This is a genomic window from Mycobacterium sp. pV006 (assembly GCF_041287115.1).
GTDB lineage: Bacteria > Actinomycetota > Actinomycetes > Mycobacteriales > Mycobacteriaceae > Mycobacterium.
On sequence record NZ_JBGGKT010000001.1, the window covers coordinates 516365 to 630784 of the forward strand.

Below are 114420 nucleotides of genomic sequence, written 5' to 3' on the forward strand. Positions count from 1 at the left end.
CGACCGTCCCGGCACACGCCGAATAAGCCATCGGGATCAGATCCTTGATGCCGAGCGCGAAATGCTCGCCGAACGGCGTCATCCCCGCGCCGACGATCGCGGCCCGCCTCACGCCGCGCTCGTTTCCGGCTCGAACGCGTAACCGTAGTCCGGGACGCCCGAGCGCACCGCGATCCGACGGAGCGCGAGCCGCCCACGGTCGCCGATGTCGACCGTTCCTGGCGGCACTCCGGTCACCTTGACCAGCGCGCGCACCGCGACGTCATTGAGCTCGACGATGACCAGAGAGTACGGCGTCCGCAGACCTGGCACGGGCAGGTGCACCGTGGTCTCGGTGTACACCGTCCCGGTGCGCGGCAGCGCCACCAGCTCGTAGTCGGTGGACAACGTGCCGTCTGCGTTCACCCGGAAGCGGGGCGGGAAGTCCAGCTCGTCGGAGCCGATGAAACGCCCGGCTTCCCAACGGACCTTAGCCTCGAACGCGCGCTCGTAGGCCGCCAGCGAGATCGGGATGTCTCCGTCGGCGACGAGTTTCCCCTGGGGCACCGGACGCGGTTCGGGCTCGCGGCGCTGGATCTGCGCCACTCCGCCGGTCACGGTGAGCCCGGACAGGATCGCCTGTTCCACCGCGACCAGCGGACCCGACACCCCACGCTCGGCCAGACCGGCCAGGGCGAACAGGCTGGCACTCGCACCCGAGGTCGGCAACGTCGGCGGATCACCGAGGCACAGCTCGGTGGCGCGCTGGTGCTCGACGCCGGCGATCGCGACCGGAGTGTCCAGCCAGGCCGCAGCCAGCGACGCGATCAGGCCCCGCTCGTGCAGCAGCCGGGGATCGCCGTAATCGTGGATGTCACCGGTGGCGTCGCGGGTGCGGACCGGCAGGCTGCGCGCGACCCGCGCCGCGGTGCGCACCTGCAGGCCGCGTTCGGCCGTCACGATCGCCGCTGCACCGGCCGGCTGCAGGTCGGCCCCGATGATCAACGTCCGCGGACGCGCCGAACTGACCGCGTCGACGGTGGCGGGAGCGCCGCCGAGCCTTTCGTCGACCTCCAGTTCGGGATCCAGCCCGAGACCGGCGAGCAGTACTGCCGCATTGCTGCTCTCCAGCAGCGGCATGTCGCGGCTGACCAGTACCACCCGCTCCACCGCGACGCCGCCGGTCAGGGCCGCCCGCCCGGCCTCCACGGCCATCGTGACGACGTCTTCGTCGTCACCGGCCACCCGGTGCAGAGGCGAACCCCAGCACGGCAGGTAGGTGCCGATGGACGTGACGAAGGGCATACAGGTCTCTCCCAGCGAGGTGTGGTGGTCGAGTCAGGTGACGGCGCCGGCCGTCTTCAGCTCGATGATGCGGTCCCAGTCGAGGCCGATTTCGACCAGGATGTCGTCGGTCTGTTCGGCGAAACCGGGGGCAGGCCCCGACGTGGGCGCGGAGACATCGAACTGGACCGGGTTGGCCACCAGCTCGAGTTCGCCCGCCTGCACCAGGTATTCGTTTGCGCGCACCTGCGCGTCCGCCGCGGCTTGCAGGGTGTCCTGCACAGGGGCCCACGGCCCCGCCAGGGTGGCGAACCGCTCGCTCCACTCGGCCAGCGGACGTTTGCCCATCGCCTCCGTGAGGATCTCGGCGGCTTCGGCGGTGTGCTCGGCGAACGATTCCGCCGAGGCGAACCGCGGGTCGTCGACCAGATTGTCGAGCTCCATGTGTCTGCACACGTCGGCCCAGAATTTGGTGGGCTGCATCATCACGAAGGAGATGTAGCGGTCGTCAGCGGTCGGATACAAGCCGACCAGCGGATTGATCGGTGATCCGTGCACGCCCGGCGGGAAGGCTTCCATCCGCTCGTTGAGGTGGTTGGTCAGCGCGACGGTGTGCCCCAACGCCCACAGACCACTGCCCAGCAGCGACACATCGACGATCGACGGCTCACCGGTGCGCTCCCGCTTCAGCAGCGCCGCGGTGATGCCGCCGGCGAGGTTGGTGCCCGAGATCGTGTCCCCATAGGCGGGCCCCGGGGGACCGACCATGCCGGGCGTGCCCGGCGGTGTGATGGTGGCGGCCGTACCGGCCCGGCACCAGAATGCGGTCATGTCGTAGCCGCCCTTGACCGACTCCTCGCCGCGCGGTCCCAGCGCGCTGCCGCGCGCGTAGATGATCGTCGGGTTGACCGCGCGGATGTCGTCGACGTCGATGCCGAACTTCCGGCGATGGCCGGGCAGGAAGCTGGTCAGGAACACGTCGGCGCGGCGGGCCAGTTCGAGCAGGACCTCCCTGCCCTCGGGCACCGACATGTCCAGCCCGATACTGCGCTTGAGACGATTGGCATGTTCGATGTTCGGGTTGGGGTCGCCCTCGACCCGCAGCAACCCGGTCTGACGTAGGCCCCGCTGCGGGTCACCCGTCACGGCATGCTCGACCTTGACGACGTCGGCTCCCCATTCGGCCAACACGGCGCCGGCCGACGGGACGAAGCCGTACATGGCGACCTCGAGGACGCGTATCCCCTCCAATGGCTTGGACATCACTGCACCACCGTCGCGAACGTCTTGGACTCCAGGAACTCCTCGAGACCGGCCCGGCCCATCTCACGCCCGATTCCTGATTGCTTGAACCCGCCGAACGGGCTGTCCGGGCTGAAGTAGTTGCCCCCGTTGATGGAGAACGTCCCGGTGCGAATCCTGCGCGCGATGGCCAGCGCCCTGTCCTGGCTTCCGAATACCGCGCCCGAGAGCCCGTAGATGGAGTTGTTGGCGATGCGCACCGCGTCGTCGTCGTCCTCGTAGTCGATGACGGCGAGCACCGGCCCGAACACTTCCTCCTGGGCGATCTCGCTGTCCGGATCGACGTCGGCCAGCAGCGTGGGCGTGTAGAAGAAGCCCGGGTCGACTTTCTGGCCGCCGGTGACCAGGGTCGCGCCGGCCGCCACCGCGCGCTGCACCATGCCGTCGACCTTGTCGCGTTGCTTCTCGCTGATCAACGGACCCATGTAGGTCTTCGGGTCTGCCGGATCTCCCAGACGGACCATCGCGAAGTTGTTCTTGATCAGCTCGACGATCTCGTCTCGATGCTTCCGGGGTACGAGCAGGCGCGAGGTCAGCGCGCAACCCTGCCCGGCGTGGGTGACCATGCTGAACGCCGAGAACAGCGCCGCGGTGCCGAAGTCGGCATCTTCGAGCACGATCGCGGCCGACTTGCCACCGAGTTCGAGGAACACCTTCTTCAGGGTCTCGCTGGCCGCAGCCATGATGGCCCGTCCGGTCGGGGTGGAGCCGGTGAAGGTCACCATGTCGACATCGGGGCTGGTGGTCAGCGCGGCACCGACGGCCGGGTCGGCACCGGAGAGCACGTTGACCACACCGGCCGGGATGTCGGTGTGCTCGGCGATCAGCTCACCGAGGGCGAGGGTGATCAGCGGGGTGTCGGGTGCCGACTTCAGAACAACGGTGCATCCCGCCGCCAGCGCCGGGGCCAGCTTGGCCAGGGCCAGCTGGTTCGGGTAGTTGTAGGCGATGATCGCTGCCACCACCCCGGCGGCCTCTTTCTCGACCCACCGGTGATGCTGCATTCCGCGGCTTTCCATGGTGCCGAGGTCCTCGGTCATCGGATAGGTCTGCAGCAGGTCGGCGTAGTACCGCACGATGTCGATCGGTTGGTCGAGCTGGGCTCCTTGGCACAGCGCCTCGGTCGCGCCGACCTCGGCGATGGTCAGCGCGGCCAGCTCGTCGCGGTGGGCGCGCACTGCGGCGTGCAGCTGCTGCAGGCACCGGACCCGCAGATCGACGTTCGTGGACCAGTCGGTGGTGTCGAACGCCCGCCGGGCGGCGGCCACCGCGGCCGCGGCGTGTCCCTCGGTGGCGTCCGGGGCGTACCCGAGCAGCCGGCCGCTCGCGGGATTGAGCGACGGAAACGTCCGGTCTGTCTCGACCAGTTCACCGCCGATCAGCAGCCGGCGTGCGGCGCGGGCGCCGAGGCCTTCGCCTCGTCCTTCGGTGGCCGGGATCGTGGCTGCTTCCGACATTTTCCTCCTCGCAGAGTCACCTCGACATCTGCATTGATCTGGGTTTATGTGATGGAAACTGCATTCTCATCCCCGGCGAATCATACATTCGCCTGATGAGAACTCAAGGAAATGGCGAGAACCGCTTCTGCCAGCGAAAAACGGTGCGACAATCGTCGGCCGGACGTCTCACGGATGACAAGGGGACACCAGCTATGTCTTGCGAGTCCGCGCTGTGCGAGAGTACGGTTCTCATAATCGGAAGGATGATTCTTGATGACCGTGGACCATCTCGCGCTTCCCGCTGACCGCGCTGAGGACACCGCCGGAGACCGCGCATGAGAACGGCTGTCGTGACGGGTGGCGCCTCCGGCATCGGAGCCGCGATCGCCGAGCGCCTGCGCGCCGACGGCCTGCAGGTGGCCACCATCGACCTGAATCCCGGTGACGAGAAGTTCGCCTATGCCGCCGACGTCACCGACCGCGCCGCGATCGACGCGGCATTGAATGACATCCGCGCGGAACTCGGTCCGGTCACCGTGCTGGTCAACGCCGCCGGCCTGGACCGGTTCAAGAAGTTCACCGACTTGACCTTCGAAGACTGGCAGAAGGTCATCGACGTCAACCTCAACGGGGTGTTCCACTGCGTGCAGGCGGTGTTGCCCGACATGATCGAGGCCGGCTGGGGGCGCATCGTCAACATCTCGTCGTCGAGCACCCACTCCGGCCAGCCGTTCATGGCGCCGTACGTCGCGGCGAAGTCCGGAGTCAACGGACTGACGAAGTCGCTGGCGCTCGAGTACGGCCCGCACGGCATCACCGTCAACGCGGTACCGCCCGGCTTCATCGACACCCCGATGCTGCGTAAGGCCGAAAAGCGCGGCTTCCTCGGCGACACCGCCAAGCAGATCGAGGCCACGCCGGTACGACGGATGGGCCGGCCGGAGGACATCGCCGCCGCCTGCGCGTTCTTCATCTCGGAGGAGGCCGGCTACATCACCGGTCAGATCCTCGGCGTCAACGGCGGCCGCAACACCTGAACTAGACCAGCACTACCCCAGACCGGCGAGCACATCGAAAGGAACCAGACTATGGGACGCGTTCAGGGGAAGGTCGCCTTCATCACCGGCGCCGCGCGTGGGCAGGGACGCAGTCACGCGGTACGGCTGGCCGAGGAGGGCGCCGACATCATCGCGGTGGACTTCTGCGAGGACTTCAGCACCGTCGGCTATCCGATGGCCACCCCCGACGATCTCGAGGAGACGGCGGCCTTCGTGGAGAAGACCGGTCAGCGCATCGTCACCGCGAAGGCTGACGTCCGGGACGCCGCTCAACTGCGCGCCGCGCTGGAGTCGGGTCTGGCCGAGTTCGGCAAGCTCGACATCGTGGTGGCACAGGCGGGTATCGCCGCGATGAAGGGTCAGCCGCCGATGCAGGCGTGGACCGACGGCATCAACACCAACTTCGTCGGCACCATCAACGCCATCCAGGAGGCGTTGCCGCATCTGCAGGAGGGTGCGTCGATCATCGCGACCGCGTCGGCCGCCGCGCTGATGGACGCACACAACAAGCCCAACCCCGGCAACGACCCGGGCGGCATGGGTTACATGGTGTCGAAGCGGCTGATCTCCGAGTACGTGCACTACCTCGCCACGGAGCTCGCGGTGCGCGGGATCCGGGCCAACGTCATTCATCCGACCAACTGCAACACCGACATGTTGCAGAGCCCGCCGATGTACAAGTCGTTCCGGCCGGATCTGGAGAACCCGACACGCGCCGACGCCGAGCCTGTTTTCAGTGTGCAGCAGGCGATGAAGGTCAACTACATCGAGCCCGAGGACATCAGCAACGCGGTGCTGTGGCTGGCCTCGGAGGAATCGCGCTACGTCACCGGTATGCAGTTGCGCGTGGACGCCGGTGGCTACCTGAAGTGGTACGACTACCACGTCTGACCAGACAGCGACCGGGGTTGAAAAGGAGAGGCCGTGAAGGTTCGGGTTGATTCGGAGCGCTGCCAGGGACACACGCTGTGCGCGATGATCGCGCCAGAATCGTTCGAGCTCAGTGACATTGACGGAACGTCGTCACCGGTCAACGAGATCGTGCCGCCCGACCAGGAGGCTGCGGTCCGCGAAGCTGTGCAGTCGTGCCCGGAACAGGCCATCTCGATCGAGGAATAGCCCGCGCAGAGGGTCCGTTCGCGGATCTGCCACAACGGAAACGAAAGCACAGGAGACGAGAGCTTGAGTGTCGACGACGTCGTGAACGGCACCGCCGACGACAGCCGCAAGAAGAACGCCTACTACTTCGACCGGCACACGCCCGAGTACCGGCTGCAGTTCGAGAAGATCACCGAGGAGATGCACGCCAAGTGCCCCGTCGCGTGGTCGGAAACCTACGGCGGTCACTGGGTTGCGGCCGGCAGCAAGCAGGTGTTCGAGCTGGCGCGCTGCCCTGCGGTGTCGAACCATCACGACATCTCGGGTGAGACGCCGTACCAGGGCATCACCATCCCGAAGGCCAGTCGCGCCACCGTGGTTCGCGGCGGCATCCTTGAGATGGACGAGCCCGAGCACAGCGCGTACCGCGGGGCGCTGAACCCGTATCTGTCTCCGGCGGCGATCAAACGGTGGGAACCGTTCATCGACGAGATCACCCGCGCCGCACTCGACGAGCACATCGGGTCCGGACGCATCGACTTCGTCGACCACCTGGCCAACGTCGTGCCGGCGGTCCTGACGCTGGCGATGATGGGCATCGAGCTGAAGAAATGGAACGTCTACAGCGAGCCGACCCACGCGTCGGTGTACACGCCCGAGCATGCGCCCGAACGCGAGAAGATCAACGAGCAGCACCGCGAGATGGGCATCGATCTCATCAACAACATGATGGAGATCCGGGCGAACCCGCGACCCGGGTTGGTGAACGCGTTGCTGCAGTTGCGGATCGACGGCGAGCCCGCGCCCGACATGGAGATCCTGGGCAATCTCGGTCTGATCATCGGCGGCGGGTTCGACACCACCACGGCCCTGACGGCGCACGCGCTGGAGTGGCTCGGTGAGCATCCCGACCAGCGGGAGCGGCTGAGCCGCGAACGCGACTCCCTGCTCCACCCTGCCACCGAGGAGTTCCTGCGGTTCTTCACGCCCGCCCCCGGGGACGGCCGAACGTTCCACGAGGACGTCGAGGTCGAGGGGCAGCAGTTCAAGCAATACGAACGGCTCTGGCTGTCCTGGGCGATGGCGAATCGGGACCCGTCGGTGTTCGACCAGCCCAACAAGGTCATCCTGGACCGGAAGGGCAACCGGCACTTCAGTTTCGGTATCGGCGTCCATCGGTGCGTCGGCTCCAATGTGGCGCGCACGGTGTTCAAGTCGATGCTGACCGCGGTGCTCGACCGGATGCCGGACTATGTCTGCGATCCCGAGGGGACCGTGCACTACGACAGCATCGGCGTGATCCAGGGCATGCGCAATCTGCCGGCCACCTTCACCCCGGGCTCGCCGCTCGGCCCCGGTCTGGACGAGACCCTGGACAAGCTGCAGCGCATCTGCAATGAGCAGGAACTGGCCCGGCCCATCACGGAGCGCAAAGAACGTGCTGTCATCGACTAACTGTCCCGATCCGGCCCGACGCGCGTGCTGGAAGTGGTTCGATGGATGCGGTCGGCGGTTGGCAGGAAGGCGGCACAGGTCATGAAGCTCAGCGGGATCGCGGTCGTGATGAACTTGCTGGTTGCGATGGCGATGCTGTTGGCGTCGCCGTCGTCGGCGCAAATGCGGTTCGGGAACTACGATCTGCTGACCAATCGGTACGACCGGGCGTCGTGGTTCTGGTTCGTCACGTTGTGCATTCCGGAGAAGTCCACCGACTGTGTCGATGTCGGCGGTCGGCCGCGGTTGGCGTTCTACGCTCGCTACGACGCCAAGGCCTATCTGGTCGACGGCCGCTACTCGTTCACCGTCGATGTGCCCGACGGCCTGCGCTGTCCCGGTTACAACATGCCCACCCGCGACACTTATTCGTGGGATGCGGTGACGCTGTTCGGCACCATCGATTCGAAGTTCGACGTGGGCTGCTTCAACGGCCCGCCCGGAAGCCAGTTCTGGACCTTCAAGCTGCAACGCCTCTAGCCCGGGTCACAACAGGGCATAGCGCCGGCGAATCCCGTGGAACCGCGCCCACATCTGCGTGCGACGTTGCTCGGGTGTCACCGTCACTGTCTCCGGCGGTAACACGTCGGCGAGTTCACAGCTCTTGACCAGCCGGGTGGTCAGGGTCGCCGCCGCGCCGTTGAGCATGTGCCGGTAGGTGAGATTGCCCCGTTCGAACCCCTGGGTGTCCAGCCAGTTGTGGTAACCGGGATCCGCGTGGGCGAGCACCAGACGCACCGTGCCGTCGGCGTCGACGGCCGTCCGACTCGGGGTGTAGCTCACCGGGCGGTAGAGAAAGTCCATGCTGGTGAAGAACACGCCCATGTTGGTCAGCATCCACAGACCGTCGTGGGCGGGGAACTCGACGACCAGCGCCTCGTCGGAAGCCAGCCGCCAGTGCATGTTGACCGCTGCGCGCCCGCGCTTGGCGTCGTCGGCATCGGGATCGACGGCCGGGAACGTGTTCGGGTGTTCGGCGTCCACTCCCCCACGGGTGAACGGGAATTCGGGCCAGTCCCGCATCATCCCGGTCAGGAAATCACCGGCCCACTCGATCGCCTCGATCGTTTCGGCGGCTGTCGGGAGCGGCTTGGGCGACGCCATGTCGGTGCGTTCGATCTGCATCCGGGCGGGGATTTCGTCCCAGGAGTCGAAACCCTGGCGGATGAACAGTTTCCGCGACCGAGCCGTTGTGGGCAGCCAGTTCGGCCCGCGTTCGGGTCCGCCGATGTACACCTCGAACGAACCGTCGGCCGCGGCGGTGAGCTGTGCACCGGTCAGGTTGGTCTCGGGAGTGTCGCCGAACGGTTCGTGCAGCACCCCGTCGTGGTCGGGTCGGTGACCCTGCACGGTGATGTTGAGAAACCGCGCCGAGCCGAGGGACCCGGCAAGGCGGTAGACGGAAGAACCGTCGATCCATGCCTGTTGGTAGGTGAAGTCCGCACAGTCCCCACCGAGTTTGCGTGTCGGTCCGCAGAATGCGTGCAGGTCCGGATATCGCGTGTCTCTGGTCTCGAGCGCGAGATCGAAGGCCTGGCCGAGGTTCTGGGTGAGGAAGCGAAAGCCGTCGACCCGGTGCAGCTCGGAGCTCGCATTGTGGTCGGTGAAGACCTGCTCCCCCGCTTCTTTGAGTCGGTCACAGAACGCCACCCAAGCGGCGTGTAGTTCCGTATCGGCGGGGCCGTCACCGAGTGCCATCGCCGCTCTCCGGAATGTGCCCCAGTAGGTCGGAGACCACCTCACATGCACGACGGGCGGCGGTCAAGCGTCCCTCGGCGTCGATCCGGGGCCCGATCAACTCGAGGTCGAAGCCGCCCGCGTAGCCCGAGTTCAGCACCTGGGTGAGGATCGGTTCCAGCGGTATGGCGCCGTCACCCGGTACGGCCCGAGCCGGTAGGCAGCGGTCACCGAGGACGTAGTCGCTGAGTTGGATCATCTCGGTGCGGGGCAGCGCACGCTCGAGCAGGGCGGGGAGGTCGGCTTCGGCCCAACAGTGGAACAGGTCGATGCAGACGCCGACACCAGCCATCTCGGCCAATCTGACGGTATCGGTCAACGTGTGCGCGATGTGGATGTCCGCATAGAGGCTCGAGGCGTTCTCGATGGCCAGTGCGACGCCGGCGTCCCGGGCCCGGTCCACACCGGGCTGGACGACATCACAGAAGCGGGCCGCCGCCTGCGCCCAGTCCAGACCGGCGCGCCCGCCGGTCAGCATGTAGACGACGCGCGCTCCGACCTCGGCTGCGGAGTCGACGACTCGATTGAGCCCGTCGGCCGAGGCGAACAGGTGGTACACCGTCTCCACCGAATAGTCGTTGGCCGACACGGCTTTCCGCAGTAGCGGATCGGACAGCTCGCTGTCGATCAGGCTCAGCCGCCGGACACCGAGCGCCTCCCAGTAGGCGATCATCTGCTCGGCGTCGGCGCCCAGGAACGTGACGTCGTGCACCGAGAGCCGAGCATCGACGACCATCAGCGCCGCTTCTCGATCGTCACGCCGAACCGCTCGCGGAACGGCCGGAACTCCTCGTGCAGCGCGTCGAGGTCCTCACCGATGTCGGTGAGCACACTCGTCGAGTAGACGAATTTGCCGTGCCGGTCGCCCTTGTTCTCGGCGAGGTAGGTCCGCATCGCCGCCTCGCCCTCCTCGGACAGCTCCCGCCCGCAGAACGCGTAGTAGGAGCGGACGGTCTGCACCGGGTCGGCGACGAAGTCGGTGTAGCGCACGTGCATGATGCGCGGATCGTCGACGAGCGGATGGGTCATGGTGTTGGCGATGCCGGCACGAGTCAGATCCAGATGCATGCGCGCGGCTGCGCGCAGATCCACCGCGCCGACGATTCCCTCGGCGATGTCGGCCATCATCATCGTCCGCGACGCCGCCACCTGCACCGGGTCCCGGTGCAACCACACCAGGGTGGCGTCAGGATAGGCCGTGAAGAACTCGTGCAGCCGGAACCCGTGAAAGCCTTTCAGCACCCACTGTTTCGGGGCTCTTCCGTACTGGCATTGCGCGAGCATCGCCTTGTGGATGCGGTACTGGGCGGTGGCATCTGTGGGCAACCCGCCGACCACGGTGGGCATCGGCACCCGCCACCAGGCCGTGGGGGTCAGCACCCGGAAGTCGAACGCCCAGGTGCGTTCGTCTTCGGGTAGTCCGTCGCCGAGCATGTCGTTGTAGGGGTGGCTGTGCAGCCATTTCGGTATTGCGGCGTTGATCTCGCGCCAGTCGGCGTCAGCACGTGCCCTGCGCGCATCGTCGGGATCCGCGAGGCCCGGCGGCGGTGACGGGTACATCACCTCCCAGAACCGCAGCGCCCGGTTGTGGGGATCCACCGACATCAGGGCGTGCATCAGCGTGGTGCCCGAACGCGGTTCGCCGGTGACGAACATCGGCGCCTCGATGACCTCCTGAGCGAGGGGATACCGGTTGCGGTCCTCGAAGAACTCCAGTCGGGTGGTCAACAACCAGTGGCACACCTCGGCGGCGCGTCCCTGCCCGTCGCCGTCCATCTCGAAGCTGTCGAGCAGGTCCACGGCGAGCGTGAAGCGCTGCTCGAACGTCGGGTCCCCGTAGTCGGTCAGACCGGTGGCCGAGCGTGCGCGCGCAAGCATCACCTCGGCGTCGAGCACTGTCATGAGATCTCTGCGCACATCGCCAATAGTGCGTCCTCGGCCGCTCGCACGTTCGCGGCCGACGCCGCGGCATGGTCGATTCCGGCCATCGCGCCGTAGTCGAGGATCTTGGGCACCCGCAGACCTGCGTCGATGTACTCCTTGACGGTGCGCGCGACCTGTTCGGGCGTGCCGTGGGGCACCATCGCCAACACCATCTCCGGCTCGACGCGGTCGAGGAAGTCCACGACCCTCTCCCGGGTCATGGTCGCGGGGTCGATGTCGTGGAAGCCCTGCCAGTCGTCGCCCATGGGGTGGGCGAACCCGAACGCCTCCAGTGTGGGCGCCGGCACCTGGAGGAGGAAGGACTTCACCAGCGGGGCCGCGAGGATCTCGGCCAGTTCCGCTTCGTCCCGTCCCATGAGGCAGACCTGGATGAAGCACGGGGTGATCGCCATCGGGTCGCGACCGGCCCGGTCCGCCGATTCCCGGACTGCTGCGAGCTTATCGGCGTAGTCCTGAGGTGTCCATGCGCCCGCCGGCCACCATCCGTCGGCATACCGGCCCGCGATGGCCAGTGAGCGCGGACCGCTGGCCCCGATCCAGATCTCCGGGAAATGTCCGTCGTACGGTTCGGCGTCGAGTCGGGCGTGCTGCAGACGATAGAACCGGCCGTTGTAGTCGACCGGGCCCTCACTCTCCCAGAGAAGACGGATGACGTGCAGCGCCTCCTCGAAGCGGCTGACGGGGCGGCTGAAGTCGAAACCGTAGGGTGAGATGTTCTCTTTCTCACCGCTGCCCAGTCCGAGAATGAAGCGGCCCTGCGACAGGTGGTCGATGGTCAGCGCGGTCTGCGCGAGCAGGGCGGGGTGCCGGCGGACGGTGTCCACCACGCTGGTGGCCAACGGCACGTTGGAGGTCAGGACCGCCGCGGCCGCGGCCACGGCCATCCCGTCGAGATGACGGTGCGGAGATGGCGAGACGGTGGCCAGGTCGGTGAACTCCGGGGTCCAGATCGAGTCGGGCCAGAAACTGACCATGTGATCCGGCAGCCAGATGGAGTGGTACCGCCCGTCATCCAGGCTGTGGAGCTGGGTCAGGTCCAGTGGCAGCGTCGTGCGGAGAAAAGCTGCCGGCTGAACCTTCACCTGGAGACCTCTCGCTCAGCGCCGCGGCAGACCCAGAACTTGCTGCGCGATGATGTTGCGCTGGATCTCCGAGGTGCCGCCGGCGATCGTGCCCCCGAAGCTACGGCAGTAGCGTTCGAACCAGCTCGCGAAGTAGTGGTCGAGGTTCATGTGCTCGTAGGGCCCCGACGTCGCGGGGTGCACCAGACCGTCCGGTCCCGCGACGTCGAGCGCCAGACCTTCGATGCGTTGCTCGGCTTCGGCGCCGAGCAGCTTGGGCACCGACACCGACGCCACGTCGACCTCGCCGCGCGCGGCCTTGGCGATGCCGACCGAGCCGAGCAACCGCAGCGCGTGGTAGTCGATGACCGACGACGCCCACGCGTCGCGCTCCAACGCGTCCTTGGGCCGGAAGTCGGCAAGGCAGTTGGCAATTCGGTCGGCGAAGCCCAGCCACATCATGGTGCGCTCGTGGCCCAGCGACCCGTTGGCCACTCCCCAACCACCGTTGAGGGGGCCGACGAGGTTCTCCACCGGCACTCGCACATCGGTGAAGAACACCTCGTTGAAGTCGAGGTTCTCGATTCCGGTCATGTCGGCGAACGGCCGGCACACGACACCCTCGAGGTCGGTCGGGATCAGCAGCACGCTGATGCCCTTGTGCTTCGGGGCATCCGGGTCGGTACGCACGAAGGTCAGCAGGAAATCCGCGTCGTGCGCGCCGGAGGTCCAGACCTTCTGTCCGTTGACGACGAAGTGGTCCCCGTCCCGAACGGCCTTGGTACGCAGCGACGCCAGGTCCGATCCCGCGCTGGGTTCGCTCATGCCGAGCGACGCGGTGCGTTCGCCGCGCAGCACCGGGACCGCCCACTGCTGCTTCTGTTCGTCGGTGCCGAACGTCAGCAGCGAGGCGGCGATGATGTTGACGCCCTGCGGGTTGAAGCTGTGATAGATCCGCCGCCGGCACAGTTCCTCGGCATGGACGAAGGTCTGCAACACCGATGCGTTGCGGCCACCGAACTCCGGTGGCTGGGCCGGCAGCAGCCAACCGTTGTCGAACAGCAGCCGTTGAAAGTCGCGGGCCCACTGCGGCATGTGGGACACCGAGCGCGGGCGTTCCAACGTCTCGGCGGGCGACGGGGTGTGCTCGTCGAGGAAGGCCGAGAACTCGGCGCGGAATTCCTCGACGTCGGCATCAAAGGTCAGCTGCATTGAATTCCTCCGCGATCATGGCGCGATGCTCGGCGGCGCTGCCCAGCATGAGTTCTCCGGCCTTGGCGCGCTTGAGCGCGAACTGCACGTCGTTCTCCCAGGTGAAGCCCATGGCTCCGAAGCTCTGCAGCCCGTGTTGGAACACCAGCGCCTGGCATTCGCCGGCGGCGGCCTTGGCCATGGCGGCGGCCAGACGGCGCCGGGGATCGTCGGCGGCGATCGTCAGCGCCGAGAAGTAGGACAGTGCACGGGCACGCTCGATTGCTATGTGCATGTCGGCGGCCTTGTGCTGGATGGCCTGGAACGTGCCGATCGCGACACCGAACTGCTGGCGGCTCTTGGCGTGCTCGATGGCCAGGTCGAGAATGCGCTGGCACGCACCGACCATGGTGATCGCCATCCCCATCAGCGCGACGTGATGCGCGCGTTCGGTGTCGGCGGGCAGCCGCTCACTGTCGGCGACCTTGACACCGGCGAAAGACACCTCGGACACGTGCAGCACGGGGTCGAACGTCTCGACACGCCGGGTGACGACCTGATCGGCGCCGACGAGGAAGACCCCGGCGGGCGTGCGAACCGCCAACCGGTCGGCACGGTCACCGTCGAGGACGAACCGGTCAGTCCCGTTGAGCACCCAGCCGTCGGCGTCGCGCACGGCGGTGACGCCGGTCAGAACCGCCGCACCGGAGCTCTGCGGATCGAACCGGTCCCCGACCAGCGGCGCGAACTGGGTCAGCGTCGCCAGGAACGGGGTGGGGTCGGTGGCCCGACCGAGCTCCTCGAGCACGATCGCCAGCTCCACGGCGTTCTCGGAGTCGGTGAGCTCGGTCCACCCCGCGTCGAGGTAGCTCTGCCACAGCGGCGTCGGGTCGACGCCGTTCTCGGCGATGTCGCGGATCAGCGAGGCCGGGCATTGCTTGGACACCGCATCGCGTACGGTCTCCTGCCACAGCCGCTGGTCAGGATCGAATTCGAGTAACACCCGTGCGCCTCCTCGGACCGGCAGTGCGACGAGAATAGCATTCTCGTTTGCGATCTCGGCATTCTCGACGTAGGCACATCCATTCTCCGGAAACCGCTGCTGAGCAAGCGACCAGCAGGGATGTCTACCAGCGCAGATGTTAAGCATCCCGCTTGAGAACAGAGTTCTTGCTTATGAAGAACAACGATCTACACTGGGGTGACGACGGTCGCGCCCTCGACCGCCAAGAAGCAAAGGATCAAGCTGCGTGAAGCAATTCGGCGACGGGTCCGGTGGCTACGGTGACGCGGCCACGACGGCTGTACCCGTCATTGACGCCAGCGTGCACATCTTCTGCGAGTCCAACAAAGACCTTCGGAAGAACTTCCTGAGGGAACCTTTCCGTAGCCGCGGCTTCCCGGATTACGAGATGGACTGGTACGGCGCACCGGGCGGCGAGTACGCCGACCGCACCACGGGCCCCGACGGGCAGTACCCGGGTTCCGATCCTGCCGTGGTGGCCAAGCACCTGTTCACCGACCGCGGCGTCGACATCGCGATCCTCCATCCGATGACGCGCGGCATCATGCCCGACCGGCACCTCGGCACGGCGCTGGCGTCGGCACACAACGAGATGATGGTGACGCGCTGGCTGGACCATCCCGAGTTCGGCGAGAAGTTCCGCGGAACGCTTCGGGTCAATCCCGACGACATCGCCGGCGCCCTGCGAGAGATCGACAAGTACAAGGACCATCCCCGCATCGTGCAACTGGGCATTCCCCTGCAGTCGCGCGAGCTGTACGGGAAACCGCAGTTCTGGCCGCTGTGGGAGGCCGCTGTCGACGCCGGAATGCCGGTGGCGGTGCACTTCGAGGTCGGTTCCGGGGTGATGCTGCCCCCGACCCCCAACGGCCTGACCCGGACCTACGAGCAATTCGTCGGGTTCACCGCCCTGAACTTCCTCTACCACCTGATGAACATGATCGCCGAAGGGGTATTCGAAAGAATGCCCGCGTTGAAGTTCGTGTGGGCCGACGGAGCAGCCGACATGCTCACGCCGTTCATGTGGCGGATGGACTGCTTCGGCCGCCCACACTTGGAGCAGACGCCCTGGGCGCCCAAGATTCCCAGCGACTACCTGCCCGACCACGTGTACTTCATCCAGGGCAGCCTCGACGGGCCCGGTGACGTCGACTTCGCCGGAGAGTGGGCCGGATTCACCGGCAAGGACGACATGGTGATGTACGGCTCGAGCTATCCGCACTGGCAGCTCAACGAATTGTCCGTGCCGAAGTCCTACAGCGACGAGCAGCGCGACAAGCTGTGCTGGCGCAACGCGGCGAAGCTCTACGGCCTGGAAGATTTCGCGGCAAGTCCATCCCTGCCGTCCACGGCTGCGGCACAGTAGAGGTAACGAGGAGGCCATCATGAGTGTTACCGCCAATCCACGAACGCCCGCCGCAGAACGCATCGCGGTGCGGTGCGTGGACTCCGACGTCCACCCCACGCCTCGGCGCGGCGAGCTCACCCAGTACATCCCGGAGCCGTGGCGCAGCAAGTACTTCCTGACACGCAAAGTCGGCGAGCAGATCTACTACGACGCACCCGACTACGCGCACTCGTATGCGATGCGGGTGGACTCCTTCCCGTCTGACGGCGAGTTCGCCTGCAGTGACCCGGATCTGGCGTTCAAGCAGCTCATCATGGAGGCGGGCGCGGACATCGCGATCCTCGAGCCCGCCGCGTATCCGGCGCGCCTCCCCGAGGCCCAGCACGCGATGTCGGTCGCGCTCAACGACTGGCAGGCCAACCACTGGCTCGACAGCCACAACAACTGGCACGAGCGGTGGCGCGGGTCGATCTGCCTGGCCATCGAGGAGCCGCAGGACAGCGTCGCCGAGATCGAGCGCTGGGTCGGTCATCCGTACATGGCCCAGATCCTCATCAAGGCCGAACCGCGGCCGTCCTGGGGCAACCCGAAATACGACCCGATCTGGGCCGCGGCGGCCAAGCACGACATCCCCGTCAGCTGCCACCTGTCGCGCAGCCACTACGACGAGCTGCCGATGCCGCCCGTGGGGCTACCGAGCTACAACCACGACTTCATGGTCACGTACTCGCTGCTGGCGGCCAACCAGGTGATGAGCCTGATCTTCGACGGCACGTTCGACCGGCACCCGAATCTGCGGATCGTGTTCGTCGAGCACGCGTTCACCTGGATCCTGCCGCTGATGTGGCGCATGGACGCGCTCTACGAGGCCCGCAAGTCGTGGCTGGAGATCAAGCGCAAGCCCAGCGAGTACGTCAAGGACCACATCAAGTTCACCACCCAGCCGCTGGACTATCCCGAGGACAAGACCGAGCTGACCCGGGCCTTCGAGTGGATGGAGTGCGAGAAAATCCTGCTGTTCTCCAGCGACTACCCACACTGGACCTTCGACGACCCGCGCTGGCTGGTCAAGCACCTGCCCGAGCATGCGCGGGAGGCAGTGATGTTCCGCAACGGCATCGAGACCTACAAGCTGCCGGACACCGTGCCGGCGCTCGAGGGTCAGGTACGGGTCTTCTAGAGCAATGGACAAGGAGAAGGCGCCCGGCCAGGCAGCTGGGCGTGAACCCAGGCTGGCCCAGGGGCGAGAGCACGTGGTCGCCACCGTCGACGAGATCCCGCCCGGCAAGCACAAACTCGTGCCGATCGGACGCCACGGTGTCGGTGTCTACAACGTCAACGGCACGTTCTACGCCATCGCGAACTACTGCCCGCACGAGGGTGGTCCGCTGTGCGCGGGACGCACCCGCGGCCTGAACATCGTCGACGAGAACGTGCCCGGCGACTCGGTGATGGTGCGCGACAAGGAGTACATCTTCTGCCCCTGGCACCAGTGGGGTTTCGAGTTGGCCACCGGGACCACCGCGGTCAAGCCCGAGTGGAGCATCCGCACCTACCCCGTCCGGGTCGTCGGCAACGACGTGCTGGTACAGGCGTAGCGCTCGCCGAGTCATTGGAGACACGTTGCCCAACAAGACAATCGCGATCAACGGCGGAAACGTCGTCTACGAGATCCTGGGTGAGACCGGCGATTTCATCGTCCTGACGCCGGGCGGCCGGTTCAGCAAGGACATCCCCGGGCTGCGGCCGCTGGCCGAGGCACTGGTCGACGGCGGTTACCGGGTGCTGTTGTGGGACCGACCCAACTGCGGTGCGTCCGACGTCCAGTTCTACGGCCAGAGCGAATCCCACATGCGCGCCGAGACGCTCTACCAGCTGCTCACCGGTCTGGACATCGGACCGTGCATCATCGCCGGCGGTTCGGGCGGTGCGCGGGATTCGATGCTGTTCACGATGCTGCACCCGGAGATGGTCACCAAGCTCGTGGTGTGGAACATCGTGGGCGGCGTGTACGGCAGCTTCGTCCTCGGCGGTCACTATGTGGTGCCCAGCATCCTCGCGGTCCGCGGACTCGGTATCAAAGGCTTGCTGAGCGTGCCGGAGTGGCGGGAACGCATCGCGGAGAACCCGGACAACGAGCAGCGCATCCTGGACCTCGACGCCGACGCGTTCCTGAAGGTGATGCTGCGCTGGCTGAACGCGTTCGTCCCCAAGCCGGGCCAGACGATTCCGGGTGTCGCCGATGAGATGTTCGACGACATCAAGGTGCCCACGCTGATCATCCGCGGCGGCGAGAACGACTGGGATCACCCCAAGCGCACGTCATTCGAGGTGCACTGCCTGATCAAGGGCTCCACGCTGATCGACCCGCCGTGGCCGGAGGACGCGTGGGAGCGCGCCGGCGAGAAGATGGCCCAGAGCGGCGGCAAGAACTTCTGCCTGTTCGACACGTGGGTGCAGGCGGCGCCAGCGATCCTCGACTTCCTCGGGAAGTGACGGCCGTGGGCTCAGACGCTGATGATCTGCACCTCGCAGTTGAGGGACGCTTCCAGCGCGGTGTGCACCCGGCTTTCGGGGATGCGTCGCAGGTCCGCCTTGCTCAGCGTCACCTTGACGATGTCCCAGCCGTCGTCGGTGGGGATACGTTCGATCTCGCCGGCCAACCCCAGGCCGGCCAGGATTCCGTGCGCGTCATCGTCGGTTCCTCGGCTGACGTAGGTGAGCACGCCCGCCACCGGTTCCACACCGAATCCGCCGAACGCGTCGCGGCACAGTCCGACCGCGACGGTTTTCAGGTGCTCGACATCGTCCCCGTCGATCAGGATCTCGACCTGCCGGCGGTTGGACGGCATCGCCGTCAGGTCGGCCGCCACGACATCCACCTGACGGTCCTCGACCAGGGCGGAAAGCGTTGCCATGCCGTCGCGTAACTGGTCGGCAGACAGCACACCCGCCGGGTCCACATCGACTCGCACCACCGCAGTCCTCATGCGCGCCAGCCTATCTGCAGGCAGGAAGGGACCAGACATGACGATCTCCGACCCCACCGGCGGTCCGCGATGAGCACCGACAACGGACTGGCCACCCGCCTGACCCTGTCGGTGTGGCCGGGCCTGACGCCGCGGCTGCTGCTCGACACCGGAGCCGACGCGCCGGAAACACTCTCGGCCTACACCCTCGCCGGCGGCTACCAGGACATCGCCGACCCCGACGCCCTGCTCGACAGCGTCGACCGCAGCGGCCTGTTGGGCCGCGGCGGTGCCGCGTTCCCGATGGCCGTGAAGTTACGGACGGTCCGCGACGCCGGACGGGACGGCAGCCAGACCGTCGTCCTGGCCAACGGGGAAGAGGGTGAGCCGGCCTCCATCAAGGACCGCTGGCTGATGCGGCACCGCCCGCACCTGGTGCTCGACGGGGTGCGACTGGCCGCTCGAATCGTCAACGCGCCCCGGGCTTTCGTGTACGTCTCGGATGTCGAGTCCGCGGTCGCGGTCAACGCCGCGCTCGCCGAGGCCCCGCTGGGCGACGTCACGGTCAGCGTGGTCACCGTCGACCCGGGCTACGTCGCCGGCGAGGAGACCGCGGCCGTGCGCGCGGTCAACGGTGGCCCGGCCAAGCCCACCGACAAGCCACCCCGGCCGTTCGAGGAAGGCATCGGCGGTCTGCCGACCCTGGTCAGCAACGTCGAGACCCTGGCCAACCTGCCGTTCATCGCGCGCCACGGCAGCGATGCCTACCGCAGCGCGGGCACCTCCGCCTCCCCCGGCACGTTCCTGGCGACGGTGACGGGCGCGGGACGGCCGCCGACGCTCTACGAACTCCCGCACGGCGTACCGGTGACCGAGCTGCTGGCCCGCCACGACGTCGACGCTGGGGATGTCCGCGGCGTGCTGATGGGCGGCTACTTCGCCGGTCTGCTCAATCGGGAGATCCTCGACGTCACCCTGGACCACGAGTCCCTGCGCCGACTCGGCAGCGGATTGGGCTGTGGCGCGGTGGCACTGCTGACCACCGAATGTCCGGTGGCGGTGGCGGCGTCGGTGATGGCGTACTTCGACCGCGAGAACGCGGGACAGTGCGGTTCCTGCTTCAACGGAACGGCCGCGATGTCCGCGGTCACCGACGCGTTGCTGCGCGGCGCGGCTACCCAGGAAGATCTGACCCGGCTGGAACGGTGGTCGGTGGTGCTGCGCGGCCGGGGCGCGTGCGCGACGCTGGACGCGGCCACCAACGTGGCGGCGAGCCTGCTGCGGGCGTTCCCGGCCGACATCGCGCGCCATCTGGCCGGTGACTGCGAGACCTGCAGCGCCGAGATGTTCGCGGCGCTGCGGCCCTACGAGGTGGAGGCGGCGTCGTGAGCGAACCGTTGAAGATCAAGCTGGACCGCACACTGTGCGACGGGTTCGGGATCTGCGCCAAACACGCCCCGGAGTACTTCTCCCTCGACGACTGGGGTTACGCCTCGCTGATCGGTGACGGCACGGTGGCCGAAGCCGATCGGGACGCGGTGATGCGCGCGCTGCTGGATTGCCCCGTACACGCGATCATCGAGTTGCGCGCCAAGAAGAAGAAGACCAACGGTGTCGCGGCGCCCGGCCCGGCGGAGTCGACGCCCGCGTCGGCGCCGGAGAGGATCGGAAGCTGACGTGGATATTCCCGGTCGCCCTCTGCCGCAGCTGACCCCGCTCAACGAGTTCTTCTGGACGTCCGGCTCTGACGGTCGGCTGCGCATCCAGTCCTGCAATAGTTGCGACTCGCTGATCCATCCGCCCGCACCGGTGTGCCGGTACTGCCGCGGCACCGACATGGGCGTCACCGAGGTGTCGGGCCGGGCCACGGTGGCCGGTCTGACCGTCAACCACCGGTTCGGCTTTCCCGACCTGCCGCCGCCGTACGTGGTGGCCGAGGTCGCGTTGATCGAGGATCCGCGGGTCCGGTTGACCACGAACCTGATCGGCGCGGACCCCGAGGAGTTCGCCCTCGGCCAGGCCGTGGAGGTGGAGTTCACCCAGGCCGACGATGTGTGGTTGCCGCTGTTCCGGCCCGCGTCCGACCCTGACGCTCCGACCGCCCTGCCCACCGACGCGATCCCGCCGGATCAGTTCGCGGCGCATGTGCGCCCCATGCTGACCACTGAGAAGTTCGAGGACCACTCTGCGATCACCGGCATCGGGATGTCGAAAATCGGTCGGCGCCAGATGGTTCCACCGCTGTCACTGACCATCGATGCGTGCGCGCAGGCGGTCGCCGATGCGGGACTGACCTTCGATGACATCGACGGCCTGTCCACCTACCCGGGTCTGGACATGGCTGGTATGGGTGAGGGTGGGGTCAGTGCGTTGGAGGGCGCCCTGGGCCTGAAACCCACCTGGATCAACGGCGGCATGGACACCTTCGGTCCGGGCGGATCGGTCATCGCGGCCATGATGGCCGTCGCGACCGGGATGGCCCGGCACGTGCTGTGCTTCCGCACCCTGTGGGAAGCCACCTTCGGCCAGATGATGAAGGAGGGGAAGATGTCCCCTCCGATGGGCAGCCGCACCAGCAGCTGGCAGCACCCGTTCGGGGCCACCTCGGCGGCACATGTGCTGGCGCAGAACGCGAGCCGGCACTTCCACCGCTACGGCACCACGCGCGAGACCCTCGGTTGGATCGCGCTGAACCAGCGGGCCAACGCGGCCCTGAACCCGACCGCGATCTACCGCGACCCGATGACCATGGACGACTACCTGTCGGCGCGGATGATCACCACCCCGTTCGGTCTGTACGACTGCGACGTCCCGTGCGACGGCGCCGTCGCAGTGGTGGTCTCGGCGATCGACGCCGCGCAGGACATGCCCCATCGGCCCGTTCGCTTCGAAGCGGTCGGTACCCAGATCATCGAGCGCCTCGACTGGGACCAGACGACGCTGACCCACGAGCCGCAGGTGCTCGGACAGTCGGCGCATCTGTGGTCACGAACCTCGTTGCGCGCGAAAGATGTCGACGTCGCCGAACTCTACGACGGGTTCACGTTCAACTGCCTGTCCTGGCTGGAGGCCCTGGGCTTCTGCGGGATCGGCGAGGCGAAGGACTTCCTCGACGGCGGCACCGCCATCGCGCGTGACGGAACCATCCCGCTCAACACCCACGGCGGACAGTTGTCCCACGGCCGCACCCACGGCATGGGACTGATCCACGAGGCGGTCACCCAACTGCGCGGCGACGCCGGCGAACGTCAGGTGCGCGACGCCCGGGTGGCGGTGGTCAGCAGCGGCGGTCTGACCCCCAGCGGTGTCATGTTGTTGCGGACGGACGCGTGACGGCGGTCGGTCCGCGTCCCCGCGTCGTCCTCGTCGACGGCGTCCCCATGTCGGGGATCGTCGCCACGGCGCCCGATCCGCGCGCGGTGCTCGTGGCCATCCACGGCGGAGCCACGTCGTCGGTGTATTTCGACTGTCCCGGGCATCCGGACCTGTCGCTGTTGCGCGCCGCGGCCGCTGCGGGCGTCACCGCGATCGCGCTGGACCGTCCGGGGTACGGCGCTTCGGCGCTGCACCAGGAGGAATTCACCGATCTCGAGCGCCGGGTCGCGTTCGCGCTCGGCGCGCTGGACAAGATGTGCGGTATCGACGACCGAGGCGCCGGGATGTTTCTGCTCGGCCACTCCGCCGGCTGCGAACTCGCCGTGCGGTTGGCGGTCAGCGGCGACGGACCCGTCGTCGGACTGTCCCTGTCGGGCACGGGATTGCGGTATCGCGACGAGGCGTTGGCGATCATCAGGGATGCGACCGTCACCTCCCGTCCGGCCGGCCTGCGCGACCTGTTGTGGCAGCCGACGGAGTTGTACCCACCCGATGTCCTCACCGGCGGGTTGTCGGCACCGGGGGTGCCCTACGAGGCCAAGGTGACCGCGAATTGGCCCCGCCGGGATTTCCCGGAGCTGGCCGGCCGGGTCACCGCACCGGTGCAGTTCAGCGTCGCCGACCACGAACGCGTCTGGGAGTCCGGCCCGCAGGCCGATGCCGAGATCCTCGCGTTGTTCACCTCGGCGCCGCGCGTCGTGCTCAACCAGATGCCGGACAGCGGACACAATCTGAGCGTCGGACTCTCGGCGCACACGTATCACGAACGTGTGCTCGCCTTTCTCGACGACTGCCTCACTGCGTCGGGCAGTGAGCATCACGACACAGAAGTGGAGGCCGGTTGATGCGGGTCGGATTCATCGGGTTGGGCAGCCAGGGCGGGCCCATGGCGCGGCGCATCGCCGAAGGCGGTTTCGAGACCACGCTGTGGGCACGTCGCGCCGCCAGCCTGGAGCCGTACGCCGACACACCGGCCAAGACGGCCTCCACCCCGCGGGAACTGGGCGCGGCAAGTGACCTGGTCTGCCTGTGTGTGGTCGGAGACGACGACGTGCGCGAGGTGCTCTACGGTGACACCGGCGTGCTCGCCGGGATGTCCGAGGGCGGCATCGTCGCCATCCACAGCACGGTCCATCCCGACACCTGCCGCGAGATCGCCGACAAGGCTGCCGCGCAGGGGGTCTCGGTGCTCGACGCACCGGTCAGCGGTGGCGGTCCGGCCGTCGAGCAGGGCACGCTGCTGGTGATGGTCGGCGGCGACGAAGACGTGGCCGAGCGCTGCCGCCCGGTGTTCGCGACCTACGCCGACCCGATCGTGCACCTGGGTCCGCTCGGCGCCGGTCAGAACACCAAGATCCTGAACAACCTGCTGTTCAGCGCGAACCTCGGCAGCGCGGTCAGCACCCTCGAACTCGGTGAGGCTCTCGGCATTCCGCGCGACAAGCTCGTGGAGGTCCTCAACCGGGGATCGGCCACCAGCAAGGCCGTCGGCAGCATCTCGATGTTCGGCGGCACGCTCGACGGACTGGCGCCCATCGCCGGGGCGTTGCTGCAGAAGGACGTCCGGCACGCAGCCAGCCTCGCGGCCTCCGCGTCGGCTCCTGAAGGTGCGGTGTTCACCGCGGCCGACGCGGCATTGATCGCCATGGACCACAGGCGGTGACCAGATGACCACGGTCGGCTTCGTCGGGGCCGGCCGCATGGGCTCGCCCATGGTCGAGCGTCTGGTCGGGGCCGGTCACGACGTGCGGGTGCTCTGCCGCACCGGTGAGAAAGGTACCGCGGTCGAACAATTGGGCGCCACGGCTGTTGCCGACATGGCGCAGGTCGCCGAGGATGCCGACGTCGTCGTGGTCTGCGTGTTCTCCGACGACCAGGTGCGCGAGGTCTGTCTGTCCGACGGTCTCGTCAGGCACATGGCCCGGGGCGCATCGCTGGTGGTCCACACCACCGGGAGCCCGCGCACCGTGCAGACCTTGGCGGCACAGGCACCGGGGATCTCGGTGATCGACGCACCGGTCAGCGGGGGGCCGCACGACATCGCCGCGGGTCGGATCACCCTGTTCGTCGGCGGTGACGACGCCGACGTCGACAAGGCGCGCCCCGTCCTGTCCTGCTACGGCGATCCGATCCTGCACACCGGCGGGCTGGGCTCCGGCCAGTGGGTCAAACTGCTCAACAACACCCTGCTGACCGCGCAGCTGGGGTTGCTGCGGGAGGTCACGGCCTTCGGGTCCCGCGTGGGCGTGGACGAGGCGGGGCTGATCAGCGCGATCCAGAAGGGCAGCGGGACCAGCCGGGCCGCGGAGATGGTCGGCGCGCGCGGATCGGGTTCGGTGGGCGACTTCGTCGCATCGATCAGCGAATTCCTCGGCAAGGACGTCGCAGTCATCCGCGAGGTCACTGCTGAGACCGGCCATGACCTCGGCATTCTGGACGGGTTGCTGGACCGGGCGCTGGGCGGCGGCCGAAACGCACCGTCGGAGTCCCGAATCTGACGGTGTAGACACAGCAAAACTGATAGCGTTACAGGTAATTCACTTCTCGTAAAGCATCCGGCCAGCCCGCCGTGACGGAGGACATCATGACCGCTCCTGAACTCCGCTTCGATCCCGTCTCCCAGGATTACTTCGACAATCCGTATGAGATCTACAAGCGGATGCGTGACGAGGCACCGATCTACTACGACGCCGAACTCGACTTCTACGCACTGACCCGGCACGAGGATGTCGCCGCGGCACTGAAAGACCACGAGGCGTTCTCGTCGACCCGAGGCTGCGACCTCGCGATGATCCGGTCCGAAGAGGGTCCGGTGAAGTCGATCATCTTCATGGACCCGCCCGAGCACCGCCATATGCGCAGCCTGCTGAACAAGGCGTTCACCCCGCGCGCGATCCAGTCCCAGCGCGAGACCATCATCGAGCTCGTCGAGCACTACCTGTCCAAGGTCGACCCCGACAACTTCGACGTGGTGCAGGACTTCTCCGGCCCGTTCCCCGTCGAGGTGATCACCCGGATGGCCGGCGTGCCCGAGGAGTTCCGCCAGCAGGTGCGGCGCTGGATCGACACCAGCCTGGAGCGTAAACCGGGCCAGCTCGGGCTGTCCGAAGAGAACATGCAGGCCAACATCGACTCCGGGATGTACTACTACGGGCTCGTTCAGGAACGTCGCCAGAACCCCCAGGACGACATGATCAGCCGCCTGATCGCCGCCGAGATCCCCGGCGAGGACGGCACGATGCGCAAGCTCGACGATCTGGAGATCACCGGCTTCACCACGCTGCTGGGCGGAGCGGGCGCCGAGACCGTCACGAAGCTGGTGGGCAGTGCGGTCGTCGAGTTCGCACGCCACCCGGAACAGTGGCAGATGCTGCTCGAGGACCGCAGCCTGGTGCCCGCGGCCGTGGAGGAGTTGCTCCGCTACGTCGGGCCGGTGCAGTACAACGTGCGCTTTACCCTGAAGGAAGCCCACGTGCCCAGCGGGACGATTCCTGCGCACAAGCCGGTGTTCCTGATGAAGGCCGCCGCGAACCGCGACCCGCGTGCGTTCGACAATGCGGAGACGTTCGACATCACCCGCGACCGCACGCAGTCGCCGAACCTCGGTCTCGGCTACGGCATCCACAGCTGCCTGGGCGCCGCGCTGGCCCGCCTGGAGACCCAGATCGCGCTCGAGCATCTCCTCGACTTCATGCCCCGCTACGAGGTCGATTTCGACGGACTCGAGCGGGTACACATGCAGAACGTGGCCGGTTACCACCACGTCCCGGTGAAGGTGTTGCGATGAACTCCCACTCGAACGAGGAGGCGTCACGATGACTCGGAAGATCGTCGTCGATTTCGGTCTGTGCGAAGCCAACGGGGTGTGCATGGGCATCATCCCCGAGGTGTTCGATCTCGACGAGCAGGACTATCTCCACCTCCTCCAGGAGGAGGTCACCCCAGAAAACGAGGAACAGGTGCAAGAAGCCGTGCGTCAATGCCCCCGCCAGGCCATCAGCATCGAAGACGCATGACCTCCACTGAACTCGTCTTCGATCCGTTCTCCGAAGAGTTCTTCAACGGTCCGTGGGAGATCTACCGGCGGATGCGCGCCGAGGCTCCCGTGTATTACAACGCGGAGTACGACTTCTACGCCCTGTCCCGGCACGAGGACGTCGCGGCGGCCTACAAGGACTTCGAGACGTATTCCTCGGCGTACGGGCTGGACCTGGCGACGGTGCGTTCCGACGAACCGATGCCGGCGAAGATGATCATCATGATGGACCCGCCCGAGCATCGGCAGATGCGCAGCCTTGTCAACAAGGTGTTCACCCCGCGTGCCATCGAGGCGTTGCGCCCCATGGCCACCGCGACAATCGACCGCTACCTCTCCGCGGTCGATCCGGACACCTTCGACGTCGTCCAGGACTTCTCGGCGCTGTTCCCGGTGCAGGTGATCACCCAGATGCTCGGCGTCCCCGAGGAGTACCGTCAGCAGGTCGGTGAGTGGGTGGACACCTCACTGGCCCGCGAGCCGGGCCAGATCGAGATGTCCGAGGCAGGAATGCAGGCCGTCGGTGAGCTGATGGGGTTGTACTACAGCATCATTCAGCAGCGCCGGGCCGAGCCCCGCGACGACATGTTCAGCAGGTTGATCGCCGCCGAGGTCACACGCGAGGACGGCGAGACGGAGTCGCTGGACGATTTCGAGATCGCGGGCTTCGCCACGCTTCTCGGCGGCGCCGGGGCCGAGACCGTCACCAAGCTGATCGGCAACGCGGCGGTGACGTTCGCCCGCCATCCCGAGCAGTGGCAGAAACTCCTCGACGATCGCAGCAAGATCCCGGCCGCGGTCGAGGAGCTTCTGCGTTACGAGGCGCCCAACCAGTACAACGTTCGGCGGTCGATGAGGGACGTGGAACTGCACGGGGTGACCATCCCGGCGGGCAAGCCGGTGTTCCTGCTCGCCGGGTCGGCCAACCGCGATCCCGAGGCCTTCACCGACGCCGACACCTTCGACATCGACCGCGACCGCACCGAGGCGCAGAACCTCGGGTTCGGTTACGGCGTGCACAGCTGCCTGGGTGCAGCGCTGGCCCGGATGGAAAGCGCCATCGCGCTGGAACGGCTGCTCGATTTCATGCCGAGTTACGAGGTGCTGTGGGAGGGGTGCAAGCGGGTCGCGGCGCAGAACGTCGCGGGCTGGTCGCACGTTCCCGTCCGGGTCCTCCGCTAGGACACCTGTGCGCTTCGTCCTCGTGCACGGCGGTTTCCACGCTGCGTGGTGTTGGCAACCCACCATCGCGGCACTGGAATCGTTGGGGCACACCGCGGTCGCGGTGGACCTACCGGGACACGGCGCACGGCTGCACGAAGAGTCCACGCTGGCCAATCGCCGCGACGTCATCACCGAGGCGTTGAACGCGGCGGCGCCGCAGCGCAGTGTGCTGGTCGGCCACTCCGGCGGCGGGTTCGACGCCACCCTGGCCGCGGATGCATGCCCGGATCTGGTGGGCCACATCGTCTATCTGGCCGCGGCCCTTCCACGGGAGGGACGCACCTATCCCGAGGCGATGGCCATGCGCGACGACGACGAGGACCTCGGCGCCGACTTCGACGGCGACGTCGGGGAGATGCTGGGGTATCTGCAGTTCGACGAGGACGGCGCGATGCGGTTCGCCGACTTCGAGGGTGCGTGGAAGTACTTCTACCACGACTGCGACGAGGCCACCGCGCGCTGGGCGTTCGACATGCTCGGACCCGAACGTTTCGGAGACACCACCGTCACACCGGTATCGGTCCCCCGGTTCTGGGAGGCCGACCTGCCACGCAGTTTCATTGTGTGCGAACAGGATCGGTCGATGCCGCGCTGGCTGGCCGACACCGTCGCCCGGCGATTGGGCGTCGAGCAGCTGTCGATCGACGCCTCGCACTCGCCGTTCCTGTCGCGCCCCGGGGAGCTGGCCGAGTTGCTGGTGCACGCGACGACCACCACCCCGGTGGCCGCACTTTCCCCGTACTGATCCCCTTGTGCCGCGAGCGCGCGCGTCTGCTGCTCGACACACCGGGCGGAGCCGACATTGTGCGCGCGCTCGCCGACGACGAGCGCGCGCCCAGGGCTCAGAGACCCGAGACGATCACCCCGTGGCACTCCGCGGCGGCCTGCCGCAGCCTGGCCGCGGCCTGGTATTCGTCGGAGTAGTACCACTCCTTGGCGGCCTCGACGGACTCGAACTCCAACAGCACCGTCTGGGTGCCGTGCCACTGGCCCTCGAGAGCCTCGGCCGGCGGGCCGAACGCCAGGATCTTGGCGTTGCCCATCGTCTTGCTCGCCAGCTTGGCGTACTCGCCCATCCCCTCGGGGTCCTTGATGTCCTCGGTGATGATCACATAGCCCTTGGCCACAGTTGTGTCTCCTGCTCTCAATCGATTTCGCGGATCGCGCGTTCCGGACAGTTGTCGATCGCCTCGCGCGCGGCGTTCTCGAGACCGGCGGGCACCGTCTCGGGGTCGGCGACGGCCCAACCGTCGTCAGTCATCTGAAACACTTCGGGACACAACGTCAGGCACATCCCGTGACCGGCGCACCGGTCCTCGTCGACGGTCACCTTCATCGAACGTCGAACTCCAGGTGCAGTTCGGTCAGGCCGCGCAGGATGTAGGTCGGGATGTAGTCGTAGCGGCGGTTGCCGGCCGGACCGTGCTTGCTCTCCGAGATGCGGATGTCGGTGGTGCGGTCGAGCAGACGTTCCAGACCGACGCGGGTCTCGGCGCGGGCCAGCGGCGCGCCCGGGCAGCTGTGGATGCCGCGCCCGAACGCCAGGTGCTGGCGGGCGTTCTTGCGCTCCGGGTCGAACGTGTCGGGGTCCTCGAAACGACGCGGATCCCGGTTGGCCGCACCGTTGATCACCATCACGGTGCAGCCGGCGGGCAGCTCCTGATCCCCCACGGTGGTGGGCACCCGGGACAGCCGGAAGTCACCCTTGACGGGGCTCTCGATGCGCAGGCACTCCTCGATGAAGTTGGGGAGGAGGCTGCGGTCGGCGCGCAGCCTGGCCTGCACCTCGGGCTGGTCACCCATCACCTTCAGGGCGGTCGACAGCAGCCGCACGGTGGTCTCCTGGCCGGCCGAGAACACGTTGGTGGCCACGCGGACAACGTCGCCCACGTCGGGGGTGGTGCCGTCGGGGAACGTCGCGGTGGCCAGCCCGGTCAGCACGTCGTCGCGCGGGTTGGCGCGGCGGTCCTCGACATACTCGGCGAACACCTCGTAGAGGTATTCCAGCGGTGTCTTGGTCAGCGTCTTGTCGGCGTTGCCCAGACCGCTGCCGTGGGTACCGCGGGCCAGCCGTTCGAGCAGTTCGTCCCGGTCCTCGTCGGGCACGCCGAGCAGGTCGGCGATCACCCGCAGCGTGAACGGGCCGGCGAAGCCCTTGATGAACTCGCCTTCGCCCGGTGCCAGGAAGTCGTCGAGGATCTCGTCGGCCAGATGCCACATCGCGTCCTCGTTCTCCTTGAGGCGCTTGGGCGTGAGCAGCCGCATCAACAGGGCGCGGTGATTGGTGTGGGTCGGCGGATCGAGCGTGGGCAACTGGTCGCTGAACGGGATCTCGTCGCGGTGCTGCTTGATCAGTTCGGTGACATCGTCACCTTCGAGCGGCACCGGGAAGCCGGGGAACGGGCCGGTCACCGAGATGCACGACGAGAAGGTCTCGGCGTCGTTGTAGACGTCGACGGCCTCTTGCCAGCCGGTCACCATCGTGACGCCGTAGTGGTTCTCCTTGGCCACCGGGCACTTGTTGCGCAGCGCCTCGTAGAACGTGTACGGGTCGTCGGTCAGACGACTGTCCCGGAAGAAGTCCACCGCGGTGAGGTCTTCAGCCATGCTCGCTCCATTCGCCGGTCTCACTGTATGAGAACGGGATTCTCATCTATGGGTATCAGGTTTTCATACCGGTAGCGCAACGTCAACGAGGGTCCGGCTCAAGCGTGTTCGGGCTGTACCGCCAGCACGTTCACCGCGACTGCCAGCGACTGATAGCAACCGACCGTGAACAGCAGATCGAGCAGCTGGCGTTCGTCGAAGTGCCCGCGCAACGCCGCCCAGGTGTCGTCACCGAGGGTGTGACTGCGGTCGATCTCGTCGACCGCCTGCACCACGAGCCGGTCGACTTCGTCGGCACCGTCCCCGGCGCGCACCAGGTCGATGTCCGCAGGGCTCAGACCGGCGCGTTCGGCGATCGGGAGGTGGTGATCCCACAGATAGTCACAGTCGCGGTGCTGCACCGCGCGCAACACCGCGACTTCCCGGATGCGCGGAGACAGCGTCGAGCTCTGCAACAGATGCGCGTTGAAGTGCAGATAGCCGCGCGTCAATTCCGGATGACGCAGCAGCGTCGCCAGCACATTGCCGGCGTCGCGCGGATTGCGCCGTTCCTCGGGCAGCAGCGGGCTGAGTGCGTCGCGGATCGTGTCGTCCCACTGCCCGTCGGGCAGCGGTGGGATACGGGGCTCCGTCACTGGATGGGTTCGTCGCCGAGCACCGTGGTGCGCAACATCTCTCGCGGCGAGTCTTCGGCGTAGGGTGCGGCCCGGTGCAACACTCCGCGGTTGTCCCAGATGACGGTGTCCCCGACCGACCACGTGTGGCTGTAGACCTTCTCCGGCGTGGTGGCCCGGTCGAGCAGCTCGGCCAGCAATGCCCGGCCCTCGTCGAGATCCATCCCGACGACGTAGTCCGCTGACGCCCCGAGCACCAACGACTTCCGGCCGCTGCGGTGCGTCCAGACGAGCGGGTGTTCGTGGGTGGGGCGTGACCGCCAGCGGGCCAGTTGCTCGGGTGTCGGGTCGGGTGTGATGCGCCGCTGCGACGCCTCCAGCGAATGCACCACGCGCAGGTTCTCGTAACGTTGTTTCTCGTCGTCGCTCAGATGCTCATAAGCGGCATAGGAACTCGCGAACTCGGTCTCTCCCCCGCTCTCGGCCACCTGTTTGGCCGACAGCACGGTCGCCTTCTGCGGGTACTCGTCCCCCGTGGGGGTGCAGCCGTCGATGTGCCAGTCGAACGTCGCGCGCAGATAGGCCGCCGACGAGTTCTTCGACTTGTCCAGCGTGACGGGGTAGATCCCGGCCACCGGATGATGCCCGTCGGAGGAATGGTCGATACCGCCCAGGCGACGGCAGAACTCCACCTGCGCAGCAGGGTCGAGGTGCAGCTCGGGGAGCACCAGGACGCCGTTGTCCTCCAGCGCCTCGAGCAGGGCGTCCCCGAGCGATGCGTCGGAGCCGAGTTGGTGCGGGTCGAGCCCGACGATCTCGGCACCGACCGACGCGGTCAGTTTGTTCACGGTGAGAACGGTCATGGGGATTCCTAACTCAGGGCACCGGCGCGCTGACGCGGTCGATGACGGCGTCAGCGGAGTCGGCGGGCTTCTGGGTACCGAAGACCTCCACGGCCATCGACACCATGATCATCGAGTAGACGAGGTGCAGGAGGTTCAACACATCCTCGGGCAGATCGTCGAGAGGGAACTTGTCGCAATAGTCGATGGCTTCCTCGAACCGCGGCGTGAACGCGTCGTAGAACTCGTGGATGTCCTGCATCGGAGTCGACATCCGCATCTGCCAACGCTCGGATTCGGTTGCCAGACACCATTTCTCGGCGAAGCGCTCGTACTCGGCGAAGGCACTCGGCAGGCGCGGTGAGTCGGTCACGGTCACACCCCCACCGGTCGACGCTCGTCCTGGTACTGCTGGACCCACTTGACGGCTTCGTGATGTAGGTGGCGCACCAGGATCTCCTGGTCGTTGAGCGGATAGTCGTCGACGATCGGCTCACCCAGGCCGTACTCCAACGCGGCCTGCGTGCCGCCGAGCATGCCGGCGTCCTGCAGCGCGAACTCCTTGAGTACCACCGATGCGACCTCGTGTTCGACGCGTTCACGCACCGTCGTGGCCGGATGAAAGGCGTTGTAGGCCTCGAACTTGTGGGTGTTGTGCGACGTCGGCCAGTACCGGTACAGCAGGTACCAGCCGTGGTAGATGAGGATCTCCAGGTTGGGGAAGATCTGGAAGTTGGTGATCCCCCACGGCTCGATGCCGCCGGGGTTCAGACCGGCCGACTGATGGGTTTCCGGGGTGCGCCACGGTCCCACCAGACCACTGCGTGTGGCGCGTTCCACCGGATACATGTATTCCGGCGCCAACAGCCAGCGCCGCGTCCCGGCGGTGGAGACCAGGCGGTGGGGCCCGTCGATCTGGAAGTGTCCGCACTCGAAGCTCGCGTTGGGCTGCCGCACTTCGCTGGGTACCTGCTGGCTGTGCAGCGACGGCACGTGGTAGTACTCCTGGAACGCGTCGGCGAAGATCTTCCAGTTGCTGTTGTTGTGCGCTTTGAACTCGTAGCGCTCGGTCATCAACTCGAACGGATAGTCGTCGAGCGCGGTGATCATCGGGCCGAGGAACTCGCGCAGTGTCTGCCGCGGCTCCCGGTCGAAGTTGATGAAGATGAACCCGTTCCACACGTCGCAGTGCACGGGAGCCAGGCCGTAGCGCGCGTTGTCCAGATCGAAGAACTCACCGGGCTGTTGGACGAAGGTGAGCTCGCCGTCGAGACCGTAGCGCCAGCCGTGGTACTTGCAGGTGAACTGGCGGCAGACGCCTTTGACTTCTTCGTTGGGGAATTCGTTCCACACCAGCTTGTTACCGCGGTGGCGGCAGATGTTGTGGAAGGCGCGGATCTGCTGGTCGCGGCCACGCACCACGATCACCGAGGTCGAAGCGACCTCGATCTCCTTGGTGAAGTAGCTGCCGACACGCGGAACCTCCTCCACCCGACCGACGTTGAGCCAGGCGCGCTTGAAGATCGCCTCACGCTCGAGCTCGTAGAACTCCGGCGAGGTCGAGTCCCGGAACGACACCGGCCCGGTCCCCAGTTCCGGATAGTGCTCGGTCCAGCTGCCCTCAGCGGGCTTCGGCCACTTACCCATCTGAATCTCCCTGTCGTCGTGCGCTGTTGATGTCCGTCATCCCGAAGCGATCCGCCACGTCATCCCGTAACCGGACCGCCACGTCATCCCATGACCGATCCACCGTTGACGCCGAGCGTCTGGCCGGTGATGAAGCCCGCTTCCTCCGAGCAGAGGAACCCGACGGCGGCGGCGATGTCGTCACCGGTGCCGAGGTGCCCGACCGGGATGCTCGCCGCCATCTGCTCGTTGGGTGGCAGGAAGCCGGCGAGCTGCGACTGATGTTGCATCGGCGTCTCGATGCCCGAGGGCGGAATGTTGTTGACCGTGATGCCCGCCGGGCCGTATTCGCGGGCGAGCGACCGTGTGAACGAGATCAAGCCGCCCTTGGAGGCGGCGTAGTGCGCCATCCCGGGCGATCCGCGCTGCGCACTCGACGAGGAGATCATCACGATGCGGCCCCAACCCGCCTCGAGCATGTCGGGGATCGCGGCCTGCGCACAGTGGAACGTCCCGTTGAGGTTGACGTCGATCAGGCGCTGCCAGTTCTCGGGCGTGATCTCCAGGAACGGCGCGAAGTCCACCAGCCCGGCGCTGGTGACCAGGATGTGCACCGGCCCCAACTCGGTGCGCACCTTCGCGAAGGCCTCATCGACGGCCGGCCGGTCGACGACGTCGACCGCGACACCCAGAGCCGTGACCCCGTCGGCGCGCAGTTCCTCGGCGACCCGTTGGGCGGCCTCCCCGTTGAGGTCGAGTACGGCGACCTTGTGCCCACGTCGTCCGAGCTCGCGGCAACTGGCTTCACCCATGCCGGATGCGCCTCCGGTCACCACCGCCACCCGCGACAGCGGGGAATCACTGGGCATCTCGGTCGCTCCTATTCGTAGATCATGTGCACTCGGGGGCTGGTCGGCAACGCCTGACAGGACACCACCCAGCCTTCGGCCACCTCGTCGTCGTCGAGCGCGTCGTTGTTGACCATGCGTGCGCTGCCCTCGACGATGCGCGCCATACACGTTCCGCACGAACCTGTTTCGCAGGAGTACGGCGCCTTGAGTCCGGCCGACCGTGCGGTCTGCAGCAGGGTGTCGCCCTTGCGGTAGGTCGCCGTGGTCTTCGTGCGGTTCAGCTCGATGACGATCTCGTCGGTCTCCTGCGTACCGATGTCACCCGGCGGGATCTCGGCCACCGTGAACCGTTCGAGGTGCAGTCGGTCTTTGGTCACCCCGGCGGCCAGCAAAGTCTTCTCGACGGTGTCCATGAACGGCGCGGGTCCGCAGATGAAGAAGTGGCCGGCGCCGGTATCGCCGGCGAACGATTCGACGGCCTCCGGCGTCACCACGCCGGCGTCCTCGTCGAAGTGATGACACACGACCAACCGGTCGGGGTGTTCCTCGGCCAACCGGTCGAGCACGTCGGAGAAGATCACCGAATTGCGGCCACGATTGGCATAGAACAGCTTCACGGGACGGTCGGAGTCTGCCAGCACCGTGCGTACCAGCGACATGATGGGAGTGATCCCGCTGCCGCCGGCGAAGGCGACGAGCGGCTCGGAGGCCGAAACACCCTCGTCGAGAACGAATTTCCCTTCGGGCGGTGCAGCGTGCAGCTGGTGGCCCTCGGCGGCGGTGTCGTTCAGCCAGTTCGAGACCACACCGCCGGGATCACGCTTGACCGTGATGCGGAGTTCGTCTTCGAGCGGTGCGGATGACATCGAGTAGCAGCGGCGCAGATCCTGGCCCTGCACACTGACTCGCAGAGTGAGGAACTGTCCGGCCTTGTACTGGAAGCGGTGCGAGCAGCTCTCGGGTACATCGAGCACCAGGGAGACGGCGTCGCAGGTCTCCCGCACCACTCGTTTGATGCGAAGTGGTGCGAATCCGTCAGCGGTGAGGTCGGCCATCGTCGACCACGTTATCAAGTACTTGTTATGAGTATCAAGTACTTGTCACTCCACTCCGCCGAAATGGCATTCCACGCGCGTCAAACAGCCGTTTGACGCGCGTGGAATGCAACTTCGGCGCCTTAGGGGTCGACGTGGTCGGCGAAGAGCTGATGTCCCGTGCCCTGCTCGACCACGCGCCCGAGCAGGTCGCGCAAGGTCTGCTGCTCGTCCTTCGACAGCACGCCGAACACCTTGTCGTGCGCGGTGATTGCGTCGTTGACGACGGCCGCCGCGGTGGCGCGACCCTGGTCGGTGAGGAATGCCTGCAGAATGCGGCCGTGGGCGGGATTCTGCTTGCGCTCCACGAGCCCGCGCTTCTCCAGTGCGGTCAGGGCCAGCTGCACGCCCTGCGGGCTGATCAGCAGGCGACGTGCGAGTTCTGCGCCCGACAACCCCGGCTCGTTCGACAACTGGCGCAGCACGCCGATCTGGGCGGTACTGACCCCGTGCTCGCTCACGGCTTCGTTCACGCTGGTCAGCGAGAAGTAGAAGGCCTGCTTGAGCAGCCACAAGATGTTGTCCGTGAGCTCGAGCCCCGTCACGTCGCGCGCCGTCATGTCCGCAAACGCTAGTCCTGCTCAGGGGGCTCGCGCTTGACTACCTCACCGTCCTTCATGACGAACCGCACGTCGAGCGTCGCCGCGATGTCGCGCGACGGGTCTCCGCCCACCGCGATGATGTCAGCGAGGTAGCCCTCGGCGAGGCGCCCGAGTTCGTCGTCGGCCTCGATCAGCTCCGCACTGGTCACCGTCGCCGCCCGTAATGCCTGCATGGGTGTCATGCCGCGCGCGACCAGCGCACACAGCTCTTTGGCGTTCTGCCCGTGTGGGACCGCGGGCGCATCGGTGCCACATGCGATCCGAACGCCGGCGGCGATCGCCTTGGGCAGCATCGCCTGCGCCTGCGGGAAGACCACTTCGGCCTTCTTGCGTAGCTCGGGAGCGATCCGGTCGATGGCCATCGCCTCGGTCAGGTAGGTGGTCGACACCAGGAAGGTGCCGTGGTCGACCATCATCTGAATGGTGTCGTCGCTGGCAAGGAACCCGTGTTCGATGCAGTCGATCCCGGCCCGGATACATGCGCGAATCGCGCTGTCCCCCACCGCATGTGCGGCCACGCGCACCCCGGCGCGATGCGCCTCGTCGGCGATCGCGGCGAACTCCTCGTCGGAGTACTGCTGCGCGCCCGGGGCGGTGCTGTGCGACATCACTCCGCCCGAGGCCGACACCTTGATCAGTTTCGCGCCGTGCCGGACCTGGTAGCGCACACACGCGCGCACGTCGTCGACCCCGTTGGCGATCCCCTCGGCCACCGACAGCGGCATGATGCCGGGCGCGAGCCGCTGGAACACCGTCGGATCCAGATGCCCGCCGTACGGGGTCACCGCATGCCCGGCCGGGCAGATGCGCGGTCCGACGTGCCAGCCCTGGTCGATCGCGCGCTGCAGGGCCACGTCGAGCAGGTACCCACCGGTCTTGACCATCAGACCGAGGTTGCGCACCGTGGTGAAGCCGGCCTCAACCGTGGTGCGCGCGTTCACCGCCGCGCGCAGCGTGCGGTACACCGGGTCGTCCTGCACCCCGTGCATCGGGCTGGGCAGCCCCTCCGGCCCGCCGGGCCCACCGATGAGCAGGTTCAGCTCCATGTCCATCAGCCCGGGCAGCAACGTCACATCGCCCAGGTCGATGACGTCGTCCGGATCCTGCGGCAACGCATCGGGATTCACCGACTGGATCCGGTTGTCGACGACGACCACGGTCGCCGGCGAGCGCACCTCGCCGGCGTCGATGTCGACCCACCGCGCGGCGCGGATGACGGTCGTGGTCACGGCACCGGTTCGGCGTCGCAGTCCAGCGACGTCGCCCCGGAATCCGGGACTTTCGGCTGCTTCCAGCACTCGACCGGGAACGACACCTGGATCATCGAGTACAGCAGCCGCATCAGATTCAGCACGTCGTCGGGCAGATCGTCGAGGGCGAACTTGTCGCAGTAGGCGATCGCCTCCTCGGCACGGGGCGTGATCGCGTCGTAGAACGCCTGCATCTCGCGCATCGTGCTGTTCAACCGCTTGCCATACCGTTCGGGTTCGGTGGCCAGGCACCAGTCGGAGAACTGTTCGAGGTCGGCGAACTCCGGCGGCAGCTTTGCGGTCGTCGTCGTGGCGTCCACGGTCACACCCCCTGCCCGACCTGCTCGGCCTTGCGCTGGTACTCGTCGACCCACGCCGCGGTCTCGGTGTGCAGGTGACGGATCAGGACTTCCTGGTCGCAGAGAACGAAGTCGTTGAGGACGCGCGACTCGATCATCGACTGGGTGGCCTCCAGCGTGTTGGCGTCCTGCAGGCCGTACTCCTTGAACGACACGGCCGCCAACTCCTGGGCGATGCGCTCGCGTGGCGTGCGCGGCTGCGGGAAGTAGATCGTGCCTTCGAAGATGTGGGTGTTGTACGACGTCGGCCAGTAGTGGTAGGTCAGGTACCAGCCCTGGCCCCAGAACAGGATCACGAAGTTCGGGAACAGCTGGAACGAATCCAGGCCCCACGGGTCACATTTCGCCGGGTTCAGACCCACGGGCATCTCGCCCAGATCGGGCTTGTCCCAGGGGCCGAACAGACCGCTCTGGCAGATGTCCTCGATCGGTTTGCGCATTTCGTCGGCCATCTCCCAGGCACGCACACCGGACGTGCTGACCAGCCGGTGCGGGCCCTCGATGCGATAGTGCGGCGCCTCGAATCCGGCTTCGGCAGCGGCCTTGGAATAAGCCGTCGGTGACTGGTTCGCGTGCAGCACGGGCGCGTGGTAGAACTCCTGGAACGCGTCCATGTAGAGCTTCCAGTTCGCCTTGACCTCTGAGCGGTAATGGAACCGCGAGGTCATCTTGTCGAATGGATAGCCCTCGAGGTCGGTGATCATGGGCCCAAGGAATTCCCGCAGCGACTGCTCCGGTTCCTCCTTCGCGAAGTTGACGAAGATGAAGCCTTCCCACACCTCGCAGTGCACCGGCACCAGTCCGTAGCGGCTCTTGTCGAGGTCGAAGAACTCGCCCTCCTGCTGCACAAAGGTCAGGTTGCCGTCGAGGTCGTAGCGCCACGCGTGGTACTTGCAGGTGAACTGGCGACACACCCCGCTGGTCTCCTCCAGGGGCATCTCGTTCCACACCAGCTTGTTGCCGCGGTGACGGCAGATGTTGTGGTAGGCCTTCACCTCGCCGCTGGTGGTGCGGACCACGATGATCGAGGTGTTGACGACCTTGATTTCCTTGGTGAAATAACTGCCCTTACGCGGGATCAGCTCAACCCGGCCCACGTTGAGCCAGGCGCGCTGGAACACCGCTTTGCGTTCCTTCTCGTAGAACTCGGGGTCCACCGAGTCCTCGTAGGACACCGGACCTGTCCCCAGTTGCGGGTAGTGCTCGGTCCAGCTGCCTTCCGGCGGTTTTGGGAACCGGGCCATGACGTCTCCTCCTCGGTTGGGCCGACCAGGCTGCTGCGCCGCGGGTCCGGAGCAAACCACAACGCCCAGCGGTCTTTTCACCGAATCGCGGCAGCCGACACCGTCGACCGTATATGCTCGTCCGGGCAATCACAAGTAGTTGATATTGCTGTCGGGTCACGGACGGAGGACGACCAGTTGCGTCACGACGAGCTGTTCATCGGCGGCCGGTGGCAGGCACCTCGCAGCGACGGACGCATCGAGGTCATCTCCCCCCATACCGAGGCGATGGTCGCGTCGGTGGCGGCGGCCGCACCCGCCGACGTGGACCTCGCCGTCACGGCGGCGCGCACGGCGTTCGACTCCGGTCCGTGGCCGCGCACCGAACCGGCCGAACGCATCGCGGTGTTGCGCCGCCTCGGTGAGTGCTACGGCCGGCGCCGCGCCGAGATGGCCGAGGCCATCACCACCGAGATCGGCGCTCCGACGAGCTTTGCCCAACGCGCGCAGGTGGCCTTGCCGTGGAGCATGATCGACGCGTTCTGCGACCTGGCCGAGACGTATCCGTGGCACGAAGTCCGGCCGGGCCGTTACGGGTCCGACGTGCGTATCGTCCGGGAGCCGGTCGGGGTGGTCGCCGCGATCGTGCCCTGGAACATGCCGCAGTTCCTGACCGTCACCAAGCTGGTGCCGGCACTGCTGGCGGGCTGCGCCGTGGTGCTCAAGCCGGCGCCCGAGTCGCCGTTGGACTCGCTCCTGCTCGCCGAGATCCTCGAAGAGGTCGGCCTGCCGCCCGGCGTGGTGAACGTCGTACCCGGCGACGGCACGATCGGTGAGTACCTGGTGCGTCACCCGGGCGTGGACAAGGTGTCGTTCACCGGATCGACCGCCGCCGGCAGAGCGGTGGCGGCGGCCTGCGCGACGGATCTCAAGCGGGTGAGCCTGGAACTGGGGGGAAAGTCAGCGGCCATCGTGCTCGATGACGCCGATCCTGTCGCGGTCGCGACGGCGGTCCGCTCGGCCAGCTTGTCCAACAGCGGACAGATCTGTAATGCGTTGACTCGCATCCTGGTTCCGCAGTCCCGCGCCGCCGAGTTCACCGACGCCCTGGTCGCGGAGGTCAGCGCCCTGGTGGTCGGGGATCCCGCCGATCCGGCCACCCAGATGGGACCGCTGGTGGCCCGGCGCCAGCAGCAGCGCGTGACCGAATACCTCGAGCGAGGCGTCAGGGACGGGGCGCGCGTCGCGCTCGGCGGCCCCGGCATGCCCGACGGAATCAACCGCGGCTGGTATGTGAAGCCCACCGTGTTCGACCGCGCCGACAACTCGATGGCGATCGCCCGCGAGGAGATCTTCGGCCCGGTGCTGACCGTGATCGCCTACCGCGACACCGATGAGGCGGTCGCCATCGCCAACGACTCGGACTACGGTCTGGCCGGGTCGGTGTTCACCGCCGACGACGAGCGCGGGCTGCAGGTTGCCGCCTCGGTACGCACGGGCACCCTCGGCGTCAACCAGGGCTATCCGATGGACCCGTTCGCCCCGTTCGGCGGAGTGAAGGCCAGCGGCTACGGACGCGAACTCGGCCCGGAGGGCATCGACGGCTGCACCGAGACGAAATCGATTGCGGTGGCTGCGCGTTAGCCGCAGCCACCTGCTTTCACCGCCGCGGGAACGCGCTCATTTCAAGCAGCTGCCGAGGTCGATCGGCATGGACACTCCGGTGACATAACGGGATTCGTCGGAGGCGAAGAACAGCACGGCGTTGGTGATGTCTTCGATCTCCACCCACGGACGCGGCATGCTGTGGAACATCTGGCAGATCGGCGCGATGTCGTCGGGACCCGGATTCTCCAGATCAGGCCGGAACATCCGGAATGTCTCGTCGTTCATCACCATCGGTGAGTTGACGTGGGTCGGGTGCACGCTGTTGACCCGAATCATGTGCTGCGCCAACTCCACTGCGCAGGACCTCATCAGCCCGACCACGCCGTGCTTGGCCGACACGTACTGGCTCATCTGCGGATACGCCTTGAGCCCGGCCACCGAGCTCGTCAGCACGATCGACCCGCCCCGTCCCCCGGCGATGATGTGCGGGATGCCGACCTTCACGGTCTTCCACACGCCGGTGAGGTTGATGTCCATCATCGTCTGCCAGACCGCTTCGTCGATCCCTTCGACGGTCTGGCCACCGTTGCCGATGCCGGCGTTGGCCAGGATGATGTCGAGACGCCCGAGTTCGGCCACGCCGCGATCGACCACCGCCTGCAGGCCGTCGAGGTCTCGCACATCGACCTCGTCGATGATGATGCGCCGACCCAGCGCTTCGACCCGTTCCTTGGTCTCGAGCAGATCGCCCGGCGTGGCCAGGTCGAGCTGGACGTGGTCGACGTTCTTGCAGACGTCGACGGCGATGATGTCGGCGCCTTCCTCGGCGAGTTTGATCGCGTGGCTGCGCCCCTGTCCGCGTGCCGCACCGGTGATGAAGGCGACCTTGCCCTCGACGCGTCCTGGCATGGTCGTTACCTCACTTGGTTGTCGGTGGTCAGCGTGGGATCAGAAGGTGATGTTGTGCTTCTCGAAGTGTCGGGACAGCGCCTGCATGTACTCATCGCCATGGAACGGTCCACGCGCACCGATGGCGGCCTCGAGGAACGGGCCGTACTCCTCGTCGTTGACGTAGGTCGACCAGTGCACGATCCGGCATTCCTCGTCAGTCTCGACGAAGCTGATGGAGTAGAACCCCATCGTCTCACCGGTGTTGACGTTCGTGCCTTCCCAGCGATAGCGCTGGACGAAGCCGTTCTCGGCGGGCCACACCTTGAAGTCGACGGGCTTCCAGTCGGGGAAGGTGATGCCGTACGCCTTGGCCTCGATGGTGGCGGCGGTATCCCAGTGGGTCGCCACGTCTTTGAGCACCAGTTCTTGTTCGGCGACGAAATAGGGAGAGGTGTAGACCGCGTCGTCGGTGAACTCCCACTCGTCGTAGGTTTCGCCTTCCTGCACCTTCTGCAGGACGTACTTGTCGCGGTAACTCTCGGCCATGCGGCGGTGTTTCGCGATGCGCTCGACGAGATCCATTGCGTGGGGCTTCCTTTCGTCGGCCGGAACTCGAACTGAATATACAGACCTGAATGCGAGATACAAGACCGAATCTCACAGCCCGCCACAGGTCTCGCGCGGCTTACTCCGGCAGCTTGATGACCGAGGTGTACATCTCCACCATCGGGCGGTAGAGGTCGACGTCGTCGAGTTGGCTACCGAGTACCACGGAGTCGCTGGTCGCGACGAGCGCGTGGGCGAAGGTCTGCGGCGAGATCAGCAGCGTCGCACCCAACTTGTCCATGCTCTCGACGATGAACGTCGCGAGCTGGTCGACCACCTCCGACCGCTTGGCCGCGACACGCTCGCGAGCATCCGGATTGCGCTGCAGATACAGCGTGAACTCCAGGCCCAGGGCTGCATGCTCGGCACCCCGGTCAACGCTGAGCTGACGCCAGCGTTCGGCGATCTCGTCGAGTTCGCGGGCCCCGACGTGGCTGGCCGAGGACATCACCTCGGCGAAGTTGTCGAAATAGCGGCGCCAGTACCGGTCACTGACAGCCAGGAACAGGTCCTCTTTGGTGGCGAAGTGCTTGTAGATCGCACCCTTGGTGTAACCGGCGGCGAATGCGATGTCGTCGAGTGTCGCTGCGGTGAAGCCCTTTTCGCTGAACACGTTCTCGGCCGCGTCGAGCAGCAGTGACCGCGTGTGCTCGAGTCGCCGCTCCCGGGTCCAGCGCTCTGCCATGACGGAAGTCTGCCACAGCATTCTCAGAGAATCTATTGAGTTACCGAGATACCAGTCGGTATATTCTCCCGGAATCGCGCGGTCGACGCGCGACCGAGGAGGCGCAACAGTGAGCGAACCGTCGAACAAGAAGCCCGCGGCCACCGAATCCCTGAGCAGTGTCGGGCGTCTTGACGCCCCGCCGTCCCCGGCGCCGTCGGCACGCAGGGTCAAGATCTGGGCGACCGCCGGTGGATTGATCTTGGCGTTCCAGATCTATGTCTGGATCCGCTGGATCACCGGGCCCTACTTCACCCGGGTCGATCCCGGGCCGACGGATCCACCGACCTTCATGAAGGTCGCGCTGATGGTCTGGCAGATCGGCTCGCCGGCGCTGTTCCCGGTCGCGATCTGGTGGTTCATCATCCGGCCGTGGCGCCGTGAGCGGCGCATCACGTTGGACGGCATGATCATGGTGTCCACAGGCCTGTTCTTCTTCCAGGATCCGCTGCTCAACTACATCAACACGTGGTGCACCTACAACGCCTGGGCGTTCAACATGGGTTCCTGGGCCCCGCACGTTCCCGGGTGGATGTCGCCGGAGCAGCCCGGCGCCCAGGTCGCAGAACCGTTGGGAATCAACGTCTCCGGCTATGCATACGGCGTGCTGCTGTGCACGATCCTGGGCTGCTGGGTGATGCGCAAAGCCCAGCAGCGCTGGCCGAATCTCGGCACCAAGGGACTGATCGGTGTCGCGTTCGCGTGGGGCTTCGTCTTCGACTTCGTCATGGAGGGCCTCGTTCTGATGCCGTTGGGGATGTACACCTTCCCCGGCGCCATCCAGGCTCTGTCGATCAATGCCGGCACCTACTATCAGTGGCCCATCTACGAGGGTCTGATGTGGGGTGGCGTGCAGGCCGCGCTGTGCTGCCTGCGGTTCTTCACCGACGACCGTGGCCGCACCGTCGTGGAGCGAGGACTCGACAACATCCGCGGCGGCTTCGCCAAGCAGCAGTTCATCCGGTTCTTGGCGATCTTCGCCGCGATCAGCGCGTCGTTCTTCACCTTCTACATCATCCCGGCGCAGTTCATGGCCACCCATGCCGATCCGTGGCCCGAGGACGTACAGAAGCGGTCCTATTTCACCTCCGGGTTGTGCGGTGACGGCACCGACCGCCCCTGCCCGGATCCGTCCCTGCCCATTCCCACCAAGCACTCGGGTTATGTGAACTTCGACGGCGAGGTCGTGATGCCCGACGGTGTCGAGGTGCCCCCGCGCATCCCGCACGAGGGGCGGTGACGGGTTGTCGACGACGAATCACACCGCCGTGCTCGAAAACCCCTCGCGCGCACCGTTCTACCGCCCGGTCGGCGACGAAGCCGAGGTGTTCCGCGCCGCGGCCCGTCGCGGGTCACCGGTCCTGCTCAAGGGCCCGACGGGGTGCGGTAAGACCCGGTTCGTCGAGTCGATGGCCCACGAGCTCGGTCGCGACCTGATCACCATCGCCGGTCACGAGGACATGACCTCGGCCGACCTGGTGGGCCGGTTCCTGCTCAAAGGCGGCGAGACCGTCTGGGTCGACGGGCCGCTGACACGGGCCGTCCGCTCTGGCGCGATCTGCTACCTCGACGAAATCGTCGAGGCGCGCCAGGACACCACCGTGGTGATCCACCCGCTCGCCGACCACCGACGCGAACTCCCGATCGACCGCCTCGGCACCACCTTGTCCGCGGCACCGGGGTTCCAGTTGGTGATCTCGTACAACCCCGGATACCAGAGCGTGCTCAAGAGCATCAAGGAGGCGACCCGGCAACGCTTCGTGGCCATCGAGTTGGATTTCCCGCCGCCTGAGGTGGAAACCGAGATCGTCGCGCACGAAGCCGGCGTCGACACCGAGACGGCGCGCGTACTGGTCTCCATCGGCAACGCGATCCGCAACATCGACGGCTCCCCACTGCGGGAGGTGTCCTCGACGCGGATGTTGATCCTCGCCGGCGGCCTGGCCGCCGAGGGGCTGGGCCTGCGCCGCGCCGTCCAGGCCGCGGTCGTCGAAGCGCTCTCCGACGACCGCGACGTGGTGCGCGCGCTGGGCGAACTGGTGGACGCCCTCCTACCCCGGCCGTGACCTCACCCGAGCGACACGACCCCGGCCGGCTGCGACTGTTGGCCGGCTTCCTGGCCGGCCGACCCGTGGACGTCGCCGAAGCACCTGCGGGCCAACAGCCGTACACCGACGGCCGGGTGGTCTTCGTCTCCCACCGCGGTTCGCTCGAGCAGCATCGGCGCGAGGTGTTGGTGCAAGCGGCCCTGCTCGGGGCCGGCAGTCTCGACCCGGCGGTGGTCCGGTCGTTGCGCGCTCGAGGCAACCTCGCGCGCCGCTACCTCGCCGTCGAGGGGAATCGGGTGCTCACCGGTCTCGCCGAGCGGGTTCCGCTCGCGGCGGGGCTGGACATCGGGGACATACCCGAGACGGCATCGACGCTCGAGTCACTCGAATTGGCGCGCAGCCGAACGCGCCTGGCCGACCCACCCTCCTGGTTCGGGGTCATCAAGCCGCTGCAGATCGCCCCCGACGTGGCGACACCGGGCGGACGGGCGACCGACCAGGATCTGCACTTCGAGATCGTCACGGCTGCGCCCGAGGAGGACGCCGACGACGAGGACGACGACGGCGCGGCCGAGGAGAGCAAGATCTTGAAGCTCTTCGACAACCCGCTGTTCAATTCGCAAGCGGTGGGCGACTTTCTGCGCAAGTTGCTCGGCTCCTCGCCGGGTTCGGGGGACAGCAACGCCGGAGGAGGAAAGCTGCAGTCCCGCGGCGCGCGGCGCGCCCGCGCGGCAGGACCCGAAGCCCGGCCCGTCCCCACCAAGATCCATTTCACCGACGAGGCCAATCCCGGTGCGGCCGTCGGGGTCGGCGGTGCGCTGCACGCCGAGTGGGACGTCTTCAAGAACCGCTACCGCCCACAGTGGTGCCGGGTGATCGACTATCCGTTCACCGGTCAAGCCGATGTGGCGGCGGCCGGCATCGAGTCCGATGAGGTGCTGCGACGTCGGCTGTCCCGGATCGGCCTGGGTCCCAAAGCGTTGCGCCGCCGACCCGATGGCGACGACCTCGACATCGAAGCCCTGGTCGACCTTTCGATCGGTTTGCGTTCGGGATGGTCCCCGCCCGAACACATCTACGTCGAGCACCGCAAGATCGCCCGCAACCTCGGGGTGCTGATCCTGCTCGACGCGTCCGGGTCGGCCACCGACTCCGATCCCGAGGGTCTGGCGGTACACGACCATCAGCGACGGGCGGCAGCCACGATCGCGGCGACACTCGAAGATCTCGGTGACCGGGTGGCGGTCTACGCGTTCCGGTCCAAGGGACGCCATGCCGTGCACCTGCCCGCCATCAAGACTTTCGGACAGCGTTTCACCGCGTTGAGCCGGGCCCGGCTCAACCACCTGCAGCCGGCCCACTACACCCGGCTCGGCGCGGCGATCCGCGGTGCGGGCGAGATCCTCAAGACCGAGGCCGGCACCCCGAACCGGCTGCTGCTCGTGTTGAGCGACGGCCATCCCTACGACGACGGATACGAGGGCCGCTACGCCGAGGCCGACGCGCACAAGGCGCTCGAGGAGCTGCGGTCCGACGGGGTGGCCTGCCTGTGCCTGTCGATCGGCACCTCCACCGGCACCGAGGCGCTCGGACGGGTGTTCGGCTCGGCGAGCCACGCCGCCGCCGCGACGCTGCGCGAACTGTCCCCCAGGATGGACGACCTGTTCCTCTCCGCGCTGCGCGAACTCGCTGCTCCCAGCCCGGGCGGGCAGCGGCGACCCGTCCCGAGCACCTGACATCGAAGCGCCGATGCGATAGGACTGTGGAGCTGCCCACTCGCGACCGGAGGTGTCGATGCGTATCGGTGTGATGATCGGATCCGACAAGGAGCGTCCCCGGGCCGAGCGCCTGTCCGGTCTGATCGTGGACGGGAAGGCCGCTGAAGCACAAGGCTTCTCGTCGTTCTGGATCCCGCAGGTTCCCGGCTACCTCGACGCACTGACCGCGGTCGCGTTGCTCGGCCGGCACACCGACCGGATCGAGATCGGCACGGCCGTGGTTCCCATCCAGACCCGACACCCGCTGATCATGGCGCAGCAGGCGCTGACCACCCAGATCGCGTGCGACGGCCGATTCAGCCTGGGGATCGGGCCGTCGCACCACTGGATCATCGCCGACCAGCTCGGGCTGCCCTACGAGCGGCCGGCGCGGCTGGTGCGCGACTACCTCGACGTCCTCGACGCCGCGCTGGCCGGACCCGGCGCCGTGGACGTCGACAACGCCACCTTCAACGTGCATGGTCCTGTCGACGTCACCGACGCCTTCGGCGTCACGGTCCTCATCGCGGCACTCGGGCCGACGATGCTGCAGATCGCCGGCGCACGCACCGGCGGCACCATCTTGTGGATGGCCGACGAACGCGCGATCGGTGACTACGTGGTCCCCCGGCTGACCGCCGCCGCCGAGGACGCGGGCCGCGACGGAGTGCGCGTCGTCGCCGGTGTCCCGGTCGCACTGTGCGCCGAGGGTGAGATCGACGACGCCCGCACGTATGCGAGCGAGGTCCTCGGGCACGCGGACTTCTCCCCCAACTACGTACGGTTGCTCGAACACGGTGACGCCACCGACATCGGTGACACCATGGCCGCCGGCGACGAAACCATCGTCGCCGCTCGGCTGCGTCGCTACCGCGACGCCGGCGTCACCGACCTCGCGGCGCGGATCGTGCCGCTGGGCGCCGATGCCGCCGAGCGTCGAGCCTCGAGGCAGCGCACCCAGGAGTTCGTCGCGTCGCTGATCTCCGAGTTCGCTTCGGGTACGTAAGCCCGCTTCCGCCGAAATTGCATTCCACGCGCGTCAAACGGCCGTTTGACGCGCGTGGAATGCAATTTCGGCGGCGGTCGGGGCGCGGGGGAAATTAGACAAGCGTCAACTATGGGCATCCGCTGATCCGGCTGTTAAAGTCCGGAAGTGCCCAGAACCGCGCCTCGCTCAGCTGCTGACGGTGGTCAGCGTCGAGCGTCCTACCAGCGCGCCCGGTCACACGAGACCAAGCGAGGCCTCGTCCAGGCGGCGATGGCTCTGTGGCGCACCAACGGCTACGCGAACACCACCGTCGCAGACATCTGCCGCGCTGCCGGGGTGTCCCGAGCGCTGTTCTACTTCTACTTTCCCGCCAAAGAGGACATCCTCTTCGAGGTCGGCCTGGCCTCGACCCGCGCCGCGCGGCAGAAGGTTCGGTCGCTGCTGCGTTCGGACTACGAGGTCGAGACGGTGATCGCTGAAGCGTTACGCAGCCTCGAACGCTCGATGGCCCGCAATCCCCGCGAGCTGGTCATCGAGACCATCCTCGAAGGCTACCGGCACGAGCACCGCATCCTGGCCGGTCAGGCACCGGCCGATCCATCCGACACCGATATGTTCGGTGAACTGTTCGAACGCGCCCAGCGGGACGGAAAGATCGGCGCGCACGTCGACACCGACCACCTGTCCCGGCTCGCCGGCATGCATGTCAGCGAAGGCGTACGGCACTGGGCTGCAGGAGCTTTCGGCCGACGATCATTCGCCGACGTCGTCACCGGCGACATCGTCGCGCTGATCACCGGTTTCAACGCCAGGACCGGCCGATGACCGATCCCCAACCGTCCGATCCGAGAGGAGACGCCCATGGCGTGGGATTTTGAGACCGACCCCGAATACCAAGAGCTGCTGGACTGGGCCGACGAGTTCGTCCGGGAGGAAGTCGAGCCGCTCGACCTGGCCTTCCCCGACCAGCAGTTCGTACCGCTGGACGCCAAGCGCCGCAAGGTGATCGATCCCCTCAAGGACGAGGTGCGTCGCCGCGGGCTGTGGGCCACCCATCTCGGTACCGACCTGGGCGGGCAGGGTCACGGGCAACTGAAGTTGGCGCTGCTCAACGAGATCCTGGGACGGTCACAGTGGGCACCGATCGTGTTCGGCTGTCAGGCGCCCGATACCGGCAACGCCGAGATCATCGCGCATTACGGCACCGACGAGCAGAAGGACCGCTACCTGCGTCCGCTGCTCGACGGTGAGATGTTCTCCTGCTACTCGATGACCGAACCCCACGCGGGAGCCGACCCCACCCTGTTCACCACCACCGCGGTGCGCGACGGAGACGACTGGGTGATCAACGGCTGGAAGTTCTTCTCCTCCAACGCCCGGACGTCGTCGTTCCTGATCGTCATGGTCGTCACCAACCCCGACGTCAGCGCCTACCAGGGCATGTCGATGTTCCTGGTGCCGACCGACACCCCCGGGGTGAACATCGTCCGCAACGTCGGGTTGCACGGGGAGCGTGACGACGAGGGCTCGCACGCGTTGATCCACTACGACAACGTCCGTGTGCCGGCCGAGGCGCTGCTGGGTGGTGAGGGTCAGGCGTTCGTCATCGCTCAGACCCGGCTCGGTGGCGGACGGATCCACCACGCGATGCGCACGATCGGGTTGTCCCGCAGAGCACTCGACATGATGTGTGAACGCGCGTTGAGCCGCGAGACCCAGGGCAGTCGCCTGTCGGACAAGCAGTTCGTCCAGGGCTACATCGCCGACTCCTACGCGCAGTTGCTGCAGTTCCGGCTGATGGTGCTCTACACCGCCTGGGAGATCGACAAGTACAACGACTACAAGAAGGTGCGCAAGGACATCGCGGCGGTCAAGGTGGTGATGCCCACCGTGCTGCACGACATCGCGTGGCGCGCCATGCAGGTCCACGGCGCTCTCGGGGTGTCCAACGAGATGCCGTTCCTCGGGATGGTCACCGGTGCCGCGGTGATGGGCCTGGCCGACGGCCCCACGGAGGTACACAAGGCCACCGTCGCCAAACAGGTCTTGCGCGACTACCAGCCGAACACCGACACCTGGCCCAGCGAGTGGATCCCGGCCAAGCGGGAGAAGGCCCGTGCGAAGTTCGCCGAGTACCTCGAGAACGAGGTGGGCAATCTGTGACCGACCTCGACACCGCACGCCTGTCGGACTGGATGGACCGGGCGTCGCTGCCCGGGAAGGGTGAGCCGCTGCAGACCCGATTCCTGTCCGGCGGCACCCAGAACATCATCTACGAACTGCGCCGCGGAGAGCACCGCTGCGTCCTGCGGATGCCACCGCCGGACGCCCCGCAGGACCGGGACAAGGGCATTCTGCGCGAGTGGCGCATCATCGAGGCGCTCGACGGCACCGACGTCCCGCACACCGCAGCGGTCGGCGTGTGTCCCGACCCCTCGGTGCTCGGGCGACCGTTCTACCTCATGGGGTTCGTCGACGGATGGTCCCCGATGGACCTGCAGGGCGGCCGCTGGCCCGACCCCTTCGACACCGACACGGCCGCCCGGCAACAGCTGTCCTATCAGTTGGCCGAGGGCATCGCGCTGCTGTCGAAGGTGGACTGGAAGGCCAGGGGGCTGCACGATCTCGGCCGCCCGGACGGTTTCCACGAACGCCAGGTCGACCGGTGGACAGCGTTTTTCGAGCGCATCAAGGGCCGCGAGATCGACGGGCTCGACGTGGCCACCGCGTGGCTTCGTACCCATCGCCCCCTGGATTTCGTCCCCGGTCTGATGCACGGTGACTACCAGTTCGCCAACGTGATGTACCGGCACGGTGCGCCCGCGCAACTGGCGGCGATCGTCGACTGGGAGATGGGCACCGTCGGCGATCCGAAACTCGATCTGGGCTGGATGGTGCAGAGTTGGCCGGCCGATACGTCGGCACCGACGGAGTCGGAGATGAGTTACGTGGACATGCGCGGCATGCCATCGCGCGATGCCGTCGTCGAGCACTACGCACGGGTGTCGGGCCGCCAGGTCGACGACCTGGACTACTACGTGGTGCTGGCCAGGTGGAAGCTGGCGATCGTCCTGGAGCAGGGCTTCCAGCGCGCCGGGGACAACGAGAAGCTGCTCGCGTACGGTCCGGTCATCGTCGAGTTGATGCGCTCGGCGGCCGATCTCGCCGAGTCCAGCGACTACCGCTGATGCGCGCTGCGGTCTGCACCGCCTACGGCCCGCCACAGACGGTGCGGGTCTGTGATCGACCCGCCCCGGTTGTCGGCGAGGGCGACGTGCGTGTGCGCGTCGGTGCTGCCGCGGTCAACTTTCCCGATGTGCTGCTGGTCGCCGACGCCTACCAGATCAGCGTGCCGCCACCGTTCGTGCCCGGCAGTGAGTTCGCCGGCACGATCGTCGAAACGGGCCCCGGTACCGAGGAACTGCGAGTCGGCGACCGTGTCACGGGCGCGATGCTGCACGGTGCGTTCGCCGAGGAGGTGGCGGTACCGGCGGCGGGGCTCGCGCGGATTCCCGACGGGATCGACGACCGCACCGCCGCGGCGTTCGGGGTGGCCTACCGCACCGCGTACCACACGCTGCGGTCGGTGGCCCGGATCGGCCCGGGCGACGACGTGGTCGTGCTCGGCGCCGGTGGCGGAGTGGGTCTGGCTGCCGTCGCGCTGGGTGCGCTACTCGGTGCGACCGTCACCGCGGTCGCGTCGTCGCAGGAAAAGCTCGACGCCGCAAAACATTACGGCGCCCACCATCTGGTCAACCACCGAGACGGCGACCTGCGTGGCGCTCTCAAGCGATCATTGCCGGCCGGGGCGCACGCGGTGATCGACCCGGTGGGCGGGACGCTGGCCGAACCGGCGCTGCGCTCGCTGCGGCGCGGAGGACGGTACGTCACCGTGGGCTTCGCCTCCGGGGTGATCCCGGCGATCCCCCTGAACCTGGTGCTGGTCAAGGGCGTTCACGTACTCGGTTTCCAGTTCGGCGACGTGCCCGTCGACGAATTCACACGCAACGAGGACGAACTGCGCGAACTGCTGACCGACGGCCGTATCCGCCCACACATCGGTGCGGTCTATCCGCTGGACGAGGTGGCCGCGGCGCTGGCCCACGTCGCCGACGGCCGGGCGGTCGGCAAGGTCGTCATCGACCTGAGCGGGTGACCCGTCAGCTGGCCGGCACGAGGTCCGCTGCCACCGACGCGAGCATCCCGCACCGGAAGGATTCAGTGCGTGCGACCGGGTCGGCCGTCGAATCCTGGGCTGCGGCAAGGGCAAGCGACTTGAAGGCCCGCGCCGCCGCGCTGAGGTGGTGATGAGCGGAGTCGACGCTGTTGCCGAGTTCGGCAGGCACATCCTCACCCCACAGCGTGACCTCGGCGGCGCCCTGGTCGAGTGCGTTGCGCACGTGCATCAGTACCCGCGGATCCCGGTCGAAGAGGTCCGCGGCCACCGCGACGGTCTGCGGATGCGGCCGGTCCTCCCACGCCTCCAACACCGACTCGAGGTCGAGCGTGCGGGCGCCGAGGATCTGCAGCGGCCGGACGTCCTCGTCACTGCCGAGCAGCACGGTGACATCCCATCCGGCCATCACGCGGTCGTAGATCCACCCACCCGCGTAACGCACCGCGTCACGCACGGTCGGCGCCACGACGTCCAGCCGGTACCTCATGTCTGCCTCGTCGGCGCCAGCTCGCGCCCCAGCGACTCCGCGTACCCCTTGAACACCTCGGCCAACTGAATCGAGGGATCGAGTAACCATAGGGTCTCCATTCCATAGGTAAAGGCGAGGATTTCCACGGCCTTGCTGGCACTGTCTACGTCTGAGCGATAGATGCCGCTGCGTTGACCACGCTCGATGATCGAGGTGATGATCTCCACCGCCGCGCGGTAGCGATTGAACAATCGGTCGTGCAGCGGCGCCTCGGGAGCGATGTTCTCCACCAGGAGCACGGTGAACGTGCCCACCAGCTCGGGCGCCCGGTGGAACCGCTCGGCCACGCGGGTGAGCTCGGTGACGAGGTCACCGGAACGGTAGTCGGCATGCACCTCGTCGTCGGTGTCGCGCGCGTCGAGAACGGCGTTGAGAAGCTGTTCTTTGGACTCGAAGTGGTGCAGCAGGCCGGCCGGGGTGACACCGGCCTCCTTGGCGATCTGGGCCAGCGAGGTGTTGCGCCAACCATTTCGGGCCAGAAGGCGCTCCGCCACACCGAGGATCCGCGCTCTGCGATCCTCACCTTTGGCGAGGAGCGACTCGTATGGCCGAACGGCCGCCGGCTCCGGAACTGGCACCTGACTCCCTTGTCGAACCAACCTTCTGAACACACAGTAGGTAGGTTAGGCCGCTTGTGACAAGGGTCTCAACAGGTTTATTTTTTGACACGTGTCTCACCTGCGGGTTCGGTGAGGGACGCGTCTCCTCCGAGCTAGAGGCCGAGCGATTTCGCGATGATGACCTTCATGACCTCGCTGGTGCCGGCATAGATCCGAGCGACCCGCGCATCGGTGTAGAGCCGCGCGATCGGATACTCCATCATGTAGCCGTAGCCGCCGAAGAGCTGCAGGCAGCGGTCCACCACACGCTGTTGCATCTCGGTGCAGAACAACTTGACGCGCGCGGCGTCGGCGCCGGACAACTCTCCCTCGACATGCAGCGCGACGGCCCGGTCCAGCATCGCCTGGGCCGCCTCCACCTCTGTCGAGCAAGCGGCGAGCTCGAACTTCGTGTTCTGGAACGAAGCCACCGGGGTGCCGAACGCCTTGCGGCTCTGGGTGTACTCGATCGCCGCGGCGATCGCCGAGCGGGCCTGCGCCACCGATCCGACCGCAACGGTCAACCGTTCCTGAGGCAGGTTGTGGCCGAGGTAGGAGAACGCCTCGTCGACCTCACCCAGCACGTTGGCCGCGGGGACCCGCACGTCGACGAACGACAACTCGGCGGTGTCCTGGACCTTGCAGCCCATCTTCTCCAGCTCGCGCCCCCGGGTGAATCCCTCCATACCGTCCTCGACGACCAACAGCGTCAGCCCTGTTCGACGGTTGTCCGGATCGGTCGAGGTGCGGGCGACGACGATCACCAGATCGGCCTGCATACCCCCGGTGATGAACGTCTTCGCGCCGTTGACGATGTAGTCGTCTCCGTCGCGGACCGCGGTGGTGCGCACCCCGGCCAGGTCTGATCCGGTTCCGGGTTCGGTCATCGCGACGGCGGTCAACAACGTCCCGGCCGCCAGGCCGGGGAACCAGCGTTGGCGTTGTTCCTCGTTGGCGTAGTGCAGGAAGTACGGCAGGATCACCTCGAGTTGCGTGCGCACCGTCGACAGCGTCACCAGCGCGCGAGCCGCCTCTTCCTGCAGCACCACGTTGTAGCGGTAGTCGGGTTGGCCACCGCCGCCATACTCCTCGGGGATCGCCATCCCGAGCATCCCGAGTTCGCCCATCCGGGCGAAGACCTCGCGAGGCATGCGGCCGCCCTTCTCCCACTGCGGGTAGTCCGGCACGACCTCCTTCTCGACGAAGTCGCGGGCCAGCTCCCGGAACGCCTCGTGGTCCTCGGTGAACAGATCTCTACGCACTGAAAGAGCCTCTCCTGGCTAGGCGACGAGCTCGACGACCGTGGCGTTGGCGGTCCCGCCGCCCTCACACATCGTCTGCAGCCCGTAGCGAATTCCGTTGTCGCGCATGTGATGGATCATCCGGGTCATCAGCACCGCACCGGAAGCGCCCAGCGGGTGCCCCAGCGCTATCGCCCCGCCCAGCGGATTGAGCTTGGCTTCGTCGGCGCCGGTGTCGGCCAGCCACGCCAGCGGGACCGGCGCGAACGCCTCGTTGACCTCGAAGACACCGATGTCGTCGAGCTTCAGACCGGCCTTGTGCAGCACCTTCTCCGTCGCCGGGATGGGTCCGGTGAGCATCAGCTTCGGGTCGGCCCCGGTCACGGCGCCTGCGCGGTAGCGCACCAGCGGGGTCAGACCGAGGTTGACGGCGTTCTCGGCGGTGGTCACCAGCAGCGCGGCGGCCCCGTCGGAGATCTGCGAGGAGTTCCCGGCGTGGATCACGCCGTCCTCGGTGAACGCGGGCTTGAGATTGGCCAACTTCTCCACGGTGGTCCCGCGGCGGATGCCTTCGTCGTCGGTCACGGGGGCGCCGTCGGTGAACACCGGCACGATCTGATCCTTGAACGCCCCGGCGTCCTGGGCTGCGGCGGCGCGTTCGTGCGACTGCGCGGAGTATTCGTCGAGCCGGGTGCGGGAGAACCCCCACTTCTGGGAGATCATCTCCGCCGAGATGCCCTGGTTGAACGAGAAATCGTCATAGCGCGCAAAGACTTTCGGGCCGTAGGGTGTACCGGTGGCGCGGGCGGCGCCCAGCGGCACCCGGCTCATCACCTCCACCCCGCCGGCCACCACCATGTCCTGCTGGCCCGACATCACCGCCTGCACGGCGAAATCGAGGGCCTGCTGGCTGGATCCGCACGCCCGGTTGACGGTGGTGCCGGGGATGTGTTCGGGCCAGCCGGCCGCGAGTACGGCGTAGCGGCCGATGTTGCTCGACTGGTCGCCTACCTGCGAGACGCATCCCCAGACCACGTCGTCGATGATGTCGGTGTCCACGCCGGTGCGTTCCACGAGTTCGTTGAGCACCAGCGCCGACAGGTCGGCGGCATGCTGCTCGGCCAAGCCGCCGTTGCGCTTGCCGACCGGCGTACGTACCGCTCCGACGATGACCGTCTCCCGCATGATCTCTACTCCTTGGTCTCGGGCTTGTCGTACAGGGCCCACGCCCCGGTGAACTCAGGATCGCGCTTGGCCGCGAACGCTGCGTAGGCCTCGGTCGAATCCGTGGTCGCGAAGTTGCCCGGCTGCGCGCGGGCCTCATTGGCCAGCGCCTCGCGCAGGGTCGTGTTGGCCCCGTCGTTGAGCAGCGCCTTGCTCTGCGCCAGCGCGAACGGCGGGCCCGCGGCCAGCCGGTCGGCGAGGCCGTCGACGAACGCGTCGATCTCCTCGGCGGGCGCGACCCAGGTGACCAACCCGAGCTCGCGGGCTTCCTCGGCGTCGATCATGTCGGCCAGCAGCACGAGCCGCTTGGCCTGCTGCAGCCCGACGAGTTTCGGCAACAGCCACGAGCCACCGAGGTCGACCGACAGGCCGCGCTTGGAGAAGATCTGGCAGAACCGGGATTCCGGCGTGGCGACCACCAGGTCGCAGCCCAAGGCCAGGTTCCATCCCGCGCCGACGGCAACGCCGGTGACCTTCGCGACGGTCGGTACCGCGAGTTCATGCAGCGCCAACGCCACGTCGGTGAGCCGGTCGAGCTTGTAACGCGGATGGATCTGCTCTCCGGTGCCGATGTCGGCGCCGGAGCAGAACGCCCCACCCGCACCGGTGAGCACGACCGCGCGCACGTCGGGGTCGCGTTTGACCTGCCGCAGGGCGTCCGCCAGTTCCACCCACAGTTGCGCGTCGATCGCGTTGCGACGCTCGGGACGGTTCAGGGTCAGCGTCCGGACCCCGTCGCGATCTGACCTCAGCAGCACCGGCTCAGCCACGATAGGCCGGTCCGATCACACCGTCGGTTCGTAGTGCGGCCAATTCCTCTGCGCTGACCCCGATTTCGGTGAGCACCGCGTCGGTGTGCTCGCCGAGACCCGGAATCGCCCCCATCGGCTGTTCGAAGTCGCTGATCACCGGCGGGGGCCGCAGGGCCCGGATGTCACCCTTGGGGGTCGCGACGGTCCGCCACCGGTCGCGGGCGTCCAGGTGCGGATGCACGATGACCTCGCTGGGCTTGTTGTAGCGGGAGTTCCCGATGCCGGCCTCGTCGGCCTTCTTCTGGATGTCCGCCAGATCGTGCCGGACACACCACGCGCGGATCGCGTCCTCGAGGATCTCGCGGTGTGCGCACCGGTCGGAGTTGGTGACGAACCGGGGATCGTCGGCGAGGTCGGGCCGGTCGATGATGTCCCTGGCCACCCGCTGCCATTCGCGGTCGTTGGTGGTGCCGAGCACCACGGTCTGCCCGTCGCGCGTCGGGAAGGCACTATAGGGCGCCACCGCCGGGGACCCGACACCGAGCGGTTCCTGGTCGATACCCGAGTGTTGGGTGTAGGTCAGCGCATAACCCATGACGTCGGTCATCACATCGAACAGGCTCAATGCCACCGACGGCGCGACCGCGGGCGCAGGTCCACGGGCGCGGCCGTAGAGCAGAGCCAGGATGGAGATCGCCGCGTACAGGCCCGTGCTGAAATCGGCCACCGCGGGCCCGGGTTTGGCCGGCATGCCCGGGTAACCGGTGATGGCGCACGATCCCGCCTCGGCCTGCACCAGAAGGTCGTAGGCACGTTTGTGCGAGATGGGACCGCCGGGACCGTAGCCGTCGATCTCCACCGGGATCACCTGCGGGTGCCGCTCCGCCAGATCGGACGGTGCGATTCCCAGGCGGGCGGTCGCACCCGGCGCGAGGTTGGACACGAACGCATCGGCCCGGTCGAGCAGCCGGTGCAACAGGTCCATCCCTGCAGGCGACTTCGTGTTGAGTGTGACCGACTCCTTGCCCCGGTTGGCCCACACGAAGTGGGCGGCCAATCCGCCGGGGCCATTGACGACGTCGTCGTAATCTCGGGCGAAGTCGCCCCCTTTGGGGTTCTCCACCTTGATGATCCGCGCTCCGAAGTCGGCCAGGACACGGGTACACATGGGCGCGGCCACGGCTTGTTCCATGGCCACGACGGTGACGCCGGCCAACGGTCCGGCGTTCGGTTCAGAACTCGTCACGTGTTCACATAACCATAGAGCTCGAGTGAGACCTGTGGCGCTGTCACTCAGTAGCTCCGGGGCAGCCCGAGCACGTGCTCACCGAGGAAGTTCAGGATCATCTCCTGACTCACCGGTGCGATCTTCATCAGTCGCGACTCGCGGAAGTACCGCGACACGTGGTACTCCTCCGAGTAGCCCATTCCGCCGTGCAGCTGCAACGCGCGGTCCGCGGCACCGAATCCTGCGTCGGCACAGAGGTACTTCGCGGTATTGGCCTCGCGTCCACAGGGCTTTCCGTTGTCGTAGAGCCAGGTGGCCTTGCGCAGCACCAGTTCGGCCGCGTCGAGCCGGGCCAGCGAGTCCGCCAGCGGGAACTGCAGCCCCTGGTTCATGCCGATGGGGCGGTTGAAGACGTGTCGTTCGTTGCCGTACTTGACGGCCTTCTCGAGGGCCACGCGCCCGATGCCCAACGCCTCGGCGGCGATCAGCATGCGCTCCGGATTCAGTCCGTCGAGGATGTACTTGAAGCCCTTGCCCTCCTCGCCGACCCGGTCCTCGACGGGCACCATCAGGTCGTCGATGAACAATTCGTTGGAGCTCACCGCATTTCGGCCCATCTTGTTGATGGGTCGGATGTCCACCCGGTCACGGTCGAGGTCGGTCAGGAACAGCGTCATGCCGTCGGTCTTCTTGGTGACCTCGTCGTAGGGGGTCGTGCGGGTCAGCAGCAGGATCTTCTCCGACTCCAGCGCCTTGGAGATCCACACCTTGCGGCCGTTGACGCGGTAATGGTCGCCCTCACGCTTGGCCGTGGTGGTGATGCGCGAGGTGTCCAGTCCGGCACCGGGTTCGGTGACCCCGAAGCACACATGCAGGTCACCGTCGACGATCCGGGGCAGGGTGCGCGCCTTGAGTTCGTCGGAGCCGTGCTTGACCACCGGTTGCATGCCGAAGATCGACAGGTGGATGGCGCTGGCGCCGTTCATCGCGGCACCGGACCGCGACACTTCCTCGAGCAGCAGGGTCGCCTCGGTGATCCCGAGACCGTGGCCGCCGTACTCCTCGGGGATGGTCATGCCGAGCCAGCCGCCCTTGGCGATGGCGTCGTAGAACTCCTGCGGGAATTCGTGCGCCTGGTCCTTCTCCATCCAGTAGTGGTCGTCGAACTTGCTCGCCAGCTCCGCCACCGACTTGCGGATCAGTTCCTGGTCCTCGGTCAGCTCGAAGCTCATACCGCCCGGCATCGCTGTTTCTCCTCGATCGTCGAACGCCGAAATTGCATTCCACGTGGTGTTTTCGCGAGTTGACGCGCGTGGAATGCAATTCCGGCGAAAGTGTGTCAGTCCTTGTTGCCGGTGATCGACTTCGCGCTGGCCGCGAAGTCGGCGAACGTGGCTCCGGTCTTCTCCTTGTTGGAGAGGGCTTGGATGGAGACGTCGTGTCCTTCGGCGGCTTTGCGCAGGGCGCCGACGGTGGCCTGGTCTTTGCCGATGTGGGTGAAGGGGTCCCAGTTGTACCAGCGCATGGCGTTTTCGTAGGTCATCTTGTTGATCTCGTCGTCGGGGACGTTGTTGGCCTTGAGGACCTCGTCGAGTTGTTCGGGGGCGCCGGGCCACATCGAATCGCTGTGCGGGTAGTCGGCTTCCCAGCAGATGTTGTCCACCCCGATCTGATGACGGGTGGCCACCCCGACCGGATCAGCGATGAAACAGGTCAGGAAATGCTCCCGGAACACCTCGCTGGGCAGCTTGCCGCCGAAGTCCTGACCGGTCCAGGTCGAATGCATCTCATAGGTGCGATCCACCCGCTCCAGGAAATACGGAATCCACCCCGTCCCACCCTCACTCAACGCGATCTTCAGATCCGGATACTCCTTGATCGGCCGCGACCACAACAGATCCGCCGCAGCCTGCACGATGTTCATCGGCTGCAACGTGATCATCACATCCATCGGCGCATCCGCAGCAGTGATCGCCAACCGCCCCGACGACCCGATATGCACATTGAGCACCGTGTCGGTATCAACCAGCGCATCCCACATCGGCTTCCAATGATCAAAATCATGAAACGACGGGTAACCCATCGCCGCCGGGTTCTCGGTGAACGTCAACGAATGCACACCCCGCGCCGCGTTACGCCGAATCTCCTTGGCGCACGCTTCGGGATCCCAGATCACCGGCAACGTCATCGGAATGAACCGCGCCGGATACGCCCCGCACCACTCCTCGACATGCCAATCGTTGTAGGCCTGCACCAACGCCAACGAGAACTCCGCATCCTCAGTGGCAAACAACCGCCCCGCAAACCCCGGGAACGACGGAAAACACATCGACCCCAAAATCCCGCCGGCATTCATGTCCTTGACCCGCTCATCGACCTGCCAACACCCCGGCCGAATCTCATCAAGACCCTGAGGCTCCAGGCCGTACTCCTCCTTCGGACGACCCGCCACCGCATTCAACGCCACATTCGGAATCACCACATCCCGGAACTGCCAGGTATCCGACCCATCCGGGTTATGCACCAACCGCGGCGCCTCATCCAAATACTTCTTCGGCAGATGATTCTTGAACATATCCGGCGGCTCAACGATGTGATCATCCACGCTGATCAAAATCATGTCGTCTTTATGCACGATGGCTTTCCTTCCGCCCCAGGCATGCGCCCGTGGTCTCTGGTCGCGGCCCATTGTTCTCCTGACAAGGAAACTAGCTTCTCTATCGACGAGAATCAACGTTTGCGGACCACATCGGTGCTGCTCGGCCCCTGATCTCCCCGCTCCGTCGACGCCCCCTCGGCCAACACCGCTGACCTGCACCGTTGACGATCCCTCCGAAAAGTGGAAATCTATTGGTCAAATATGAGAACCTGATTCTCATGAGCGAGAGGAGGCCGTCGGTGCGCGTGGCGCCACTGCCCGCTGACCAGTGGGACGAGACCGTCGACAAGGCGCTCTCCGGCCTGATGCCGCCGGAGATGCGCAACCCGCAGACCGCGGGCAATCTCGTCTCGACGCTGCTGAGGCACCCGAAGTTGGCTCGCGGGTTCCTCAGGTTCAACTTCCAGCTTCTCTACGGTGCGACCCTGCCGGCGCGCCTGCGCGAACTGGCGGTGCTGCGGATCGCCCACGATGCCGAGTGCGAGTACGAATGGCGGCATCACGTCGACATGGCCCGCGAGGTCGGGGTCACCGACGAGGACATCGACGGTGTCACTCGCGGCGAAGCCGGCGACGAACTCGACCGTGCGGTGCTCACCGCGGTCGACGAACTGCGGCGCGACGCCGTCATTTCCGACACCACATGGACAGCGTTGTCCGGCCACCTCGACGAGCGCCAGCTGATGGAACTCGTCTTCACGATCGGCTGCTATGGCGCCCTGGCCATGGCAATCAACACCTTCGGCGTCGAACCCGACGCCACTACTGATGCAGAGAGGTAGCGAACCCCATGGCATTTTTCCCGAAACCTGCCGTCGGCAGCTGGACCGAGAACTGGCCCGAACTCGGCACCGCTCCGGTCAACTACGAGGACTCGATCGACCCCGAGCACTGGAAACTGGAGCAGCAGGCCATCTTCCGTAAGACCTGGCTCAAGGTGGGCCGGGTCGAGCAGCTTCCCAAGAAGGGCAGCTACTTCACCCGCGAGATGCCGTCGGTCGGAACCGGCACCTCGATCATCATCGTCAACGACGGCGAAGAGGTGCGGGCGTTCTACAACCTGTGCCGCCACCGCGGCAACAAGCTGGTGTGGAACGACTACCCGGGTGAAGAGACCTCCGGCAGCTGCCGCCAGTTCGTCTGCAAGTACCACGCCTGGCGCTACAGCCTCAAGGGCGACCTCACGTTCGTGCAGCAGGAGCAGGAATTCTTCGACCTCGACAAGCAGGACTACCCGCTCAAGCCGGTGCGCTGCGAGGTGTGGGAAGGCTTCATCTTCGTCAACTTCGACGACAACGCGATCTCACTCGAGGAGTACCTCGGTGAATTCGGACAGGGCCTGAAGGGCTACCCGTTCCACGAGATGACCGAGCACTACAGCTACCGCGCCGAGATCAAGTCGAACTGGAAGCTGTTCATCGACGCGTTCGTCGAGTTCTACCACGCACCGATCCTGCACATGAAGCAGGCCGAGAAGGAGGAAGCCGAGAAGCTGGCCAAGTTCGGTTTCGAGGCGCTGCATTACGACATCAAGGGCGATCACTCGATGATCTCGTCCTGGGGCGGCATGAGCCCGCCGAAGGACCTCAAGATGGTCAAGCCCATCGAGCGCATCCTGCACAGCGGCCTGTTCGGTCCATGGGATCGACCCGCCATCAAGGGGATCCTGCCCGACGAGCTGCCGCCGGCGATCAATCCGGGCCGTCACAAGACCTGGGGCCAGGACTCGTTCGAGTTCTTCCCGAACTTCACACTGCTGTTCTGGGTTCCGGGCTGGTACCTCACCTACAACTACTGGCCCACCGGGGTGGACACCCACATCTTCGAGGCCGACCTCTACTTCGTGCCGCCGAAGAACCTGCGCGAGCGGTTGTCTCAGGAGCTGGCCGCGGTGACGTTCAAGGAGTACGCGTTCCAGGACGCCAACACCCTGGAGGCCACGCAGACCCAGATCGGCACCCGGGCCGTCCTCGACTTCCCGCTCTGCGATCAGGAAGTGCTGCTGCGCCACCTCCACCACACCGCCCACAAGTACGTGGAACGGTACAAGGCGTCCCTCGCCAACGGGGACGGGTCATCGAACGGCAAGCACGCCGCCACGGAATCGAAGGAAGCCGCCAATGCCTAAGTTGCCTGAAGAATTCGCCGATCTGGAGCGATTCGCCGACTGGTGCCTGCCCACCGAGGAGGAGCGTTACCAGAAGCGGCTCAACTCCAGCATGGAAGAGATGCAGGCGCTCTACGACGCCGGCATGGCCCGCCTCGAGGACATCATGGTCTACGTGGACGCCCGGTTCCCGCTCAGCAGCATGCCCGATGACGCCAAAGCCCTTGTCCACCTGGGCCAGTCGATCGTCATGGTGAGCTTCCCGGTCGAGGTCTGGAAGCAGCCGCGGGTACTGGACAGCGGCGCGGCCTATATCAAACTGATCAAGGAGCCGGTGGTCTGACGGTGACCATCCTGACCCTCAAAGCCGCGGGTCTCGTCGACGTCGACACCGGGGAGATCCTCCCCGGTGTCGTCCGTATCGACGGTGATCGCATCGTTGGAATCGGGGAGGCGGCGCAACCCGGCCCCGACGATCAGGTCATCGATCTGGGTGACTCATTCCTGCTGCCCGGCCTGATGGACATGGAGGTCAACCTCCTCATGGGTGGGCGCGGGGAGAATCCCGGGCTCTCCCAGGTCCAGGACGATCCGCCGACCCGGGTGCTACGCGCGGTCGGCAACGCCCGCCGCACACTACGGGCCGGGTTCACCACCGTCCGTAACCTCGGATTGTTCGTCAAGACAGGCGGATTCCTGCTCGACGTCGCGCTGGGCAAGGCCATCGACGCCGGTTGGATCGAGGGTCCGCGGGTGATCCCCGCGGGTCACGCCATCACCCCGACGGGCGGTCATCTCGACCCGACGATGTTCGCCGCGTTCATGCCCGGCGTGCTCGAGCTGACCATCGAGGAGGGCATCGCCAACGGTGTCGACGAAATCCGCAAGGCGGTGCGCTACCAGATCAAGCACGGCGCTCAGCTGATCAAGGTGTGCTGTTCGGGCGGCGTGATGTCGCTGACCGGAGAGGCCGGCGCACAACACTATTCGGACGACGAACTACGCGTGATCGTCGACGAGGCGCATCGCCGGGGTCTGCGGGTGGCCGCACACACCCACGGCGCCGAGGCCGTCAAGCACGCCGTCGACTGCGGGATCGACTGCATCGAGCACGGATTCCTGATGGACGACGAAGCCATCCAGATGCTGGTCGACAACGATCGGTTCCTGGTGAGCACCCGTCGGCTGGCCGAGTACATGGACGTCTCGAAGGCTCCGCCGGAACTGCAGGCCAAGGCCGCCGAGATGTTCCCGAAAGCGCGGACGTCGATCAAGGCCGCCTACGAGGCGGGCGTGAAGATCGCCGTCGGCACCGACGCCCCGGCGATCCCGCACGGCAAGAACGCCGACGAGCTGGTCACGCTGGTGGACTGGGGTATGCCGCCGGCCGCCGTGTTGCGCGCGGCGACCGTCGTGGCGGCCGACCTGATCAACAAGTCGGACTCCCTGGGCCGTTTGGCCGAGGGCTATCTCGCGGACGTCATCGCGGTCCCCGGCAATCCGCTGGAGGACATCGGCGTTACACGCAATGTCAACTTTGTAATGAAGGGCGGTAAGGTCTACCGACATGAGCAACCGAACTGAGGATCTCGTCGAGATCCAGCAGCTCCTGGCGAAGTACGCAGTCACCATCACCCAGGGTGACATCGACGGACTGGTCTCGGTGTTCACCCCGGACGGGACCTACAGCGCGTTCGGCTCGACCTACACGCTCAACCGCTTCCCCGAGTTGGTCGACGCCGCACCCAAGGGTCTGTTCATGACCGGCACCTCGCTGGTGACGCTCGACGCCGACGACCCGGACAAGGCGACCGGCACCCAACCGCTGTGCTTCATCGAGCATTCCAAGCACGACATGCGCATCGGCTACTACAACGACACCTACGTCCGCACCGATGACGGCTGGCGCCTGAAAACCCGTGCCATGACGTTCATCCGGCGCAGCGGTGAGCACGACTCCGGACGCCCGCACGCCATCGGTCGGCCGGAGGCGGGATGATCTCCACCGACACCGCGGAGTTCCGAACCCAGCTGCGGGCATGGCTCGACGAGAACGACCTGACCCCGCCGGAGGGTGCGCACTCGCTCGACGACCACATCAAGCAGTTCCTCCGCGTGCAGCGGGCACTGCATGACGCCGGTTGGAATCGCTACGGCTGGCCGGAGAAGGCCGGCGGACTCGGTGGTCCGGACATTCTGCGCGCGGTCGTCGGCGAGGAGGTGGTGGGCCGGCGGCTCGCCGAGCCGGGACCGTATTCGATGCTCGAGGTGCTGACCCCGACCATGATCGACTATGCGCCCGACGGTCTGGCCGCCGAGATGGTGCCCCGGCTGCTCAGCGGCGAAGAGCTGTGGTGTCAGGGCTTTTCCGAGCCGGGATCGGGCAGCGACCTGGCGTCGTTGACGACGCGCGCCACCCTCGATCCCGATGGCCGCCGCTACGTCATCAACGGCCAGAAGGTGTGGACGAGCTTCGCGCAGTTCTCCCAGCGCTGCATCCTGCTCACCCGCACCGGTGACGCCGAGACCCCCAATCACCAGGCGATCACCGCGTTCTTCATCGACATGGACAGCCCGGGGATCACGGTGCGGCCGCTGCAGACCATGCACGGTGTCGACGAGTTCTGTGAGGTCTACTTCGACGACGTCGTCGTCGAAGCCGATCGGATGCTCGGAAAGCCCGGTGACGGTTGGCAACTCGCGATGGACCTGCTGCCGTACGAACGCTCCAGCTGCTTCTGGCAGCGCATCGCGTACCTGTATTCCCGGTTCGACGAGTTGATCGGCATCGTCAAGGGCCTGGGCACCGGGTCGGATTCCGACCTGGGCGAGGTGTACCTGGCGCTGCACACGCTGCGCTGCCGCTCGCGGGCCACCCAGCACCGACTGGCCGAAGGTCAGCGACTGGGCGCGGACACCTCGATCGACAAGGTGCTGCTCGCCGGAGCCGAGCAACAGTTCTACGACACCGTGCGCGATCTGCTGCCCAGTGTCATCGAACTCGAAGACTCCGACTGGCGCACCGAGTTCCTGTATTCGCGCGCCGCCACCATCTACGGCGGCACCGCGGAGGTACAGCGCAACATCATCGCCCGCCGGCTACTCGATCTCGGGAAGGAGTGACCATGGACCAGGACATGGACGCCCAGTCGCTCGGCATGCTCGAGGACACACTGCGCAAGACGATGCTGTCGGCCTCGGGCCCCGAACTCGATGCGGCGCTGGCTGAACTGGGTTGGGCCGAGATGCTCTCCGACATGCCCGATCTGGCGATCCCGCTGGTCTTCCGGTTGCTCGGCGAGACCGGCTCCTACGCTTCGATTCTCAACGACGTGATGCTCGAGACCATCGGCGCCCAGCCCGGGGGTACCCCCCCGATGCCCTACACCGGCGGCGGCTGGGTGGTGTGGGAACGCACACCGAGCGAGGACTCCGCCACGCTCGGCGGGTTGCCGCTGAAGCGGGTGCCCGACGGCGAATTGATGCGCATGGGTGAGGCCCGGCGCGCCGTGGGTTGGTGGCTGGTGGGTTCGGCGCGCGCCATGCTGAACCTGGCCCGGCAGCACGCCCTGGATCGCGTGCAGTTCGGTCGCCCGATCGCGGGTTTCCAGGCGGTGCGTCATCGGTTGGCCGAGACCCTGGTGGCCATCGAGGGCGCCGAGGCGACGCTGGGTCTGCCCGGCACCGAAAGCGCCGACCTGACCGCCATGCTGGCCAAGGCCGCGGCCGGTAAGGCCGCGCAGACCGCCGCGCGTCACTGCCAGCAGGTCCTGGCCGGCGTGGGCTTCACCGCCGAGCACGACCTGCACGTGCACATCAAGCGAGCCATGGTGCTCGATGGATTGTTGGGCAGCTCAAAGGAATTGACGCGCAAGGCGGGCGCCGGCCTCCGCGCCCGCGGCTCGGTCCCCCGCCTGGCATATCTCTGACTCTCCTCCCGCGAAAGCGCGCGTCTGTCCGGTGACACACCGAGACAGCGCGCGCTTTTTCGTTCGGTCACGCCCGACGAGCGCGCGCAAAATGCCGACTCTGCCCGGCGCGCCGCCGGACAAACACGCGCGCTCGCCGAAACGGGGTGAGACGCGGGGTTACTTGATGTTGGCCTTCATCTCGTCGAGATTGACCAGCACCGGCCAGCCACCGACGCTCAACGCGTTGCCGTGGCCGGTCTGGTGAACGTCGAAGACCGACTGGATGGCCGCGTAGAAGCCCTGCACGTCGAGCGTCTGGTTGACCGCACGCTTGGCCTGACGCAACGCAAACGGCGGCATCTTCGCGATCTGCTCGGCCAGGGCCCGCGTCTCGGAGTCGAGTTCGGCACGCGGAACCACCTTGTTGACCATCCCGGTGCTGTACACCTCCTCGGCCGTCATCGCCCGACCGGTGAACAGGATCTCCTTGGCCTTGCGCGGGCCGAGCTCCCAGGTGTGACCGTGGTATTCGACACCGCCGATACCCATGAGGACGACGGGGTCGGAGAACTGCGCGTCGTCGGCGGCGATGATCAGATCGCAGGGCCAGCACAGCAGCAGACCCCCGGAGATGCATCGGCCCTGCACGGCGGCGATCGACGGCTTGGGCACGTTGCGCCACCGCAGCGTGTACTCCAAGTAGCGCTTGGCCTCGTGCTGGATGATGAACTCCAGCGTGATCTTGTCCGGAACAGGTCCGCCGCCGCGGAGATCGTGGCCGGCGGAGAAGTGCTTTCCATTGGCTCGCAGCACGATCACCGCGACCTCGGGATCCTCGGCGGCACGCTGCCACGCCGCGTCGAGTTCGTCGAGCAGCTCGGGGTTCTGCGCGTTGGCGGCCTCCGGCCGGTTCAGCGTGATCGTGGCGATCTTGTCGGCGACCTCGTAGTCGATGTACATGCGGTGCATCCTCGGGTTTCGGCTATGGCCGGCGCGGCCATGGAGAACGGGCGTCGCGTCGATCGGAAATGGCGCGACAGCGAAGAACCTGAGAAGAACCTTCTCTTATCTCCAATATGAGAATACTATTCTCGTGATGAGGAAGTTACAATCTCTGACACGTAGGCCGAGAGGGGGTCGAGGACCGCAATGGCAAGGCGTTCTCCGGTACAGTCAGTTCATGTTCTTCCCAACCGGTCTGCAGCCGATGGGCCGCCGGTGACCACGCCGAGCGAAGAGCCGGCATGGAAGCAGCGCGCTGTCGAGCGGTCCATCAAGACCGCCAAGCTCCGCGCCGCCCAGCGGGTGCAGCGATTTCTCGACGCCGCGCAGGCCATCATCATCGAGAAGGGCAGCACCGACTTCACCGTGCAAGAGGTCGTGGACCGGTCGCGACAGTCACTTCGTAGCTTCTATCTGCAGTTCGACGGCAAACACGAGCTCCTGCTGGCCCTGTTCGAGGACGCCCTGAGTCGCTCGGCCGATCAGATCCGCGCCGCCACCACTGGCCAGGAAGACCCGTTGGAGCGACTCAAGATCGCGATCCAACTGCTCTTCGAGACGTCCCGTCCGGACCCGGCCGCCCGACGGCCGCTGTTCACCGATTTCGCGCCGCGTCTGCTGGTTTCCCACCCCTCCGAAGTCAAGATCGCGCACGCGCCGCTGATCGCCCTGCTGACGGAACTGATGGAGGAGGCCAGCGCGGCGGGCAAACTGCGCGAGGGCATCAATCCCAAGCGCATGGCCGCGATGACCATGCAGACGGTCATGTTCGTGGCCCAGTCCAGCGGTGATGCCGGTGACGGCACCGCCAACCCCATCACCGCAGACGAGGTCTGGGACTTCTGTTCGCACGGATTCGCCGCGCCGTAGTCCGGCGATCGCCGGTGTGCCGGGGCGACGCTCCGTCGTCGTGGTGGCTACCTCCAGCTGTATGAGAGTGCCGTTCTTCTTTCCGGAGAACATCGATGGTCGTGATTGATTCCACCATTGACACTGTTGTGTAAGTGATGCCACAGTGTGTGAGACAGATGGCCGTCGGCTGTCTTACGACTCCTGTCTAATCGAGCACCGGTCCGGCGAGAGGGACACCGTGACAATCAGCGCTGAGAACTCCGACGTACGGAACTCCGACGCATCGGACGACCTGTACTACGACCCCTACAGCGTCGAACTCAACATGAACCCTTACGCGGTGTTCGCGCGCATTCGCGAGGAGGCCCCGCTCTACTACAACGAGAAGCACGACTTCTACGCGCTGAGCCGCTTCGACGACGTCAACAAGGCCCTGATCGACCACGAGACGTTCATCTCCGGCCGCGGCGCGCTACTGGAGATCATCAAGTCCGGGATGGAGATCCCGCCCGGCACTTTGATTTTCGAGGATCCGCCGATCCACAACATCCACCGCAATCTGCTCTCCCGGATGTTCACGCCCCGCAAGGTGCTCGCGCTCGAGCCGCAGATCCGCGAGTTCACCGCACGCTGTCTTGATCCCCTGGTGGGCACCGGTAAGTTCGACTTCGTCAACGACCTCGGTGAGCAGATGCCGATGCGGGTGATCGGCATGCTGCTCGGCATCCCCGAGGAGCATCAGCGCCGCGTCACCGAACACGGTGAGGCGACACTGCAGAAGGACAACGTGGACGCGATGGCCACCGGAGAGGTGTTCGCCGAGTTCATCGAGTACCGGACCGAGCACCCGTCCGACGACATCATGACCGACCTGCTGAACGCCGAATTCACCGACGAGACCGGCACATTGCGCAGACTCACCCGCGAAGAGCTGCTGATGTATCTCACCGTCGTGGCGACGGCGGGATCGGAGACCACGACCCGGCTGATCGGCTGGGCGGGCAAGACGCTCGCCGAATACCCCGATCAGCGGCGCGCTCTGGCGGCAGACCCCAGCCTCATCCCTCAGGCGATCGAGGAGATCCTGCGCTGGGAGCCGCCGGCACTGCAGGTGGCCCGCTATGTCGCCCGCGACACCGAGTACTACGGGCAGAAGGTTCCCGCGGGCAGCGCCATGCTGTTGTTGATGGGAGCCGCCAACCGCGACCACCGCCGCTTCGCCCCCGACGGCGATGTCTTCGACATCCACCGGGAACAGAAGTCGCACATGACGTTCGGCGCAGGTACCCACTTCTGCATGGGTAACGCGCTGGCCCGGCTGGAGGGTCGTATCGCCCTCGAGGAGATCCTCAAACGTTTCCCCGAATGGGACGTCGACTGGGCCAATGCCCGGCCGTCGCAGACCACCGCGGTGCGTGGCTGGGAAGCCATGCCCACCTTCATCTCTTGATCTTCGAAGAACCCCAATCCCCTACAACAGAAGGATCTGTGAGCACATGGCAGGACGTGTAGAAGGCAAGGTCGCGTTCATCACCGGCGCGGCGCGCGGTCAGGGACGGGCACACGCCGTCCGGCTGGCCGAGGAGGGCGCCGACATCATCGCCGTCGACATCTGCAGGCAGATCGACAGCGTCCTGATCCCGCTGAGCAACCCCGAGGATCTTGCCGAGACCGCAGATCTGGTCAAGAACGCCGGCGGCCGGATCCACACCGCCGAGGTCGACGTGCGCGACTTCGACGCCCTCAAGGCAGCGGTGGACGCCGGTGTCGAGGAGTTCGGCCGACTCGACATCATCGTCGCCAACGCCGGCATCGGCAACGGCGGCCAGTTGCTGCACGAGACCGGGGAGCCCGACTGGGACGACATGATCGGGGTCAACCTGTCCGGCGTCTGGAAGACCGTCAAAGCCGGTGTGCCACACATCCTCGCGGGCGGGCGCGGCGGATCGATCATCCTCACCAGCTCGGTCGGCGGTCTGAAGGCCTACCCGCACACCGGACACTACGTCGCGGCCAAGCACGGCGTCGTGGGCCTGATGCGCACCTTCGCCGTCGAACTCGGCGCCCAGAACGTCCGGGTGAACTCCGTGCACCCGACCAATGTGAACACCCCGTTGTTCATGAACGAGCCGACGATGAAGCTGTTCCGTCCCGACCTGGAGAACCCGGGCCCGGACGACATGAAGGTCGTCGGCCAGCTCATGCACACCCTGCCCATCGGGTGGGTGGAGCCCGAGGACATCGCCAACGCGGTGCTGTTCCTGGCTTCCGACGAGGCGCGGTTCATCACCGGTGTTCCGTTGCCCGTCGACGGCGGCAGCTGCCTGAAGTAGCGCCACGGTGGCCGCACCAGAGTTGTCCATCCCGCAGGACTGGGACACGATCAGCCCGGAGTGGATGACTTCTGCTCTGGCCCAGCACTTTCCGGGTGCAGACGTCAGCGGGGTCGAGGTCGTGCTGCGTGACGACGGCACCAACCGACGCGCCCGTCTGGCGCTGAGCTATTCGGCGGGCGAGGGTCCGGCGACGGTCTTCGCCAAGGCTGTCGACCCCGAGCATGCGGATCTGGTCGCGCTGACCAGCGGGCTGTACCACGAACCGAGGCTGTTCGCCTCGGGCGTGGTACTGCCGCTGGATCACCCCGCGGTGTATGTGGCGATCATCGACGAAGAGCGCCGCGACTTCCTGATGATCATGGAGGACGTGGTCGGCCGCGGCGCCGATCCGCGCGATTCCACCCGCCCGCTGACGGTCGACCAGGCCGCAGCAGGGGTGCGCGGTCTGGCCCGGTTGCACAGCCGGTACTGGGGCGAAAGGCTCACCGGCAACCCGGCGCTGTCCTGGGTGGAGCCGTTCGTCGCGTTCGAGGGACTGGAATACGCACCGCTGGACATCGCCCGGGAGCGGCTCGGTGACACGGTCGCTCCCGAAGTGCTGGCACTGAACGGGACCGAGCTGTTCGTCGACATCTGGGCCCGCTACATCGGCACGCTCACCACCTCGCCGGCCACGCTGTTGCACGGCGACCCGCACATCGGCAACACCTTCGTCGCGCCCGACGATTCACCGTCGGGCGAGACGGTCGGTTTCCTGGACTGGCAGATGGTCCGGCGCGGCAACTACTCGTTGGACCTGGGCTACTTCCTGCAGGGAGCCCTGACCATCGAAGACCGTCGCCGCAGCGAACAGGACCTGATCGACGCCTACCACGACGCGCTCGAACTTCCGGGCTCGGAGCGGCCCGGTCGCGAGGACGTCTGGCTGCGCTACCGCGCCTCGGTGGCCCACGGGCTGGCGATCTGGATGGCCACCCTGTCGGGCGGTGATGCCTGGCAGAGCGCCGACATCTGTCTGGCCCTGGCCCAGCGGTACGCGGCGGCGTTCGTCGACCTGGAGACACCGAAAGCTCTGACGGCGATCGCCGGCTGAACCGATTCAACCCGAAACCCACTGATCATGGCGAGCGGGTGGTTCGATTGTGCCCATGAAGCGACTCAACGGCATGGACGCGATGCTGTTGTACAGCGAGACGCCCAATCTGCACACGCATACGTTGAAGGTCGCGGTCATCGATGCCTCCGAGTTCGACGGAGAGTTCGGCTTCGACACCTTCCGCCGGACCATCGAGCGTCGTCTGCATCTGCTCGACCCGCTGCGCTATCGGCTCGTGGACATCCCGTGGCGGCTGCACCATCCGATGTGGTTGCCCGACTGCCCGGTCGACCTCGACTACCATCTGCGTCGCGTCCAGGTCCCGGCGCCGGGCGGTCGCCGCGAGCTCGACACAGTCATCGGACAGATCGCGAGCACCCCGCTGGACCGCACCAAACCGTTGTGGGAGTTCTATTTCGCCGAAGGGATGGCCGACGATCGGTTCGCTCTGGTCGGTAAGGTGCACCACACCCTCGCCGACGGGGTCGCCTCGGCCAACCTGCTGGCCCGGTTGATGGACCTCGCCGGCGGCGGACAGGACGAACGTGACGGGCCGCCCCAGTCATGTGACCCTCCCGCCAGGGGGCAGTTGCTCAAGGAAGCACAACTCGACCACGTCAAGAACATCGCCGAGCTGCCGGGGCTACTGCGCGACACCGCGCGGGGGGTGCGGCGCCTGCGGCAACGGGCCCGGCAGCGGCGCGCCAACCCCGACATGGCCAAACCGTTCAACGCGCCACCGACGTTCCTCAACCACGTCGTGTCGCCGATACGTACGTTTGCGACCGCAACGTTGCCGTTGGCCGAGGTGAAGGAGACGGCCAAGCATTTGGGCGTGACGTTCAACGACGTCGTTCTCGCGATGTCGGCGGGCGGCCTGCGGGAGCTGCTGCTGCGTTATGACGGCCGCGCCGACCGCCCGCTGTTGGCCACGGTCCCGATCAGTATCGACAAGTCGACCGACCGCATCACCGGCAACGAGCTCGGCGGCCTGATGGTCTCGGTGCCGGTCCACGTCGACGATCCGCTGCAGCGGGTCACGCTGACCGCCGAGGCGACCACGCGCGCCAAGGAGAACTACGATCTGCTCGGGCCGACGCTGCAAGCCCGCTATCTCGAATACCTGCCGCCGCCGTTGGCGCCGGCGCTCTTCCGCGCCCAGTCCAAGCGCGCCGACCACAACCGGCTGATGAACGTGGCGATCTCGAATGTGCCCGGGCCGCGCCAGCGCGGCCATATCGGCGGCGCCCCGGTCAGCGAAATCTATTCCGTCGGGGTACTTTCCGCGGGCAGCGCGTTCAACATGACGGTGTGGAGCTATGTCGACCAGCTCGACATCGCGGTGCTCTCCGACGACTGCACCTTCACCGATCCGCACGAGGCGACCGATGCGATGGTGCACGCGTTCGACGAGCTCCGCGCAGCGTGCGGGCTACCCCGGTCGGCGCCGGTGCTCAGCGCCATGGCGCCCGCCTCCTGCGGCGGCGATTAGTTCAGGTCACGAAGTTCGTTACGCAGGATCTTGCCCGTACTCCCCCGCGGCAATTCCTTCAGGATCGTGATGTCGCGCGGCACTTTGTAATTCGCGAGGTTGTCCTTCACGTGCTGCTTGAGGTCGTCGACCGACGGTGATGCACCGGATTCGTTCAACACCACGAACGCCGCCAAGCGTTGGCCGTACTGTTCGTCGTCGACTCCGAGCACGGTCGCCTCGGCGACTGCAGGGTGGGCGATCAGGGTGTTCTCCACCTCGATCGGGTACACGTTCTCCCCGCCGGAGACGATCATCTCGTCGTCACGGCCCACCACGAACAGGCGACCGGAGTCGTCGAGGTAACCCATGTCCCCGGAGGCCATGAATCCCTCGTGGAAGTCCTTGGTGGAACCCGAGGTGTAGCCGTCGAACAACGTCGAGCTCTTGACGAAGATCTGGCCCACCTCCCCTGTGGGGACCTCACGCCGGTCGTCGTCGAGGATGCGGATCTCGGTCCCGTCGGCCGGCCGGCCGGCGGTGTCGGGTGCGGCCCGCAGGTCCTGTGGCGTTGCGGTGGCGATCATGCCGGCTTCGGTGGCGTTGTAGTTGTTGTAGATGACGTCGCCGAACTGGTCCATGAAGGAGATGACGACATCGGGTCGCATCCGGGAGCCGGACGCGGTCGCGAACCGTAACGACTTGCCGCTGTAGCGGTTCCGGACCTCGTCGGGCAGGTCCATGATGCGGTCGAACATCACGGGGACGACCGCCAGGCCCGTGGCGCGGTGTCGGTCGACGAGTTCGAGCGTCGCCTCGGGATCGAACTTGCGCCGGGTCACGATCGGGCACGCGAGCAGCGCGGCGAACAGCAACTGGGAGAACCCCCAGGCGTGGAACATCGGCGCGGCGATGACGATCGGCTCCTCCGCGCGCCACGGGGTGCGGTCCAGCACGGCCTTGAGATCGCCCGCACCGCCGCTGCCCGCAGAGCGCTTGGCGCCCTTGGGTGTTCCGGTGGTGCCCGAGGTGAGCAGGATGATGTCGCTCTTACGCTCGCTCGGCTGCGGCCGGCGGCCCAGGTGGGCATCGATCAACGCGTCGGTGGTGGTCGCCGTCGAGTCCGGGTTGTCGACCCATCCCAGCACGCGGCGGGCCGCCGGCGCGTCGCGCAGCGCGCGGTCGACGGTCTCGGTGAATTCCTGGTCGTAGATGACGACATCGGCGCCCTCGCGTTGAATCACCTCGGCCATGGCCGGCCCGGCGAAGGAGGTGTTGAGCAGCAGCACGTCCGCGCCGATACGGTTCGCGCCGACCAACGCCTCGACGAAGCCGCGGTGGTTGCGGCACATCACGGCGACGGTCTTCGGCTGCCACTGCTGCAGGGCTGCGCCGAGGGCGTCGCACCGGTCATCGAGCTGCTTCCAGGTCAGCGTGCCGCGCTCGTCGATGAGTCCGGGCTTGTCCGGGCAGCGTTGCGCGGCGGTGGCGAAGCCCACGGTCGCGGTGAGCCCGGCACGCCGCACGGCCAGCCCCATCCGCAGGTACCGGTCCGGTCGCATCGGCGCGATCAGCCGCGCCTGCCACAACGTATTGATCAGTCCCAGTTGGTCGGCCACACCCTCACCCCAGAATCGGGAATCGGCGCTGACGCGCCAACTCGTCGAGAGCAGTCTGCATGACGGAGCGCACGTACTGGTCCACTTCGTCGATGTCGGGATCGTCGCCGAATTGTGCCCGCACGTCGATCGGCTCGAGCACCCGGGTGACGATCTTGGCCGGCAGCGGCACGTTGGGCGGGAAGATCACCGAGAAGCCGAACGGGAAGCCGAGGCTCACGGGCAGGATCTCCACTCGCGCCTTGGTGAGTCCCAGCTTGCGGGCCAGCGAGTCGCCGCGCGCGAGGAAAATCTGGGTCTCCTGCGCGCCGATCGACACCACCGGCACGATCGGCACGTCCGCCTCGATCGCGGTACGGACGTAGCCGGTACGGCCGGCGAAGTCGACCTTGTTGGCGGTCAGCGTCGGCCGGTACGAGTCGTAGTCGCCGCCCGGGAACACCAGCACCACGGCCCCGTCGCGCAGCGCCTTGGCCGCGTTCTCGCGGCTGGCCTCGATGACCCCTGCCTTGCGGAGCAGGTCCCCGAGCGGTCCCATGAAGATGCCGTAGTGCCCGAGCGTGTAGAGCGGCCGGTCGAAGCCGAACGTGCCGTAGAACTCCGGGGCGAACACGAGCACGTCGGGAGTGAGCATGCCGCCGGAATGGTTGGACACCACCAGCGCTCCCCCGGCTTCGGGCATCTTGTCGATGTCGCGCACCTCGGCGCGGAAGTAGCGCTTGATGAGCGGCCCCACCCAGTTGGTGATCTGTCGGGTGAAGCCGGGGTCCCACTTCGCCGTCTCGGCGGGTTCGTCGGGCATGGTGCGGATATGATACTCTGCTAATAAGAGAATGTCATATCCGCAGGCAGGAGGCTTCGATGTCGAGTACATCCGGGACTGTGCTCGTCACCGGAGGCTTCGGCCTGGTCGGTTCGGCAACCGTTCGCAGGCTGGCCGAGCTCGGTCGCACCGTCGTGGTGGCCGATCTCGAAACGCCCGCCAACCGGTCGGCCGCCGAGCATCTCCCGTCGGGAGTAACCGTTCGGTGGGCGGATCTAACCAACGCCGAGCAGACCGCCCGCCTCATCGGCGAGGTGGCGCCCGCGGTGATCATCCACCTCGCGGCCATCATCCCGCCGGCGATCTACAAGAATCGTGCGCTGGCCCGGCGCGTGAACATCGACGCCACCGCGACGCTGGTCCGGATCGCCGAGGCGCAACCCACACCCCCGCGGTTCATCCAGGCATCCAGCAACGCCGTGTACGGCGCACGCAACCCGTACAAGGCCACCGGACCGGTCACCGCCGACATGCCGATGAAGCACTCCGATCTGTACAGCGCGCACAAAGCCGAGGCGGAGTCGATCGTGCGGGCGTCGTCACTGGAATGGGTGGTCCTGCGCCTCGGCGGGGTCCTGAGCGTGGACCCGAAGGCGATCCCGTTCAGTGCCGACGCGTTGTACTTCGAGAGTCTGTTGCCGACCGACAACCGGGTGCACAGCGTCGACGTCCGTGACGTCGCGTGGGCCTTTGCCGCCGCGACCACCGCCGATGTGGCGCGCGAGATCCTCCTCATCGCCGGCGACGACTCGCACAAGCTGTCCTACGGCGAGATCACGCCTGCGCTTGCTGCCACCCGCGGCCTCAAAGGAGGGCTGGCCCCCGGCCGCAAGGGCGACCCCGACGATGACGACGCCTGGTTCGTCACCGACTGGATGGACACCACGCGCGCTCAGGAAGCCTTGCAGTTCCAGCATCATTCGTGGCAGGACATGCTCGCCGAGGCGAGGCGCAACGCCGGACCCTCCCGCCACGTGCTGCCGCTGCTCTCTCCGCTGATCCGGGCGGTCCTGAAGCGCCGTGGCGCCTACTGGAATCAACCCGGTCGCTACGCCGACCCGTGGGGCGCCATCCGGCGCGGCCTCGGCGATCCGTCCCCGGATTCCTAGCCCGGCCCCAGCGTCGGCACCCCGGTGCGGGGGTGCGGGTACCACCCGCCGGCCGCTTCCGTACCACCGTCGACGTGCAACGTCTGCCCGGTGATGTAGCCGGCCATGTCCGAGGCGAGAAATACCGCAGCTGCGGCGATTTCGTCGACGTGTCCGGCGCGCCCCAGTGGGATGGCGGCACCGACCGGGGCGCTGCCGCCGGACATCGCGGCCAACCCCTCGGTCATGGTCAGATCCGGTGCGAGCGCATTGACCCGGATCCCGTGTGGGGCCAGTTCGAACGACGCGGTCTTGGTGTAGTTGATGACCCCGGCCTTGGCGGCGGCGTAGGCCGCGTACCCGGGGGCCGCACGGACTCCCTCGATCGAGGTGACGTTGATGATGCTGCCCGGGGACCCGACGGCCACCAGCCGCCGCGCGATCCGCTGGGTGCACAGCAGGACATGACGAAGGTTGCTGCGGTACAGCGCGTCCCAACCGTTCTCCGTGGTGTCCAGCAGGCCCGAGCGGAAAGTACCGCCGGCGTTGTTGACCAGGATCGAGACCGTGCCGAGCTCCTGCTCGGTGCGTTGCAGCGCGGCGTCGACGGCGGCACTGTCACGCACGTCGACGACCACGGCGAGGCCGCCGATCGCGTCGGCAACGGCGGCACACGTGTCGGGGTCCCGCTCCCAGACCGCAACCGACGCACCGAAGGCCGCGAAGCCCTCGGCGATCCCGCGCCCGATGCCCGCACCTCCCCCGGTCACGACGGCGACGCGACCGGTCAGCATGATGTCGGACGCAGCGATGGCCATGACCGGAAAGGCTAGCGGGCCGGAGCGGTCCCGATGATCCCTTCGGCTTCGAGCGCAGCGATCTCGTCGGCGGACAGGCCCAGTTCCCCGAGGATTTCCCCATTGTGCTGCCCCAACAGTGGTGCGGGAGCGGTGTGTACGCGCCGCGGTCCGCGGGAGGACCTGAACGGCAGCGTGCTGTGCGGTGTCGCCGGGTTGACCGGGTGGTCGACCGATTCGAAGAACCCACGCTCCTGCAACTGGGCCAGTTCGGTCTGCCGGTGCGGTTGCATCACCTTGGCCACGGGAACACCTTGTGCCCAGAGTTTTTCGACGATCTCGTCGGCGCCGAGCCGCGCACACCACTGGCCGAGATGTCGGTCGATCTCGTCGTGTCCGGCGCGTCGGCCCGAGGCGGTCGCGAAGTCCGGAGACCGTGCCCACTGCGGGTCGTCGAGGGCGGCAACCAGACCCGCCCACTGCGCGTCGGTGGCGACTGCGATCGCGACCCAGCTGTCCAGACGCCCGAACTCGTCGATGTCGGCCGACAGGTACAGGTTCTGCGGCGCAGCGGTCGGCCCCCGGTTGCCGTCGCGCTGGAGCACCGCACCGTAGGCCGAGTACTCGATGACCTGTTCGGCCGCGACATTCAGCGCCGCGTCCACCATCGCGGCCTCCACCATCGAGCCCTCGCCGGTGCGGCGCCGATGCTCGAGAGCGACCAGGATCGCATTGAATGCGTGCACACCGGCGTTCGGGTCGCCCACCGAGTAGGGCTCGAACGGGTTGCGGTCGGGATAGCCGGTCAGCCAGCTGATCCCGGCGGCGGCTTCGATGACGTAGGCGAAGGCCGGGTTGTCCCGCCAGGGCCCGTCGAGCCCGAAGCCGGGCATGCGGACCATGACGACGTCGGGTTTGATCTCGCGGACCACGTCGTAGGTCAGCCCCATGCTCTCGAGCACCCGCGGCGTGAAGTTCTCCACGACGACGTCGGCGGTCGCGATCAACTTCTTCAGCAGGTCTCGCCCGGTGTCGCTCTGCAGGTTCAGCGTGATGCCACGCTTGTTGGTGTTCAGTCCGGAGAAGATCGGCGAGCGCTCCCACCAGTGGTCCTCGGTCACCGGGATCCCGGCGATCAACCGCGTGCCGTCGGGATGGCGGGTGGATTCGACGTGGATGACGTCGGCGCCGAGCATCGCGAGCAGGTGGGTGCAGCTGGGCCCGGCCCAGAACGTCGTCATGTCGATCACCCGCAGACCGGCGAACGGCAGGTCGTCTCGTCGCGACGGTGCACTGACCGTCGCGGCGGGACTAGTGGGTCCACCGTCGGCGCACGTTCGTGCGCGGTAGTGCTCGGTGTGCTCGCCGAGGTGCGGAGCGGGCAGCGGGGGCTGCAGCATCGGCGGCGTGGTGCGGTAGGGCTGCGTCGGCTGGGTGAAGCCGTCGCGGGGGTTGACCACGAAGCTGCTGCGTGCCACGAAGTGGTCGAGTTGTTCGACGTTGGCGCCGTTGGCGACCGGCGCGTTCGGGATGCGGAAGGCGGTGGCCAGATCGCGGATCTCGTCGACGGTCTGTTCGGCGACCCAGGCGTAGAGTTCCTCGGATTTCTCGTTGGCCTGCTCGGTGATCGACAGCGGTGAGTCTTCGTCGATCCACTCGACGTGCCCGGTCATCGCGCACAGGTCGAACCACTGTTGGGCGGTGCCGCAACCGATGTCGACCAGGCCGTCCTTTGCGCGCGCGATGCCAGGGACGGTCAGTCGCCGCGCGTCGCGCCACGGCCGGCCCAACATCTCGAAGTAACTCACCGGGTAGTAGGTCAGACCGAGCACGGACGTCTCCAGCATCGACAGGTCGATCACCTCGGCGCCACCACGCAACCGTGACGCCAGCGTGGCAGCGCTGGCGTACGCGCCGGCGAGGTACTCCCCGACCTGCCCGCCCACATACACCGGCGCCCGGTCGGGTGCCCCGCGGCCGAGCCCGACGATGCCGCCCGACCAGGCCTGCAGCGTGAATTCCGTGGCCGGTCGGTCGGTCCACGGTCCGTCGAGACCGAACGGGGTGATCGCGGTGACCGTCAAGTGCGGGTGACGTTCCCCGATCGCCGCGGGCGCGAACCGGGCACTGTCGGTGATGCCGGAACCGCGCGACCAGACGACCGCGTCGGCGTCGGCGAGCAGCGCGTCGACGAAGTCGTCGTCAGCGCCCGGTTCGGCCACCACACTGTGTTTCGTGCACGCCAGGAACGAGAACAGCGCGCCGTCGGCGCCGGGGATGATCTCGGCGGCTGTACCGGATTCGGCGCCCGCGCCGGAAGCCGACCACCGGCGCAGCGGATCCCCCTGGGGCGGTTCGACTTTGATGACCGTGGCACCACCATCGGCCAGCAGCTTCGTGCAGTAGTTACCCGCGATGCCGCCGGCCAGGTCGATGACGACGTAGCCCGAGAGCGGAGGCTCGACCAATCCCCTCTAGTCCTTCTTGGCCCGGTTGCGTTTGCTCAGCCGGAACTCCGGCGGGAACTTGCTGTCGTTGTCGTTGACCGCGGCAGACAGACCGCTGTCGATCGACTCGAACATATCCAGATCCTCGTCGCTGTCGTTGGCCACGCCGTTGCCCATCGACTCGAAGAACGCGGACAGCAGGCTGCCCATGTACTCGCCCTGCTGCTGCTTGAAGATCTCGAAGAACATCTTCTGCTGGAACACCGTGTCCACCGGTCGGTTCCGGGCGCAGGCCAGCGCGTACTTCTGCGTCTCGGCTTCGAGTTGGTCGCGGGCGACGACCTTGTTCAGGAAGTTGCAGTCATACATCTCGGCGGCGGTGAAGGGCCGACCGGTGAAGACCATCTCCTGGAACTTGCGCAGCCCCATCATCTGCACCCACGTCCACATCCGGGGACCCCAGCCGTGATAGCGGAACGACGGGTGGCCGAACAGCGCGTCATCGGACGAGATCACCAGATCGGCGTCGGCGCACTGGTAGAAGTGCCAGCCGTAGCAGTAGCCCTTGGCCTCGACGATGCTGATCTTCTTGAAATCCTGCAGCGCGCGGTTGCCGGCCTGGGAGTTGGCGTACCAGGCGCTGATGGTGGCGCCGTTGCGGAAGGTGCCCTTCGGCGGGTAGGTGACCTCGCCCACGCCGTCATCCTCGAGGCGCAGTTCGGCCAGTCGGACGGCCGGATTGTCGTTGCCCTCCATGAACTCCGGCAGATCGGCGCCACTGCCGAGGTTGTCCCCGACGCCGCGGATGATCACGACCTTGACGTCGTTGTCGGCGTTGGCCGCACGCAGCACGTCGGCGTAGCGCAGTCGTGCCATCGACGTCGGAGCGTTGAGGAACTCCGGGCGGTTGAACGTGATGGTGGCGATTTTGGTCCGGGGGTCCTTCTCGTAGAGGATGATCTCCTCAGGCTTTGGCCGCTCCGCGGCGGCGGGCTCTAGCCGCTCAGCCATGGACGGCCTCACGGTAGGCCGGCGCAGCCGAGAGCACCTCGGCGCCGTCGGCGGTGATCAGGACAGCGTCGCGGGTGAACACCGCGCCGACACCTTGCTCCCACACATAGGCGGATACCGCCATCACCATGCCTTCCTCGAATTTCTCGGCGTCTGCGGTGGTCCGCAGACGCGGTGTCACGACCGGGGGGTCGAAGCCCAGCCCGAGCCCGTGGGCCACCGGCATCGCCGGCAGCTGCTCACCGGCCTGCTGGTAGGCGTCCAGCAATCCGCTGGTCGGCGTCCCGGGCCGGCAGGCCTCGATCAGCCTGTCCCACAGGTCGTCTCGACGCCGGTACAGAGCGCGAACCACGTCCGTCGGCTCGCCCACGTAGAGGGTGCGGGCCACCTCGGCGACGTAACCGTCGGCCAGCACGCCGGCCGACAACGCGACCAGATCGCCGTCGCGCACCACACCGTCAGCTTCGGCGCGACGCCACGGGTGCTGCTTCGACGTCACCCACGCCGCGTCCTGGGTCGCGGGGGTGCTCACGCCGCCGGCAGCTTCGGCCTCCAGGATCGCTCCGGCGAGCGCACCCTCGGTGGCGCCCGCAGCGAGTGCGGCGACGCCGGCGGCCAGGCCCTGCTCGGCCACCACGAGGGCGCGGCGCAGCGCAGCCACCTCCTCGGGTGTCTTGATCCGGCGCGCGGCCTGCATGGCCGGTTCGGCGTCGACGAATTCCGCGTTGGGGAACGCCATCGGCAGCAGCTTGGCGAACATCGGTGTGAGGGCATCGGTTCCGACCCGTCGCACGGTGTCGGCGCCCTCGATGTTCTGCAGGATGCCGACCAACGTCATCGGGTTCCACGCGAACCCGTAGAGGTTCTCATGCGGGATCTCTTCCGGGATGCCCTCGTCCCAGGTGCTGTTGAGGTGGATCTCCCCGGTCGCACGTACGAACTCGCAGAGCGGCCCGAACGGCCGGGTGCCGGTCACCCACAGTTGTGGCGCCCCGGAGATGTACCGGACGTTGGCCTGCCGCCCGAGCACCAGCATGTCGAGGTCATGGGCTTCCATCTGCGCGAGTGCGCGCTGGCGGCGGCTGACGCGCAGCGCCAGGCCGTCGGCCTCGATCTCAGTTCCCACGGGGCACCTCGTAGGGGTCGTAGGGGTAGGCGGTCAGCGGCATCCAGCCGTCCTCGGTGACCACGACGATCTCCTCACCGCGGTAGCCGCCGGTGCCGTCCTGCCAGACCACCGGTTCGAACACCAGCAGCATGCCGGCCGGAAAGACGAAGTTGTCGTCCCAATCCTGGCCGAGATCCGTTCCGATCATCGGCATTTCGGCTGCGCTGGTTCCGATGCCGTGGCCCAGGTAGAAGTGCGGCAGCCAGGGTTTCTCGCCGCCTGCGGCCGCGGTGGCCGCCCGTCCGAGGTCACCGCATGTCGCGCCCTCCTTGGTCACCGACAGCACCGCGTCGACGATCTCGCTCCACTTGTCGAACTGCTGTTGTTGGACCGGCGTGGGGTCCTCACCGACGATCCAGGTACGGCCGTGGTCGGAACAGTAGCCGTGGTAGGCGATCGACACGTCGGTCCACAGCACGTCGCCCTCAGCCAGCTCGCGTTCGGTCGTCAGCAGCGGAAGCGCCAGGTCGCCGGTGGTCGTCCACGGTCCGTCGGACTTCGAGGTGGGCATGACCTGCCAGATCGAGTCGAACATGTTGGTGGTGGCACCGAGTTCGAAGGTGCGGCGCACGAATTCGGCCGAGAGGTCGATCTGGCGCGCCCCCGGGGCCAGCGATCGCTGGATCTCGCCGACGGCGATCTCGGTGATCTGGCACGCCCGCCGGATACACGCGATCTGGTCGATCGTCTTGACGATCTTGGCCGCGCCGATCACCGGTCCGGCGTCCACCGGCGCGCTGGGGAACAGCGCGGTGCCGGCCCGGCGCATCGCGCCGGTCAGTTCGTCGGTCGCGATCGTCGAGCCGGCCGGGAGGAGTCGTGCCAGAGTCTGCGCGAAATCGGCGACGCCTTCGTCGAATTCGAGATAGACCGGGCCGTGCACGTGGTCGTCGGGCAGACCGGATTCCATGGCCGCACCCTCGCGGAACGGCAGGAACAGGTGCGGATGCTCGTCGTCCGCCAGCACCACCGCCACCGGCCGCTCGACATGGGACAGGCCCGCGTCGGCCAGCGGCCAGCTGATGCCGGTGGCGTACATGACGTTGCTGTTGCCCAGCAGCACCAACGCGTCGACGCCTTGCTCGGACATCGCGGTGTGCAGCCGCGCCCCGACCTCCCGGCGCATCCGGGCGAAGTCCGGTTCGTCGGGGATCTCCAGCCACGTGTACCCGGTCCGGGCGATCTGCGTGACGCCCGGATGAGTAGCCGCGGTCATGAGATACCGAGGAACTTCTGCACGTTGGTGCTGACGATCTTGACCGCGGCCTCGGGCCCGACGGCATCGACGACAGTGGCCAGCGACTTCTCCGAGTAACCGAACGTGCTCTCGTTGTGCGGGTAGTCCGACGACCACATCACGTTGTCGACACCGATGTGGTCGATCAGCTGCAAGCCGAGCGGGTCGACCATGAACGACGCACTCATGTGCCGGTCCCAGTAGTGCCGGATGTCGTGCTGCAGTTCGTGGTTGAACATGTGCCGGTAGGAGGCCAGCATGTGTTCGGCGTCCTGCAATGCGGTGGGCACCCACGCGATACCGCCCTCGAACCACCCGACCTTGAGCTGCGGGTGACGGTCGAGGATCCCGGAGAACAGGTACTTTGCGAACTGTTCACGGAACGAGTCGACGTTGACCATCATGCCGACGACGACGCTGTTGTTCTGGCAGGGGGTCTTCGGCGGGGTCTCGCCGATGTGGTGGCTGACGGGCAGGCCGGCGGCTTCGATCTCGTCCCACACCGCATCCATGTCGGTGCTGCCGTAGTCGTAGATGTTGCCGTCGTCGTCCTTGCCGGGGTTCAACGGCAGCAGGAACGTCTTGATCCCGTAGGACTTCAGCTCCTCGAGCGTGGAACGGGTGCCCTTCGGGTCCCACCAGTTGATCAGCCCGACACCGTAGAAATGGCCCTCGGCCTGTTCCTGCAGGTCGGCGATGTGCTCGTTGTAGATGCGGAACACGCGCTCCCGCAATGACTTGTCCGGGTAGTGGAACAAGGCCAGCACCGCGTTGGGGAACGCCAGTTCCTTGTCGATGCCGTCCTGCTTGAGTTCCCGGACACGCGCGGCGATGTTGTTCGACGCCGCACCGGCGAGATCGTCGTACTGCATGAGTACGCGACCGAAGTCGCCGCCGGTCCAGGCCTTGCCCTTCATTCCGACCATGTAGGCGCCGTCCTCATACCAGATGCGCGGCGCCGCGCCTTTGAGTTCCTCGGGGAACCGGTCGTAGAAGATGTCGTCGGCCACCGAGATGTGGTTGTCGGCCGAGAAGATCTCCGTGCCTTCCGGCAGTCCGGCGATGGTTCCGGTGAAATGGCCCTGTCGATGCTTGGGTGCACCCCAACCTTCAGGGGGATAGAGCGGGGACGGCAATGTCGGGCTGGACATCGTGGGTACTCCAATCGGGCTGTGGAAGAGGGCTGTTACCAGTTCACCGGTAGTTCGTAGACGCCGTAGGCGAGCCGATCGTGCTTGAACGGCACCTCGTCGAAGGGGATGGCCAGGCGCATCGTCGGAATGCGACGCAGCAAGGTGTGGAACACGATCTGCAGTTCGGCGCGGGCCAGCTGCTGTCCGACGCACTGGTGGCGGCCGTAGCCGAAGCCCAGTTGCTGGCCGGCGTCGCGGCTGAAGTCCAGCTTGTCCGGCTCGGGGTAGGCCGCCGCATCCCAGTTCGCGGGCGCCAGGTCGAGGATGATGCCTTCGCCCGCCTTGATGGTCTCGCCGGCGATCTCGATGTCCTCGAGCGCGACACGGCGCTGACCGTTCTGGATGATCGAGAGGAACCGCATCAGCTCCTCGACCGCGTTGGCGATGAACTTCGGATCGTCCGAATCACGCAGCGCAGCCGCCTGTTCCGGATTCTCGAGCAGCGCGAGGATGCCGATGCCGATCATGTTGGCGGTGGTCTCGTGGCCGGCGATCAACAGACCGGTGCCCAACTGCGCGGCTTCCTTGACGCTGATCTCGCCGGCGGTGACGCGCTCGGCCAGATCGGACACCGCGTCCTCGGCGGGGTTGCGCTGTTTCTCCTCGACGAGGTCGATGAGGTACTGGTGCAGGCTCATCGCGCCTTTTTGCATGGCGTCCGCGGCAGCGAAGCGCGCCAGGCCGGCGTTCGCGTGCTCCTGGAAGAACTCGTGGTCCTCGTAGGGCACACCGAGCATGTCGCTGATCACGCGGGTGGGAACGGGCAGAGCGAGCTTGGCGACCATGTCGGCGGGTTGCGGCCCGGCCAGGATCTCGTCGATGCACTCGTTGGTGACGTCCTGGATCACCGGCCGCAGAGCCTCGACGCGACGGAAGGTGAACGGCTTGCTCAACATCCGGCGGAACCGGGTGTGCTCCTCGGCGTCGGAGGTGAACACGGAACGGGGCCGCTTGTACACCGTGGAGAGCATGTGCTCGTTCCAGTGCGGGAAACCTTCGATGCGGTCGTCGACGCTGACCCGGGAGTCGGCGAACAACTCACGCGCCACTGCATGTCCGGTGACCAGCCACGGGGTGGTCCCGTTCCAGATGCGCACCCGGGAAAGCGGTTTCACCGTGGTCATCTCGAGCATCTGCTGCGGAGGCGCGAACGGGCACTGCGGTGAGCGCTCCATCGGGTATTCGGGCACCGAAACGGCTTCTTGGGCAAGCGTGTCCGTCATTGTCACTCCTCGAGGTGGATGGCCAGGGCGGGGCATGCGGCCGCGGCCTTGCGGGTCTGGTCGGCATGTTCGGGTCCGGGTTCGGCGATGAGCAGTTCGACGACGCCGTCGTCGTCGCGTTGGTCGAAGACCTCGCCGGCGTTGAGCACGCACTGTCCGGAGGAAACGCACTTGTCCTGATCGACGGTGACCTTCATGTCAACGCGTCTCCGTCACCGGGGCGTGCCACAGACCGATGAGCGCGTCGATCAGGCCGGTGGCGGCGTCCTGCCACGACGAGCGGGCCACCGGTGAACCCTGGGCCAGGAGCCGTTCCCGGTCGGCGCAGCTGTGCATCAACAGGTTTCGGCCCATGATGTTGCGTTCGACGCGCACGTCGACGGGCAGGTCCGGGAGGCACCCGTTGATGCCGTCGAGGACACGCACCAGCGACGACGACGACAACGCATCCTTGACGATCATGTTGTGATACGCCGGGTCGGTCATCACCTGCGCGGCGAAGCGCGCATACCACGTCGGGTTTCCGAGTTCGGCAAGGTGATCGGTGAGCGGGCACACCAGCGCCGCGACCCACGCGCGCATGTCGGAGGGGTCGTCGATCTGCGCGACCCGGCGCTCCCGAAGCTCCTCGATGGGGCCCCGGTGCTTGTGCTCGATGGCCCGGACCAGGTCGGTCTTGGTGCCGAAGTGGTAACCGACGGCGGCGTTGTTGCCCTGCCCGGCAGCCTCACTGACCTGCCTGTTGGACACCGCGAAGACGCCGTGTTCGGCGTACAGGCGCTCGGCGGCCTTCAGGATCGCTTCTTGTGTGCTGCTGGCGCGGTCGGCGCGGACGCTCCGTGCGGTGGTCACCCCGTCAGTGAACCGCGTCACAGCCAATAAGTCAAGCGACTGCTTTAAGTCGGTCATGACTCGGATCTGCGGACGATCACCTTGCCGGCGACTGTGCCGCCATCGACGGGGAGCACGGTGCCGGTGACGTACCGCGAGCGGTCGGTGGCCAGGTACACCGCGGCCTCGGCGACGTCCTCGGCGGTGCCCTCACGCTTGAGAGGACGATCGTCACGCATCTGTTGACGGATCCGGGCCTCGAACTTCTCCAGCCGGGCGCGGTCCTCGTCGGTGGCCGACGACGCCAGGATCGGCGTCGGGATGTTGCCCGGCGCCAGGCAGTTCACCCGGATCTCGTAGTGCGCGAGTTCGATCGCGGCGCACTTGGTGAAGTGGATGATCGCGGCCTTGGAGGCGCGGTAGCTGGAGACGCCGCCGCCGGCCTGGATGCCGCCGATCGATCCGAGGTTGATGATCGAGCCGCCGCCGTGCTCGGCCATGTGGCGTCCCGCGTCGCGCGTCCCGGCCATCACGCCGAGCAGGTTCACGCGCATGACGCGGTCGAACTCCTCGAGGTCCTCGTGGAACAGACCCTTCTTCAGCGGGCCGGAGATGCCGGCGTTGTTCACCATGACGTGCAGACCGCCGAACTCGCTGACCGCATCAGCCACCATGTCGGCGACCTGCGCCTGGTCCCCCACGTCGGTGTGGCGGTACACGGTGCGCCCGCCGGCGGCGTTCAACTCCTCGGACAACGCGGCCCCGAGGTCGTCGCGCACATCGGCGATGAGCACACCGGCACCCTCGGCCGCGAACCGCGCGGCGATGCCGCGGCCGATCCCGGACGCACCGCCGGTCACGATCGCGGCCTTGCCCGCAAGTTCCGTCATCGCTCGATCCCTTCGAAGAAGTCCAACAACAATGCGTTCAGCGCCGCGGGTTGTTCGATCTGCGGGCAGTGCCCCGCAGCGTCGATGATCGCCGACCGCGCCCCGGTGATCTGCCCGGCGATCTCGGCGGCCCAACCCGGTGGCAGCAGCTTGTCTGCTCCGCCCTCGACGATCAGCGTCGGCACGGTGATGCGCTCGTAGGCGCGCGCGCTGCTCGGTGTGGCCGGCGGTTCGAGACCGGGCCGACGGAATCGCGCGGCCGCCAGCGATTCCCATGCGCCCGGCGCGATGCTGGACTCGTAGCGCCTGCGCACGTAGTCCTCGTCGGTCGGGTAGGACTCGGCGTGGAACAGCGCCCGGACGATCCTGCGCATGCCCTCGAAGGTGGCGTCGTAGTCGTATAGGGCGCTGACGTGTTCGTTGCGTTGGATCTCGCCGCCGCCGCAGATCGCGACCAGGCTGCGCAGCGGCAGCACGGGATTCTCGGAGGTGGCGTCGACGAGCAGGTTGATCGCACCCATCGAGTTACCCACGAAGTGCGCGCTGCCCACACCCATGACCTCACAGAACCGCGCGATATGTCGGATGCGCATGCCGCGGCCGTCGGTGAAGTCGACGACCTTGGCCGACTCGCCGAAGCCGAGCATGTCGGGTGCGAGCACGTGATAGCGCTGTGCGAGTGCGTCGACGGTGTGTTCCCAGCCGATCTCGGCGTTGGCGCCGAACTCTCCGCCGTGGAGCAGGACGACCGGATCGCCCTGTCCCGCTTCCAGATAGCCGGTGCGCAGCCCGTCGACGGTCACCGACCGCCGAGCGCTCACGCGGACGTCCCGCGGTTCGTCTGCGCGAACGCCAGCAGTTGGCTCGCCAGCAACTCCAGTTGGGTGGCCACGGCCTTGCCCTGCTCGGTGTCGGCCAACTTGCCCGACTGGTCCCAGATCGGGTCGGCGGAGTTGATCGCCACGCCGAGTGGGGTGGGCCAGGCCCGCAGCGCGTGCCCGATGCTGCGCAGTTGGGTCAGGGTGCCGACCGCCGCCTGCCAGCCGTACGCGCAGCTGATGCAGCCCCACGGGGTGTTGTCGAGATAGACGCGCGGATCTTCGCGCAGGTCCTCGATGTAGTCGAGGGCGTTCTTCACCAGACCGGAGATGGCGCCGTGGTAACCCGGGGAGCCGACCACCACCGCGTCGGCATCGCGCAGCGCCGCAACGAGTTCCAGCGCTCCCGGGGTGCGCTCGAGTTGATGCGGGGCATACATCGGCAGGTCGAGGTCAGGGCCGGCGAACATGCGGGTGCGCCCGCCCTGCCGTTCGACGGCGTCCAGGCAGTGCCGCACGGCTCGTTCGGTCGACGAGTCGGCGCGCAGCGTGCCGCCGAGCCCGACGATGAACGGCTGCTTGCTTTCGGTCACGACATCCTCACTTGATCGCGATGGGACTGACGGGGGCGCCGACCGCGCCGACGACCTTCAACGGCGGTGCGACGAGCTGGAATTCGTAGACACCGTCGGCGGCACAGTCCGCGGCCAGCGGGCCGAGGTCCCAGTATTCGCCGAGCATCAGCCCCATGTCGCGCAGACACAGCATGTGCATCGGCAGGAAGGTGCCGTCGATACCGTTGGCCGGATCCGGATCCTCGACCATCAGGTTGTCGGCGGCCACGGCGGCCACTTCGCGCTCGTGCAGCCACGCGGCACACGTCCAATCCAGACCGGCGCCGGGCTCGGCGCCTTCACCGGTGGACAGGAACCTCGTCCACCACCCGGTGTGGACGACGACGACGTCGCCCGAACGGATCTCGACGTTCTGCCGGGCGGCGATCTCGTCGAGTTCGTCGGGTGTGATGGTGGTGCCGGGCTCGCAGAACGTGTCAGCTCCGCGGTGGGCGACCACGTCGAGCAGCACCCCCCGCGAGGTGATGCCCTTGACGTCGACCTTCTCGATGCCCAGGTGGAACGCACCGAAGCTGGTGACCGAATCCGCCGGGAATCCGTTGTAGAGCTTGTCCTCGTAGTACACGTGGGACAACGCGTCCCATTGCGTGGCAGCCTGCAGCGGCATCACGATCATGTCGTCGTTGAACCGGAACGGGTTGTCGGCGAAGAACGCGCTCATGTCGGCGGCTACGGCGTTGCGCAGCCACTTCGGTCCGTACTCGACCAAGGTTGCGGCGTCGCCGCCGTCGACGGTCATCGTGTGCACGGGGTTCTGCCGGAACTTGAAGGCGCCCTGCGGTCCCCCGGCGCTGAAGTCCCCGCCCAGCGAGATGACCTTGCCGCTCTTCACCGTCGCTGCCGCCTCGGCCACCTTGTCTGGCGTGATGAAGTTCAGCGTGCCGAGTTCGTCGTCGCTTCCCCACCGGCCCCAGTTGCGTACCTGATCGGCCATCTTCCGGAAATCGGCCATACTGCCGGCCATCAGCTCACCCCGTCCACGTCACGTCGCGGCAATGCGTCGGCGAGATCGGTCTCGCCGACGGTTCCGCCGTCCACCCAGATCACCTGTCCGGTGATGTAGCTCGCTGCTGCACTGTTGAGGAACACCAGCACGCTCGCCTGCTCGTCGGGACCGGCGACCCGACCCAACGGCGTGCGAAACGCCTCGAGGTATTCCGGTCCGTACGCCGTCCGCAACTGATCGAGGATCGGCGTGTCGGTGACCCCCGGAGCGGTGCAGTTGATCCGGATCCCCCTGGCGCCCAACACCGACACGTTGGCCATGCCGTAGAGGATGATCGCTTCCTTGGCCAGGCGGTAACCGCGTCCGTCGTTGACGGCATCGGGGTGGCGGGCACACCACTCGATGCCCTCGTCGAAGGTGGTCGTATTCACCAGGCCGGCGGTCACCACGGCGTTGGACCGGTAGGCCGAGGCGGCCAGGGAGGACACGTTGGCGATCGCCGATCCGGGCGGCATCTGGGGCACCAGCGACTCGGTGAACCGCCGGGTGCCCAGGAAGTTGATGCGCACCACCCGCAGCGGATCCCCGATCCCCGACGACACACCGGCGACGTTGAACAGCGCGTCGACCGGTCCGCCCACGGCCGAAACGGCCTGATCGATCGATTCCTCGGATGACAGATCGAGCGGGACGAACTCGCCGACCTCCGCTGCGGGCGCACGGATGTCCAGCCCGATCACCTCACCACCGAGGGCGGTCACCTGCGCTGCCACGTGGGCGCCGATACCCGACGCCACGCCGGTGACGACGACCCGCTTGCCGTCGTAACGCCACCGGTCCCCGATACCCGCCACCTAGCCGGAGGCTTCCTTGACCGCCCGGGCCTGCTTCTCCTGCTCGGCCGCCTTGACGCGACCCTCGTTGATCTCGGCCATCGCCTCGGGAATCTCACCGGCGGTGAACTTGCCACCCCGACCGGTCGGCAGCCCGCCGAAGGCGTAGGTGTCGTCGAACGCCGGCGCGTCCGACGGCTGACGACGCGCCTCGACCTTCTCGATCACCGGCTCCAGCCGCTTGGCCTTGTCCTTGACCGCCTTCTCGTCACGCTCGATGAACTCGGGCAGGATCTCCTTGCCCATGATCTCGAGCGACTCCATCGTGCCTTCGTGGCTGCGCGGATTGAGCAGCAGGATGATCTCGTCGACGCCGCTGGCCTCGTAGCCGCGCAGGAACTCGCGCACCGTCTCCGGGGATCCGATCGCGCCGCGGCCCGGACCGTAGGCCAGCGTGGGGTCTTCCTTGACCGCGTTCTCGTAGAGCTCCCACACGCCGGTGCGACCGGGGGTGTGCATGCCGTTGATGTAGTAGTGCATGATTCCGAACGAGAAGAACCCGCCGCCGATGCCGAGCCGCTCTAGGGCCTGCTCGTCGGTCTTGGCCACCATCATCGACAGGTCACCGCCGATCGCCAGGATGTTGGGGTTGATGGCCGGTGTGACCGGTGCGCCCTGCTCCTCGAACTCCTTGTAGTAACCGTCGACCCGGGTCTTGAGCGCTTCGGGACCCGTGTAGGCGAAACTCAGTGCGCCGATGGCCTTCTGGGCCGCCATCTGCACCGACGAGGGACGGGTGCAGGCCACCCACACCGGCGGGTGCGGGTTCTGCAGCGGCTTGGGGATCACGTTGCGGGCCGGCATCTCGACGTGCTCGCCCTTGAAACCGGTGAACGGTGCCTCGGTCATACAGCGGATCGAGACCTCCAGCGCCTCTTCCCACATGGTGCGCTTGTCGGCCGGGTCGATGTTGAACCCGCCGAGCTCGGCCACCGACGATCCCTCACCGGTGCCGAACTCCACGCGCCCGTTGGACAGGTGGTCCAGGGTCGCGACGCGCTCGGCGATGCGCGCGGGATGGTTGATCGGCGGCGGCAGGTGCATGACCCCGAAGCCCAGCCGGATGTTCTTGGTGCGTTGGCTGGCGGCCGCGAGGAACATCTCCGGCGCGGTGGAGTGGCAGTACTCCTCCAGGAAGTGGTGCTCGGTCAGCCACACCGTGGAGAACCCGGCCTTGTCGGCGAGCTCCACCTCGTCGAGGCCGTGCTGGAACAGCTGGTGTTCGTCGTCGTCGGACCAGGGCCGCGGCAACGGGAACTCGTAGAACAGGGAAATCTTCACTTCTGTTTACCTCCTTGAAGACTCAGGGCTATCGATGGCTGGTGTTCGGGGTTCGGTGGGGTCGGCGGCGATGTGCTTGGCGGCGACATAGCCGAAGGTCATCGCCGGGCCGATGGTGGCGCCGGCGCCGGCGTAGCTGCGTCCCATCACCGCTGCCGAGGCATTGCCCACGGCGTAGAGCCCTCGGATCGGGGAGTCGTCGGAGCGCAGGACACGCGCGTGCTCGTCGGTCCGTAATCCACCTGAGGTGCCCAGGTCGCCGAGGATGATCTGGAACGCGTAGTACGGCGGCTTGCCGAGCGGATGCAGGTTCGGGTTGGGCAGGGTGGGGTCCCCGTAGTAGTTGTCGTAGGCGCTGTCGCCGCGGTTGAAGTCGTCGTCGTGGCCGCGGCGGGCCAGCTCGTTGAAGCGTTCCGCCGTCGCACGCAGCTGCTCGGGCGGCACGCCGATCTTGCCGGCCAGTTCCTCGAAGCTGTGCCCCTCACGCACCACCCCGGAGTCCAGCCACGCCTGCGGCACCTTCCAGCCGGTCGGCACCGGCGCGAACGGGATCTTGGGCAGCGGAAGGTGTCCGGCCACGACGTAGCGGTGGAACGACCGGATGTCGGTGATCAGCCAGCACGGGATGTGGGTGACCCCGGACCGTTCGCCCTCGATCATCGCGTGGGCGAAGTCCATGTACGGGGCGGCCTCGTTGATGAAGCGCTTGCCCTCACCGTTGACCACGAACTGCGACGGCATCATCCGTTCGTTGAGCATGAACTGCAGCCGCCCGTCGGGCCAGCAGATCGCCGGGAACCACCAGGCCTCGTCGAGCAGTTCGGTCGATCCGCCGACCTTCTCCCCCGCCCGGATGCCGTCGCCGGTGGCGACCGGGTTGCCAAAGCTCCAGTCGTTGTCGCCGGACATCTCGCTGACCCGCTCGAGCTCGGGCAGGTGCTCACGCCGCCAGGCCATGTCGTGGTCGAAACCACCGCTGGCCAGGATCACCCCCCGCCGCGCCTGGATGCGTTGGGGCACCCCGTCGCGCTCCACGACCGCGCCGATCACCCGAGCATCGGGGCCGTCGTTGTCGGTGATCAGCTCGGTCATCGGCGTGTCCAGCCACAGCGGGATGTCGCGCTCTTTCATCGCCAGCCGCAACCGGGCGGACAACGACTGCCCGATCGCCGCCATCCGGTCGCCGAACACACGAGCCCGGACCATGCGCCAGATCAGCTTGAGCAGGACCGCCTTTCCGCGCCAGTTCTGCCGGACCTGGTAGAACAACCGCAGATCCTTCGGGGCGAACCAGATGCCTTTGGGCGCCATGGCCAGCGGGGCGAGCAGGTTCTGTTCCTCGTCACCGAGCACGCGCAGGTCGATCTCCGGCACGTTGATCGTGCTGCCGAGCGCCGACCCGCCGGGCAGCTCCGGGTAGTAGTCGGCGTAGCCCGGCTTCCACACGAATTCCAGCCACGGGCTGGTGTTCTCGAGGAACTCCATCATCTCCGGGGCTGCGTCGACATACGTACGCAGCCGGGCGTCGCTGACCAGCCCCTCGGTGATCTGCTTCAGATAGCCGAAGACGTCGTCGGGGTCGGGGACATACCCTTCTCGGCGCTGCGACGGCGCACCCGGCACCCAGATACCGCCGCCGGACAGCGCGGTGGAGCCCCCGAATCGGGGTGCCTTCTCCACCACCAGGGTCTGCAGCCCCTGGCTGTGCGCGGCCAGCGCCGCGGTCATCCCGCCGCCGCCGGACCCGATCACCAGGACGTCGGTGACGTGGTCGAAGGGCTGGATTGCTGGCGAATTCATCGGGTGGACACCGCCGTTCGGATCGCGAAGCCCGCGATCAGGTCGGGGACAGCCCGGTAGAACCGGCTGCCGGTCTGGTAGGGGCCTTGAGAGGCCAGCGCCGAGAACGCGGCCACCCAGGTGCGGACTTCGTGGGCCGAGTTGCCGGCCTGCTCGGCGATCCAGGTGTTGTCCCACGCATCGATCTCGGCCAGCCGTCCGGTGTCGACGAGATCGAGAAACGCGTTGTCCCATTCCGGGTTCAGCGGTGCCAGAGCCCCAGACCCGGCCGCGAACTGCCGCGCCGCCTCCATGACCGCCGTCTGACGGGCCTGTCGCTGTTCGGTGGTCATCGGCACCCCGCGCACGATGCGGTCCAGCGCTGCCGGGGGTGCCGTGGCCAGTGTGGGCACCGGCGGGTCGTGGGACAGGCCGCCCGAACCGACGACCAGCACCCGCTTGCCGAGGGTGCCCAGGAACGCCCCGACGGCATCGCCGAGCGCCCGGACCCGGCGGATCGGGCCCAGCGGGGTGGCCACCGAGTTGACGAACACCGGGATCACGGGTTTGGCCGTGGCGTCGCCGAAGAGCTTCTGCAGGGGTTGGACGGTGCCGTGGTCGACGTCCATCTCGGCCGACAACGCGACGTCGACGTCGGCGTCGAGCACCGCCCGCGCGCAGTCGGTGGCCAGGTCGGCCGGGACATCCAGCGGTCCGGCGTAGGTGCCGTAGTCACCGACACCGCGGGCGGCGGTGCCGATACAGAACGGCGGCATGGCCCGGTAGAAGAAGCCGTTGTAGTGGTCGGGCGAAAAGGTCACCACCAGTTCGGGATCGAAGGCGGTCACGAAGTCGCGGGCGACGGCGATCGCCGAGGAGATGTCGTCAAGCAGTTCCGCCGACGGTCCCGGGAGATCCAGCAGTGGACTGTGCGACATGGCGCACAGCGCGATCTGGCTTGCCATCCGAACTCGGGCCTCCTTCCTGGGTGAGGTGGAGTACGTCGAACAGGGCCTCGGAGACCTCCGGAGCCCGTTGGGCGATGCACGCGCCGGCGATGCAACGGTCGGGGCGCAGGAACAGCACCGAATCGGTGTAGACGTCGAACCAGGATTTCAGCGCACCCGTGCGGTCACCGACGACGACGACGTCGGGGTCGTCGTGGCCGGGCCAGTGCAGTTGGGTCATCGGTCGGGTCTCGATGAAGGTGGCGCCGAGGGCTTTCCACCGCGCGAAGGCGGCCTCGCCGAGGATGGCACGAATGTTGTTGCTCCAGCACAAGACTGCGAACCCGGGTCCGATGACGTCGTCGAGCAGGACGTCGGACCGGTCGCGGGTGTCGACGCGCGGCTGGATGAACAGTGTGCCGGTGGGCGAGTTCGCAGCGGCGGGCCGGGCGTGGTGTACCGCACCCTGCTGGTAGCGCGGCATCGGCTTGAACCGCATCTCCAGCACATAGCGCTTGAGCGTGGGCACCACCGAGGCAGCATGGATCAGCCGGTCGCGGAGAGCGGCGACCCGGCGGTTCGTCGGCGAGATGACGCGGCCGACCATGGTCGACAGATCGATCATGGCGCGCGCGTGCTTGCGACGTTCCACGTCGTAGGTGTCCAGCAGTGCCTCGTCGGCGTGCCCGTTGACCACCGCGGCGAGTTTCCAGCCGAGGTTCGCCGCATCCCGGATGCCGCTGTTGTAGCCCTGACCCTGCCAGACCGGCATCAGATGCGCGGCATCTCCGGCCAGGAGCAGGCGTCCCTTGCGGAACGAGCCGGCGATCCTCGAGTGATGGGTGTACACGCGGTGCCGGATCATGTCGACCCGTTCGGGATAGGGCACCAGCTGGCCGAGCATCTGCCGCACGAACGCGGGATCGTCGGCCAGTTCGTCGGTTTCGTGCGGATGGATCAGGAACTCGAATCGCCGGATGCCGTGGGCGATCGCGATGGACACGTAAGGCCGTCGCGGGTCGGCGCCGACCTCACTGTTGGGATGTCCGAGCGGATCATTGGCGCAGTCGACAACCAGCCAGCGTGTCGAGGAGGTGGTGCCGTCGAATGACACGCCCATGAGACGGCGGGTCGCGCTGCGGCCGCCGTCGCAGCCGACCACATACCGTGCGGTGACCGACTCAGGGCCGTCGGCGAATTCGACGGTGACGGCGTCGCCACGGTCGGTGCAGTTCTGCATCCGGTGACCGAAGCGCACCTCGACGTGGTCGAACCGGTCGAGTCCCGCGAACAACTCGGCGTCGACCATGGGTTGGACGAATCCGTTGCGTTTGGGCCAACCGAACCGTGCGTCCGGAGGGGCCATTTCGGCCAGCAGTCCCCGGTCGGCGTCGAAGAAGCGCAGGATTTGGTTGGGCACCGTGTGCGGCAGCACGTTGCCGACCAGACCGATCGACTGGAACGTCCGCAGCGCCTCGTCGTCGAGCCCCACCCCGCGGGGATAGTCGATGAGGGTGTCGCGCTCTTCGACGACTAGGGTCCGGACACCTTGGAGGCCAAGGATGTTGGCCAGGGTCAGACCGGACGGACCGGCTCCGACGATCACCACGTCGACGTCGGTGCGCGCTTCCGTCGGGCTCATGCGCGCCCCAACAGGAAGTCCAGATGCAGGCGATCGAAGGTCTTCGGGTCCTCGTACTGCGGCCAGTGTCCGCAGCCGGGCATCACCTCGAACCGGGCACCGGGGATCATCGAGGCGATCCGGCGTCCTTCGTCGACGTCGGCCGTCGGATCGTCACTGGTCCAGACCACCAGCGTGGGAGCGGTGATCGACCCGTAGTCCTGGGCGCCGAGCAGGTTGCGGGCGCGGATCTCGGGGTCCTGCAAGGCCATGATGTCGCGCATCGCGTCGGCGAATCCCGGTTGACGGTAGACGCGCTGCCGGCTGGCGACGATATCGTCGTAATCCTTGGACTTGTCGGCCATCAACCACTTGATGCGCGCCTGCACGGTCTCCCAGGTCGGGTTCTCCGCCGCGGCCATCGACAACGTGATGATGCGCTTCATCACCTCGGGATCGGCCTGCGATCCGCCGGCGGTGTTGAGCACCAGGCGGTCGAGACGGTCGGCGTGGTCGATCGCCATCCGCGAGGCGACCCAGCCACCGAGGGACTCACCGCTGATATGGGCCCGCTGCGCGCCGATCGTGTCGAGGAACGTGACGAGATGGTCGACGTAGTGCGGGATTTCGAGGGGATGACCGGGTTTGTCCGTGTAGCCGTGGCCGAGCATGTCGATCGACCACGTCGAGAAGTGCTGGGCGTGAGCCTCGAGATTGCGGACGTAAGCCTCTGCGTGACCACCGGATCCGTGCAGGAACACCAGCGCCGGTTTCGTCGTGTCGCCGGCATGCAGGTAGCGGGTGCGGACACCGCCCACGTCGAGGTAACCCTGGGAGAACTCCACGCCCTGCAGGTCACTCCACACGCTCTCGAACTCCGTCACCGCACTCCCTTTCCGGCCGGCCAACTCTTGACGGCGAGAATCGTATTCTCATATCTTGTAAGCACTTTGCTCATTTATCGCACATCCATGTGCACTATAGTTAGAGCATCACTCTCACGGCAGGTTTCTGTCAAGGAAGGTCCGGTATGACTCGAGCGACCGGTGTTCCGGCCACCGACGAGGCCGAGGGTCCGGCTACCGCAGTACCGGGCTCGCAGACGCTGGCGCGGGGGCTCAGTGCGCTGCAGTTGGTCGCGAGCTCGCCGAACGGGCTGACCGTCACCCAGGTCGCCGACGACATCGGCGTGCACCGCACGATCGCCTACCGCCTGTTGACCACGCTCGCGCAGTTCCGGTTCATCGCCAAAGGCGAGGACGGCCGCTACCGGTCGGCAGCGGCACTGGCGCTACTGGGTGCGTCCTTCGACAACAACGTTCGCCAGTTGTGCGTCCCGACATTGCGGGCCCTGGCCGACGAACTCGGCGCGACGGTGTCCCTTCTGGTGGCCGAGGGTGATCAGCAGGTCGCGGTCGCGGTGATGGCACCGTCGAACGCCTTCTACCAGCTCTCGTTCCACGAGGGCAGTCGCTATCCGCTCGAACGCGGGGCGGCGGGGATCGCCCTGCTGTCCAGCATGCCGCCGCGGCCGGGTGAGCGCGACCTGGTGGAGCAGACCCGCCAGCAGGGCTGGGTGATCACCCACGGCGAGATCGAGCCGAACACCTACGGTTTGGCCGTCCCGGTGCGTCGTCGGGCGCCGTCTCCACCGACCTGCATCAACCTGATCTCGCACCGCGAAGACGTCGTCGAGGCCGGCCGAGAGGCCGTCATCGTGGCGGCCCGCGAGCTGTCGGCTGTGCTGTCTTGAACGATCGACGCTTTCCTGAACTATCGACGCTTTCCCGATCCATCGACCCACCAAGAAGGGAACACCGGTGACCGACTGGGACCACGAGGCCGACGTCGTCGTGCTCGGTAGTGGCGGCGCGGGCTTGACCGCCGCGTTGACCGCCGCGGTGCACGGCGCTTCGGTCGAGGTGTACGAGAAAGCCGCCACCGTCGGCGGCACCACCGCGGTATCGGGCGGGATCGTGTGGATCCCCGCACACGATCGCGCCGAGGACGAACTCGGTGTCGAGGACGCCCTGGCCTACCTGCACGCTCAATCCCTGGGTGTCATGGACGAGGACCTGGTGGAAACGTTCGTTCGCACCGGCACGCCGATGCTCGACTTCGTCGAGGCGCACAGCGACCTGAAATTCGAGGTCGCCGAAGGCTTCCCCGACTACAAGCCCGAGCTACCCGGCGGGCGCCCCGGCGGGGGCCGGTCGCTGAACACCAAACCGTTCGACCTGTCGACACTTGGTGAGTGGCGCGACCGGATCACCTCGTTCCCCGCGGATTTCAGCAACGTCGGTATCGACGCCGAGACGCGGGCCCGCATCCATGCCGCCGTCGACGACGATTCCGGCGACTACTGCGTGGCAGGTACGTCGTTGATCGCCGGGCTGCTCAAGGGCCTGATCGACGCCGGCGTGACACCGCACACCGGGGCCCGCGCGACCGAGCTCTTCGCCGACGCACTCGGTGTCACCGGTGTGCGAATCGAACAGGGCGGCAGGGAAATCCGGGTTCGGGCGCGTCGCGCGGTGATCCTCGGCACCGGAGGGTTCGAATGGGACGCCCGGCTGGTCGAGGCCTATCTGCGTGGGCCGATGCGCGGAGCGGTGTCGCCGCCCAACAACACCGGCGACGGCCTGCGGATGGCGATGGCCCACGGGGCCGACCTGGCCAACATGGGCGAGGCATGGTGGGTGCCGATCGTGCAGATCCCCGGCGACACCTTCGAGGGCCACCCGCGCAGCCGCAGCGTGCGCCTCGAACGCACCCGACCGCGCAGCATCATCGTCAACCGGGCCGGCAAGCGCTTCGTCAACGAAGCCGGTGAGTACAACTCGATGGCCGGGCCGTTCCACTATCTCGACCCGAAACTCGGCTACGCCAACGATCCCGCCTGGATCGTGTTCGACTCGCTGCACCTCAAGCACTACGGATTCCTCGGCGTCGACCCGGACGGTCCGGTGCCCGAATGGTTCTGCCAGTCCCGGGATCTCGCCGAACTCGAGGAGAAGACGGGCATCGACGCCGAAGGACTGGCACGGACCCTGGAAGCGTGGAACGCCAACGTCGCCGCCGAACACGACCCGGACTTCGGTCGAGGCGCCAGCGCCTACGACGGCTACTGGGGCGACACCGCTGCCCCGACCACCGCCGGACGCACCCTCGGACCGATCGACACCGCGCCCTACTACGCGGTGCCGGTGTCCGTCGGCGCGATGGGCACCAAGGGCGGCCCACGCACCGATCGTGACGGCCGCGTGCTGCATGTCTCGGGCACCGCGATCACCGGACTGTTCGCCGCCGGCAACGCCATGGCCGGCGCCACCGGGAAGGCATACGGCGGCGCCGGTGGAACGCTGGGCCCGGCAATGGTTTTCGGCTACCGCGCCGGATACACAGCGGCCACCGGTCAGTCCGCTACCTGACCGCCGGCGTCACTCGTCGACACCGGCGATGAGCCGCGCGGCCGCCGCATACGGGTTCGACGCGCCCTCCGCGACAGCCGCGGCGAGCCGGTCGAGGTCGGGGTGCTCGCGCAGCAGCGTCTGCGCCATGGACAGGATCTGCGAACGGGCCCGGGCGGTTCGTCGCTGGGGGTCGTCCGAGCGTTGGCCGGCCTCGATGACATCGAGGAGTTCCGCGATGCCCTCGCCGCGTGACGCGATCAACTTCACGATGGGCACCGAGGTTTCGCCCCGCAGATCGCGCACGGTCTGGTCGGCACCGTCGCGGTCGGCTTTGTTCACCGCGACGATGTCGGCGACCTCGAGCAGTCCGGCCTTGGCCGCCTGGACCGCGTCCCCGGCCCCCGGGTTGAGCACCACGATGGTCGGGTCCGCCACTGCGGCGATCTCGATCTCGGACTGCCCGACGCCGACCGACTCCAGGACCACGAGGTCGTAGGCCAGGGCCGACAACAAGGTGATCGACGCCGGTACCGCCGCCGCCAGGCCGCCGAGGTGGCCCCGGCTGGCGACCGACCGGATCAGCACCTCCGGGTCGTTGATGTGCGCGGCCATCCGGATCCGGTCACCGAGCAAGGCACCCCCGCTGTACGGCGAGGACGGGTCGACGGCCAGCACCGCGACGCGCTTACCGCGTTCGCGATAGGCGCCGACCAGCGCGCCCACCGTGGTCGACTTGCCGGCCCCCGGCGGACCGGTGATCCCGACCACCGGTGCCGACGGCACGTCACCCAGCGCATCGAGCACCTCGTCGCGCCGGTCGCTCTCCATGAAACTCAGCAGTCGTCCGGTGGCCCTCTGCGACCCGTCGCGGGCTGCGGCCACGAGCTCGTCGATGGTCACGCCTGGAACAGTACGCAGACCACTCACCTCGCTTCATCCGTTCCGGTCTCCGAGAATGCTATTCTCCCCATACGAGAGTCGGTGTTTCAAGGAGGGTCCACGCATGCAGATCGCCGGATGTTCGGCAGTGGTAGTCGGTGGAGCGGGCGGTCTGGGCGAGGCGACGGTGCGCCGCCTGCACGACGCGGGCGCCAAGGTCGTGATCGCCGACCTCGCCGACGAGAAGGGCAAGGAGCTCGAAACCGAGCTCGGCGTGCGCTACGTGCGCACCGACGCCACCTCCGAGGACTCGGTGAACGAGGCGATCGCAGCGGCGCAAGCCCTTGCGCCGCTGCGGATCTCGGTGGACACCCACGGCGGTCCGGCCAGCGGGGGACGACTGGTCGGCAAGGACGGCTCCCCGCTGGACCTCGAAGGCTTCCGCACGACGATCGAGTTCTACCTGACGGCGGTGTTCAACGTCATGCGGCTCTCCGCCGCGGCGATGGCCAAGACCGAACCGCTCGACGAAGGCGCGCGCGGCGTCATCATCACCACCGCCTCCATCGCGGGCATGGAGGGCCAGATCGGCCAGCTGCCGTACTCGGCAGCCAAGGGCGGCGTATTGGGGATGACGCTCGTGGCCGCCCGTGACCTGTCGCCGCTGGGCATCCGCGTCGTCACCATCGCGCCCGGGACCATCAACACACCGGCCTACGGCAAGGCCGCCGACCAACTCGAGCAGTACTGGGGTCCTCAGGTGCCGTTCCCCAAGCGCATGGGGCGGTCGACGGAGTATGCGCGCCTGGCGCAGAGCATCGTCGAGAACGATTACCTCAACGGCGAGGTCATCCGACTCGACGGGGCGCTGCGCTTCCCGCCCAAGTGAGCGGTGGGGACGAGGGCCGCCCGTTGCACGGGCGGGTGGCCTTCGTCGCCGGCGCGAGCCGCGGCATCGGAGCAACCGTCGCCGAGGCGTTGGCGCGGGCCGGCGCGGCCGTGGCGGTCGCCGCTCGGTCGGAGGTCGAGGGCAAGCTACCCGGCACCATCGGCGATGTGGCGCAACGGATCAGCGAATTCGGCGGGCATGCGCTGCCGGTGCGCTGCGATGTCACCAGCGAGGAGTCGGTCGAGGCCGCGGTGGCCGCGACCGTCGCACAGTTCGGCGGCATCGACATCCTGGTCGCCAACGCGGGAGTGCTGTGGATGGGTCCTGTGGAGACCACGCCGCTCAAGCGTTGGAAGTTGTGTCTCGACGTCAACACCACCGGCGTCTTCCTCGTCACCCGAGCCGTCATCCCGCACGTGCGGGCCCGCGGCGGCGGATCCCTGATCGCCGTGACCACCACCGGGGTGACGATGACCGATCATGGCGCGAACGCCTACTGGGTGTCCAAGGCTGCCGCCGAGCGGCTCTATCTCGGGCTGGCCAGTGATCTGCGACCCGACAACATCGCGGTCAACTGTCTGAGTCCGTCGCGGGTCGTGCTGACCGAAGGCTGGCTGGCCGGCGGTGGCGGGATCGAAATCCCGCCCGAAATGATCGAGCCGCCCGAAGCGATGGCCCGCGCCGCGGTGTTCCTGGCCCAGCAGGACGCCTCCGGCATCACCGGAACGATCCAGCGCTCCGAAGACCTGGACCTCCCCTAACCCCGTTTTGCCGAGCGCGCGGGTCTGACCCTCGACACGCCGGTGTCAGCCGGCATTTTGGGCGCGCTCGGTCACCACGAGCGTGCGCATCCGTCCGCCCGTCGGCAGGTCATCCGCTGTGATTTCGCGTGATTCGCGCGCTCGACGCGGGCGAGCGCGCGCATAATGCTGTCCAATCACGGCGTGTCGGGCCGCAGACGCGCGCGCTCGCGCAAACGAGGCGAGGCTACTTGTTCTTGGCGATCAGGCCGTCGACGATCCGGTTGAAATCCGTTGTGCCGAAGGATACGTACTCGGCGAGGTTGGCGTAGTCCAGCGACGCCATCACCGACTTCTCCAGCTGGATGTTCATCAGCCGCTTGGTGGCCTCGACCGCCTGCTGCGGCAGCTCGATCATCTTCTTCGCACACGCGATCGCCTCGGCCAGCGGATCCTCGACGACGTGGTTGGCCAGACCGAGCTCGACAGCGCGCTGCGCCTTGATCCGCACACCGGTCAGCGCAAACTCCTTGGCCTGCAACAGACTGATCTGCGAACCCCACACCAGCGGTCCCCCGTCGGCGGCGACCAGACCGATCGACACGTGTGGGTCGGCAAAGAATGCGTTCTCCGCGATGTACACGACATCCGACAGCGCAGCCAGGCTGCAGCCCAGACCGACCGCCGGGCCGTTGACCGCGGCGATCACCGGGATGCGACACCGGACCATGCCGATCACCAGATCGCGGCCGTGCTTGATGGTCTTCTGGCGCAGCGCTTCGTCGTTGCGCAGCTCGTCGAGGTAGTTGAAGTCGCCACCCGCCGAGAACGCCCGCCCCGCACCGGTGATGACGGCCGCCCGCGCCCCGGTGTCCTCGTTGAGCTCCTCCCAGATCCGGGCCAGACCGACGTGGAGGTTGTCGTTGACCGCGTTGAGATCGTCGGGCCGGTTCAGCGTGATGATGCGCAGGGCACCGTCGGCCTGGACGTCGATTTCTGCCGGCATGCCATACATATGGGGACTCACAATCCTAGGATTCGTTGCGCGATGATGTTCTTCTGGATCTGCGACGTACCGCCCATGACGCTCTGGGCGCGGCTGTACATGTACGCGCCGAACATCTCCTCGTCGGCGGTGCCGACGGTCTTCAGCGCGGCGTGACCCACCGACTGCTCGGTCCAGGTCATCAGCAGCTTGTCCAGTGAGCCGTTCGGCCCGTGGGTGATGCCGTCGAGCTGCTCGGAGAGTCGCCGCCGCACGTGCAGACGCAGCATCTCGGTCTGCACCCACGCCCAGGACAACTCCTCCGGCGGCGTACCGTCCACGCGGGACGCCAACTGCCGCACGGTTTTTCCGTAGCGCGCCGAGAAGCCCAGGGTCGAAGGTTCGCGTTCGTGGCTGACGACCGTCATCGCGAGCTTCCAGCCCTCCCCCGGTGCGCCGACCATGTTCTCGGCCGGGACCCGGGCGCCGTCGAAGCTGACCTGACCGAACTCCTTGGTGACGCCGCTGATCATCTTCAGCGGGCGCTGCTCGATACCAGGTTGGTGCATGCTGACGATGAACGCCGAGATGCCTTTGTGTTTCGGTACCTCCTTGTCGGTGCGCGCCAGCACGAGGCACCAGTCGGCGACATCGGAGTAGCTGGTCCAGATCTTGTGCCCGTGGATGACGTACTCGTCACCCTCCCGCACGGCCGTCGTCGTCAGCGACGCCAGGTCCGATCCTGCGCCGGGCTCGGAGAAGCCCTGGCACCAGCGCTCGGTGCCGTTGATCATGCCGGGCAGGAAGCGCTGCCGCAGTTCCTCGCTGCCGTGGTGGCTCAGGCCGACGACCAGGTAGCCCAGGCTCGGACGCGCCGGTGCGCCGGCCTTGGCGATCTCTTCGTCGACGATCACGTCGTACACCGGCGGAAGATCCTGTCCCCCATACGCCTTCGGCCACGAGGTGCCGAAGAACCCGGCTTGGAACAACGCCTGGTGCCACTCGCCGGCCTTGGCCCAGTAGGCGTCACCGGAGGTCGGGAACTTGCCCTTCTGCTCGGTCAGCCAGCTGCGCAGCCGTTCCCGGAAAGCGGCCTCGTCCGGTGAGTCACGAAAGTCCAATGGTCAGCTCCTCCAGCTTCACCGGCCACGCCTCGGTGGCGGCCAGCACTCGTCGTAGGTACACATGCGCCAGGCATTCCCAGGTGTTGCCGATACCGCCGTGCACCTGGATCGAGGTCTCGCACACCGTCATCGCGGCGCGCGCGGTGTAGATCTTGGCCACCCGCCCGGCCTCGATCGCCTCGGTGACCGGGAGTTCGTCGACCGCCCATGCGGCATGGCGGGCGACGCTGATCGCGCCCTCGATCAGCGCCAGGCTCTCGGCGAGAAGGTGCGCCACCGCCTGATAGGAGCCGATGGTCGCGCCATACTGCGACCGCACCTTGGCGTACTCGGTGGCCAGCGCGTGGGTGCCACGGGCGGCGCCGAGCATGTCGGCGGTGGTGGCCGTCAACGCCAGCGCATACCAGCGGCCCGCGTCCTCCTCGGACAGCTCGCCGAGTTCGGCCGGCGACTCCGTCACTCCGGCAAGGCTGTTGGTCAGGTCGACGGTCGGCTCGGCCGACGACGGAGCACTTACCTCGCGGCCGAGCCGCCGCTGCAGGTCGTCGATCAACAGCGGGCCGACGAACGGGACGTCGACCAGGCCGCGACCGAACTCCTCGGCGACCAGCGCGACCTCGACCGCCGAGGCCCCGTCCGACCGCAGGGTACGAAAGCCGGTGGCGTCGACTGCTTTCTCGAGCCGCCCGATGCGGGCATCGTCGTCCAGTTCGGCGACCGAGCCGGGGCCCAGGTCGGCAGCCAGTTCTGCGGCGGCATCGCGCAGCTGCTCCTGTTCACTGGTCAAGCGGACGTCCACTGTTTCCTCCACTCTTCACGCAAGCGCTCATCGACCGCTCCCGTAGCACTCGGCGAAGCACCTTGCCTGACGGCAGGCGCGGGATGTCGTCGACGAGGACGACGCGACTCAATTTCTTGTAGGAAGCCAGGCGCTCGGCCACCAGGCTCGTGAGCTCTTCGGGGTCGACACCGCCGGAGGCTTTGACCGCGGCGACGATCGCCTCGCCGTCGGCCGTGGGCACTCCGAACACCGCGCAGTCCTCGACGGCGGGATGACCGTGCAGCACAGCTTCGATCTCGGCGGGCGCGACCTGGAAGCCGCGGACCTTGATCATCTCCTTGGCGCGGTCGGTGATCCGCAGCCAGCCGTCGGCATCGAGCGTGCCGACGTCGCCGGTGCGGTACCAGGGCCCGGAGAACGCCTCGGCCGTCGACGATTCCGGCAGATACCCGGCCATCGCGGCGTCGGAGAGCACCTGGATCTCGCCCTCGACGCCGGGCTCGACGAGCTCACCGGTCTCCAGCGACACGATGCGGACCTGCACGCCGTCCACGGCGCGCCCGACGGTGTCCAGGTGTGCGCCGTCGAGGTCGTTGCAGGAGATCACCGGCAGTTCGCTGGCGCCGTACGCCGTCACCCATTTCACGCCGGTACGGGCGGTGACCGCGTGCGCGACACTCTCGGTGACCGGCGTGGCGCACCACATGATGTAGCGCAGGGAGCTCAGGTCGTGTCGTTCCAGGTCGGGATGCGCCGACAACGCCAAAGCGATGGGGGCGACCGCCATCTCGATGGTGATGCGGTCGGACTCGATGTGCCGCAGCATCGCGTCGATGTCGAAGCGTCGGTGCAGCCGGATCCAGGCCCCGGTGTCGAGGGCCATCACGATGTTCAGCAGACCGAGGATGTGCGACGGCGGCGTCATGATCTGCAGGCGGTCGGACGACGTCAACTGCAGCCCGGTGCGCCAGTGACGCACCGCGGCGGCCAGCGACCCGTGGGTGTGGCGCACCCCCTTCGGCATGCCGGTGGTGCCGGAGCTGAAGACGAAGACCGCGTCGGCGGCGGGGTCGACCGGCCGCGGTGCGGGGTCGCGCGGCTCGATCCGGGTATCGAGGTGCAACATCGGCATGGCATCGGAGAGGACGGGATGGTCACCGACGGCGTGCGTCGGCTTCGTCAGAACCACCGCGTGGTCGACCTCGGCGCGCTTCCACGCCGGGCTCAACAGCACCGCGGCGGCGCCCAGGTGCCAGATGGCGCGCAGTGCGACGACGAACTCGGGCCGGTTGGAGGACATCACCGCCACCCGGTCACCCGCACCGACGCCGCGGCTGCGCAGCATCTCCGACATGCCCGCCGTCAACCCGTCCAACTCGGCGAGGCTATATTCACGGTCCTCGAAGGCGAGCGCCATGGGTTCAGTCATGTCGCTCCCTTTCCGGCTGGGATGGATGTTTCGATACCGAGGTGAGAGGGGTACCGTTCGTTGGCGAGAATATTATTCTCCTATTATCAGAATGACAATGTCGAGAGAGGGTCAGATGACCGACCCGCACGCACCGGGATCGGGGGCTGCAGTGGCAGAACCGGCTGACGAACAAGGCACCATCACGATCAAGCTGGACGGCAGCACGGCGTCGGTACCCACCCGACCCAACGAGACCCTGCTCGAGAGTGCGCGTCGCGCCGGAATGGGGCCGCCGTTCTCCTGCGAGGCCGGCAACTGCGGCACGTGCATGGCGCTCGTCACCGAGGGCAAGGCCACGATGCGGATCAACGACGCGCTGACCGAGGACGAGGTCGAGGACGGTTACGTGCTGACCTGCCAGGCCGTGCCGGACACCCCGTCGGTGTCGGTCACCTACGACGACTGAACCGCCGCCTCGGAGTGCTCGTCGAGGCGCGGGGCGGGCCGGTACACCGGTTCGTATCCCTCGATCCTGATGGGACTGCCGACCAGTCGGAAGTCACCCGCGGTGACCACCGACCCGGGTGTGGCGTGCAGCGCCTCGGGCAGCGACCGCACCGCGGCGACCGGGATACCGAGCGGCCGCAGCCGGGCCTCCCAGTTGGCGGCCGTGTCACCTGAGAGCGCCGACGAGACCAGAGCCAGCACCTCGTCGCGACGGGCCGCGCGTTCGGCCATCGCGGGAAAGCCCTCGATCCCGGCCTCCGCCGAGAATGCCGCCCAGAACGCGTCATGGGTGATGAACAGTGCCAGATAACCGTCGGCCGTCGGAAACAGCTGCGCCGGAACGTAATACGAGTGCGCCCCGTACGGGTGGCGCTGGGGCTCGATGCCGTCGTTGAGATACGCAGCGGCCCGGTAGTTCAGCTGCGAGAGCATCACGTCCTGCAGGCACACGTCGACCTGCCCGCCCCGTCCCGACACGATCTGGGCCAGCAGCCCCAGTGCCGCGGTCAGGCCGGTGGAGTTGTCCGCCGACGAGTATCCCGGCAGCGTCGGCGGGCCGTCTGGATCGCCGGTCATCGCCGCCACCCCGGTGGCGGCCTGGATGACGTAGTCGAAGGCCGGGTCGTCGCCGCCGTTGAGACCGAAACCGGTCATCGCCACGCAGACGATGCGTTCGTTGAACTCCTTGAGCGACTCGTACGTCAGCCCAAGCCGCCGGATCGCCGACGGCTTCATGTTGACCAGCAGCGCGTGGGAATCCGCGACCAGCTCACCGAGCCGGGCGCGCCCCTGCTCGGAGCGCAGATCCAGACAGACGCTGCGTTTGTTGCGGTTCAGGCTGGCGAAGTAGCTGTCGCTGACCTGACGCGAGATCTCGCCGCCCGGGGGTTCGATCTTGATGACCTCGGCGCCCAGGTCCGCGAGCATCATCGTGGCGTACGGCCCGGCCAGCATCACGCCGACCTCGAGGATGCGGATGCCGGCCAGAGGTGCCGCAGTGCTCAAGACCGCACCCGTTTCGCGAGCTCGGCGATCACCTCGCGCGTCCGGTACTTGGAGGCCACGAGCTCGTCGCGCGTCTCCCCGATCGGCAGCAGCCGCACCGACAGGTCGGTCACACCGGCGTCGGCGAATTGCTGGAAGCGGCGCAGGATCGACTCCTCGTCACCGGCCGCGCACAGGTCGCCCACATTGCGGGCATCCCCACGGTCGAGCAACCGCTGGTAGTTCGGCGAGGTCTCGGCTTCGGCGAGGATCCGGTTGGCACGCTCCTTGGCCGCGTCGATCTCGGAGTTGGCGCACAGGCAGACCGGGATCCCGGCCACGATGCGCGGCGCCGGACGGCCCGCTTCGGCGGCGGCCTTGTTGATCTTGGGGGCGATGTGTTCGCCGATCGCCTTCTCATCGGCCATCCACAGCACGGTGCCGTCGGCACGCTCCCCGGCGATCTGCAGCATCACCGGGCCCAGCGCGGCCACCAGCACGGGCAGCGGCTTCTCGGCACCGAGCACGGTCGGGTTGTGCACGGTGAAGGTGTCGTTCTCGACGTCGACGTCCCCGGGGCCGGCCAGCGCGGCGTTGAGCACCTCGAGATAGTCGCGGGTGTAGGCCGCAGGCTTGTCGTAGGGCAGGCCCAGCATGTCGCGCACGATCCAGTGGTGCGACGGGCCGACCCCGAGCGCGAGGCGGCCGTTGGCCATCGCGTGTACCGACAGTGCTTGGCGCGCCAGCGCGATCGGGTGCTGCGCCTGCAGGGGCACCACGGCGGTACCCAGCTCGATACGGGAGGTGTGCGCCGCCATGAGCGCCACCATCGTCAGGCAGTCGAAGTCGTTGGGCACCTGGGGCATCCATGCGGTGTCCAGGCCCGCGGACTCCGCCCACTCGATGTCGGACACCAGCTTGCTGACCTTGCGCGACATGTCGCCGCGCTCGGCCCCGATCATCACTCCGAGTCTCATGAGTCAGCTTCCTCCGGCCGGTGTGCGCGTCACTGCGCGGTCTGCTTGGTCAGCTCGCGCACGTCGCGGACGAGGTCCTCCAGCGAGGTGCCGGTCGGGAAGACCGCCGCGGCACCGGCGTCGAGCAGTTTCTGGACATCACCCTGCGGGATGGTGCCGCCGACGACCACGGCGATGTCACCGGCGTCGGCGGCGCGCAGCGCGTCCACGGTGCGGGTGGTCAGCGCGATGTGCGCGCCCGACAGGATCGAAAGACCCACCAGCGCAACGTCTTCCTGCAGGGCGATGGACACGATGTCCTCGATGCGTTGCCGGATGCCGGTGTAGATGACCTCGAAGCCCGCGTCACGCAGGGTCCGCGCGACGATCTTGGCGCCCCGGTCGTGACCGTCGAGCCCGGGCTTGGCGACCAGTACACGGACCGGCCGTGCGGTTGCGGAATCTGCCATCTCTAGAACACCACCGGCTGCTGGAACTCGCCCCACACGGACTTCAATGTCGAGACCATCTCTCCCACAGTGCAATAGGCGTTCGCGCAGTCGATCAGGTTGTGCATCAGGTTCGCGTCTCCCTCGGCGGCCCGGGCCAGCGCGGCGAGGGCTTCTTTGACTGCGACGTCGCTGCGCTCGGCCTTGACCTTCGCCAGTCGCTTGAGCTGGGTGTCACGGCCTTCGGCGTCGAGTTCGTAGGTGGCGATGTCCGGTGGCGGTTCGTCGGTGACGAATTTGTTCACACCGACCACGGTGCGTTCCCCGGACTCGACCTCCTGGTGGATCTTGAACGCCTCGTCGGCGATCAGGCCCTGCAGGTACCCGTCCTCGATGCAGCGCACCATGCCGCCGTGGGTCTCCAGGTCGTGCATGATCTCGATGATCTTTTCCTCGGTGGCGTCGGTGAGCGCCTCGACGAAGTACGAGCCGCCGAGCGGATCGGCGACCTTGGTCACCCCGGTCTCGTAAGCCAGGATCTGCTGGGTGCGCAGCGCCAGGGTCGCCGATTCTTCGCTGGGCAGCGCGAACGGCTCGTCCCACGCCGCGGTGAACATCGACTGCACGCCGCCCAGCACCGCGGCCATGGCCTCGTAGGCCACCCGCACCAGGTTGTTGCGTGCCTGCGGCGCATACAGCGACGCACCACCGGCCACACAGCCGAAGCGGAACATCGACGCCTTGTCCGTCGTCGCGCCGTAACGCTCGCGGACGATGGTGGCCCAGCGTCGCCGGCCGGCCCGGTACTTGGCGATCTCCTCGAAGAAGTCGCCGTGGGTGTAGAAGAAGAACGAGATCTGCGGCGCGAACTTGTCGATGGTCATCCGACCGCGCTCGACGACGGTGTCGCAGTAGGTGACACCGTCGGCCAGCGTGAACGCCATCTCCTGTACCGCGTTGGCGCCGGCGTCGCGGAAGTGCGCGCCGGCCACCGAGATCGCGTTGAAGCGTGGCACCTCGGCGGCGCAGAACTCGATGGTGTCGGCGATCAGGCGCAGCGACGGCTCCGGCGGCCAGATCCAGGTGCCGCGCGACGCGTACTCCTTGAGGATGTCGTTCTGGATGGTGCCCGTGAGCTTCTCGCGCGGCACGCCCTTCTTCTCCGCGGCGGCCACATAGAAGGCCAGCAGGATCGCGGCGGTGCCGTTGATGGTGAAGCTGGTGCTGATTGACTCGAGCGGGATCCCGTCGAACAGGATCTCGGCGTCGGCGAGCGTGTCGACGGCGACGCCGACGCGACCGACCTCTTCGCCGTACTCGGGGTCGTCGGAGTCGTAGCCACACTGTGTCGGCAGGTCCAGTGCCACCGACAGACCGGTGCCGCCCTGGTCGAGCAGGTACCGGTAGCGGCGGTTGGACTCCTCGGCCGTGCCGAATCCGGAGTACTGGCGGAAGGTCCACGTCTTGCCGCGGTAGCCGGAGGCGAAGTTGCCGCGGGTGAACGGATACGTACCCGGCGATGGTGGATCTGCCGCCCGATCGCCCGGCCCGTACACGGGTTCCAGCGGAATGCCCGACGGTGTCTGTACTGGCTCGCTCATCGCTGGATAACGTACTTGCAAAAAATGAGAATGCCAATACCGTCTACGGGAAAGATGCACGCAGCAGCAGGTGCGTGGACCCCAGATGCCGCAGCGAAACCCCGGCCCACCGCGATTATGAGATTCGCCTAAAATGAGAACGGCACTATCCAGCGCCCCATGAGGAGGCCCATGTCCAGCTCGCCGAGCGAGACCCCGTTCGCCAACCGCACCATGGTCGTGTCCGGCGGTAGCCGCGGCATCGGACTGGCCATCGCCCTGAGCGCGGCGCGCGGCGGCGCCAACGTCGTGCTGCTGGCCAAGACCGCCGAACCGCACCCGAAGCTGCCCGGCACCGTGCACACCGCCGTCGCCGACGTCGAAGCCGCCGGCGGCAAGGGGGTCGCCGTGGTCGGCGACGTCCGCAAGGAAGAGGACGTCGCCCGCGCCATCGACACCGCCGTCGAACACTTCGGCGGCGTCGACATCGTCGTCAACAACGCGAGCGCCATCGCGACCGAACCGACCGAAGCGCTGTCGGCGAAGAAATTCGACCTCATGATGGACATCAATGTCCGCGGCACCTTCCTGCTCACCAAGGCCGCCTTGCAGCACCTGCGCAAGTCGGAGAACCCGCACGTGCTCACACTGGCCCCGCCGATGAACATGAACCCGCACTGGCTGGGCGCCCACCCGTCCTACACCCTGTCCAAGTACGGGATGACGCTGCTGTCGCTCGGCTGGGCCGAGGAGTACCGCGGCGAGCGCGACGGCGCCGGGATCGGCTTCAGCTGCCTGTGGCCGGAGACCTACATCGCCACCTCGGCGGTGACCAACCTCGCCGACGGTGCCGATCTGGCCAAGTCCTCGCGCAGCCCCGAGATCATGGGCGATGCCGCGGCGGTGATCCTGTCGCGGCCCGCCGCAGAGGTCAACGGCATGTGCTACATCGACTCCGACGTTCTGATCCAGTCCGGCGTAACCGACCTGTCGCGCTACGGCGGCGGGGACAATCCGATCCGTGACATCTTCGTGGACGCCCCGGTGAGCGTATGAGTATCTCGCTGCTGCTGGAGATGGCAGCCTCCAGTGACCCCGACCGCACCGCCGTGGTCGACGACGACCTCCGCCTGACCACCGCCGAGGTCAGCTCGCTGGCCGACGGCGGCGCCGGCGTCATCGCCGCCTCCGGCGCCCAGCACGTCGCGTATGTCGGCACCGGTGGCGCGATGCTGCCGCTGCTGCTGTTCGCGTCCGCGCGCGCCGCCATCCCCGTCACCCCGCTGAACTACCGGTTGTCGGCCGAGGGCCTGCGGGCGCTGATCGACCGACTGCCCGACCCGCTGGTGGTGGTCGACGACGAGTACCGCGAGGCGGTCGGTGACGGGTACCGCACCATGTCCTCCGCAGATTTCCTCGCCGCTGCCCGCAGCCACGAACCGGCCGCCGAGTTCGCCGACCCCGATGCGGTCGCCGTCGTGTTGTTCACCTCAGGCACCACTTCCAGGCCCAAAGCCGTCGAGCTGACCCACAACAACCTGACCAGTTACATCACCGGAACGGTCGAGTTCGCCTCGGCCGAACCCGCTGACGCAGCGCTGATCTGTGTGCCGCCGTACCACATCGCCGGTGTCGGCGCCGCGCTGTCGAACCTCTATGCGGGCCGGAAGATGGTGTACCTGCGCCACTTCGACGCCCAACGATGGGTGGGGCTCGTCGGCACCGAGGGCGTCACCTCGGCCACGGTCGTCCCGACCATGCTCGACCGCATCGTCAGCGTCCTGGAAGCCGAGAACGCCGCGCTGCCGACCCTGCGCACCCTGGCCTACGGCGGGTCGAAGGTTCCGCTGCCACTGGTGCGCAAGGCACTGTCGCTGCTGCCCGAAGTCGGCTTCGTCAACGCCTACGGTCTGACCGAGACCAGTTCGACCATCGCGGTGCTCACCCCCGACGACCACCGCGCCGCGCTGAACGCCACCGACGACGCCGCGCTGCGCCGCCTCGGTTCGGTGGGTCAGCCGGTGCCGGGCATCGAGGTCGAGATCCGCGCCGAGGACGGCACGGTGCTCGGCCCGGGCGAGACCGGCGAGCTGTTCGTGCGCGGCGACCAGGTGTCGGGCAAGTACACCGACATCGGGTCGGTGCTCGACGAGCAGGGCTGGTTCCCGACCAAGGACGTCGCCTACCTCGACGCCGAGGGATACCTGTTCATCGGAGGGCGCTCGGACGACACCATCATCCGCGGCGGCGAGAACATCGCGCCCGCCGAGATCGAGGACGTCCTCGTCGAGCACCCGCACGTACGCGATTGCGCGGTCGTCGGAGCCGACGACCCGCAATGGGGTCAGATCATCGTCGCGGTCGTGGTGCCCCAACCGGGTACCGATCCCGACGTCGAGGACCTGCGCGCCCATGTGCGCGCCCACCTGCGGGGATCCCGCACCCCCGATCGGGTGGTGTTCCGTGAGGAACTGCCCACCAACGCGACCGGCAAGGTGCTGCGCCGCGAACTCGTAGCCGAACTGAATCAGGACCGATCACCGGCATAGCCTGCTGTACAACGACTGCCGGCTCAGCCGGCGCTACCTAAGGAGCCCGTACATGATCAAGAACGGCACCCGCCTGCAGAGCCAGGTCTGCGACACCCAGGTCATCGTCGTGCGCAGCGCCGACAGCCTCGACGACCTGCGCGCCGGCGGCGCCCCGATGGTCCCGATCGGCGACGACGTCGATTCGAGCCTGTCGCTGGACGATTCGCTGGCCGAGGGCAACCTCATGGGCAAGCGCTACGTCGACGACAACGGCGCCGAGGTGTTGGTCACCAAGGCCGGCAAGGGCACGTTGAGCATCGGTTCGACCCCGCTGGCGCTCAAGGAAGCCAAGCCGCTGCCGGCCAGCGACTGACACCGTGCCGCGGCGTTCGGCCCCGCCGGCGCGGGTCTCCCCGCGCCGCGTGGCGCTGGCGAGCTTCATCGGCACGACGGTCGAGTTCTACGACTTCCTGATCTACGGGACCGCCGCCGCACTGGTGTTCCCGAAGTTGTTCTTCCCCAGCGCATCCCCTGCTGCCGGGGTGCTGCTGTCCTTCGCGACGTTCGGGGTCGGCTTCATCGCCCGCCCGTTGGGCGGCATCGTGTTCGGTCACTTCGGGGATCGTCTCGGCCGGCGCCGGATGCTGGTCTACTCGCTGGTCGGCATGGGGGTGTCGACCGTCCTGATCGGGCTGTTGCCCACCTATGCGCAGATCGGTCTGGCCGCGCCGATCCTGCTGACGCTGCTGCGTCTGGCGCAGGGTTTCGCCGTCGGCGGCGAGTGGGGCGGTGCGACGTTGATGGCCGTCGAACACGCGAGCGCCCGCCGCCGCGGCTTCTACGGGGCGTTCCCCCAGATGGGGGCACCCGCCGGGACAGCCGCGGCGACGCTGGCCTTCTTCCTGGCCGCACAGCTGCCCGACGAACAGTTCCTCTCCTGGGGCTGGCGGGTTCCGTTCCTGGTCAGCGCGGTTCTCATCGTGATCGGCCTGGTCGTGCGGCTCACCGTCACCGAGAGCCCGGATTTCGCTGCGCTGCAACATCGCTCGCAGGTGGCACGGACCCCGATCGTAGAGGCGGTGCGCCGGCACTGGCGCGAGATCCTGTTGATCGCGGGCGCATATCTGTCCCAGGGGGTGTTCGCCTACATCTGTGTGGCCTACCTGGTGTCCTACGCCACCACCGCTGCCGGAATCCCGCGGCAGTGGGCCCTGCTGGGGGTGTTCATCGGTGCGGTCGTGGCGGTGATGACCTATCCCCTGTTCGGGGCGTTGTCGGACCGGCTGGGACGCAAACCGCTCTATCTGGCGGGCGTGGTGGCGATGGGGCTGGCCGTGTTCCCGACCTTCGCGTTGATCGACACCGGCCGCCCCGCACTGTTCGTCGTCGCCCTGGTGCTGATCTTCGGTCTGGCGATGGCCCCGGCCGCGGGAGTCACCGGAGCACTGTTCTCCATGACGTTCGACGCCGACGTGCGCTACTCGGGTGTGTCGATGGGCTACACCCT

The 114420-nt window shown here is 67.1% G+C and carries 116 protein-coding genes (2 of these 116 only partly in view); 50 read left to right on the forward strand and 66 right to left on the reverse strand.

The window, feature by feature from the left end; translation table 11 throughout:
• The 4 genes in view from ACAG25_RS02405 to ACAG25_RS02420 are tightly spaced (at most 33 nt apart) and all read right to left on the reverse strand, a layout consistent with a single transcriptional unit that may run on beyond the window.
• Window positions 1-112, reverse strand: partial view of a beta-ketoacyl synthase N-terminal-like domain-containing protein gene (locus tag ACAG25_RS02405; RefSeq protein WP_370486669.1) — the start only. The gene continues 1055 nt to the left of window position 1, outside the view; only the first 112 of its 1167 coding nucleotides appear in the window; it begins with the start codon at window positions 110-112; its stop codon lies beyond the left edge, outside the window.
• Window positions 109-1284, reverse strand: a complete 1176-nt coding sequence (locus tag ACAG25_RS02410; RefSeq protein WP_370486670.1) for an OB-fold domain-containing protein — start codon at window positions 1282-1284, stop codon at window positions 109-111. Before ACAG25_RS02410 ends, ACAG25_RS02405 begins: the two co-directional genes overlap by 4 nt.
• Window positions 1285-1317: 33 nt before the next feature.
• A complete protein-coding gene (locus ACAG25_RS02415; protein ID WP_370486671.1) occupies window positions 1318-2526 on the reverse strand; it encodes a CaiB/BaiF CoA transferase family protein in 1209 nt (402 codons plus the stop codon).
• Window positions 2526-4022, reverse strand: coding sequence for an aldehyde dehydrogenase family protein (locus ACAG25_RS02420; RefSeq protein WP_370486672.1), 1497 nt, complete (start codon window positions 4020-4022; stop codon window positions 2526-2528). The genes ACAG25_RS02415 and ACAG25_RS02420 overlap by 1 nt, the downstream gene beginning before the upstream one ends.
• 317 nt (window positions 4023-4339) lie before the next feature.
• Between ACAG25_RS02420 and ACAG25_RS02425 the strand changes: the two genes are divergently transcribed.
• From ACAG25_RS02425 to ACAG25_RS02445, 5 genes are all read left to right on the forward strand, one after another.
• On the forward strand, window positions 4340-5041 hold the full coding sequence (locus ACAG25_RS02425) for an SDR family NAD(P)-dependent oxidoreductase (protein ID WP_370486673.1): 702 nt from the start codon (window positions 4340-4342) through the stop codon (window positions 5039-5041).
• A 51-nt stretch (window positions 5042-5092) separates the two neighbouring features.
• The gene (locus ACAG25_RS02430; protein ID WP_370486674.1) at window positions 5093-5953 is read left to right on the forward strand and encodes a mycofactocin-coupled SDR family oxidoreductase; all 861 of its coding nucleotides are present in this window, start codon (window positions 5093-5095) and stop codon (window positions 5951-5953) included.
• A gap of 33 nt (window positions 5954-5986) precedes the next feature.
• On the forward strand, window positions 5987-6181 hold the full coding sequence (locus ACAG25_RS02435; RefSeq protein ID WP_370486675.1) for a ferredoxin: 195 nt from the start codon (window positions 5987-5989) through the stop codon (window positions 6179-6181).
• A gap of 63 nt (window positions 6182-6244) precedes the next feature.
• On the forward strand, window positions 6245-7615 hold the full coding sequence (locus tag ACAG25_RS02440; RefSeq protein ID WP_370486676.1) for a cytochrome P450: 1371 nt from the start codon (window positions 6245-6247) through the stop codon (window positions 7613-7615).
• An 81-nt stretch (window positions 7616-7696) separates the two neighbouring features.
• Window positions 7697-8134: a hypothetical protein gene (locus tag ACAG25_RS02445; RefSeq protein WP_370486677.1), complete on the forward strand. Its 438-nt coding sequence runs from the start codon at window positions 7697-7699 to the stop codon at window positions 8132-8134.
• A 6-nt stretch (window positions 8135-8140) separates the two neighbouring features.
• Here ACAG25_RS02445 and ACAG25_RS02450 read toward each other — a convergent pair whose 3' ends face one another.
• Genes ACAG25_RS02450 through ACAG25_RS02475 form a run of 6 tightly spaced genes read right to left on the reverse strand, consistent with a single transcriptional unit; the run spans window position 8141 to window position 14590 of the window.
• The gene (locus tag ACAG25_RS02450; RefSeq protein ID WP_370486678.1) at window positions 8141-9352 is read right to left on the reverse strand and encodes a DUF1214 domain-containing protein; all 1212 of its coding nucleotides are present in this window, start codon (window positions 9350-9352) and stop codon (window positions 8141-8143) included.
• On the reverse strand, window positions 9339-10127 hold the full coding sequence (locus ACAG25_RS02455) for a sugar phosphate isomerase/epimerase family protein (RefSeq protein WP_370486679.1): 789 nt from the start codon (window positions 10125-10127) through the stop codon (window positions 9339-9341). Before ACAG25_RS02455 ends, ACAG25_RS02450 begins: the two co-directional genes overlap by 14 nt.
• On the reverse strand, window positions 10127-11293 hold the full coding sequence (locus ACAG25_RS02460) for a sulfotransferase (RefSeq protein ID WP_370486853.1): 1167 nt from the start codon (window positions 11291-11293) through the stop codon (window positions 10127-10129). Before ACAG25_RS02460 ends, ACAG25_RS02455 begins: the two co-directional genes overlap by 1 nt.
• Window positions 11290-12417 (reverse strand): LLM class flavin-dependent oxidoreductase, encoded by a 1128-nt coding sequence (locus ACAG25_RS02465; RefSeq protein WP_370486680.1) that lies wholly within the window; start codon window positions 12415-12417, stop codon window positions 11290-11292. Before ACAG25_RS02465 ends, ACAG25_RS02460 begins: the two co-directional genes overlap by 4 nt.
• 15 nt (window positions 12418-12432) lie before the next feature.
• The gene (locus ACAG25_RS02470) at window positions 12433-13608 is read right to left on the reverse strand and encodes an acyl-CoA dehydrogenase family protein (RefSeq protein WP_370486681.1); all 1176 of its coding nucleotides are present in this window, start codon (window positions 13606-13608) and stop codon (window positions 12433-12435) included.
• Window positions 13592-14590 carry an acyl-CoA dehydrogenase family protein gene (locus ACAG25_RS02475; RefSeq protein ID WP_370486682.1) on the reverse strand — a complete coding sequence of 333 codons (999 nt, stop codon included), beginning with the start codon at window positions 14588-14590 and terminating at the stop codon, window positions 13592-13594. Before ACAG25_RS02475 ends, ACAG25_RS02470 begins: the two co-directional genes overlap by 17 nt.
• A 247-nt stretch (window positions 14591-14837) precedes the next feature.
• Here ACAG25_RS02475 and ACAG25_RS02480 point away from each other — a divergent pair, with 247 nt between their 5' ends.
• The 4 genes from ACAG25_RS02480 to ACAG25_RS02495 are packed head-to-tail and all read left to right on the forward strand — an operon-like array spanning window position 14838 to window position 18455.
• Window positions 14838-15977: an amidohydrolase family protein gene (locus ACAG25_RS02480; RefSeq protein ID WP_370486683.1), complete on the forward strand. Its 1140-nt coding sequence runs from the start codon at window positions 14838-14840 to the stop codon at window positions 15975-15977.
• Between the two features lie 19 nt (window positions 15978-15996).
• On the forward strand, window positions 15997-17139 hold the full coding sequence (locus tag ACAG25_RS02485; protein ID WP_370486684.1) for an amidohydrolase family protein: 1143 nt from the start codon (window positions 15997-15999) through the stop codon (window positions 17137-17139).
• A gap of 4 nt (window positions 17140-17143) precedes the next feature.
• A complete protein-coding gene (locus tag ACAG25_RS02490; RefSeq protein ID WP_370486685.1) occupies window positions 17144-17557 on the forward strand; it encodes a Rieske (2Fe-2S) protein in 414 nt (137 codons plus the stop codon).
• A 25-nt stretch (window positions 17558-17582) separates the two neighbouring features.
• Window positions 17583-18455 (forward strand): alpha/beta fold hydrolase, encoded by an 873-nt coding sequence (locus ACAG25_RS02495; RefSeq protein ID WP_370486686.1) that lies wholly within the window; start codon window positions 17583-17585, stop codon window positions 18453-18455.
• Window positions 18456-18466: 11 nt separating this feature from the next.
• Here the strand turns inward: ACAG25_RS02495 and ACAG25_RS02500 are convergent, their stop codons facing one another.
• Window positions 18467-18949 carry a hypothetical protein gene (locus tag ACAG25_RS02500; protein ID WP_370486687.1) on the reverse strand — a complete coding sequence of 161 codons (483 nt, stop codon included), beginning with the start codon at window positions 18947-18949 and terminating at the stop codon, window positions 18467-18469.
• 69 nt (window positions 18950-19018) lie between these two features.
• Between ACAG25_RS02500 and ACAG25_RS02505 the strand changes: the two genes are divergently transcribed.
• From ACAG25_RS02505 to ACAG25_RS02550, 10 genes are all read left to right on the forward strand, one after another.
• Window positions 19019-20317, forward strand: coding sequence for an NADH-ubiquinone oxidoreductase-F iron-sulfur binding region domain-containing protein (locus ACAG25_RS02505; protein ID WP_370486688.1), 1299 nt, complete (start codon window positions 19019-19021; stop codon window positions 20315-20317).
• Window positions 20318-20325: 8 nt separating this feature from the next.
• The gene (locus ACAG25_RS02510) at window positions 20326-20604 is read left to right on the forward strand and encodes a ferredoxin (protein WP_370486854.1); all 279 of its coding nucleotides are present in this window, start codon (window positions 20326-20328) and stop codon (window positions 20602-20604) included.
• A gap of 1 nt (window position 20605) precedes the next feature.
• Window positions 20606-22261: an OB-fold domain-containing protein gene (locus ACAG25_RS02515; RefSeq protein ID WP_370486689.1), complete on the forward strand. Its 1656-nt coding sequence runs from the start codon at window positions 20606-20608 to the stop codon at window positions 22259-22261.
• The gene (locus ACAG25_RS02520; RefSeq protein ID WP_370486690.1) at window positions 22258-23148 is read left to right on the forward strand and encodes an alpha/beta fold hydrolase; all 891 of its coding nucleotides are present in this window, start codon (window positions 22258-22260) and stop codon (window positions 23146-23148) included. Before ACAG25_RS02515 ends, ACAG25_RS02520 begins: the two co-directional genes overlap by 4 nt.
• Complete coding sequence (locus ACAG25_RS02525; RefSeq protein ID WP_370486691.1) at window positions 23148-23966, forward strand: NAD(P)-dependent oxidoreductase; 819 nt, start codon at window positions 23148-23150, stop codon at window positions 23964-23966. The genes ACAG25_RS02520 and ACAG25_RS02525 overlap by 1 nt, the downstream gene beginning before the upstream one ends.
• 4 nt (window positions 23967-23970) lie before the next feature.
• Window positions 23971-24801 carry an NAD(P)-dependent oxidoreductase gene (locus ACAG25_RS02530; protein WP_370486692.1) on the forward strand — a complete coding sequence of 277 codons (831 nt, stop codon included), beginning with the start codon at window positions 23971-23973 and terminating at the stop codon, window positions 24799-24801.
• Between the two features lie 86 nt (window positions 24802-24887).
• Window positions 24888-26090: a cytochrome P450 gene (locus ACAG25_RS02535; protein ID WP_370486693.1), complete on the forward strand. Its 1203-nt coding sequence runs from the start codon at window positions 24888-24890 to the stop codon at window positions 26088-26090.
• Between the two features lie 28 nt (window positions 26091-26118).
• Window positions 26119-26319 (forward strand): ferredoxin, encoded by a 201-nt coding sequence (locus tag ACAG25_RS02540; RefSeq protein ID WP_370486694.1) that lies wholly within the window; start codon window positions 26119-26121, stop codon window positions 26317-26319.
• Window positions 26316-27521: a cytochrome P450 gene (locus ACAG25_RS02545; protein ID WP_370486695.1), complete on the forward strand. Its 1206-nt coding sequence runs from the start codon at window positions 26316-26318 to the stop codon at window positions 27519-27521. Before ACAG25_RS02540 ends, ACAG25_RS02545 begins: the two co-directional genes overlap by 4 nt.
• A 7-nt stretch (window positions 27522-27528) precedes the next feature.
• Window positions 27529-28308, forward strand: coding sequence for an alpha/beta fold hydrolase (locus ACAG25_RS02550; protein ID WP_370486696.1), 780 nt, complete (start codon window positions 27529-27531; stop codon window positions 28306-28308).
• A 97-nt stretch (window positions 28309-28405) separates the two neighbouring features.
• Here ACAG25_RS02550 and ACAG25_RS02555 read toward each other — a convergent pair whose 3' ends face one another.
• From ACAG25_RS02555 to ACAG25_RS02615, 13 genes are all read right to left on the reverse strand, one after another.
• Window positions 28406-28690, reverse strand: a complete 285-nt coding sequence (locus tag ACAG25_RS02555) for a DUF1330 domain-containing protein (RefSeq protein WP_370486697.1) — start codon at window positions 28688-28690, stop codon at window positions 28406-28408.
• A gap of 17 nt (window positions 28691-28707) precedes the next feature.
• Window positions 28708-28899 (reverse strand): ferredoxin, encoded by a 192-nt coding sequence (locus ACAG25_RS02560; protein ID WP_370486698.1) that lies wholly within the window; start codon window positions 28897-28899, stop codon window positions 28708-28710.
• Window positions 28896-30170, reverse strand: coding sequence for a cytochrome P450 (locus tag ACAG25_RS02565; protein WP_370486699.1), 1275 nt, complete (start codon window positions 30168-30170; stop codon window positions 28896-28898). Before ACAG25_RS02565 ends, ACAG25_RS02560 begins: the two co-directional genes overlap by 4 nt.
• A gap of 98 nt (window positions 30171-30268) precedes the next feature.
• A complete protein-coding gene (locus ACAG25_RS02570; protein ID WP_370486700.1) occupies window positions 30269-30805 on the reverse strand; it encodes a carboxymuconolactone decarboxylase family protein in 537 nt (178 codons plus the stop codon).
• Entirely contained in the window at window positions 30802-31647 is an 846-nt protein-coding gene (locus ACAG25_RS02575; RefSeq protein WP_370486701.1) for a TauD/TfdA dioxygenase family protein, read from the reverse strand. The genes ACAG25_RS02570 and ACAG25_RS02575 overlap by 4 nt, the downstream gene beginning before the upstream one ends.
• Before the next feature lie 13 nt (window positions 31648-31660).
• Window positions 31661-32005, reverse strand: a complete 345-nt coding sequence (locus ACAG25_RS02580) for a hypothetical protein (RefSeq protein ID WP_370486702.1) — start codon at window positions 32003-32005, stop codon at window positions 31661-31663.
• Window positions 32002-33273, reverse strand: coding sequence for an aromatic ring-hydroxylating dioxygenase subunit alpha (locus ACAG25_RS02585; protein WP_370486703.1), 1272 nt, complete (start codon window positions 33271-33273; stop codon window positions 32002-32004). Before ACAG25_RS02585 ends, ACAG25_RS02580 begins: the two co-directional genes overlap by 4 nt.
• An 83-nt stretch (window positions 33274-33356) precedes the next feature.
• Window positions 33357-34103, reverse strand: coding sequence for an SDR family NAD(P)-dependent oxidoreductase (locus ACAG25_RS02590; RefSeq protein WP_370486855.1), 747 nt, complete (start codon window positions 34101-34103; stop codon window positions 33357-33359).
• A 29-nt stretch (window positions 34104-34132) separates the two neighbouring features.
• On the reverse strand, window positions 34133-35158 hold the full coding sequence (locus ACAG25_RS02595) for a 2Fe-2S iron-sulfur cluster-binding protein (RefSeq protein ID WP_370486704.1): 1026 nt from the start codon (window positions 35156-35158) through the stop codon (window positions 34133-34135).
• Window positions 35159-35280: 122 nt separating this feature from the next.
• The gene (locus tag ACAG25_RS02600; RefSeq protein ID WP_370486705.1) at window positions 35281-35757 is read right to left on the reverse strand and encodes a MarR family winged helix-turn-helix transcriptional regulator; all 477 of its coding nucleotides are present in this window, start codon (window positions 35755-35757) and stop codon (window positions 35281-35283) included.
• Between the two features lie 11 nt (window positions 35758-35768).
• Complete coding sequence (locus tag ACAG25_RS02605) at window positions 35769-37028, reverse strand: amidohydrolase family protein (protein WP_370486706.1); 1260 nt, start codon at window positions 37026-37028, stop codon at window positions 35769-35771.
• The gene (locus ACAG25_RS02610) at window positions 37025-37375 is read right to left on the reverse strand and encodes a hypothetical protein (RefSeq protein WP_370486707.1); all 351 of its coding nucleotides are present in this window, start codon (window positions 37373-37375) and stop codon (window positions 37025-37027) included. Before ACAG25_RS02610 ends, ACAG25_RS02605 begins: the two co-directional genes overlap by 4 nt.
• A complete protein-coding gene (locus ACAG25_RS02615) occupies window positions 37372-38652 on the reverse strand; it encodes an aromatic ring-hydroxylating dioxygenase subunit alpha (protein ID WP_370486708.1) in 1281 nt (426 codons plus the stop codon). Before ACAG25_RS02615 ends, ACAG25_RS02610 begins: the two co-directional genes overlap by 4 nt.
• A 177-nt stretch (window positions 38653-38829) precedes the next feature.
• Here ACAG25_RS02615 and ACAG25_RS02620 point away from each other — a divergent pair, with 177 nt between their 5' ends.
• Entirely contained in the window at window positions 38830-40275 is a 1446-nt protein-coding gene (locus ACAG25_RS02620; RefSeq protein ID WP_370486709.1) for an aldehyde dehydrogenase, read from the forward strand.
• Window positions 40276-40311: 36 nt separating this feature from the next.
• Here ACAG25_RS02620 and ACAG25_RS02625 read toward each other — a convergent pair whose 3' ends face one another.
• From ACAG25_RS02625 to ACAG25_RS02635, 3 genes are all read right to left on the reverse strand, one after another.
• On the reverse strand, window positions 40312-41148 hold the full coding sequence (locus ACAG25_RS02625; protein ID WP_370486710.1) for a mycofactocin-coupled SDR family oxidoreductase: 837 nt from the start codon (window positions 41146-41148) through the stop codon (window positions 40312-40314).
• Window positions 41149-41187: 39 nt separating this feature from the next.
• A complete protein-coding gene (locus ACAG25_RS02630; protein WP_370486711.1) occupies window positions 41188-41712 on the reverse strand; it encodes a hypothetical protein in 525 nt (174 codons plus the stop codon).
• Between the two features lie 103 nt (window positions 41713-41815).
• Complete coding sequence (locus tag ACAG25_RS02635) at window positions 41816-42421, reverse strand: TetR/AcrR family transcriptional regulator (RefSeq protein ID WP_370486712.1); 606 nt, start codon at window positions 42419-42421, stop codon at window positions 41816-41818.
• Between the two features lie 109 nt (window positions 42422-42530).
• On the opposite strand from ACAG25_RS02635, the gene ACAG25_RS02640 reads away from it, so the two are divergent.
• The 8 genes from ACAG25_RS02640 to ACAG25_RS02675 all read left to right on the forward strand — a co-directional run bounded on the left by ACAG25_RS02640 (window position 42531) and on the right by ACAG25_RS02675 (window position 51409).
• Window positions 42531-43700 (forward strand): spirocyclase AveC family protein, encoded by a 1170-nt coding sequence (locus ACAG25_RS02640; RefSeq protein WP_370486713.1) that lies wholly within the window; start codon window positions 42531-42533, stop codon window positions 43698-43700.
• Between the two features lie 4 nt (window positions 43701-43704).
• A complete protein-coding gene (locus tag ACAG25_RS02645; RefSeq protein WP_370486714.1) occupies window positions 43705-44526 on the forward strand; it encodes a CbbQ/NirQ/NorQ/GpvN family protein in 822 nt (273 codons plus the stop codon).
• Window positions 44523-46244: a nitric oxide reductase activation protein NorD gene (locus ACAG25_RS02650; protein ID WP_370486715.1), complete on the forward strand. Its 1722-nt coding sequence runs from the start codon at window positions 44523-44525 to the stop codon at window positions 46242-46244. The genes ACAG25_RS02645 and ACAG25_RS02650 overlap by 4 nt, the downstream gene beginning before the upstream one ends.
• 58 nt (window positions 46245-46302) lie before the next feature.
• On the forward strand, window positions 46303-47271 hold the full coding sequence (locus tag ACAG25_RS02655; RefSeq protein WP_370486716.1) for a TIGR03564 family F420-dependent LLM class oxidoreductase: 969 nt from the start codon (window positions 46303-46305) through the stop codon (window positions 47269-47271).
• Between the two features lie 147 nt (window positions 47272-47418).
• Window positions 47419-48078 carry a TetR/AcrR family transcriptional regulator gene (locus ACAG25_RS02660; RefSeq protein ID WP_370486717.1) on the forward strand — a complete coding sequence of 220 codons (660 nt, stop codon included), beginning with the start codon at window positions 47419-47421 and terminating at the stop codon, window positions 48076-48078.
• Window positions 48079-48114: 36 nt separating this feature from the next.
• The gene (locus ACAG25_RS02665) at window positions 48115-49416 is read left to right on the forward strand and encodes an acyl-CoA dehydrogenase family protein (protein ID WP_370486718.1); all 1302 of its coding nucleotides are present in this window, start codon (window positions 48115-48117) and stop codon (window positions 49414-49416) included.
• A 32-nt stretch (window positions 49417-49448) separates the two neighbouring features.
• Window positions 49449-50441: a phosphotransferase family protein gene (locus tag ACAG25_RS02670; RefSeq protein WP_370486856.1), complete on the forward strand. Its 993-nt coding sequence runs from the start codon at window positions 49449-49451 to the stop codon at window positions 50439-50441.
• The gene (locus ACAG25_RS02675) at window positions 50441-51409 is read left to right on the forward strand and encodes an NADPH:quinone oxidoreductase family protein (protein ID WP_370486719.1); all 969 of its coding nucleotides are present in this window, start codon (window positions 50441-50443) and stop codon (window positions 51407-51409) included. Before ACAG25_RS02670 ends, ACAG25_RS02675 begins: the two co-directional genes overlap by 1 nt.
• A gap of 4 nt (window positions 51410-51413) precedes the next feature.
• Here the strand turns inward: ACAG25_RS02675 and ACAG25_RS02680 are convergent, their stop codons facing one another.
• The 8 genes from ACAG25_RS02680 to ACAG25_RS02715 form a co-directional block, all read right to left on the reverse strand.
• A complete protein-coding gene (locus ACAG25_RS02680; RefSeq protein ID WP_370486720.1) occupies window positions 51414-51917 on the reverse strand; it encodes a hypothetical protein in 504 nt (167 codons plus the stop codon).
• Window positions 51914-52570: a TetR/AcrR family transcriptional regulator gene (locus ACAG25_RS02685; RefSeq protein ID WP_370486721.1), complete on the reverse strand. Its 657-nt coding sequence runs from the start codon at window positions 52568-52570 to the stop codon at window positions 51914-51916. Before ACAG25_RS02685 ends, ACAG25_RS02680 begins: the two co-directional genes overlap by 4 nt.
• 101 nt (window positions 52571-52671) lie before the next feature.
• Window positions 52672-53820 (reverse strand): acyl-CoA dehydrogenase family protein, encoded by a 1149-nt coding sequence (locus ACAG25_RS02690; RefSeq protein WP_370486722.1) that lies wholly within the window; start codon window positions 53818-53820, stop codon window positions 52672-52674.
• An 18-nt stretch (window positions 53821-53838) separates the two neighbouring features.
• Window positions 53839-54984, reverse strand: coding sequence for an acetyl-CoA C-acyltransferase (locus ACAG25_RS02695; protein ID WP_370486723.1), 1146 nt, complete (start codon window positions 54982-54984; stop codon window positions 53839-53841).
• A 5-nt stretch (window positions 54985-54989) separates the two neighbouring features.
• Window positions 54990-55796 carry an enoyl-CoA hydratase/isomerase family protein gene (locus ACAG25_RS02700; RefSeq protein ID WP_370486857.1) on the reverse strand — a complete coding sequence of 269 codons (807 nt, stop codon included), beginning with the start codon at window positions 55794-55796 and terminating at the stop codon, window positions 54990-54992.
• The gene (locus ACAG25_RS02705; protein ID WP_370486724.1) at window positions 55786-57021 is read right to left on the reverse strand and encodes a CaiB/BaiF CoA transferase family protein; all 1236 of its coding nucleotides are present in this window, start codon (window positions 57019-57021) and stop codon (window positions 55786-55788) included. Before ACAG25_RS02705 ends, ACAG25_RS02700 begins: the two co-directional genes overlap by 11 nt.
• Window positions 57022-57068: 47 nt before the next feature.
• Window positions 57069-58247, reverse strand: a complete 1179-nt coding sequence (locus tag ACAG25_RS02710; RefSeq protein ID WP_370486725.1) for an acyl-CoA dehydrogenase family protein — start codon at window positions 58245-58247, stop codon at window positions 57069-57071.
• A gap of 95 nt (window positions 58248-58342) precedes the next feature.
• Window positions 58343-59638, reverse strand: coding sequence for an amidohydrolase family protein (locus tag ACAG25_RS02715; RefSeq protein WP_370486858.1), 1296 nt, complete (start codon window positions 59636-59638; stop codon window positions 58343-58345).
• Between the two features lie 263 nt (window positions 59639-59901).
• On the opposite strand from ACAG25_RS02715, the gene ACAG25_RS02720 reads away from it, so the two are divergent.
• From ACAG25_RS02720 to ACAG25_RS02750, 7 genes are read left to right on the forward strand one after another with little or no spacing between them, the layout of a single operon-like run.
• Complete coding sequence (locus tag ACAG25_RS02720; RefSeq protein WP_370486859.1) at window positions 59902-60444, forward strand: carboxymuconolactone decarboxylase family protein; 543 nt, start codon at window positions 59902-59904, stop codon at window positions 60442-60444.
• An 8-nt stretch (window positions 60445-60452) separates the two neighbouring features.
• Window positions 60453-61790, forward strand: coding sequence for an aromatic ring-hydroxylating dioxygenase subunit alpha (locus tag ACAG25_RS02725; RefSeq protein WP_370486726.1), 1338 nt, complete (start codon window positions 60453-60455; stop codon window positions 61788-61790).
• Complete coding sequence (locus ACAG25_RS02730; protein ID WP_370486727.1) at window positions 61783-62112, forward strand: hypothetical protein; 330 nt, start codon at window positions 61783-61785, stop codon at window positions 62110-62112. The genes ACAG25_RS02725 and ACAG25_RS02730 overlap by 8 nt, the downstream gene beginning before the upstream one ends.
• 8 nt (window positions 62113-62120) lie before the next feature.
• Window positions 62121-63353 carry an amidohydrolase family protein gene (locus ACAG25_RS02735; protein WP_370486860.1) on the forward strand — a complete coding sequence of 411 codons (1233 nt, stop codon included), beginning with the start codon at window positions 62121-62123 and terminating at the stop codon, window positions 63351-63353.
• Window positions 63337-63768, forward strand: coding sequence for a nuclear transport factor 2 family protein (locus ACAG25_RS02740; protein WP_370486728.1), 432 nt, complete (start codon window positions 63337-63339; stop codon window positions 63766-63768). Before ACAG25_RS02735 ends, ACAG25_RS02740 begins: the two co-directional genes overlap by 17 nt.
• Entirely contained in the window at window positions 63765-64892 is a 1128-nt protein-coding gene (locus ACAG25_RS02745) for an acyl-CoA dehydrogenase family protein (protein WP_370486729.1), read from the forward strand. The genes ACAG25_RS02740 and ACAG25_RS02745 overlap by 4 nt, the downstream gene beginning before the upstream one ends.
• A 2-nt stretch (window positions 64893-64894) precedes the next feature.
• Window positions 64895-65698: an acyl-CoA dehydrogenase family protein gene (locus tag ACAG25_RS02750; RefSeq protein ID WP_370486730.1), complete on the forward strand. Its 804-nt coding sequence runs from the start codon at window positions 64895-64897 to the stop codon at window positions 65696-65698.
• A 159-nt stretch (window positions 65699-65857) separates the two neighbouring features.
• On the opposite strand, the gene ACAG25_RS02755 is transcribed toward ACAG25_RS02750, so the two are convergent.
• Entirely contained in the window at window positions 65858-66640 is a 783-nt protein-coding gene (locus ACAG25_RS02755; RefSeq protein WP_370486731.1) for an enoyl-CoA hydratase, read from the reverse strand.
• Window positions 66641-66829: 189 nt separating this feature from the next.
• On the opposite strand from ACAG25_RS02755, the gene ACAG25_RS02760 reads away from it, so the two are divergent.
• The 5 genes from ACAG25_RS02760 to ACAG25_RS02780 all read left to right on the forward strand — a co-directional run bounded on the left by ACAG25_RS02760 (window position 66830) and on the right by ACAG25_RS02780 (window position 72458).
• The gene (locus ACAG25_RS02760; protein ID WP_370486732.1) at window positions 66830-67552 is read left to right on the forward strand and encodes a TetR/AcrR family transcriptional regulator; all 723 of its coding nucleotides are present in this window, start codon (window positions 66830-66832) and stop codon (window positions 67550-67552) included.
• Between the two features lie 307 nt (window positions 67553-67859).
• Window positions 67860-68984 (forward strand): cytochrome P450, encoded by a 1125-nt coding sequence (locus ACAG25_RS02765; protein ID WP_370486861.1) that lies wholly within the window; start codon window positions 67860-67862, stop codon window positions 68982-68984.
• 46 nt (window positions 68985-69030) lie between these two features.
• The gene (locus tag ACAG25_RS02770; RefSeq protein WP_370486733.1) at window positions 69031-69867 is read left to right on the forward strand and encodes a mycofactocin-coupled SDR family oxidoreductase; all 837 of its coding nucleotides are present in this window, start codon (window positions 69031-69033) and stop codon (window positions 69865-69867) included.
• A gap of 7 nt (window positions 69868-69874) precedes the next feature.
• Complete coding sequence (locus ACAG25_RS02775) at window positions 69875-70963, forward strand: phosphotransferase (RefSeq protein WP_370486734.1); 1089 nt, start codon at window positions 69875-69877, stop codon at window positions 70961-70963.
• A 55-nt stretch (window positions 70964-71018) separates the two neighbouring features.
• Window positions 71019-72458 carry a wax ester/triacylglycerol synthase family O-acyltransferase gene (locus tag ACAG25_RS02780; protein ID WP_370486735.1) on the forward strand — a complete coding sequence of 480 codons (1440 nt, stop codon included), beginning with the start codon at window positions 71019-71021 and terminating at the stop codon, window positions 72456-72458.
• On the opposite strand, the gene fadD12 is transcribed toward ACAG25_RS02780, so the two are convergent.
• The gene (fadD12, locus tag ACAG25_RS02785; protein ID WP_370486862.1) at window positions 72455-73999 is read right to left on the reverse strand and encodes an acyl-CoA ligase FadD12; all 1545 of its coding nucleotides are present in this window, start codon (window positions 73997-73999) and stop codon (window positions 72455-72457) included. The genes ACAG25_RS02780 and fadD12 overlap by 4 nt on opposite strands.
• A gap of 61 nt (window positions 74000-74060) precedes the next feature.
• Window positions 74061-74858 (reverse strand): lysophospholipid acyltransferase family protein, encoded by a 798-nt coding sequence (locus ACAG25_RS02790; protein ID WP_370486736.1) that lies wholly within the window; start codon window positions 74856-74858, stop codon window positions 74061-74063.
• Window positions 74859-74917: 59 nt separating this feature from the next.
• Here ACAG25_RS02790 and ACAG25_RS02795 point away from each other — a divergent pair, with 59 nt between their 5' ends.
• Window positions 74918-75988: an NAD-dependent epimerase/dehydratase family protein gene (locus ACAG25_RS02795; protein WP_370486737.1), complete on the forward strand. Its 1071-nt coding sequence runs from the start codon at window positions 74918-74920 to the stop codon at window positions 75986-75988.
• Here the strand turns inward: ACAG25_RS02795 and ACAG25_RS02800 are convergent.
• Genes ACAG25_RS02800 through ACAG25_RS02890 form a run of 19 tightly spaced genes read right to left on the reverse strand, consistent with a single transcriptional unit; the run spans window position 75985 to window position 96568 of the window.
• Window positions 75985-76785 carry an SDR family NAD(P)-dependent oxidoreductase gene (locus tag ACAG25_RS02800; RefSeq protein ID WP_370486738.1) on the reverse strand — a complete coding sequence of 267 codons (801 nt, stop codon included), beginning with the start codon at window positions 76783-76785 and terminating at the stop codon, window positions 75985-75987. The two genes, ACAG25_RS02795 and ACAG25_RS02800, sit on opposite strands and share 4 nt — an antisense overlap.
• Window positions 76786-76796: 11 nt before the next feature.
• Entirely contained in the window at window positions 76797-79232 is a 2436-nt protein-coding gene (locus tag ACAG25_RS02805) for a CoA transferase (RefSeq protein ID WP_370486739.1), read from the reverse strand.
• 6 nt (window positions 79233-79238) lie between these two features.
• Complete coding sequence (locus tag ACAG25_RS02810) at window positions 79239-80222, reverse strand: enoyl-CoA hydratase/isomerase family protein (RefSeq protein WP_370486740.1); 984 nt, start codon at window positions 80220-80222, stop codon at window positions 79239-79241.
• A complete protein-coding gene (locus tag ACAG25_RS02815) occupies window positions 80215-81348 on the reverse strand; it encodes a M24 family metallopeptidase (protein WP_370486741.1) in 1134 nt (377 codons plus the stop codon). Before ACAG25_RS02815 ends, ACAG25_RS02810 begins: the two co-directional genes overlap by 8 nt.
• A complete protein-coding gene (locus tag ACAG25_RS02820) occupies window positions 81338-82606 on the reverse strand; it encodes a M24 family metallopeptidase (protein WP_370486742.1) in 1269 nt (422 codons plus the stop codon). Before ACAG25_RS02820 ends, ACAG25_RS02815 begins: the two co-directional genes overlap by 11 nt.
• Window positions 82603-83778: an amidohydrolase family protein gene (locus tag ACAG25_RS02825; protein ID WP_370486743.1), complete on the reverse strand. Its 1176-nt coding sequence runs from the start codon at window positions 83776-83778 to the stop codon at window positions 82603-82605. The genes ACAG25_RS02820 and ACAG25_RS02825 overlap by 4 nt, the downstream gene beginning before the upstream one ends.
• 35 nt (window positions 83779-83813) lie before the next feature.
• The gene (locus ACAG25_RS02830) at window positions 83814-85043 is read right to left on the reverse strand and encodes a cytochrome P450 (RefSeq protein WP_370486744.1); all 1230 of its coding nucleotides are present in this window, start codon (window positions 85041-85043) and stop codon (window positions 83814-83816) included.
• A gap of 2 nt (window positions 85044-85045) precedes the next feature.
• On the reverse strand, window positions 85046-85240 hold the full coding sequence (locus ACAG25_RS02835) for a ferredoxin (RefSeq protein WP_370486745.1): 195 nt from the start codon (window positions 85238-85240) through the stop codon (window positions 85046-85048).
• A gap of 1 nt (window position 85241) precedes the next feature.
• A complete protein-coding gene (locus tag ACAG25_RS02840; RefSeq protein ID WP_370486746.1) occupies window positions 85242-85952 on the reverse strand; it encodes a TetR/AcrR family transcriptional regulator in 711 nt (236 codons plus the stop codon).
• The gene (locus ACAG25_RS02845; protein ID WP_370486747.1) at window positions 85949-86764 is read right to left on the reverse strand and encodes an SDR family NAD(P)-dependent oxidoreductase; all 816 of its coding nucleotides are present in this window, start codon (window positions 86762-86764) and stop codon (window positions 85949-85951) included. The genes ACAG25_RS02840 and ACAG25_RS02845 overlap by 4 nt, the downstream gene beginning before the upstream one ends.
• The gene (locus tag ACAG25_RS02850) at window positions 86761-87585 is read right to left on the reverse strand and encodes an alpha/beta fold hydrolase (protein ID WP_370486748.1); all 825 of its coding nucleotides are present in this window, start codon (window positions 87583-87585) and stop codon (window positions 86761-86763) included. The genes ACAG25_RS02845 and ACAG25_RS02850 overlap by 4 nt, the downstream gene beginning before the upstream one ends.
• Window positions 87582-88175 carry an NADPH-dependent FMN reductase gene (locus ACAG25_RS02855; protein WP_370486749.1) on the reverse strand — a complete coding sequence of 198 codons (594 nt, stop codon included), beginning with the start codon at window positions 88173-88175 and terminating at the stop codon, window positions 87582-87584. The genes ACAG25_RS02850 and ACAG25_RS02855 overlap by 4 nt, the downstream gene beginning before the upstream one ends.
• Window positions 88176-88182: 7 nt before the next feature.
• Entirely contained in the window at window positions 88183-89181 is a 999-nt protein-coding gene (locus tag ACAG25_RS02860; RefSeq protein ID WP_370486750.1) for a cyclase family protein, read from the reverse strand.
• Window positions 89181-90017 carry a coniferyl-alcohol dehydrogenase gene (locus ACAG25_RS02865; RefSeq protein ID WP_370486751.1) on the reverse strand — a complete coding sequence of 279 codons (837 nt, stop codon included), beginning with the start codon at window positions 90015-90017 and terminating at the stop codon, window positions 89181-89183. The genes ACAG25_RS02860 and ACAG25_RS02865 overlap by 1 nt, the downstream gene beginning before the upstream one ends.
• Complete coding sequence (locus ACAG25_RS02870; protein ID WP_370486752.1) at window positions 90018-91337, reverse strand: LLM class flavin-dependent oxidoreductase; 1320 nt, start codon at window positions 91335-91337, stop codon at window positions 90018-90020.
• Between the two features lie 6 nt (window positions 91338-91343).
• The gene (locus ACAG25_RS02875) at window positions 91344-93137 is read right to left on the reverse strand and encodes an FAD-binding protein (protein ID WP_370486753.1); all 1794 of its coding nucleotides are present in this window, start codon (window positions 93135-93137) and stop codon (window positions 91344-91346) included.
• Entirely contained in the window at window positions 93134-94054 is a 921-nt protein-coding gene (locus tag ACAG25_RS02880) for a 3-carboxyethylcatechol 2,3-dioxygenase (RefSeq protein ID WP_370486863.1), read from the reverse strand. Before ACAG25_RS02880 ends, ACAG25_RS02875 begins: the two co-directional genes overlap by 4 nt.
• Window positions 94002-95705: a bifunctional 3-(3-hydroxy-phenyl)propionate/3-hydroxycinnamic acid hydroxylase gene (locus ACAG25_RS02885; protein ID WP_370486754.1), complete on the reverse strand. Its 1704-nt coding sequence runs from the start codon at window positions 95703-95705 to the stop codon at window positions 94002-94004. Before ACAG25_RS02885 ends, ACAG25_RS02880 begins: the two co-directional genes overlap by 53 nt.
• A complete protein-coding gene (locus ACAG25_RS02890) occupies window positions 95702-96568 on the reverse strand; it encodes an alpha/beta fold hydrolase (protein ID WP_370486755.1) in 867 nt (288 codons plus the stop codon). The genes ACAG25_RS02885 and ACAG25_RS02890 overlap by 4 nt, the downstream gene beginning before the upstream one ends.
• 146 nt (window positions 96569-96714) lie before the next feature.
• On the opposite strand from ACAG25_RS02890, the gene ACAG25_RS02895 reads away from it, so the two are divergent.
• Window positions 96715-97437, forward strand: coding sequence for an IclR family transcriptional regulator (locus ACAG25_RS02895; RefSeq protein ID WP_370486756.1), 723 nt, complete (start codon window positions 96715-96717; stop codon window positions 97435-97437).
• A 67-nt stretch (window positions 97438-97504) separates the two neighbouring features.
• Complete coding sequence (locus ACAG25_RS02900; protein WP_370486757.1) at window positions 97505-99115, forward strand: FAD-dependent oxidoreductase; 1611 nt, start codon at window positions 97505-97507, stop codon at window positions 99113-99115.
• A gap of 9 nt (window positions 99116-99124) precedes the next feature.
• Here the strand turns inward: ACAG25_RS02900 and ACAG25_RS02905 are convergent, their stop codons facing one another.
• Window positions 99125-99997, reverse strand: coding sequence for an ArgK/MeaB family GTPase (locus ACAG25_RS02905; protein WP_370486758.1), 873 nt, complete (start codon window positions 99995-99997; stop codon window positions 99125-99127).
• 103 nt (window positions 99998-100100) lie between these two features.
• Here ACAG25_RS02905 and ACAG25_RS02910 point away from each other — a divergent pair, with 103 nt between their 5' ends.
• Together ACAG25_RS02910 and ACAG25_RS02915 are read left to right on the forward strand one after the other, a co-directional pair.
• Window positions 100101-100865: an SDR family NAD(P)-dependent oxidoreductase gene (locus ACAG25_RS02910; RefSeq protein WP_370486759.1), complete on the forward strand. Its 765-nt coding sequence runs from the start codon at window positions 100101-100103 to the stop codon at window positions 100863-100865.
• Window positions 100862-101626, forward strand: a complete 765-nt coding sequence (locus ACAG25_RS02915) for an SDR family oxidoreductase (RefSeq protein ID WP_370486760.1) — start codon at window positions 100862-100864, stop codon at window positions 101624-101626. Before ACAG25_RS02910 ends, ACAG25_RS02915 begins: the two co-directional genes overlap by 4 nt.
• 226 nt (window positions 101627-101852) lie before the next feature.
• Here the strand turns inward: ACAG25_RS02915 and ACAG25_RS02920 are convergent, their stop codons facing one another.
• From ACAG25_RS02920 to ACAG25_RS02935, 4 genes are read right to left on the reverse strand one after another with little or no spacing between them, the layout of a single operon-like run.
• A complete protein-coding gene (locus ACAG25_RS02920; RefSeq protein WP_370486864.1) occupies window positions 101853-102620 on the reverse strand; it encodes an enoyl-CoA hydratase/isomerase family protein in 768 nt (255 codons plus the stop codon).
• A gap of 8 nt (window positions 102621-102628) precedes the next feature.
• On the reverse strand, window positions 102629-103711 hold the full coding sequence (locus ACAG25_RS02925; RefSeq protein ID WP_370486761.1) for an acyl-CoA dehydrogenase family protein: 1083 nt from the start codon (window positions 103709-103711) through the stop codon (window positions 102629-102631).
• Window positions 103698-104513, reverse strand: coding sequence for an acyl-CoA dehydrogenase family protein (locus ACAG25_RS02930; RefSeq protein WP_370486762.1), 816 nt, complete (start codon window positions 104511-104513; stop codon window positions 103698-103700). Before ACAG25_RS02930 ends, ACAG25_RS02925 begins: the two co-directional genes overlap by 14 nt.
• Window positions 104491-105924 carry a class I adenylate-forming enzyme family protein gene (locus tag ACAG25_RS02935; RefSeq protein ID WP_370486763.1) on the reverse strand — a complete coding sequence of 478 codons (1434 nt, stop codon included), beginning with the start codon at window positions 105922-105924 and terminating at the stop codon, window positions 104491-104493. Before ACAG25_RS02935 ends, ACAG25_RS02930 begins: the two co-directional genes overlap by 23 nt.
• Before the next feature lie 115 nt (window positions 105925-106039).
• On the opposite strand from ACAG25_RS02935, the gene ACAG25_RS02940 reads away from it, so the two are divergent.
• Window positions 106040-106372 carry a 2Fe-2S iron-sulfur cluster-binding protein gene (locus ACAG25_RS02940; RefSeq protein ID WP_370486764.1) on the forward strand — a complete coding sequence of 111 codons (333 nt, stop codon included), beginning with the start codon at window positions 106040-106042 and terminating at the stop codon, window positions 106370-106372.
• On the opposite strand, the gene ACAG25_RS02945 is transcribed toward ACAG25_RS02940, so the two are convergent.
• The 4 genes from ACAG25_RS02945 to ACAG25_RS02960 are packed head-to-tail and all read right to left on the reverse strand — an operon-like array spanning window position 106360 to window position 110403.
• Window positions 106360-107418, reverse strand: a complete 1059-nt coding sequence (locus tag ACAG25_RS02945) for a CaiB/BaiF CoA transferase family protein (RefSeq protein WP_370486765.1) — start codon at window positions 107416-107418, stop codon at window positions 106360-106362. The two genes, ACAG25_RS02940 and ACAG25_RS02945, sit on opposite strands and share 13 nt — an antisense overlap.
• Window positions 107415-108374, reverse strand: a complete 960-nt coding sequence (locus tag ACAG25_RS02950; protein WP_370486766.1) for an LLM class F420-dependent oxidoreductase — start codon at window positions 108372-108374, stop codon at window positions 107415-107417. Before ACAG25_RS02950 ends, ACAG25_RS02945 begins: the two co-directional genes overlap by 4 nt.
• A 29-nt stretch (window positions 108375-108403) precedes the next feature.
• The gene (locus ACAG25_RS02955) at window positions 108404-108823 is read right to left on the reverse strand and encodes a cobalamin B12-binding domain-containing protein (RefSeq protein ID WP_370486767.1); all 420 of its coding nucleotides are present in this window, start codon (window positions 108821-108823) and stop codon (window positions 108404-108406) included.
• 2 nt (window positions 108824-108825) lie between these two features.
• Window positions 108826-110403, reverse strand: a complete 1578-nt coding sequence (locus ACAG25_RS02960) for a methylmalonyl-CoA mutase family protein (RefSeq protein WP_370486768.1) — start codon at window positions 110401-110403, stop codon at window positions 108826-108828.
• A gap of 171 nt (window positions 110404-110574) precedes the next feature.
• On the opposite strand from ACAG25_RS02960, the gene ACAG25_RS02965 reads away from it, so the two are divergent.
• The 4 genes in view from ACAG25_RS02965 to ACAG25_RS02980 are tightly spaced (at most 52 nt apart) and all read left to right on the forward strand, a layout consistent with a single transcriptional unit that may run on beyond the window.
• The gene (locus tag ACAG25_RS02965) at window positions 110575-111438 is read left to right on the forward strand and encodes an SDR family oxidoreductase (RefSeq protein ID WP_370486769.1); all 864 of its coding nucleotides are present in this window, start codon (window positions 110575-110577) and stop codon (window positions 111436-111438) included.
• Entirely contained in the window at window positions 111435-112931 is a 1497-nt protein-coding gene (locus tag ACAG25_RS02970; protein WP_370486770.1) for a class I adenylate-forming enzyme family protein, read from the forward strand. The genes ACAG25_RS02965 and ACAG25_RS02970 overlap by 4 nt, the downstream gene beginning before the upstream one ends.
• Window positions 112932-112983: 52 nt before the next feature.
• The gene (locus tag ACAG25_RS02975) at window positions 112984-113286 is read left to right on the forward strand and encodes a hypothetical protein (RefSeq protein ID WP_370486771.1); all 303 of its coding nucleotides are present in this window, start codon (window positions 112984-112986) and stop codon (window positions 113284-113286) included.
• A gap of 4 nt (window positions 113287-113290) precedes the next feature.
• Window positions 113291-114420, forward strand: the 5' portion of a protein-coding gene (locus ACAG25_RS02980; RefSeq protein ID WP_370486772.1) for an MFS transporter. Its footprint extends 211 nt past the window's final position; 1130 of the gene's 1341 nt are visible here — the first part of the coding sequence; its start codon is at window positions 113291-113293; its stop codon lies off the right edge, out of view.

Coding starts and splice junctions, on each gene's coding strand:
- ACAG25_RS02410 (WP_370486670.1), bottom strand. CDS start 1,284: ATGCCCTTCGTCACGTCCATCGGCACCTACCTGCCGTGCTGGGGTTCG.
- ACAG25_RS02415 (WP_370486671.1), bottom strand. CDS start 2,526: ATGTCCAAGCCATTGGAGGGGATACGCGTCCTCGAGGTCGCCATGTAC.
- ACAG25_RS02420 (WP_370486672.1), bottom strand. CDS start 4,022: ATGTCGGAAGCAGCCACGATCCCGGCCACCGAAGGACGAGGCGAAGGC.
- ACAG25_RS02425 (WP_370486673.1), top strand. CDS start 4,340: ATGAGAACGGCTGTCGTGACGGGTGGCGCCTCCGGCATCGGAGCCGCG.
- ACAG25_RS02430 (WP_370486674.1), top strand. CDS start 5,093: ATGGGACGCGTTCAGGGGAAGGTCGCCTTCATCACCGGCGCCGCGCGT.
- ACAG25_RS02445 (WP_370486677.1), top strand. CDS start 7,697: ATGAAGCTCAGCGGGATCGCGGTCGTGATGAACTTGCTGGTTGCGATG.
- ACAG25_RS02450 (WP_370486678.1), bottom strand. CDS start 9,352: ATGGCACTCGGTGACGGCCCCGCCGATACGGAACTACACGCCGCTTGG.
- ACAG25_RS02455 (WP_370486679.1), bottom strand. CDS start 10,127: ATGGTCGTCGATGCTCGGCTCTCGGTGCACGACGTCACGTTCCTGGGC.
- ACAG25_RS02460 (WP_370486853.1), bottom strand. CDS start 11,293: ATGACAGTGCTCGACGCCGAGGTGATGCTTGCGCGCGCACGCTCGGCC.
- ACAG25_RS02470 (WP_370486681.1), bottom strand. CDS start 13,608: ATGCAGCTGACCTTTGATGCCGACGTCGAGGAATTCCGCGCCGAGTTC.
- ACAG25_RS02485 (WP_370486684.1), top strand. CDS start 15,997: ATGAGTGTTACCGCCAATCCACGAACGCCCGCCGCAGAACGCATCGCG.
- ACAG25_RS02490 (WP_370486685.1), top strand. CDS start 17,144: ATGGACAAGGAGAAGGCGCCCGGCCAGGCAGCTGGGCGTGAACCCAGG.
- ACAG25_RS02500 (WP_370486687.1), bottom strand. CDS start 18,949: ATGAGGACTGCGGTGGTGCGAGTCGATGTGGACCCGGCGGGTGTGCTG.
- ACAG25_RS02505 (WP_370486688.1), top strand. CDS start 19,019: ATGAGCACCGACAACGGACTGGCCACCCGCCTGACCCTGTCGGTGTGG.
- ACAG25_RS02525 (WP_370486691.1), top strand. CDS start 23,148: ATGCGGGTCGGATTCATCGGGTTGGGCAGCCAGGGCGGGCCCATGGCG.
- ACAG25_RS02530 (WP_370486692.1), top strand. CDS start 23,971: ATGACCACGGTCGGCTTCGTCGGGGCCGGCCGCATGGGCTCGCCCATG.
- ACAG25_RS02535 (WP_370486693.1), top strand. CDS start 24,888: ATGACCGCTCCTGAACTCCGCTTCGATCCCGTCTCCCAGGATTACTTC.
- ACAG25_RS02540 (WP_370486694.1), top strand. CDS start 26,119: ATGACTCGGAAGATCGTCGTCGATTTCGGTCTGTGCGAAGCCAACGGG.
- ACAG25_RS02545 (WP_370486695.1), top strand. CDS start 26,316: ATGACCTCCACTGAACTCGTCTTCGATCCGTTCTCCGAAGAGTTCTTC.
- ACAG25_RS02560 (WP_370486698.1), bottom strand. CDS start 28,899: ATGAAGGTGACCGTCGACGAGGACCGGTGCGCCGGTCACGGGATGTGC.
- ACAG25_RS02565 (WP_370486699.1), bottom strand. CDS start 30,170: ATGGCTGAAGACCTCACCGCGGTGGACTTCTTCCGGGACAGTCGTCTG.
- ACAG25_RS02575 (WP_370486701.1), bottom strand. CDS start 31,647: ATGACCGTTCTCACCGTGAACAAACTGACCGCGTCGGTCGGTGCCGAG.
- ACAG25_RS02585 (WP_370486703.1), bottom strand. CDS start 33,273: ATGGGTAAGTGGCCGAAGCCCGCTGAGGGCAGCTGGACCGAGCACTAT.
- ACAG25_RS02595 (WP_370486704.1), bottom strand. CDS start 35,158: ATGGCCGACCTCACCGCTGACGGATTCGCACCACTTCGCATCAAACGA.
- ACAG25_RS02600 (WP_370486705.1), bottom strand. CDS start 35,757: ATGACGGCGCGCGACGTGACGGGGCTCGAGCTCACGGACAACATCTTG.
- ACAG25_RS02615 (WP_370486708.1), bottom strand. CDS start 38,652: ATGGCCCGGTTCCCAAAACCGCCGGAAGGCAGCTGGACCGAGCACTAC.
- ACAG25_RS02625 (WP_370486710.1), bottom strand. CDS start 41,148: ATGCCAGGACGCGTCGAGGGCAAGGTCGCCTTCATCACCGGTGCGGCA.
- ACAG25_RS02630 (WP_370486711.1), bottom strand. CDS start 41,712: ATGGATCTCGTCGAGCGCATCGCGAAACACCGCCGCATGGCCGAGAGT.
- ACAG25_RS02635 (WP_370486712.1), bottom strand. CDS start 42,421: ATGGCAGAGCGCTGGACCCGGGAGCGGCGACTCGAGCACACGCGGTCA.
- ACAG25_RS02655 (WP_370486716.1), top strand. CDS start 46,303: ATGCGTATCGGTGTGATGATCGGATCCGACAAGGAGCGTCCCCGGGCC.
- ACAG25_RS02665 (WP_370486718.1), top strand. CDS start 48,115: ATGGCGTGGGATTTTGAGACCGACCCCGAATACCAAGAGCTGCTGGAC.
- ACAG25_RS02670 (WP_370486856.1), top strand. CDS start 49,449: ATGGACCGGGCGTCGCTGCCCGGGAAGGGTGAGCCGCTGCAGACCCGA.
- ACAG25_RS02675 (WP_370486719.1), top strand. CDS start 50,441: ATGCGCGCTGCGGTCTGCACCGCCTACGGCCCGCCACAGACGGTGCGG.
- ACAG25_RS02680 (WP_370486720.1), bottom strand. CDS start 51,917: ATGAGGTACCGGCTGGACGTCGTGGCGCCGACCGTGCGTGACGCGGTG.
- ACAG25_RS02695 (WP_370486723.1), bottom strand. CDS start 54,984: ATGCGGGAGACGGTCATCGTCGGAGCGGTACGTACGCCGGTCGGCAAG.
- ACAG25_RS02710 (WP_370486725.1), bottom strand. CDS start 58,247: ATGCCGGGCGGTATGAGCTTCGAGCTGACCGAGGACCAGGAACTGATC.
- ACAG25_RS02725 (WP_370486726.1), top strand. CDS start 60,453: ATGGCATTTTTCCCGAAACCTGCCGTCGGCAGCTGGACCGAGAACTGG.
- ACAG25_RS02730 (WP_370486727.1), top strand. CDS start 61,783: ATGCCTAAGTTGCCTGAAGAATTCGCCGATCTGGAGCGATTCGCCGAC.
- ACAG25_RS02740 (WP_370486728.1), top strand. CDS start 63,337: ATGAGCAACCGAACTGAGGATCTCGTCGAGATCCAGCAGCTCCTGGCG.
- ACAG25_RS02745 (WP_370486729.1), top strand. CDS start 63,765: ATGATCTCCACCGACACCGCGGAGTTCCGAACCCAGCTGCGGGCATGG.
- ACAG25_RS02750 (WP_370486730.1), top strand. CDS start 64,895: ATGGACCAGGACATGGACGCCCAGTCGCTCGGCATGCTCGAGGACACA.
- ACAG25_RS02755 (WP_370486731.1), bottom strand. CDS start 66,640: ATGTACATCGACTACGAGGTCGCCGACAAGATCGCCACGATCACGCTG.
- ACAG25_RS02760 (WP_370486732.1), top strand. CDS start 66,830: ATGGCAAGGCGTTCTCCGGTACAGTCAGTTCATGTTCTTCCCAACCGG.
- ACAG25_RS02765 (WP_370486861.1), top strand. CDS start 67,860: ATGAACCCTTACGCGGTGTTCGCGCGCATTCGCGAGGAGGCCCCGCTC.
- ACAG25_RS02770 (WP_370486733.1), top strand. CDS start 69,031: ATGGCAGGACGTGTAGAAGGCAAGGTCGCGTTCATCACCGGCGCGGCG.
- ACAG25_RS02780 (WP_370486735.1), top strand. CDS start 71,019: ATGAAGCGACTCAACGGCATGGACGCGATGCTGTTGTACAGCGAGACG.
- fadD12 (WP_370486862.1), bottom strand. CDS start 73,999: ATGCGACCGGACCGGTACCTGCGGATGGGGCTGGCCGTGCGGCGTGCC.
- ACAG25_RS02790 (WP_370486736.1), bottom strand. CDS start 74,858: ATGCCCGACGAACCCGCCGAGACGGCGAAGTGGGACCCCGGCTTCACC.
- ACAG25_RS02795 (WP_370486737.1), top strand. CDS start 74,918: ATGTCGAGTACATCCGGGACTGTGCTCGTCACCGGAGGCTTCGGCCTG.
- ACAG25_RS02800 (WP_370486738.1), bottom strand. CDS start 76,785: ATGGCCATCGCTGCGTCCGACATCATGCTGACCGGTCGCGTCGCCGTC.
- ACAG25_RS02810 (WP_370486740.1), bottom strand. CDS start 80,222: ATGGCTGAGCGGCTAGAGCCCGCCGCCGCGGAGCGGCCAAAGCCTGAG.
- ACAG25_RS02820 (WP_370486742.1), bottom strand. CDS start 82,606: ATGACCGCGGCTACTCATCCGGGCGTCACGCAGATCGCCCGGACCGGG.
- ACAG25_RS02825 (WP_370486743.1), bottom strand. CDS start 83,778: ATGTCCAGCCCGACATTGCCGTCCCCGCTCTATCCCCCTGAAGGTTGG.
- ACAG25_RS02830 (WP_370486744.1), bottom strand. CDS start 85,043: ATGACGGACACGCTTGCCCAAGAAGCCGTTTCGGTGCCCGAATACCCG.
- ACAG25_RS02835 (WP_370486745.1), bottom strand. CDS start 85,240: ATGAAGGTCACCGTCGATCAGGACAAGTGCGTTTCCTCCGGACAGTGC.
- ACAG25_RS02840 (WP_370486746.1), bottom strand. CDS start 85,952: ATGACCGACTTAAAGCAGTCGCTTGACTTATTGGCTGTGACGCGGTTC.
- ACAG25_RS02845 (WP_370486747.1), bottom strand. CDS start 86,764: ATGACGGAACTTGCGGGCAAGGCCGCGATCGTGACCGGCGGTGCGTCC.
- ACAG25_RS02860 (WP_370486750.1), bottom strand. CDS start 89,181: ATGGCCGGCAGTATGGCCGATTTCCGGAAGATGGCCGATCAGGTACGC.
- ACAG25_RS02875 (WP_370486753.1), bottom strand. CDS start 93,137: ATGAATTCGCCAGCAATCCAGCCCTTCGACCACGTCACCGACGTCCTG.
- ACAG25_RS02880 (WP_370486863.1), bottom strand. CDS start 94,054: ATGTCGCACAGTCCACTGCTGGATCTCCCGGGACCGTCGGCGGAACTG.
- ACAG25_RS02885 (WP_370486754.1), bottom strand. CDS start 95,705: ATGAGCCCGACGGAAGCGCGCACCGACGTCGACGTGGTGATCGTCGGA.
- ACAG25_RS02895 (WP_370486756.1), top strand. CDS start 96,715: ATGACTCGAGCGACCGGTGTTCCGGCCACCGACGAGGCCGAGGGTCCG.
- ACAG25_RS02910 (WP_370486759.1), top strand. CDS start 100,101: ATGCAGATCGCCGGATGTTCGGCAGTGGTAGTCGGTGGAGCGGGCGGT.
- ACAG25_RS02920 (WP_370486864.1), bottom strand. CDS start 102,620: ATGTATGGCATGCCGGCAGAAATCGACGTCCAGGCCGACGGTGCCCTG.
- ACAG25_RS02935 (WP_370486763.1), bottom strand. CDS start 105,924: ATGACTGAACCCATGGCGCTCGCCTTCGAGGACCGTGAATATAGCCTC.
- ACAG25_RS02940 (WP_370486764.1), top strand. CDS start 106,040: ATGACCGACCCGCACGCACCGGGATCGGGGGCTGCAGTGGCAGAACCG.
- ACAG25_RS02950 (WP_370486766.1), bottom strand. CDS start 108,374: ATGAGACTCGGAGTGATGATCGGGGCCGAGCGCGGCGACATGTCGCGC.
- ACAG25_RS02955 (WP_370486767.1), bottom strand. CDS start 108,823: ATGGCAGATTCCGCAACCGCACGGCCGGTCCGTGTACTGGTCGCCAAG.
- ACAG25_RS02960 (WP_370486768.1), bottom strand. CDS start 110,403: ATGAGCGAGCCAGTACAGACACCGTCGGGCATTCCGCTGGAACCCGTG.
- ACAG25_RS02965 (WP_370486769.1), top strand. CDS start 110,575: ATGTCCAGCTCGCCGAGCGAGACCCCGTTCGCCAACCGCACCATGGTC.
- ACAG25_RS02970 (WP_370486770.1), top strand. CDS start 111,435: ATGAGTATCTCGCTGCTGCTGGAGATGGCAGCCTCCAGTGACCCCGAC.
- ACAG25_RS02975 (WP_370486771.1), top strand. CDS start 112,984: ATGATCAAGAACGGCACCCGCCTGCAGAGCCAGGTCTGCGACACCCAG.